The organism is Citrobacter sp. Cpo030 (assembly GCF_030333005.1).
GTDB lineage: Bacteria > Pseudomonadota > Gammaproteobacteria > Enterobacterales > Enterobacteriaceae > Citrobacter > Citrobacter portucalensis.
Genome location: NZ_JAOWGT010000074.1, coordinates 115,344 through 230,686, shown reverse-complemented (window position 1 = coordinate 230,686; position 115,343 = coordinate 115,344). Strand labels below are relative to the sequence as shown.

Sequence of the window (115,343 nt, the reverse complement as noted above, 5' to 3'; positions counted from 1 at the left end):
AAGCGAAAATCAAAGCCGATGCTGAAGAAGCGGCGCGTAAGATTGGCGGTAACGCTGATCTGAGCGAAAGCCTGCTGGAAGAAGTCACCTCGCTGGTGGAATGGCCGGTAGTGCTGACCGCGAAGTTCGAAGAGAAATTCCTCGCAGTTCCGTCTGAAGCGCTGGTACACACCATGAAAGGTGACCAGAAGTACTTCCCGGTTTACGCGAACGACGGCAAACTGCTGCCGAACTTTATCTTCGTTGCCAACATCGAATCGAAAGATCCGATCCAGATTATCTCCGGTAACGAGAAAGTCGTTCGTCCGCGCCTGGCGGATGCCGAGTTCTTCTTCAATACCGACCGTAAAAAACGTCTGGAAGACCATCTGCCGCGTCTGCAAACCGTGCTGTTCCAACAGCAACTGGGTACGCTGCGCGACAAGACTGACCGTATCCAGGCTCTGGCGGGCTGGATTGCTGGTCAGATTGGCGCTGATGTTAACCACGCAACGCGTGCTGGCCTGCTGTCCAAGTGTGACCTGATGACCAACATGGTCTTCGAGTTCACCGACACCCAGGGTGTGATGGGCATGCACTACGCGCGTCACGATGGCGAAGCGGAAGATGTAGCCGTGGCGCTGAACGAACAGTATCAGCCGCGTTTTGCCGGTGATGATCTGCCGTCGAACCCGGTAGCTTGTGCCGTGGCGATTGCTGACAAGATGGACACCCTGGCTGGTATCTTCGGTATTGGTCAGCATCCGAAAGGCGACAAAGACCCGTTTGCGCTGCGTCGTGCTGCGCTGGGTGTGCTGCGTATTATCGTTGAGAAGAACCTGAATCTGGATCTGCAAACGCTGACCGAAGAAGCGGTTCGTCTGTATGGTGACAAGCTGACCAACGCCAACGTGGTGGATGACGTTATCGACTTTATGCTCGGTCGCTTCCGCGCCTGGTATCAGGACGAAGGTTACACCGTCGACACCATTCAGGCCGTACTGGCACGTCGTCCGACTCGTCCGGCTGATTTTGACGCACGTATGAAGGCGGTTTCGCACTTCCGTACGCTGGAAGCCGCGTCCGCGCTGGCTGCCGCGAACAAGCGTGTATCGAACATCCTTGCGAAGTCTGAAGAGACGCTGAATGACCGCGTGAATGCGGCGACGCTGAAAGAGCCGGAAGAAATTGCGCTGGCAATGCAGGTGGTTGTGCTGCGCGATAAGCTGGAGCCTGTCTTCGCTGCCGGTCGTTACCAGGAAGCGCTGGTTGAGTTGGCGGAACTGCGTGAACCGGTTGATGCGTTCTTCGAGAAAGTGATGGTCAACGTAGAAGATAAAGATCTGCGTATTAACCGTCTGTCTATGCTCGAAAAACTGCGCGAGCTGTTCCTGCGCGTGGCGGATATTTCTCTGCTGCAGTAATGGCCCTGCGCTGACTTAGAAAATGCCGGATGGCGGCTTCGCCTTATCCGGCATTTTTTTATGTTATTAGCGCAACTGCAATTTTGTCAGACAGGTCTGGCTGTCTTCCATCGTCTTAATAGGATACTTCGCCGTTTTACCGTTGTAGCTCACTGCGATGGTGCCTTCCATATTGCGCGGTAGCCATACCCCGACAAAGCCATTACGGCCGCTCTTCATCGCTTTTTGTACCACCACATCACCCTTGTTATCCGTCACTTTGACATTGAATGTCTTCTCCGGCATTTCGCCCTGGCAGCCAGAAAGGCTGTGGTTGAAGCAAGGATGTGTTTGCCATTCATACGGGGCAAACGACAGATAGAACTTGTCACCGAGCGGCAGGGTATAAATCTGATCGCCCGAAGAGAGCTTCAACGCGGTGCTGGTGATGGACGCTGAGTACGGCAGCGGGCGACTCTGCGGTGATTGATCGATCGTTTCTACGATTTGTTCGACGGATTTCCCGCTAAGTCCGTGTTCGGCCAGAAAAGTAGCTTCCGGCGTTGCCGCGAACGCAGTACCAGTGGTGAGCAAACCTAAAATCAGCAGCAGTGAGGATTTCGACATAGCTTCAATTCCTTGTGAAAATTGTGGAATATAGACTGGCTCACTATAAAGCTTGCCCTTAGGGAAAGGTCAAAGGGGCGACGGGTAAAGTAATGCAAAGAAGCGTTTAGGTGGGATGTGCTGCGAAGTACAGATAAAAAAAATCCCCGCCGTTTGGCAGGGATTCAGAATTTTTGAGCTTACAGGCTGGTTACGTTGCCAGCTGCCGGGCCTTTAGCGCCGCTTTCGATGGTGAAGGAAACTTTCTGACCTTCGTCCAGAGATTTGTAGCCATCGTTCTGGATAGCAGAGAAGTGTACGAACACGTCTTTAGAGCCATCGTCAGGAGTGATGAAGCCGAAACCTTTGTCAGCGTTGAACCATTTTACGATACCAGTCATTTTACCGGACATAGTGTATTACCTTTTAAAAAATAAGTGTGCCTTTCGGCGATATGGCGTGCTTTACAGATTTTTTAACAGTAAAGGAAATGCTCACTACGAAGGGTATCAACGATAACTCTTGAAGGGACTTGCCTTACTAACTGCTGTAATGGTCTGTACGTCAAACCGTTGAGGGCATTAACTCATTTTACGCATGTGGATGCAACTACTATTTTCTTTTTTGTGGATAACCTTCGTAAGAGAACGGCCCTGTAACAGGACCGTTCTTAAGCAAAATTGAAAAATAGTTCAATCCATCAGTTGCTTACTTAACCTAGGGTCTGCCTGAATCAAGCGCATTAACTTCAATTCGGTAGTGGAAGGCTTTACGCGTTTAGACTCCCATTCATGAACCATCGCGACCGTCACGCCCATCACTCGGGCAAAATCATCTGTTTTTAAACCTGTCCCTCGTCGTAGCTGTTCAAATTCGGTGAAAGGGTTGGTTTTTTGCGGCAGAGTGACCGTCTGCGATACATCTTTAAAAACAATCTGCTCCAGACTGCTTAGCAGTTCAAACATAGGATCTTTGTATTCCATTGAGAACTCCTACAAATCACACAGCGGGATCGTGAATTTCTTCGAAGCTCATTAAGAGTAGTCGGAAAAAATGAAGCCGGATTTAAGGTTTGTGTGATGGATTCGTTTCAGCGGATCGCAGGTGATAATCTTTTGCTGGCTAACAAACTGATAAAGGTCGGGATCTCCGAACGATCGATTCCGATTGTAAAGATGACTAAAATATGACGCCGAGTGGTAAATGCAGCATTGTTTAGCAAAACGAACGGTGGTGGGAACGGTTATTTTCCCCCACAAGATTACGCGGAAAGGGTATCTTGCGGGGCTGACCTGGACTATCCTTGTCAACGTCAGGCACGCGGGTGTCGTTGTGCGCATTTTTGGGTGAAAGGAGTATTAAAATGGCGACAGGTAAGTCCTGCTCTCGCTGGTTTGCGCCTGTTTTGGCGCTCTTAATGGTAGTTGGCCTGAGTGGGTGTTTTGATAAAGAAGGCGATCAACGCAAAGCGTTTATCGATTTTCTGCAGAATACTGCAATGCGTAGCGGAGAGCGTTTACCAACGCTGACCGCCGATCAGAAAAAACAGTTTGGCCCGTTTGTGTCCGATTACGCGATTCTGTATGGCTATTCGCAGCAGGTTAATCAGGCGATGGACTCCGGTCTGCGTCCGGTGGTTGATAGCGTAAATGCGATTCGTGTTCCTCAGGATTATGTGACTCAGCGTGAACCGCTGCGTCAGGCAAATGGTGCGCTGGGCGTGTTAGGGCAACAGTTGCAGAATGCGAAACTGCAGGCGGATGCTGCACATGGCGCGCTGAAGCAGGGCGAAGATCTGAAGCCGGTCTTTGATCAGGTGTACAACAAAGTTGTTACTGTCCCAGCAGAGGCCTTACAGCCGCTGATCCCTGCCGCGCAAATTTTCACGCAGCAGTTGGTACAGGTTGGTGATTTTGTGGCACAGCAGGATACGCAGGTGAGCTTTGTTGCCAACGGTATCCAGTTCCCAACGTCACAGCAGGCAAGTCAGTACAATACGCTGATTGGCCCGTTGGCTGCTCAGCATCAGGCATTTAATCAGGCCTGGACTGCTGCGGTGAATGCCGCTCAGTAATGAAGGTGCTGTAATACATGGAAGGCCGGGTGAGCATAAGCGCTACCCGGCCTTTTGTTTATGATGCGACCTGCGGGTTTACGCAGTTCTTCTCAACGCGTCCTTGCAGCGCATCGATTAAGTTATCCACCGCACAGGCCGCCATGTTGTAGCGCGTTTCGTGCGTGGCTGAACCAATGTGCGGTACGGCCACCACGTTGGGCAGTGACAGCAGCGGTGAGTCTACCGATAATGGCTCTTGCTCAAATACATCCAGGCCAGCGGCATGAATTTCGCCGTTTTGCAGGGCGGCAATCAACGCTTTTTCATCGACCACCGGGCCACGTCCGGCGTTAATGAAAATGGCGGAAGACTTCATTTTGGCAAACTGCTCGGTACTGAACAGATGATGCGTTTCGTCGGTTAACGGCAGGATCAGGCAGACAAAATCAGACTCCTGCAACAGCGTATCGAGGTCGCAGTAACGTGCATTGAAGCGTTCTTCTGCTTCCTGATGATGACGGCGCGCATTATAGAGAATCGGCATGCTAAAGCCGAAATGCGCACGTTGCGCCAGCGCCAGCCCAATGCGGCCCATACCGACAATCCCCAGCGTTTTGTGGTGTACATCGGTACCAAACCAGTCTGGCCCGATACTTTTGGTCCATTCGCCGACCTTCACCCGTTCAGCAACTTCCACCACGCGGCGAGCGGTGCTTAACACCAGCGCCATTACCGTATCGGCGACGGTTTCCGTCAGCACGGTTGGCGTGTGCATCAACAGCACCTTACGCGCGTTGAGGGCATCGACGTCGAAGTTGTCATAGCCTACGGAAATCGTGGATGTCGCACGCAGCCTGGGCATTTTCTCCAGCAGAGCGGTATTGACGGCTTCACTGGAGCCCAGCAGACCTTCTGCATTGGCAAAAGCGTCGGCGTGCTGTGCGACCGTTTCCGGGCGCAGGTTAGGCACCTGAGTCACAGTAAAATGCTCTTCCAGGCGATGCAGTAAATCGTCAGGTAACGCTTTATAGAGAATAATGGACGGCTTCATGCGAATCTCCGTAAGTTAAAATTTAAGCGTGGCGTGCGCCAACCGGAATTTGGGAATTATTAGCAGGCTTAACAATTAGAGTTAGCCATACTGAGACAAAAAGCGCTACCCCCATAAAAATGTACGAGGCGGACGGGCTGCCGGTTGCGCCATTGAGGTAGCCGACAAACCATGAACCGAAGAACGAGCCCAGCGCGCCCATGCTGTTGATCAGTGCCATTGCCCCTCCGGCGACGTTGCGCGGCAGCATTTCCGGGATGATGGCGAAGAAGGGGCCATAGGGGGCGTACATTGCCGCGCCCGCAATAACCAACAGCGTGTAAGAAATCCAGAAGTGGTCTGCGCCTACGGCCCAGGAGCCGATAAACGCGAACGCCGCGATCAGTAACAGTGGCCAGACAAACAGCTTACGGTTTTGCAGCTTATCGGACGCCCAGGAGACGAGGATCATCGCCGCCGTCGCCGCCAGATACGGTACGGATGACAGCCAACCAACTTCCACCATCCCCAGGTTTGCGCCGCCGTTGCGGATAATCGACGGCAGCCACAGGACAAAACCATAGACGCCAATACTCCAGGCGAAATACTGCATACACAGCAGGATGACGTTACGTGAGCGGAAAGCCTCGCTATAGTTACGTACGGCTTTGATGCCTTGCTGCTCTTTTTCCAGTTGTGCCTGAAGGGCGGCTTTTTCAGATTCTGACAGCCAACCGACCTGAGACGGTTTGTCTTTTACCAGCACCCACCAGCAGAACGCCCAGATGATGGCCGGGAAGCCCTCGATGATGAACATTTCCCGCCAGCCCAGCGCCTGAATCAGGTAACCGGAAACCACGGACATCCACAGGACGGTGACCGGATTACCGAGGATCAGGAAAGTGTTTGCGCGCGAGCGTTCAGATTTCGTAAACCAGTTGCTGATGTAAATCAGCATTGCCGGCATCACGGCGGCTTCAACGACGCCAAGAATAAAGCGGATGGCGGCAAGCATTGGAATATTGCTGACCATGCCGGTTAACGACGCGCATGCGCCCCAGAGGATCAGACAGACAAAAATCAGTTTTCGTACGCTACGGCGTTCAGCGTAAATTGCGCCCGGGATCTGAAAGAAGAAATAGCCGAGGAAAAACAGCGCGCCCAGCAGGGAAGAAATCCCCTTGGTAATGCCGAGGTCCTCGTTGATACCGGCGGCGGAGGCGAAGCTGAAGTTCGCGCGATCAAGGTACGCCAGGCTATACGTGATAAACACGATTGGCATGATGTACCACCAGCGTTTTGCTGCATTAGTTGAGCTATTCATAGACTGCCCTCTGGTTATGCTGATACGCCGCCTCTGTATGTAGGGTACAGAGTTGGCCGGGAGTTTATTCCCCTAATTGTTCACGTGTGGGTAATCCTTCGCTGTCGCCCTGAACCTGAATGGCCAGTGCGCCAATTTTATTGCCGCGGGTCACCGCCTGATGCAGCGAGCGGCCTTCCAGCAGGGCGCTAATAACGCCCACGGCAAAGCCATCGCCTGCGCCGACCGTATCGACCACGTTGTCGACTTTTACCGGCGCAACACAGCCTTGTTCGCCGCTGGCGGTTTTGTACCAGGCGCCATCAGCCCCGGTTTTCACGATCACGGCCTTTACTCCGTGGCGCAGATAAAAGTCGGCGATGGCTTCAGCCGTTTGTTGCCCGGTTAAAATCATGCCCTCTTTTAAACCTGGTAAAACCCAGTCAGCCTGGAATGCCAGCCGGTTCAGTTTTTCCACCATCTCGGCTTCGCTTTTCCACAGCACCGGGCGCAAATTCGGGTCGAACGAGATGGTCTTCCCCTGGGCCTTCATGGTGCGGGCGGTATGCGCCAGTAGTTCATAAGAGCTGGCAGAAAGTGCTGCCGCTACGCCGCTCAGGTGCAGGTGGCGCGCGCTGGAGAAATAGGCCTCGTGATAATCTTCAATGCTGAGGTGGCTGGCAGCGGAACCTTTGCGGAAATATTCCACAATGGGATCGGTTCCATTTTCAACCTTAGATTTAAGCTGAAAGCCAGTCGCGTAACGCCCGTCCTGGGTGACTCCCTGCGCATCAATCCCTTCTTTTTCCAGCGACTTAACGATAAAACGGCCAAAGCTGTCGTTGCCAACGCGGCTCACCCAACCGACCTTCAGGCCCAGACGAGCAAGACCGGTCGCTACGTTAAGCTCAGCGCCTGCAACGCGCTTGATAAACTGCTCCACATCCGCCAGTTCGCCGGTTTGCGTGGCGACAAACATCGCCATCGCTTCACCAATAGTGACCACATCCAGTGAATTTTTCATGCGTTACTCCTCGCGTAACAGCTCGACGTAGCGGCGGGTAACCGCCGCCAAATCCTGCCCTTCCAGGGGGAACTCAATGCCGCGCGGGACATCGTTGGGCAGCGTTTTTAGCAGCGCCAGCCAGCGCGGATCGGCTGCATCAGGTGGTACGGCGCGGTAGCTGTCGCGATGTGCAACTGCGGCTTTGACATGGATATACCCAACGGTTGACGCCAGGTTCTGCGCCGCCTGTTCCGGGGAGTCGCCCACCCACAGCCAGTTGCCCATATCGAAGGTTAAAGATATCGGCAGGTTTTGCGCCTGACAGGCTTCGTTAAAGCGCTGCATCGGCTGCAGGCGTCCGCAGTCGGTCTGATCGTTCTCGACAACCAGCTCCATTCCGCTGTTGTCCAGCCATTGGCGTAGAACGTTGAACTGTTCGGTATGGGAAAAATGGCCGAGGGAGACTTTTAACCACAGTGCCTGCAAGGCCTGCGCTTCCTCAAGTAGTTCTGGAAGACGGGGGTTGAGGTTACCGTCCTCAAGGAACAACGGTTCAGGCGCAGAGTAACAGGCCAGCAGGCCGAAGATTTCGATCGCAGAGGCCATCGTTGACAGCGTTTTCAGCTCGGCCTCGGTTAATAGCTCGCGGCGGATTTCGACGCCGTCAGCACCGGCTTCAGCGATAATGGGCAGCATTGCCGTTTGCCCGCCTGCGGCCCGTACCTGGTCGTGACCGTAAGCGGCTGTGACCACCATAATTTTTCTTTTCATGGAAACTCCAGACTAGCGTTCTTGTTATAACGCTAGATGGAACCGGTTCCAAAGAAAAGCCCATGATGTCGAATTTATGATCACCATCACGAAGGTAATTTAACGGGCGGTAGAGCCTCGCACGATCAGCTCGCCGGAGAAGACCTGTTCCTGAATGGCAGCGGAGCCGCCATCAATCCGGCGCACAACCTGCTCAACGGCGGTGTAACCAATCTGCCAGGTGGGTTGTTTCAACGTGGTAATACCAACGCCCGCCAGCTCTGCCCATTCCAGTTCGTCAAAGCCGAGTAAGCCAATGTCGCTCCCCCAGTTGAGGCCAATGCGTTTCAGGGCGCGGGCTACTTGTAGCGTGAGGGCACCGTTGGCAGAGATAACGGCTTTGCGCATGCCACGATGCTGCTGGTGAAACTGGCGCAGGGTGTCGTCCAGTTGCGTATTGTCCGTGAGCGGGACTTCGGCATTTTGCGCGATAACGCCGGGGTATTGCGCGAGCGTGGCGCGAAAAGCGCTCAGGCGTTCGCGGCGGGTATTCACCATGCCGAGTGGTTCGCTGAGGAACAGGATGGCTTCAAAACCTTGTTCGACCAGATGTTCGGTGGCAACCGTTGCCGCCTGGGTGTTATCCAGCCCGACCATATCACAGGCGAAATCGGGAATTTTACGGTCAATCAGCACCATCGGCAGCGCAGACTGTTGCAGGCGGTTCAGCCCCTCTTCGCGCATTCCGACGGCGTTGACCACAATCCCTTCGACCTGGTAGCTGCGCAGCAGATCGAGATAATGCAGTTCCTGATCCACTTCGTTGTTGGTGTTACACACCAGCGGGGTAAAGCCTTTATCGCGGCAGGCGGCTTCAATACCACTTAGCACGTTGACGGAGTAGGGATTAGTAATATCGGCGATGATCAGGCCAATCAGGCGGGTACGACCGTGTTTCAGGCCTCTTGCCATCAGGCTGGGACGGTAGTCGAGATCGGCAATGGCTTGTTCAATGCGGGCCAGCAGCGCGTCGGAAAGCAGGTGCTTTTCACCGTTGAGATAACGTGAAATGCTGGTCTTGCCGGTTTTTGCAGCTTTCGCCACATCGCTGATGGTTGCCCGTGTTGATTTGCTCATCGCTGATTTCCCTGAATTTGGTGACAACACCTTAACGCGAAAATCAACGATGGCAAGTGCTTCATGCCGGATGGACGCGGACTGTCTCCATCCGGCACAAAACGTTACTGGATCGGGCTTAAGGTAATTTCTACGCGGCGGTTTTGCGCTTTACCTTCCGCTGTGCTGTTGCTGGCGATTGGATTTGCCGGGCCCATACCCTGAGTGCGGATGCGGTTAGCTGCGACCCCTTGAGTGATCAAGGCGCTGGCTACGGAGTCTGCGCGCTGCTGCGACAGACGCATATTCAGATCCTGGCTGCCGGTGCTGTCGGTGAAGCCCAGTACGTTGACGGCGGTTTTATTGTACTCTTTCAGTACCATCGCCACGCCGGTCAGGGTGTTAGCACCCGCAGGCTTCAGGTTGGCACTGCTGCTGTCGAAGGTGACGTTGTTTGGCATGTTCAGAATGATGTTATCGCCACTGCGCGTCACGCTGACGCCCGTTCCCTGCATTTTTTCGCGCAGTTTCGCTTCCTGCACGTCCATGTAATAGCCGATACCACCGCCAACGGCCGCGCCAGCCGCTGCGCCAATCAGTGCGCCTTTGCCGCGATCTTTCTTCGAAGAAGAGAGTGCGCCAATGCCCGCGCCGACCAGAGAGCCAATACCTGCGCCAATGCCGGATTTACCCGCTTCGCGTTCGCCGGTGTAAGGGTTTGTTGTGCAGCCAGAAACCGCCAGGGCGCCGCTCACGATGGCAGCAATAACAAATACACGTTTCTTCATCTTAATTCCTTAATGACTTTTTCTTCTTTGCCACAGCGACCGTGGCGGTTGATTATGACGTGTGAACATGAAGAAAATTCCAGGGAAGACTCTGAAATTTGTAAGTAACATTGAACGGCATAATAAATAAGCCGTCACATCGCATTCAGGAGCGCCATCTTGGCTAATTCACCCGCACATTACTCGGTGTTAACCGCCGCCCACTGGGGACCAATCCTCGTCGACACTGATGGTGAGACGGTTTTCTCCTCGCGTGGCGCGCTGCCCACCGCTCATCCCAACTCTTTGCAAACCGTGGTGCGCGACCAGGTTCACAGTAAAACGCGGGTACGTTTTCCGATGGTGCGTAAAGGGTTTCTCGCCTCGCCGGAGAACCCACAGGGCGTACGTGGGCAGGATGAGTTTGTTCGCGTCAGTTGGGACGACGCGCTGAATCTTATCCATACGCAGCATAAACGCATCCGTGACAGCTACGGCCCGGCCTCAATTTTTGCCGGTTCGTACGGCTGGCGTTCCAACGGCGTGTTACACAAAGCGGCGACCCTGTTACAGCGTTATATGGCGCTGGCGGGCGGTTATACCGGGCATCTGGGGGATTACTCGACGGGGGCTGCGCAGGCGATCATGCCGTACGTGGTGGGCGGGAACGAAGTTTACCAGCAGCAAACCAGCTGGCCGGTGGTGCTGGAGCACAGCGAAGTGGTGGTGTTGTGGAGCGCCAATCCGCTCAACACTCTCAAGATTGCCTGGAACGCGTCCGATGAGCAGGGCCTCGCGTACTTTGAGGCATTGCGCGACAGCGGTAAACGGTTGATCTGTATCGATCCGATGCGATCGGAAAGCGTCGATTTCTTTGGCGATAAGATGGAATGGATTGCCCCGCATATGGGGACCGACGTAGCGCTGATGCTGGGCATCGCGCATACGCTGGTGGAAAACGGCTGGCATGACGAGGACTTTCTCGCCCGGTGTACCACCGGATATGACCGTTTTGCCGACTATCTGCTGGGTAAATCTGATGATGTTGCAAAAACGGCAGAATGGGCGGCAGATATTTGTGGCATTCCGGCGGCGAAGATACGCGAACTTGCGGCGATATTTCACCAAAATACCACCATGCTGATGGCCGGATGGGGAATGCAGCGCCAGCAGTATGGCGAGCAGAAACACTGGATGATTGTCACCCTGGCCGCCATGCTCGGACAAATCGGGACGCCAGGCGGCGGTTTTGGGCTGTCGTACCATTTTGCCAACGGCGGCAATCCAACGCGCCGGGCTGCGGTACTGGCTTCAATGCAGGGCAGCGTTAAAGGCGGCACCGACGCGGTAGACAAAATTCCGGTGGCACGAATTGTTGAAGCGCTGGAGAACCCCGGTGGTTTTTACCAGCACAACGGCATGGACCGTCATTTCCCGGACATCCGCATGCTGTGGTGGGCGGGCGGGGCTAACTTCACCCATCATCAGGACACTAACCGTTTAATTCGCGCCTGGCAGAAACCGGAGCTGGTGGTCATCTCGGAGTGTTTCTGGACCGCAGCAGCAAAGCATGCCGATATCGTGCTGCCAGCAACCACCTCCTTTGAGCGTAATGATTTGACCATGACCGGTGATTACAGCAACCAGCACCTGGTGCCGATGAAGCAGGTCGTACCGCCGCAGGACGAAGCGCGAAATGATTTTGATGTCTTTGCCGAGCTGAGTGAGCGCTGGGAAAAGGGCGGATATGAACGGTTCACCGAAGGTAAAAGCGAACTGGCGTGGCTGGAGACTTTTTACAATATTGCCGGGCAACGTGGGGCCAGTCAGCAGGTGACATTGCCGCCTTTCGCCGAGTTTTGGCAGCGCAACGCCCTGATCGAAATGCCGGAAAACGCCGCCAGCGCGCAGTTTATCCGTTTCGCGGATTTTCGCCGCGACCCACAGGCGCATCCGCTGAAAACGGACAGCGGCAAAATTGAAATCTACTCCGCGAGGATTGCCGGTTACGGCTACGCGGACTGTGCGGGACACCCGATGTGGCTGGAGCCGGACGAGTGGTTCGGTAACGCCGAACCGGACCAGCTACAGTTACTTTCCGCCCATCCGGCGCACCGTTTGCATAGTCAGCTTAACTACAGTGCGCTACGTGAGCAGTACGCGGTAGCGGATCGTGAGCCGATAACGATTCATCCGCAGGACGCCCACGCGCGCGGCATTGCGGATGGCGATACGGTCAGGGTGTGGAACCAGCGCGGGCAAGTTCTGGCGGGCGCGGTGGTGACGGCGGGTATTAAACCCGGCGTCATCTGTATTCATGAAGGCGCGTGGCCTGATTTGGATCTCGCAGCGAACGGTATTTGTAAAAATGGCGCCGTCAACGTGCTGACCAAAGATCTCCCCAGCTCGAAGTTGGGGAATGGCTGCGCGGGCAATACTGCGCTGGCGTGGCTTGAAAAATATAGCGGACCAATGTTGGCGCTTACGGCGTTTGATCCGCCTGCCAGCCCATAATCCACGTGGGGTGGTGAGTCTCTTCCTGCCATGCGCCGTCTTCAATGCGAAAACCCAGCGCATGGTAGAAGTTCACCGCTGATTGATTCTTCTGGTAGACCTCAAGGCTGAGTATCGAAAAGCGCTGCTGGACATGCTGCACCAGCGCTTTGCCGATCCCGCTTCTGATGGCGGCTGGTGCGACAAACAGCGCGCCGAGAAAGCGGTCATCAATCACGCTGGCAAAGCCTTTGAGCTCGCCTTCTTCTTCCCAAACCCAGGTTTGCGCGGCTGGCAGATAAACATCCCGCACCACGGATTCACTTTCGCGCCAGTAGCGCTCTTCGATAAACGGATGGGCATGGATTGTGCTTTCCATCCACAGCGCCAGAATTGACGGCAGATCTTCAGCCTTGGATTCACGAATCATGTTGTTCTCCCGGATAACAGATGCAGCTGGTGACATGGTCGTTGACCAGGCCGCACGCCTGCATAAAGGAGTAACAAATGGTGGTGCCGACAAACTTAAATCCGCGTTTTTTTAACGCTTTAGACAGCGCGTCTGACGCAGGCGTGGAGGTGGGAATATCACTCAGGTTGGCGGCGCGAGTCACTTGCGGTTGGTTATCAACAAATGACCAGACGAATTCGCTAAACGACTCTCCGTTTTGCGCCATCGTCAGAAAAGCGCGAGCGTTGCCGATAATGGCCTGAATTTTTCCTCGATGACGAATAATGCCGGCATCCAGTACCAGCCTTTCCACATCCTCTTCGGTCATGGCCGCCACTTTTTCCGGATCAAAATGGTGGAAAGCGTGGCGATAATTTTCCCGTTTCTTGAGTACGGTAATCCACGATAACCCGGCCTGCTGACCTTCCAGGCAGATCATTTCGAACAGTTTATTACCATCAGTTTCGGGGACGCCCCATTCCTTGTCGTGGTAGGCAATGTAAAGTGGATCCTGGCTGACCCATCCGCAACGCTGCATATTCTTCCTCGCTGTTTTTACTGGCGTAAAAATTTCATTCGGCCCGCCTTGACGCGCCAGCTAAAAAGACAATATTTAATACAGGGCCTGATGGGCCCGATATCCTTCACACAATGACAATAATATCGCCGAATTCGGCTCTTTTCTGGAGTCGCGTTGATGATTATAAGAAACAGTAGTGGTCGCCAAAGGTTAACTCTGGCGAGCGTCGTAGTTTGTGCGCTGTCCATCAATACAGCATATGGCTGGCAACAAGAATATATCGTTGATGCTATGTCAGGGCATACGGCTGAACGTTATACATGGGACAGCGATCACCAACCACGTTATAACGACATTCTGGAAGAACGTATTCGTTCCACTCAGAACGTGGCGGGTCCCGTGGTGAATCTTGCGGATGAGACGCCTATGGATGCGACCAGCGGCATGAGTATGGGCTGGAACTTCCCGCTGTCCAGGCAGGTAACGACCGGTCCGGTCGCCGCACTGCATTATGACGGTTCAACCACATCTACTTACAACGAATTTGGCGACAGCGCGACTTCGGTAACGCAGAACGATCCGCTGTGGCATGCCAGCGTGAGCTCGTTGGGCTGGCGAGTCAATTCGCAGTTCGGTGATGTGCGACCGTGGGCGCAAATCAGCTATAACCAGCAGTTTGGCGAGAATATCTGGAAGGCGCAGTCGGGTCTCAGCCGCATGTCAGCAGCGGGTCAGGACGGTAACTGGGTGGATGTCACCGTCGGTGCGGATATGCTGTTGAACCCGCACATGGCGGCTTACGCGGCGCTGTCGCAGGCGGAAAACAGTACCAACAACAGCGACTATATGTACACCATGGGAGTGAGCGCCAAATTTTAACGTAAGCAATCATCACATAAACATCTTGATTACAAGTTGAGATCAACAATCACACGCACTCCAGCGATAGCGTGTACTAACTCATGCGATAAAATTCAGTAACCCGACTTTTTGTCTCGTCATTCATTCCACATTCCTGGCATTTCATTCCGTCCTGGCGGCATTTCATGCCGTTTTCCCCTGCTCATAAAAGCGCTTCGGTATGGTTGTTGGCAGAGAATTTCCCATTTTGTTTATGCAGGAAGACTGCCATGAAAACTTCTGATTATCAGCGTACCCGCTGGCTGACACTGATCGGCACCATCATTACTCAATTTGCTTTAGGTTCTGTTTATACCTGGAGCCTGTTTAACGGTGCGCTCTCTTCTAAGCTTGATGCGCCAGTGAGTCAGGTTGCCTTTTCCTTTGGCCTGCTGAGCCTCGGGCTGGCAATTTCTTCTTCCGTCGCCGGGAAACTGCAGGAACGTTTTGGCGTGAAACGCGTCACCATGGCCTCCGGTATTTTACTGGGTGTCGGCTTCTTCTTAACCGCCCACTCTGACAGCCTGATTATGCTGTGGCTGAGCGCCGGTGTATTGGTCGGTCTGGCGGATGGAGCAGGCTACCTGTTAACACTTTCCAACTGTGTAAAATGGTTCCCTGAGCGTAAAGGGCTGATTTCCGCCTTTGCCATCGGTTCTTACGGTCTTGGCAGCCTCGGTTTTAAATTCATCGACAGCCAACTGTTGAGCACTGTGGGTCTGGAAAAAACCTTCATGATTTGGGGCGCGATTGTGCTGGTGATGATCGTATTTGGCTCCACGCTGATGAAAGACGCGCCGAATCAGGAAGTGAAAACGAAAAATGGCGTGGTTGAGAATGACTACACCCTGGCGCAGTCCATGCGTAAACCGCAGTACTGGATGCTGGCAGTGATGTTCCTGACGGCGTGTATGAGTGGGCTGTATGTGATTGGCGTGGCGAAAGATATTGCACAAAGCCTGGCGCATATGGATGTGGCAACGGCGGCAAATGCGGTCACCGTCATTTCTATAGCTAACCTGTCCGGTCGTCTGGTTCTGGGGATTCTGTCCGACAAAATCTCTCGTATTCGCGTTATCACCATTGGGCAGGTCGTTTCGCTGGTCGGTATGGCGGCACTGCTGTTCGCCCCGCTGAATGATGTGACCTTCTTTGCGGCGATTGCCTGTGTAGCATTTAACTTTGGCGGTACCATCACCGTGTTCCCGTCACTGGTGAGCGAGTTCTTCGGTTTGAACAACCTGGCTAAAAACTATGGTGTCATTTACTTAGGTTTCGGTATCGGCAGCATTTGTGGTTCCATTATCGCCTCGCTGTTCGGCGGTTTCTATGTGACCTTCTGCGTTATCTTTGCGCTGTTAATCATCTCACTGGCACTCTCCACCACCATCCGCCAGCCACAGCGTAGCGTATATACCGAGGCGCACGCCTAAACCTATTAGTAGTCTGATTAATACCTGGCGCATATATTTACAAAAATATATGCGCCATTTGCATTCTCCATAAGCACTTTTTCACCCTCCTGTGGTCTACTTACCCGCGCCCGTAGACATTTCACCTCTGCTGTTGTCGCATTTTCCCCTGCCTGGTCTGTTTGACTACTGCACAGGGTGTTTTTATCCCGATTCCCAGGGTTTGTTTGCATGAGATACATTAAGTCGATGACGCAGCAGAAACTCAGTTTCCTGCTGGCAATCTATATCGGTTTGTTTATGAACTGTGCTGTATTTTTCCGGCGCTTTAGCGGATATGCACACGAGTTTACCGTCTGGAAAGGACTCTCTGCGGTTGTTGAATTAGCCGGCACTGTTCTGGTGACCTTCTTTTTACTACGGCTTCTCTCTTTATTTGGTCGGCGCGCCTGGCGTGTCCTGACAACCTTAGTGGTACTGTGCTCTGCCGGTGCCAGCTATTACATGACCTTCCTGAATGTGGTAATTGGTTACGGTATTATTGCCTCCGTAATGACCACGGATATTGATTTATCGAAAGAAGTTGTTGGCTGGCATTTTATTGTGTGGCTGGTTTCGGTCAGCATTTTACCGTTGGTTCTGATTTGGAGTAATCGCTGCCGCTATACCCTGATGAAACAGATCCGTACGCCGGGCATGAGATGGCGTAGCGTGGCGGTGGTATTGTTGGCTGGCCTGATGGTATGGGCGCCGATTCGCCTGCTGAGCATGCAACAGAGAAGCGTTGAGCGAGCAACGGGAATCGATTTACCCAGCTATGGCGGGGTAGTGGCGAATTCCTATCTGCCGTCAAACTGGCTCTCCGCGCTGGGTCTGTACGCCTGGGCACAGGTGGATGAATCCTCAGACAACAAATCGTTGATGAACCCGGCGAAGAAGTTTACCTATGTTGCCCCCAAAAACCTCGACGACACCTATGTGGTCTTTATTATCGGCGAAACGACCCGCTGGGATCATATGGGGATTTTTGGCTATGAGCGTAATACCACGCCAAGGCTCGCCCAGGAGAAAAATCTGGCCGCCTTCCGTGGATATTCCTGTGATACGGCAACAAAACTTTCGCTGCGTTGTATGTTCGTGCGTGAGGGTGGGGCAGAAGAAAACCCGCAGCGTACTCTGAAAGAACAAAACGTCTTCTCCGTGCTCGGCCAGTTAGGGTTCAAGACCGATCTTTACGCGATGCAAAGCGAGATGTGGTTCTACAGTAACACCATGGCGGAGAACATCGCCTATCGTGAGCAGATTGGCGCAGAGCCGCGCAACCGTGGCAAGAACGTTGACGATATGCTGTTGATTACCGAGATGCAGCAGTCTCTACAAAATAATGAAGATGGTGGCAAGCATCTGATTATTCTGCATACTAAGGGCTCGCATTTTAACTACACCCAGCGCTACACCCGCGAATATGCGCAGTGGAAGCCGGAATGTGTCAATGTTGATAGTGGCTGCTCGAAGGCCCAGATGATCAACTCATTCGATAACTCGGTAACCTATGTTGATCACTTTATTACCAAAGTGTTTGATCAACTACGCGATAAGAAAGCGATCGTGTTCTACGCCGCCGATCACGGTGAGTCGATTAACGAGCGCGAGCACCTGCACGGTACGCCGCGTAAAATGGCGCCACCTGAGCAGTTCCGCGTTCCTATGATGGTGTGGATGTCTGACAAGTATCTGGATGACCCCGACCATGCGAAGGCGTTTGCACACCTTAAGCAAGAAGCTGATATGAAGGTGCCGCGTCGTCATGTTGAACTGTACGACACCATTTTGGGTTGCCTCGGTTATACCTCGCCAAATGGTGGTATTAACGAGAATAACAACTGGTGCCGTATCCCGGACGCGAATAAGGCTACAGCCCAGTAACTGAGCTGCTGACTTTCTCACCGATCAAATGGCATTTTGATACTAAGGGATTGACGGGCGCGCAGCTGAGCAGTAAGATGCGCCCCGCATTCGGTGATTGGCGCAGCCTGGTAGCGCACTTCGTTCGGGACGAAGGGGTCGGAGGTTCGAATCCTCTATCACCGACCAAATTTAAAAAGCCCGCTCTTTGAGCGGGCTTTTTGCATTTGTGGCTTTTGTAGGCCTGATAAGCGAAGCGCCATCAGGCAAAACATTGCAGCGTTTTGGCATTGCCGGATGCGGCGCAAGCGCCTTATCCGGCCTACAGGTGAAGCGCCATCAGGCAAAACATTGCAGCGTTTTGGCATTGCCGGATGCGGCGCAAGCGCCTTATCCGGCCTACAGGTGAAGCGCCATCAGGCAAAACATTGCAGCGTTTTGGCATTGCCGGATGCGGCGCAAGCGCCTTATCCGGCCTACAGGTGAAGCGCCATCAGGCAAAACATTGCAGCGTTTTGGTATTGCCGGATGGCGGCGCAAGCGCTTTATCCGGCCTACAGGCGAAGCGCTGGCAGGGCGTATTTTTGTTTTTCCGACCCCATGTTTGACCTTCATTTTATCTGCAAAAATTGTGCACCACTTCCCACTGACTGTTAACGATTCTGTGACATATTCCATTGCCTTTTTTTATATTTGCTTGAAACTTTTTTTGCGCTACTTATGGCTGAAGCTGGCATTTTACGCTGTGCGCTTTAACGTTCATGGTATTAATCGCTCAGATATGCAGCATTAATTTAGAAAGTTTGAATAAATTGCATAAATGTTAATCACCAAATGTTGCGAAATATGAAGATGTTTATTCTGGCATAGTACGCGTAGCACAAATTTCCCTGCTGAAAATGTCCTTCCGCACTTTTTTTAATCTTTGTTTGTGAATTCTCACCGTTGGCGTAAATCACGGTGACCTGTATTGACGTTTTCACATTCTGTTGACAGATTGTAGGGTATGAGGGGCATTTCATGGAGAATCCGCACTGCAACTCAGTCGCTTATGTGAACGGAATCCCCATCCTCTTAACGCCGACCCGGCCGGGTAAAAAACAAAAAAGGCCAGGCGGTGCAAACCCACTGCAAAGGGTAAAACAACAAACATCACATTTGGAGCAGAAGAATGAGTATTTCCTTGAAGAAGTCAGGGATGCTGAAGCTTGGTCTGAGCCTGGTGGCTATGACCGTCGCAGCAAGCGTACAGGCTAAAACTCTGGTTTATTGTTCAGAAGGATCTCCTGAAGGCTTTAACCCGCAGCTTTTCACCTCTGGCACCACCTATGATGCCAGCTCCGTACCGATCTATAACCGCCTGGTTGAGTTCAAAACCGGTACGACTGAAGTGATCCCGGGCCTTGCTGAGAAGTGGGAAATCAGCGAAGACGGCAAAACCTACACCTTCCACCTGCGTCAGGGCGTGAAGTGGCAGGACAACAAAGAATTTAAACCGACGCGCGATTTTAACGCCGATGACGTGGTGTTCTCTTTCGATCGTCAAAAAAATGCCCAGAACCCGTACCATAAAGTCTCTGGCGGCAGCTATGAATACTTCGAAGGGATGGGTCTGCCGGATCTGATCTCCGAAGTGAAAAAAGTGGACGATAAAACCGTTCAATTCGTGCTGACTCGCCCGGAAGCGCCGTTCCTGGCTGACCTGGCGATGGACTTCGCTTCTATTCTTTCCAAAGAATATGCTGACAACATGCTGAAAGCCGGTTCTCCGGAGAAAGTGGATCTGAACCCAATTGGTACCGGTCCGTTCCAGCTGCAGCAGTACCAGAAAGACTCCCGTATTCTGTATAAAGCATTCGAAGGTTACTGGGGCACCAAGCCGCAGATCGACCGTCTGGTCTTCTCCATTACGCCTGACGCTTCCGTGCGTTACGCCAAACTGCAGAAAAACGAGTGCCAGGTGATGCCGTACCCGAACCCGGCAGACATCGCGCGCATGAAGCAGGATAAAAACATCAACCTGATGGAACAGGCGGGTCTGAACGTTGGCTACCTCTCTTTCAACACCGAGAAGAAACCGTTTGATGACGTGAAAGTCCGTCAGGCGCTGACCTACGCGGTAAACAAAGAAGCGATCATCAAAGCGGTTTATCAGGGCGCTGGCGTTGCCGCGAAAAACCTGATCCCGCCGACCATGTGGGGCTATAACGATGACGTTAAAGACTACACCTACGATCCTGAGAAGGCCAAAGCGCTGCTGAAGGAAGCTGGTCAGGACAAAGGCTTTACCGTTGAGCTGTGGGCTATGCCGGTACAGCGTCCATATAACCCGAACGCACGTCGTATGGCAGAAATGGTTCAGGCTGACTGGGCGAAAATTGGCGTTCAGGCCAAGATTGTGACCTACGAGTGGGGCGAGTATCTGAAACGCGCCAAAGCGGGTGAACATCAGGCGGTGATGATGGGCTGGACCGGCGACAACGGGGATCCGGACAACTTCTTCGCCACCTTGTTCAGCTGTGCGGCAGCGAAAGACGGTTCCAACTATTCTCGCTGGTGCTACAAGCCGTTTGAAGACCTGATCCAGCCGGCGCGTGCGACCGACGATCACAACAAACGTATTGAACTGTACAAGCAAGCTCAGGTTGTTATGCACGACCAGGCTCCGGCTCTGATTGTTGCTCACTCCACCGTGTACGAACCAGTGCGTAAAGAAGTGAAAGGCTATGTGGTTGATCCATTAGGCAAACACCACTTCGAAAACGTCTCTGTCGAATAATTAAAAGCAATTAAGGAAGCGCTGCGCCCCGGTGATGTGTAGGCCGGATAAGCGCAGCGCCCTCCGGCGTAATGCTTTACCCGCGATGCAGTTTGCGTGGGATAAGATTTGTGAGCAATACAGACTCACGGTTCCAGGCCGTGCGTCATTAGAGAGAATCCGGGTTATGTTGCAGTTCATTCTCCGACGTTTGGGACTCGTCATCCCCACGTTTATCGGTATCACTCTTCTCACCTTTGCCTTCGTCCATATGATCCCCGGCGATCCGGTTATGATCATGGCGGGTGAACGTGGGATCTCCCCTGAGCGTCATGCTCAACTGTTGGCTGAACTCGGTCTGGATAAGCCGATGTGGCAGCAGTACCTCCACTATATCTGGGGGGTTATGCATGGTGATTTAGGTATCTCACTGAAAAGCCGCTTACCGGTGTGGGAAGAGTTCGTACCTCGCTTCAAAGCAACGCTGGAACTCGGCGTCTGCGCGATGATTTTCGCCGTCGCAGTGGGTATCCCAGTGGGTGTACTTGCTGCCGTTAAGCGCGGCTCTATTTTCGATCATACCGCCGTTGGCCTGGCGCTGACCGGTTACTCCATGCCGATTTTCTGGTGGGGCATGATGCTGATCATGCTGGTTTCCGTGCAGTGGAACCTGACGCCAGTTTCTGGGCGGGTGAGCGACATGGTGTTCCTTGATGATTCCAATCCGCTAACCGGCTTTATGCTTATCGACACCGCCATCTGGGGTGAAGAGGGCAACTTTATTGATGCGTTGGCGCATATGATCCTGCCTGCGATGGTGCTGGGTACCATTCCTCTGGCGGTCATTGTGCGTATGACCCGTTCATCGATGCTGGAAGTGCTGGGTGAAGATTACATCCGTACCGCGCGCGCCAAAGGCCTGACCCGTATGCGCGTCATCATTATTCACGCTCTGCGTAACGCGATGCTGCCCGTGGTGACCGTTATCGGCCTGCAGGTTGGTACGTTGCTGGCCGGGGCGATCCTGACCGAGACCATCTTCTCGTGGCCGGGACTGGGGCGCTGGCTGATCGATGCGCTGCAACGCCGCGATTATCCGGTGGTGCAGGGCGGGGTGCTGCTGGTCGCGACGATGATTATCCTCGTCAACCTGCTGGTAGACCTGCTGTACGGCGTGGTGAACCCGCGTATTCGGCATAAGAAGTAAGGGGCCATCATGTCACAGGTTACTGAAAATAAAGTTATTGCTGCACCGGTGCCGATGACTCCGTTGCAGGAGTTCTGGCACTATTTTAAACGCAACAAAGGTGCGGTTGTTGGGCTGGTGTACGTTGTGGTGATGATCCTGATTGCGGTCTTTGCCAACGTCCTCGCACCCTACAACCCGGCAGACCAGTTCCGCGATACGCTGCTGGCTCCTCCCGCGTGGCAGGAAGGCGGTACCATGGCGCATCTGTTTGGTACTGATGATGTAGGCCGCGACGTGCTGTCCCGCCTGATGTACGGTGCGCGTCTGTCGCTGTTGGTCGGCTGTCTGGTGGTAGTTCTCTCCCTGCTGATGGGCGTGGTTCTTGGGCTGATCGCCGGTTACTTTGGCGGGATTGTCGATAACGTCATCATGCGTGTGGTCGATATCATGCTGGCATTGCCGAGCCTGTTGCTGGCGCTGGTGCTGGTGGCGGTATTTGGCCCCTCGATTGGCAACGCCGCGCTGGCGCTGACGTTCGTGGCATTGCCGCACTATGTCCGTCTGACGCGTGCCGCTGTGCTGGTGGAAGTTAACCGCGACTACGTCACTGCATCCCGCGTGGCGGGAGCCGGCGCGATGCGCCAGATGTTCGTCAACATTCTTCCTAACTGTCTTGCGCCGCTGATTGTTCAGGCGTCGCTTGGCTTCTCTAACGCCATTCTCGATATGGCTGCCCTCGGCTTCCTGGGGATGGGCGCACAGCCGCCTACGCCGGAATGGGGCACCATGCTCTCTGACGTTCTGCAGTTTGCCCAAAGCGCCTGGTGGGTTGTGACCTTCCCGGGGCTGGCGATCCTGTTGACGGTGCTGGCATTTAACCTGATGGGTGACGGTCTGCGTGACGCGCTCGATCCCAAACTGAAGCAGTAAGAGGTTCGAGATGGCGTTATTAAATGTAGATAAATTATCGGTGCATTTCGGCGACGTAGGTTCCGAATTCCGCGCCGTAGACCGCATTAGCTACAGTGTGAATCAGGGTGAAGTGGTTGGCATTGTAGGAGAGTCCGGCTCTGGTAAGTCCGTCAGTTCGCTGGCGATTATGGGACTGATTGACTACCCTGGCCGCGTTATGGCCGAAAATCTGGAGTTTAATGGTCGCGACCTGAAGCGCATTTCTGAGAAAGAGCGTCGCCAGTTAGTGGGCGCGGAAGTGGCGATGATCTTCCAAGACCCGATGACCAGCCTTAATCCCTGCTATACCGTCGGCTACCAGATTATGGAAGCCATCAAGGTGCACCAGGGCGGCAACAAAAAAACGCGTATTCAGCGGGCAATTGACCTGCTGACGCTGGTGGGGATCCCCGATCCGGCCTCGCGTCTGGATGTCTATCCGCACCAGTTGTCCGGTGGAATGAGCCAGCGCGTGATGATCGCGATGGCGATTGCCTGTCGTCCGAAACTGCTGATTGCCGACGAACCGACAACGGCGCTGGATGTGACTATTCAGGCGCAGATTATCGAGCTACTGCTGGAATTGCAGCAAAAAGAGAACATGGCGCTGGTCTTAATCACGCACGATCTGGCGCTGGTGGCTGAAGCGGCACACAAAATCATCGTGATGTACGCCGGTCAGGTGGTAGAAACCGGAGCCGCGCAGGATATTTTCCGCGCGCCGCGTCATCCTTACACCCAGGCGCTACTGCGCGCGCTGCCGGAGTTTGCTCAGGACAAAGCGCGTCTGGCCTCACTGCCGGGCGTGGTTCCCGGTAAATATGACCGCCCGAGCGGTTGTTTGCTGAACCCGCGCTGTCCCTATGCGACCGACAAATGCCGCGCTGAAGAACCTGAGCTGAACCTGCTGGAAGGCGGTCGTCAGTCGAAATGCCACTACCCACTTGATGATGCCGGGAGGCCTGGGCTATGAGTACGCAAAAGGCCGCTTTGCCACAGCCGCTGTTGCAGGCTATTGATCTGAAAAAACACTACCCGGTGAAAAAGGGCATGTTCGCCCCGGAGCGCCTGGTGAAAGCGCTGGACGGTGTCTCCTTTACCTTAGAGCGTGGTAAAACGCTGGCGGTGGTAGGCGAGTCGGGCTGTGGGAAATCCACCCTTGGCCGCCTGCTGACGATGATTGAAGTCCCGACCGGTGGTGAGCTGTATTACCAGGGGCAGGACCTGCTTAAGCACGACCCGCAGGCGCAAAAGCTGCGTCGGCAGAAAATCCAGATAGTGTTCCAGAACCCGTACGGTTCCCTGAACCCGCGTAAGAAAGTAGGACAAATTCTGGAAGAGCCGCTGCTGATCAACTCCACGCTCAGCAAAGAGGAGCGTCGTGAAAAAGCGTTGGCGATGATGGCGAAAGTGGGGCTGAAAACCGAGCACTACGACCGCTATCCGCATATGTTCTCCGGCGGTCAGCGTCAGCGTATTGCCATCGCTCGCGGTCTGATGCTTGACCCGGACGTGGTGATTGCCGATGAACCGGTCTCAGCGCTGGACGTTTCGGTGCGTGCGCAGGTGCTGAATCTGATGATGGATTTGCAGCAGGAACTGGGGCTGTCATACGTCTTTATCTCGCACGACCTGTCGGTTGTCGAGCACATTGCCGATGAAGTGATGGTGATGTATTTAGGCCGCTGTGTGGAGAAAGGGACGAAGGACCAAATCTTCAATAATCCGCGTCATCCGTACACGCAAGCGCTGCTCTCCGCAACACCGCGCCTGAACCCGGACGATCGCCGTGAGCGTATCAAGCTGACCGGTGAACTGCCAAGCCCGCTGAATCCGCCGCCGGGCTGTGCGTTCAACGCCCGCTGCCGTCGTCGCTTTGGTCCGTGTACCCAGCTTCAACCGCAGTTGAAAGATTACGGCGGTCAACTGGTGGCGTGTTTTGCCGTTGACCAGGATGAAAACCCACAGCAATAAACCTGGGTTATGACCCGATAACCGGAGCCTTGTGCTCCGGTTTTTTTATATTTTCTCTTTACGTCCACAATGTGAGTCCTTTGGCAGAACATTATTCCACAGCGTCTAGAATGTAGTCAGATTTCCTCTAGTCACAGAAATATCTATTTCGCAGTTGCTAACTACCAGGAGCAAATGTGGTCACGATACGCTGGGATATTAAAACAATTGATCGTCTGTCGATGGTTGAGGATGTCCTGAAGGAATTTTCCTGCTGTGATATCAATATCATCTCCATGAAAGTGACGCCTGGGCGGATCCTGATTAAATCCTGGTGCCGCCAGCTACAGGATATTTCCTGTGTGCAATCCTGTTTAAGCCAGCGCGCCGATATTATTAATGTTGCTTATCTCTGTGAGGAGATAAGCGAGCTGTCAACGCCGGAGCCGGAACGCCCGCGCTATTTCTCTGACATTATTTGCAGCAGCCAGAGCATGCACGCGCTTATCGAAAAAGCGATAAAAATTGCCGACAGCAAATATACCGTTCTGATCCGTGGCGATACGGGGACTGGTAAAGAGCTGCTGGCCCGGGCTATCCATAATTCCGGGCAGCGACGTTTTTATCCGTTTATTCCGGTCAACTGCTCTGCGCTACCTGAGTCGCTAATGGAGAGTGAATTCTTTGGCTATGAGAAAGGGGCTTTCAGCGGCGCGGATTGTAAAGGCAAAAAAGGGCTGTTTGAAATGGCCGATAAAGGAACCCTTTTTCTCGATGAGTTTGGCGAAATGTCGCTGAGCTTACAGGCTAAACTCCTGCGCGTGCTTCAGGATGGCGGGATTCGGCGCGTTGGCGGGGCACATATTATTCCGGTCAATGTGCGCATTATTGTGGCAACCAATGCCAATCTGGAAGAGATGGTGGAACAACGTCTGCTGCGCGCCGATCTCTATTACCGCATCAACGTGCTTTCACTGACCATCCCACCTTTGCGCGAGCGCCCACAGGATATCAGCCTGCTGATTCGCCACTTTGTGCAGAAATACGCGAAGGAATTCCAGCGGCGGATCATTTTGGATAAAGCCTGTTTTGATGCCCTGCACCATCACACCTGGCCGGGAAACGTGCGCGAACTGGAAAATACCATTATTCGCCTGATGCTGATGGCTGAATCCGATGTTATTACGCGGGAAGAATTAGGGATGGTGAATTTGCCTGCCGTTGAGCGGGGCGCGACAGAACGTCCTTTTAAAGAGCAGGTTCTGTGTGCTGAACGCCAGCTCATTGAACAGATGGTGGAAGATAATGTGTCGTCACGGCATATCGCCAAAGCGCTGGGCGTGTCGCACACCACGGTGCTGAATAAAATTCGCGGCTATCAGCTGGAGAGTGTGGGTTAAGCGCCGCCAGCGTCTGACGGCGCGATATACGTGGGTTATTCAATCAGCTTCAATAAGGGCGACAGGCACAGCAGAATTCCGTACAGCAGGATCAACCAGGTTTTCAGCCCGCGTAGTTTTTCCAGTTGCGTTACTTTATAGATCAGGAAGAACGGAATAATACACGACACAATCCCGTAAAGCGGACTACCTAGCTGGAAGAATACCAGTACCGATACGCGAAATGACACCCAAATGACCAGAGTGATAACAATAAAGGTGCAAATACCCAGCGTGAGTACTAACGGATTAATTTTCTCAACGTCAATGACGCGGCTCAGAACGTTGAGAATAATACCTTTGATCGCCTCGTGGAATCCCAGATAAATACCAAAGAATGCGGTTAATACGGCGAAGATATTTAATACTGTTGAGGTGATATGAATAATCTGCCCAGGAATGACCTGAGCCGCCAGTGCCAGTGCGGAAATATTTTGTTCGAAAGCCGAAACGGCCTCTTCATGGCTAATAGAAAAGGTAAAAGAGAAGGAGAAAAACAGAATGACAGCAATCAGAGTAATGTAACTGATGCGATGCGTACGGATTGCCATACGCGTAGCCAGCACCCGATCCGTCACCCGTTTGCGGTAGGCGATGTTCATTGGGTTCAACACCTGAATAAACACCGCTGAGAAGAAGCAGAACGGGATGGTTAGCAGTACATCACGAAAGAAGACAGATGCTTCAGGGAAGGCGCTGATATTAGCGAAGTTCCAGTGCGGAACCATCGCAAAACCAAATACGATGATGATACCTACTTTGACCACCACCATCGGGCCGGAGATTTTGAACAGCAGCTTTTCTCCCCCGGAAGCAATGGCGACCAGCACGGCAAAAATGGCCACTTTATAGATTATCGACTGCGAAAGATCGGCCTCGGTCAAGCCGAAGGTTTTGATATATGAGGCGCTGTCAAAAACCACGGATAAGGAATAAATAAATATGCCGTGAATAATCATCAGAAAATAGATGACGCCAAGAAATACGCCCCAGTTTTTTCCAAGGTAATGACTTATAATATCCGTATAGTCATTGCAGGTTTCGCTTTCTGATAATGTTTTTAAATAAATATCCTGCACAATATAAGTTGCCGGATAAGCAATAATAAAGGCAACGATAAATACCCAAATGCCTGTTAAGCCAATTTGTACCGGCATCAGTACCGTTCCGGCACCAATGGCCATGCCGATGCACAGTAATACCCAGCCAAAATCGTATTTCGTAAACGGTATTTTTTTTGAGAATGGTACGGCGGTTGCTGTATTGTTGCTTAATTGTAATGTGTTGTCCTGCATAGAACCCCCTGCCCAAAATACACGTTCTCCCCGAAAGAGGATCACGCGTATTGCCAGACTGTTGTGCCTTGATTCTCAACAACCTGAACCGAACGGCGTCGGTTCAGGCCATATTGGTCAGAATGTTGCCTTTCTGATGGCGTGTTCAAGGTCGTTAATAATATCTTCTGGATCTTCAAGACCCACAGAAAGACGGATAAGCCCGTCGGTAATACCTGCTTTAAGCCGTTCCTCAGGTGCAACGGGCGAATGTGTCATAGACGCTGGGTGCTGAATGAGGGTTTCGGTATCACCGAGACTGACCGCGAGGAGGCACAATTCTACAGAATTGATCATCCGCCTACCAGCCTCGAGGCCGCCGGCGATTTCGAAGCTGATAATTCCACCTGGCAGGCTCATTTGCCGCTGGCCCAGCTCATACTGCGGATGCGAAGTCAGGCCAGGATAATACACCCGAGTAATGGATGGATGCCCTTCGAGGAAGCGGGCGATTTTCAGCGCATTTTCACAGTGACGTTCCATACGAATGCCCAGCGTTTTAACGCCGCGCAGTGTTAACCACGCATTGAAAGGACTCATGCAGCCGCCGGTGATATCTTTCAGGCCTACAAACCGCGCCTGGTCGATAAACTCCTGCTTACCAACAATGATACCCCCAATCACATCCCCGTGACCGTTGATATATTTGGTGACGCTGTGAACCACAATATCCGCGCCCAGTTGCAAAGGCTGCTGACAGTACGGCGACATAAAGGTGTTATCCACCACCAGCAATGCGCCCTGTTGATGGGCGATACCAGCCACCGTTTCAATGTCGACCAGCGACAGCGTTGGGTTGGCGGGCGTTTCGATATACACAACTTTGGTTTCTGGTCGCATGGCGGCGCGGATTTCTTCAGGCTTTGCCGCGTCGACAAAGCTGACGTTAATCCCAAACTTCGGCATGCTGTGCGACAAAAACGCGTGGGTGCAGCCGTAAATCGCGCTGGCGGAAACGATATGGTCACCCTGCTGGCAAAGCGTCAACAGCGTTGTGGTGATAGCAGAAATACCGGACGCGGTTGCCAACCCGGCTTCACCTCTTTCCAGTACAGCCAGCTTTTTCTCCAGCGCATCGGTGGTGGGGTTACCCAAGCGGGTGTAAATGTACCCGGACTCTTCGAGCGCAAAGCGGGCGGCACCTTGTTCGGCGCTGTCAAAAACAAACGTTGAGGTCTGGAAAATAGGCGTACTAAGCGCGCCAGTTGAAGGGTCGGGTTGTTGCCCCGCGTGAACGATCTGGGTGTTGAATCCGTAAGTACGACAGTCAGACATGATATCTCCTTTAATTCGGAACAGAACAGCTCACAGTCAAATAGCAATCGCTGTGCCAGAAAATGAACTGATAGATATCAATGCGTTATGTTTTTGTCTGAACTAATGGTCGGCAGGAATGTTGCCAACTGGAAAGAATCTTTCCAGCGTGCTGGTGAGAAAATGGGTGAATTGCGAGGCGCTACGCAGAGCGCAATATTGCGCAGTGATATGGCAAGTGGGCTGCCGTAGAATCAGCGGCAAGCCGGGAATTCCCGGTGAGGCGCAATGTTGCGGGGGCTTGATCCCCGGCGGCATCGGTTGCTGGAAAGAGAAAACCCCCGCACGTTGTTCGGTATAAACCTGGCAACAAAACGGGGGCTGACTTGAACCTGAACAACTCAAGGATAGCCGTGAACAGTTGCCATTGCAACACAGGCGGCTATATGACGCTCGCACAGTTAGGCGTGGCCTTCTGGCACGATTTAGCGGCTCCAATCATCGCTGGCACCATTGCCAGCCTGATTGTGAGCTGGCTGCGTAACAGGAAGTAATGCGCTTTGTAGGCGTCTGCCTGCCGTGATGGCAACATGCGCCCGAACCAGGCCGCAGGGGGCGACCTTGCGGCCTTTTTCGGCTTAAATGCAGATAAATCTCGTCGCCAGGTGCCTATCCTGTCGCGATAATGCACGCTGGGAAGTTTTCAGATACCGCCTCTCTTAATACCGCTACGATCGGGTATACTCTGACGGCAGTTTCGTCTATCCGTGGAGAGTCAGTTTGCGTGTCAGTCGCTCGTTAACAATTAAGCAGATGGCAATGGTTGCGGCCGTTGTTATGGTGTTCGTTTTTATTTTTTGCACCGTTTTGTTGTTCCATCTGGTCCAGCAAAACCGCTATAACACGGCTACGCAACTGGAAAGTATCGCTCGCTCCGTCCGTGAGCCTCTGTCGGACACTATCCTGAAAGGGGATATTCCCGAAGCGGAAGCCATTTTAAAAAGTATTCGGCCAGCGGGCGTGGTAAGTCGCGCCGATGTGGTGCTGCCCAATCAGTTTCAGGCGTTGCGGATGAGCTTTATCCCTGAACGCCCCGTTCCTGTTACGGTGACTCGCCTGTTTGAGCTTCCGGTACAAATTTCGCTGCCGATCTATTCTCTTGAGCGTTCAGCTAATCCGCAGCCGCTGGCGTATCTGGTACTGCAGGCGGATTCGTACCGCATGTACAAATTCGTGATGAGTACGCTCTCGACGTTAGTGACCATTTACTTACTTTTGTCGTTAATATTGACCGTCGCCATCTCCTGGTGCATTAACCGCTTGATTGTGCACCCCTTACGTAAAATTGCTCGTGAGCTGAACGACATCCAACAGCAGGATCTGATTGGTTATCAACTGGCATTGCCGCGTCTACATCAGGATGATGAGATTGGTATGCTGGTGCGTAGCTACAATCTTAATCAGCAGTTGATTCAGCGACATAGCGAAGAGCAAAGCGACTTTGCAATGCGTTTCCCGGTTTCCGAACTGCCCAATAAGTCGTTTTTAATGGGGCTGCTGGAGCAGGTTGTTACCCGTCAGCAGACGACGGCGCTGATGATTGTCACCTGCGAAACCCTACGTGACACCGCGGGGGTGTTAACCGAAACTCAGCGGGAAATCCTGCTGCTTACGCTGGTCGAAAAACTCAAGTCGGTATTAGCCCCCAGGATGGTGCTTTCCCAGGTGAGTGGCTATGACTTCGCCATCATCGCCCATGGTGTAAAAGAACCCTGGCACGCTATTACTTTAGGTCAGCAAGTACTCACTATCGTTAACGAGCGATTACCTATTCAGGGTATTCAACTGCGTCCTACCTGCAACATTGGGGTGGCAATGTTCTATGGTGATTTGACCGCAGAACAGCTATACCGCCGCGCCCTCTCTGCCGTGTTAACCTCGCGCCATAAGGGTAAAAATCAGATTCAGTTCTTCGACCCGTTGCAGATGGAAGAGGCACAGCAGCGTTTGACGGAAGAGAACGATATTCTTACCGCGCTGGATAACCATCAGTTTGCGCTCTGGATGCAGCCGCAGGTGGAGATGTCCAGCGGTAAGGTATTGAGCGCTGAAGCATTATTGCGAATGCAGCAGCCGGACGGAAGCTGGGAGCTGCCCGAAGGGTTAATTGACAGGATTGAGTCCTGTGGTTTGATGGTGACGGTTGGTTACTGGGTGCTGGAAGAGACATGCCGCCAGCTGTCAGCGTGGCAGGAGCGTGGCGTGATGCTGCCGCTATCGGTGAATTTGTCCGCACTACAGCTGATGCACCCGAGTATGGTCTCGGACCTGCTGGAGTTGTTAAACCGCTATCGCATCAAGCCTGGCACGTTGATCCTGGAAGTGACTGAAAGTCGACATATCGATGATCCCCACGCCGCGGTGGCCATTTTGCGCCCATTGCGTAATGCGGGAGTACGTATCGCACTGGATGACTTTGGCATGGGGTATGCGGGCCTGCGACAGTTGCAGCACATGAAGTCGCTACCGGTGGATGTCCTCAAAATCGATAAGATGTTTGTCGACGGGGTACCTGAGGATTGCAGCATGATCTCCGCCATCATTCAGTTGGCCCACAGCCTCAATTTACAAATGATCGCCGAAGGTGTCGAAACCGAAGCGCAGCGTGAATGGTTATCACAAGCCGGGGTGGAGGTGGCACAAGGGTTCCTGTTCGCTCGACCTGTTCCAGTAAATATCTTCGAAGAATGTTATCTGGCGCCGGAAAGCGCTGATTACAAAAGTTAAAAAAGGGCTCGCTTGTGCGAGCCAGCTCAAAATTTTTAACATTTCTGTATCAATTATGATCCAGGTACATTTCTGTCAAGTTGTGTGGGTGTTACCTTAAGGCCGCAGGTTAAACAAAACCTTACAAGACCTGTGGTTTTTACTTTAAGGACACCCTATGAAAACCTCTATATTCAAAAGCCTTTACTTTCAGGTCCTGACAGCGATTGCCATAGGTATTCTCCTTGGCCATTTCTACCCTGAATTAGGCGCCCAAATGAAGCCGCTTGGTGATGCTTTCGTTAAGCTCATCAAAATGGTCATCGCACCTGTCATCTTCTGTACTGTCGTTACCGGCATTGCAGGCATGGAAAGTATGAAAGCCGTAGGCCGCACTGGCGCGGTTGCACTGCTCTATTTTGAAATTGTTAGTACCATTGCGCTGATCATCGGCCTCATCATCGTCAACGTGGTGCAACCGGGTGCCGGGATGAACGTCGATCCGGCGACACTGGATGCCAAAGCGGTTGCGATGTACGCCGAACAGGCAAAAGACCAGGGGATCGTAGGTTTCCTGATGGATATTATCCCGGCGAGTGTCATTGGCGCGTTTGCCAGCGGTAACATCCTGCAGGTATTGCTGTTTGCGGTAATGTTTGGTTTTGCGCTGCATCGTCTGGGCAGCAAGGGCCAGATGATTTTCAACGTGATTGAAAGTTTCTCGCAGGTTATTTTCGGCATCATTAATATGATCATGCGCCTGGCGCCGATCGGTGCTTTCGGTGCTATGGCCTTTACCATCGGTAAATATGGCGTCGGAACGCTGGTGCAACTGGGTCAGCTAATCATCTGCTTCTACATCACCTGTATTCTGTTTGTGGTGCTGGTGCTGGGTTCAATTGCCCGCGCAACTGGCTTCAGTATCTTTAAATTCATCCGCTATATCCGTGAAGAACTGTTGATCGTTCTGGGGACTTCTTCTTCCGAGTCCGCGCTGCCGCGTATGCTCGATAAGATGGAAAAACTGGGCTGTCGGAAGTCGGTTGTCGGATTGGTTATACCCACGGGCTACTCGTTTAACCTTGATGGGACATCAATCTATCTGACAATGGCGGCGGTGTTTATCGCTCAGGCAACCAACAGCCACATGGATATCTTCCATCAGATAACCCTGCTGGTGGTGCTTCTGCTCTCCTCAAAAGGTGCAGCGGGTGTGACCGGGAGTGGCTTTATTGTTCTGGCCGCGACTATCTCTGCGGTGGGTCACTTGCCGGTTGCTGGTCTGGCGCTGATTCTTGGTATTGACCGCTTCATGTCTGAAGCCCGTGCGCTGACCAACCTGATTGGTAACGGTGTTGCAACTGTTGTTGTGGCTAAATGGGTGAAAGAATTGGATACCAAAAAGCTGGATGACACGTTGAATAATCGTGCGCCGGATGGCAAAACGCACGATTTATCCTCTTAATCTCGTCACTTATGCCCGTAGTCCCTTCCAGGACTGCGGGCGTTTGCGCATAATTACCCCCTGTGCCTGAAACCGTCGATTCGGCGGCTCGGGATTTTTTCACTTCTTCCGTGACATTTTTATGTTCTCGCGGTCTAACACGAAGTGTTTTTAACGTCATATTCAGAGAGTCCTTTCGAGGGCTGTCTTTTTATTTCCAGGATAGTTGATCAGGGGTTCACATGCAGGGCACAAAAATTCGACTTTTAGCGGGCGGCTTGCTGATGATGGCCACTGCCGGCTATGTGCAGGCAGATGCGCTCCAGCCTGATCCAGCATGGCAACAGGGCACGCTGGCAAATGGTTTACAGTGGCAAGTGTTAGCCACTCCCCAGCGCCCGAGCGACCGTATTGAGGTTCGCCTGCTGGTTAATACCGGTTCACTCACCGAAAGTGCGCAACAGAGTGGTTTCAGCCATGCGATCCCGCGTATCGCGCTGACGCAAAGCGGTGGCCTCGATGCCTCGCAAGCCCGTTCACTGTGGCAGCAGGGGTTCGATCCCAAACGTCCCATGCCGCCGGTTATCGTTTCCTATGATTCCACGTTGTATAACCTCAGTCTGCCTAACAGCCGTAACGATCTACTGAAAGAGTCACTTTCTTATCTGGCGAATATCTCCGGTAAACTGAGCATTACCTCTGAAACGGTCAATCATGCGCTGAATAGCGAAGATATGGTTGCAACCTGGCCGTCAGATACCAAAGAAGGGTGGTGGCGTTACCGTCTGAAGGGATCGACCCTGCTGGGGCACGATCCCGCCGATCCGTTGAAAACGCCTGTAGATGCGACGAAAATTCAGTCTTTCTACCAGAAATGGTATACCCCGGACGCGATGACGCTGATCATCGTCGGTAACGTTGATGCACGCAGCGTAGCTGAGCAAATCAATAAAACCTTTGGCGAGTTAAAAGGAAAACGCGAAACGCCTGCACCGGTACCCACGCTCTCTCCGCTGCGAGCAGAAGCCGTGAGCATTATGACCGATGCGGTACGCCAGGATCGCCTGTCTATTATGTGGGATACGCCGTGGCAACCGATCCGTGAATCTGCCGCGTTATTACGTTACTGGCGCGCTGATTTAGCGCGTGAGGCGCTGTTCTGGCACATTCAGCAAGAGCTAACCAAAAACAATGCCAAAGACATTGGCCTCGGATTTGACTGCCGGGTGCTGTTCCTGCGCGCGCAGTGCGCGATTAACGTTGAGTCGCCGAACGATAAGCTGAACGCCAATCTGGGTACGGTTGCGCGTGAGCTGGCGAAAGTGCGTGATAAGGGACTGCCGGAAGAAGAGTTCAATGCGCTGGTAGCGCAAAAGAATCTGGAACTGCAGAAGCTGTTTGCCACCTATGGTCGTACCGATACCGATATTTTGATCAGCCAGCGTTTGCGCTCGCTGCAAAATCAGGTGGTGGATATTGCGCCTGAACAGTACCAGCGTTTACGCCAGAGCTTCCTCAACAGCCTGAGCGTTGAGATGCTGAATCAGGACCTGCGTCAGCAGCTATCGCAAGATATGGCGTTAATTCTGCTGCAGCCGAAGGGCGAACCTGAATTCAATATGAAGGATCTGCAGGCGACGTGGGATAGCATTATGGCGCCCGTTACTGCAGCGGCAACGTCTGTTGAAACGGATGAATCACACCCTGAAGTGACGGATATCCCGCCTGTACAGTAAAGGGTATCGTAACCTGTAGGCCGGGCAAGCGAAGCGCTCCCGGCTTACCCAGTGCCGGATGCGGCTTTAACGCCTTATCCGGCCTACAGGAACAATAAATTATTGCGGCATGGCGTCGCGGGGGATAATCGCCCCACGATGCTGAATGACGGTGCTTGCCGTCAGGTGGCCTCGTTTTGCGGCTTCGGCGGCATCGCCACCGGTCAGACGGACCGCCAGATACCCGGCGCTGAAGGAGTCTCCGGCCGCAGTGGTATCGATCACTTTCTCTTTCGGCAATTTAACGGCCGGAATGTCGATAAGTTCTTCGCCTGCAATGGAAACCAGGCAAGAGTCTGCGCCACGCTTCACAACCACTTCCTGTACGCCAGCCGCGTGAGTACGGGCAATTACCTCGGCAACGGGTTTTTCACCCCACAGTGCGTCTTCATCGTCCAGCGTCAGGAATGCGATATTGGTGCATTCCAGCATTTGCTGATACACCTGCTGGGTCTCTTCTTTACTGCTCCACAGGCGTGGACGGTAGTTATTGTCAAAAATGACTTTTCCACCGTTGGCACGGCATTCACGCAGCAATGACAGCAGCTTGTCACGACTTGCCGGGCTTAAAATCGCCAGGCTGATTCCGCTCAGATACAGATAGTCAAATGTCGCCAGCTCTTCGCAAATCGCGGTGGACTGTTCGCTCTCCAGCCAGAATTTTGCGGCGGCTTCATTACGCCAGTAATAGAAGGTGCGCTCGCCGGTGCTATCGGTCTCAATGTAATAGAGGCCCGGCAGGCGGTTTTCCATGCGCTGAGTTAATGAGGTATCGACGTTTTCGCCCTGCCAGGATTCCAGCATTTGTTGGCTAAAACTGTCGGTACCCAGTGCAGTCACATAGTGTACGGAAAGTGCCGCAGCATCGACCTGACGGGCGATATAAACGGATGTATTCAACGTGTCGCCACCGAATCCGCGCTGAACGTCAGCGCCTTTCTGTGACAGCTCAATCATGCATTCGCCAATCACGGCAATCTTTCTGGACATAGTCGTAACCTGCTCTGAAAAAAATTAGCGTTAGTGTGCGCTGTGGGTGTTAAGTGGTCAACTATATTAAAACATCGTTCCATTATTTTTTTGAGCCAGCACGTGTTCTGCGTTGTTTTTGCCGCTTAGTTTTTATTTTTGCGCACAGCTGAACGTAAAGTTCTTCCTCTGAGCGCCGATAACCTTTGACGAGTCCGGTCAGTCACACTCTTATTTACAGGACATCTCAGATGATAAAGCAGGTTACCCAGCAGCTCATTACGCCCGATGCGAGTATTGAAAGCTTGCTGGAAAGACGCTATTGGCTGCAGTGCGAGCGTGCTTACACCTACCAGCCAATTTACCAGACCAACGGACGGCTGATGGCCGTTGAACTGCTGACCGTCGTGAGCCATCCTGATAACCCTTCCCAACGTATTGCACCAGACCGCTATTTTGCTGAAGTGGCTGTACGGCATCGTGTTGATGTAGTGAAAGAGCAACTTCTGCAGCTTGAGCTGAAAGGGGGCTTTTTCAGAGCCAACAACCTGCTGGCTTCTGTGAACGTCGACGGACCAACGCTCATTGCGATGCGTCAGGATCCCGAAATCCTGAAAATCATTGAAGGCCTGCCGTGGCTGCGTTTTGAGCTGGTGGAACATATCCGCTTGCCGAAGGGGGCGTCGTTCGCCTCAATGTGCGAGTTCGGTCCGCTCTGGCTGGATGACTTTGGTACCGGAATGGCGAACTTCTCGGCGCTTAGTGAAGTGAGTTATGACTATATCAAAGTGGCGCGGGATCTGTTCGTCATGCTGCGCAAGACGCCGGAGGGACGTAATCTCTTCACACTACTATTACAGCTCATGAACCGCTATTGCCGCGGTGTCATTGTCGAAGGCGTTGAAACGCTGGAAGAGTGGCGTGATGTGCAAAACTCACCGGCTTTCGCGGCCCAAGGCTATTTTCTCTCTCGTCCAGTGCCCCTGGATACCCTCGAAGACGTAATTCTGTCACTTTGATGAGGGCGTAGCGCACCTCCTTTTCATCCTGCTGGACTATCTTTAGGACAGGCAAGGAAGGAAGTAAGGAGGTTAGACATGACGAGAACAGGTAAAATAACCACTTCAGTAATAGGGGTTTTCTTGTTGTTGATCGTCGTACTCATCATTGTGATTGCGACATTTGACTGGAACCGGCTCAAACCGACCATCAACCAGAAAGTCTCTACAGAACTCAACCGGCCCTTTGCTATACGGGGTGATCTGGGTGTGGTTTGGGAACGCCAGAAGCAGGAAACTGGCTGGCGTAGCTGGGTTCCGTGGCCGCATGTTCATGCTGAAGATATCATCCTCGGCAACCCGCCGGACATTCCCGACGTCACCATGGTGCATCTCCCGCGCGTTGAAGCTACGCTCGCCCCGCTGGCACTGCTGACAAAAACTGTCTGGCTCCCGTGGGTCAAGCTGGTCAAACCCGATGCGCGGCTGATCCGCCTGTCGGAGAAAAACAATAACTGGACCTTTAACTTAGCAGGGGATGAAAATCGCGATCCCAATGCGCCGCCATCCGCATGGTCTTTCCGGCTGGATAACATTCTGTTCGACCAGGGACGTATCGCCATTAACGATAAGGTGACGAAGTCGGAGATTGAGATCCTGGTCGATCCGCTGGGTAAACCGTTGCCCTTTAGCGAAGTGACCGGCGCAAAAGGTAAAGAGAGCAACGCCCGCGTCGAGGACTACGTGTTTGGGCTGAAAGCGCAAGGGCGATATAACGGCGAACCGCTAAGCGGTAGCGGAAAAATAGGCGGAATGCTTGCGCTGCGTGGCGAAGATACGCCTTTCCCGATTCAGGCTGATTTCCGTTCGGGCAATACGCGCGTAGCGTTTATCGGCACGATAAACGATCCGATGAACATGGGCGGGGCGGATCTGCGGCTTAAATTCTCGGGAGATTCGCTAGGGGATTTGTACGATTTGACCGGCGTACTGCTCCCGGATACGCCGCCGTTTGAAACCGACGGACGTCTGGTGGCGAAAATTGACCCGGAAAAATCCTCTGTTTTTGATTATCGCGATTTCAATGGCCGTATTGGCGACAGCGATATTCACGGAACGCTGGCCTACACCACCGGTAAGCCGCGACCCATGCTGAAGGGTGATGTGGAATCACGCCAGCTGAGGCTGGCCGATTTGGGGCCGCTGATCGGGGTGGATTCAGGTAAAGGGGCGGAACGGGCAAAACAATCTGAACAGCGCAAAGGTGTGAAGAGCGTTCAGCCTGTGGACAAGGTCTTGCCGTATGACCGTTTTGAAACCGATAAATGGAACGTGATGGACGCTGACGTGCGTTTCAAAGGACGGCGTATTGAGCATGGCAGTAGCCTGCCGATCAGCGATCTCTCCACTCATATCATCCTGAAAAATGCCGACCTGCGCCTGCAACCGCTGAAATTTGGTCTTGCGGGAGGCAGCATTGTCTCCAGCATCCATCTGGAAGGAGATAAAAAGCCGATGCGGGGGCAGGCGGATATTCAGGCGCGGCGGCTGAAGCTAAAAGCGCTGATGCCCGATGTGGAACTGATGCAGAAAACGCTCGGTGAAATGAACGGGGACGCCCGGTTTAGCGGAAGTGGAAACTCGGTAGCGGCGCTGCTGGGTAACAGCAATGGCAACCTGAAACTGCTGATGAATGACGGCTTGATCAGCCGGAATCTGATGGAAATTGTGGGCTTGAATCTGGGGAACTATCTTGTCGGGCAGATATTTGGTGATGACGAAGTGCGGGTGAACTGCGCGGCGGCGAATCTGGATATTGTTAACGGCGTGGCGCGTCCGCAGATTTTTGCTTTCGACACGGAAAACGCAGTCATTAATGTCACTGGTACGGCGAGCTTTGCGTCGGAGCAACTGGATTTAACCATCGATCCGGAGAGCAAAGGGATTCGTATTATTACTCTGCGTTCGCCGCTGTATGTTCGCGGCACCTTTAAGAATCCGCAGGCTGGCGTGAAGGCCGGACCGCTGATTGCGCGCGGTGCGGTTGCTGCCGCATTAGCCACGTTAGTCACTCCTGCGGCGGCCTTGTTGGCGCTGATTTCGCCGTCAGAGGGTGACGCGAATCAGTGCCGGACGATCCTGTCACAGATGAAGAAGTGATGTCTGGCCGGATGTTTATCCGGCCTGGATTTCATGCTCAACGTAGGCCGGATAAGGTGGTTACACCGCATCCGGCAAAAGAATCACAACGACTGATGGCGGGTTTCGTGGGTCAACAGCAGTGCAATCAGCGTTAACGCCGCCATCGATGCCAGATACGTACCGACAGCCGCCAGACCATAATTCGCCTGCAACCATGCGGCGATGTATGGGGCAACCGATGCGCCGAGAATTGACGAAACGTTGTACGAGAACGACGCCCCCGTATAGCGCACTTCGGTCGGGAACAGCTCCGGCAGCAGTGCGCCCATCGGGCCAAATGTCAGACCCATCAGGCTTAAGCCCAGCAACAGGAAGGCGAACACCAGCACCGGATTGCCAGAGCCGAGCAGCGGTTTAAAGGCAAACAGCGCAAACAGAATGATCAGCGTGGTGATGATAAGCATGCTCTTGCGGCGACCAAACGCATCGGCCAGCAGGCCCGCCACCGGTACCATGACGCCAAAACCAATGACCGCCATCATCAGCATCCACAACACTTCATTACGCGGCAGGCCAAGCCCTACAGGCGCTGCGGCGGTACTGAACGTCATCGAATAGACGGTCATGATATAGAACAGCGTATAGGTCGCCAGCATGATGAACGTGCCGAGGATCGTCACGCGAACATGTTTTGTCAGTAGAGTACCTAGCGGGATTTTCACCTGTTTTTTCGCCGCGGCTACTTTGGCGAAAACCGGGGATTCATGCAGCGAAACGCGGACGTACAGACCGATAATCACCAGCACCGCGGAGAAGATAAACGGTACGCGCCAGCCCCAGCTCATGAACTGTTCGTCGGTCAGCAGCCAGGAGAGCAGCAGAAAGGTACCGTTGGCGAAGAAGAAACCGATAGGCGCGCCCAGCTGCGGAAATGATCCGTACAGCGCGCGTTTGCGCGGTGGCGCGTTTTCCGTCGCCAGCAACGCTGCACCGCCCCATTCACCGCCCAGACCTAAACCCTGACCAAAACGCGCCAGAGCCAGCAGCAGCGGGGCGAAAATGCCGATAGTTTCATAGCCCGGCAGCAGGCCAATGACGACTGTCGAGATCCCCATTGTGAGTAGTGAAGCAACCAGCGTGACTTTACGGCCGACGCGATCGCCGAAATGTCCGAACACCGCGGAACCGATAGGTCGGGCCACAAAGGCGATAGCAAAAGTGGCGAGGGACTGTAGCGTAGCCGCGGTCGGATCCCCCTGCGGGAAGAATATATGGGGAAACACGATCACCGCGGCGGTGGCGTAAATATAGAAGTCGAAGAACTCAATGGCGGTGCCAATGAGCGAGGCGACGACAACTTTATTGCGCGAGTTGACCGGGGTGTGTTCCTGTTCGTTGTCGAGTGTTGTGGCTGTTGCTTGCATAATATTTTCTTATTTTTGGCCGAACGAAAGGTCATATTACGCACAGCAAAAGAGACATTTCAATCTGTAACAAACTTTGAGATTGGTCAAAAATAGAGCAAAAAGGGGATAATTTTTAGGCTTGAGATTTCACTTCCATGAAATGCTTCACACAATTTAAAACTTGGATGATAAAACTGGTTTCTGGTTAAATAAAAGTTACGAGTTGGATTTATATTCTGCAAACGGTGGCGGTTAAGGTGTCGTCACCTGCCGGGGGCGCTGCGCTTGCCCGGCCTACAACTAACCTCCCGTAGGCCAGATAAGCGTAGCGCCATCCGGCCAGTTAACAAAGATTAGCGGTGTGTTTTCCCCGGCATACGCGGGTCGTCTTTGTATTCCGCCGTGGCAATCCAGGCTGCGCAAAACAGGGTCAGACGAGCGAAGAAGTAGAAGAACGCCATCAGTCCAAGCACGGAACCAAATGCTGCGCCTGACGGCGACTGCACCAGTGATGGCAGCGTATACGTCATGATCATTTTGATGACTTCAAACCCCAGTGCCGCGATAAAGGTACCGCGGATGAGCGCTTTCTTACGCGGTCGGTGACGCGGTAGCCGCCAAAAAATCCAGAAGAACAGCAGGTAGTTGGCGAAAATAGAGATGGTCAGGCCGATCAGCCGCCAGGCGGGTTTCAGCCATTCGATACCGTCGAGATACAGCGCAGTGATAATCATCTGCTGGGCGGAACCGGCGATAGAGGTAATGGACAGAGTAACAATCAGCGCAACCAGTAAGCCAATCAAGGAAACAAAATCACGCAGATATTTGACCCAAATTTTTTCCTGATCCTGCGGCGTACGTTCCCAAACATCCCGCGACTGGGCACGAATCGCTTCGCGCAGGTTCCCCATCCAGTTAATTCCGGAATAGAGCGCGATGCCAAGCCCTACCAGACCTACAGTGGTACGTTGCTGAACGGCGGTATTGATGGTGTTTTTCAGCGTAGAAGCGAGCGTCGGATCGCTGACGTTCAGCAAAATCTTGCTGAAGATATCCTGCAACAGCGTAGGGTGCGAAGCGAGAATAAAACCCGCGGCGGCAAACGACACCATCAGGATTGGGATCATCGACAGAAACGAGAAGTAGGTAATGGCGGCACCAAACTGATTTCCCATACGATCGTTAAACCGCTCTGCGGCACGAATAAGATGGGCGATGATGGGCTGACGTTGAATTTTATCGGCGAAGGTCAGAGCCGTTTTCAGCGCCTGGTTCGCTTTAGCGTTTTTCTCCGGCTCGGCGGAGGCTGGTTTATGTTCTGGCGTAGGGTGTTTTGCGTCTTGTTCCTGCGTCATCCGATCGGTTGTCCTTATTTTGTTCACTCATGACATTATAGCCTGCTCAGGGGCGCATCCTGAAAAATGGACTAATCCACATAGTCTTTCATCACACCAGTCAGCCATTCCATAAACAGATGTACCCGGCGGGAGAGGTTGCGCCGATGCGGATAAAGCAAAGAGACTGGCATTGGCTCGGCGCGATATTGCGGCAACACTTCGACCAGCGTACCGGCGCGCAGGGCATCACGCACGCCAACGCGCGGCACCTGAATAATGCCCAGACCGGCAAGGCATGCCGCGTGATAGGTTTCGGTACTGTTTACCGTTAGCATGCCGCCGGTTTTAACCCATTGCGTGCCATTTTCTGTCGCCACTTCGAAACCTTGCGCACGCGTTCCCAAATTGACCGAGTAATGCACCACTGCATGCGAGGCAAGATCCTCCAGATTTTCCGGATAACCAAAGCGGGCGAGGTATTGCGGGCTGGCGCAGTTAATCTGCGTGAGTTTCCCCAGTGGGCGCGCAATCAGCCCTGAATCTTTCAGCGTACCCACGCGTACCACACAGTCGAAACCTTCGCGGATCAAATCCACCAGACGGTCGCTGCTGCTGAGTTCGAGTTCCAGGCCCGGATACTGATGCAAAAAGCTCGGTAAGCGGGGCATCACCAGGTTTCTTGCTACACCGACCGGCATATCAACGCGCAGCTTGCCGCTGATGCTGGACGGATCGTGATGGAACAGCCCATCCAGCTCATCCAGATTACTCAACAGATCTTTCGCGCGTTCGTAATAGATCATGCCGTCTTGCGTGAGCTGAACGCGGCGGGTGGTGCGGTGCAACAACTGCGTGCCCAGATGATTTTCCAGAGCCTGGATCTGGCGCGATACGCTACCTTTAGGAAGTCCGAGGGTGTCTGCGGCGCGCGAAAAGCTCTCCAGTTCTGCGACGCGGATGAACAACTGCATTGCGTGAATTTTATCCATTCTCATGCCCTATTGTTGTTCTAAATGAAACAGTAATGCGCAGTTAGCAGTATTTATTGTTCTTCTATCACCTAATAAGCTTTGTCTCAATCTTCACAACACCTGAAATGAGGTTTCTTATGACGCAACGTATCGCATTGGTGACTGGCGGCGGCCGCGGACTCGGTAAAAACGCGGCGCTGAAGCTGGCGAGTAAAGGAATCGGTATTATCCTGACGTGGAACAGCAATGAAAAAGAAGCGCAGCAGGTTGTGGGTGAAATACGCCAATCTGGCGGTAAAGCGGCGGCATTACCGTTAAATGTCGGCGATATTTCTACATTCCCTCAGTTTGTTCAACAGGTGCAGGGAACGTTACAAACGCAGTGGCAAAGTAACGCGTTTGATTATTTATTGAACAATGCCGGAATCGGCATCAACGCACCGTATCCGGCATTTACTGAAGCGCAATTTGACCAACTTTTGAACATCCATTTTAAGGGGCCCTTTTTCCTGACGCAGAGCCTGCTACCGCTGATAAATAAAGGTGGTCGCATCCTCAATGTCTCTACCGGGCTTGCCCGCTTTGCGCTACCGGGTTACAGCGCATACGCAGCCATGAAAGGTGCGATGGAAGTGCTAACCCGTTATCAGGCAAAAGAGCTGGGAGAGCGCGGCATAACGGCGAATATTATTGCGCCAGGCGCAATAGAAACGGATTTTAGCGGCGGAAATGTGCGGGATAATGCGCAATTGAATGCGTACATTGCATCGCAAACGGCGCTGGGACGCGTTGGTTTGCCTGATGATATTGGCGACGCCATTGCTGCGCTGCTCAGCGATGAACTGGCCTGGATGACGGCACAGCGTATCGAGGTATCCGGCGGAATGTTCCTGTAAACCCATAAGGTGCTTATTCAACAGGTCACGGCATGCGTTGAATAAGCACTTAATGCTAGATTGTATTTTGTAACAGATTTATCCATTGTCGTTGATATCTTATTTTTAGCTAAAAATATAAAATCATATTAATTAATATTCATTGTCTTATCATGAGCATCGAATATTAAGACTTTCCCTAGTTTTCGAACCTGTTTTTGTTCCTTTGTATGATCCTTCGGGTTGAGCTGTAACTATTCATAACTTCTGCTTCTTTCTTCTCTGTCTATCGGTAAAATGGCCCCCGCCAAATGGTGACTTCTTATTTTACCCTATGGGTAATACCCTTCCGCATGTTAAGGCTAATATCCTATTCGGATGGAGACAAATAATGCAGGTAGTAATGTTTGACAGGCAGTCAATATTTATTCATGGAATGAATGTAAGTTTGCAGCAAAGTATTCCAGGAGTGGATGTTCAGGGTGTCAGTCAGGCAGATGAACTTTGGCTGACGCTGGAAGATAAACCCGAGGCATTAGTTATATTGGATGGCGACCTTGATGCTGAGTTCTGCTGTAGCTTGCTGCAACAGATAGCAGAGCGCTTTGCGATGGTGAAGGTGCTGGTGACCGCAACGGACTGCCGTAAAAAATGGTTGCAAGAGGTCACTAAACTGAACGTGCTGGCCATTGTTCCGCGCGATTCTGACGCGGAAACCTTTACGCTGGCCCTCAATAGCGTCGCGATGGGTATGATGTTTATCCCCAGAGACTGCATAACCGCTACCGAAAGCGGTGGGCAAAATATCAGATTGCTCAGCGCGCGCCAGCGGGAGATTTTGACCATGCTGGCCGCCGGAGAATCTAATAAACAAATTGGTCGACTGTTAAATATCAGTACCGGAACGGTAAAAGCCCATCTTGAGTCGTTGTATCAGCGCCTGGAGGTAAAAAACCGTACGCAGGCGGCAATGATGTTAAACAACACCATTTACTAGGAACATATTTCACAGTCAGAATATTTCAGGCTGTGAAATAGACACCGGCCAGATATTTTTAGCGCAAAATTGGGTAATTCCCACGCTGAATATCCACGTAATTAATGCTTCCAGCTGAAACCTGTCTTTTATTTGCGTCATTTCCTTATAGATGAATGCCTCGCAGATACTCATATCTGCGAGCAGCAATGTTTCTGCCTGCATCACCGTAATTGGGGTATCAAAGGATTCATTGGCGGAGATTTCGTGCCCGTAACCAATGACCCAGATGCCTTTTTTGTCCTGATACTTTTCCAGCGACAGGCCCTGCCATTGCTTAATAAATGCGATACAGGCGGGCGTGAAATGTGTCGAACGCAGCGGCATAATCATCTCTGTGCAAAGAGACCTATTCTAAAAAAACCACGCCGTTACGCTAGTTGCCTGAGAGCCAGTATTTACCGCAAAACGACCTATGCCTTGGGCGGCTGATATTCCTGTTTTAACAGACCAAAAATCCAGTCATCGTGCCAGGTTTGATGTAGCCAGTAGCTTGCGCGTAGCGTGCCTTCATGAATGAACCCGACCTTTTCCAACAGACACCGTGAGGCTTCGTTTCCTGCGGTGACACAGGCGGTCAGTCGCCGCAGACCGCCGCTGGCAAAGGCGTATTCACACACGGCATGCAGAGATTCAGCGCCATAACCTTTACCCTGCGCCTCTGGGGCGAGCAGAAAGCCAACCTCGGCACATTCATTGTTCTCCTGAATGTATCCGGTCACGCCAAGCGGTGCTCCCGATGTCTTATCGCACAAGAGCAGACATAGCCAGTGCGGGCTGCCGGGAAACCATTCAGGCAGGCGGGAGTCGAAGGCTGTCCGTACTTCCTCTTCAGTACGTGCGTCAGCGACAAAACGCATCACATCTGGGTTCTGCTGTAGCGTTAAGAAGAACGTCCAGTCATTTTCTGTCAGTGGGCGGCAGAGCAGACGTGATGTTTGCAGTACAGGCACAGGCTTATCTCCAGAATAATTTTCAATGATTGTGCGGAAGTCACTGTAAAACTTATTTATTTGCTATATGAATGTGTTCTAGTCTACATCGGCACAACGTTGCGTTTAAAAAAGATAATTACATACCATTGTGAGGCCGCACGTTTTGGGTCCTTTTAGGGAAGATGATGACCAATAGCGCGTTACAAGCGACATGTACACCCTTTGAACATTGTCTGGGGATTATCCGCCAGGCGTCGGTAGAAATATTACTGCTGCTAGGCGTACATGCCGCAGAAGGCAAAGACCCGCGGTGGTTTCTCGAACAGCTGGATCAGGCACGACTGAATCTGGGCGGCTGGGGGGCTGTCGCCAGACGGTTGCAGATGAATGATGCGCAATTGAGCCAGTTCACTCTGCGGCTACGTCATCTTCAACAGAGTGTACCCCAATATGAAAATGGCCAGGACGTCAGTGAAAACCAGCTGATTTCAGCGCTGCGCTTTGTGGCTTCTCTGGAACAATTACGCCAGCAACAGCCCATCCTGAAGTATCAAACCGAAATTGCACCTGTGGAGCCGGATGCTCAGATGCGGGCGCAGCGTCAACTTCGCGCAATAGAATTAACCCTCAAATCTCTGATTGCACGGGTATGGCCGGATCAACATCCTCTCAACAGCTTTCTGAAACAGCACTTTGGTGGTGAACGTCTGCGTCGCTGGCTAAAGTTGGGCGAAGGACGAGATGCGCTGGACGGTATGATGTTTAGCGAGCTGGCACTGATGGTCGTCGATAAGAAATTATTCGTTCGCCACTTTACGCAGATTTTTAACGATACTTCAGTGCTCATGTCATTTGTTGAGCCGCGCATCACGCTACGCATGTTTTTGGATGATTGCCGCCTGGCTCGTAACTGCGTTATCGCGCAGCCGCCGCTGACGTCGGTACAACTGATATTGCTGGACTACCAGTACCGACAGATAACTCATCCTGTGCAACGGGCATTTGAAGAACGGCGTACGCGCATTAATCCTGCGTCGTATCTGGAATCTGATGAGGCCATGGTCCGCCAGTTTTGGGAAACAGCAAAGCAAAAAGACGAGCAAGCGGGAGGCGATAAGCATGAAATCGCAGACAGCATTGATCCGCCGGAAAAGCGGGCCAAGCGCACGGCGGAAGAACGTGAACAGCTGATTTCCGGTATGTTGTGGGTAGCGGTCGGCGTGATGGTGCTGGCGATTTCGCTGGGTGCGTTCTGGTTATTTACTTCGCCAGCGCCACAGGCGTCTTCCGGACAGTCCGTTGAAATCGTACAAGAGGAGCCACGGCGTGATGCCCCTAGCGCACGGGAGGCGGTGACCCGAATGGGCATCACCTGGGATGCCTTTAACATGCGGGCGGCTATCGATCGCAATGACACCCGCGTGACGTCACTTTTTCTGCAGGGCGGGATGGACTGGAAGCTGGCGTGGACGGAGCAGGCGTTTTCGGCGGGCAATACTGAGGTGTTGAGACTGCTGCTGCGTTACCCTTCGCAGATGGATGAAAGCAAACCATGCCGACAGTTTATGACTACGCTCAGCCATGCGATGTCGAATGGGGCATCGCTCACTTCGCTGCATAAAAGTTATCTGCAAAGTTTTTGTTCCGTGCCTGCGGTCGTTGCGCGTCAGCAATATGATCTTGAGCAGGCCGAGCTGCGTGTTCGCGCCCAGCCAAGCCCTGAGAACAAGAAATGGCAGAAAATTCACGCCGAGCTGTATGATGCAATTAACTGACAGCCTGATGACTCAGACCGTCAGCCGCTAGGGTTCGCCATACAAACCGATGAGTCTGCGCACCACGCCATTGGTCCAGCCAAAGCCGTCCTGCAACGGATATTCCCCGCCGCCGCCTTCGCGCGGCGCGGCGTCGGCTATGTGGTATTTTTCGATAAGCTTGTGGTGTTCCTGATAAAAGAGATTCACCGTTTTCAACCAGTTACGGGCAATTTCATCCCCGAGATGGTCGTCACCGTACAGTTTGAAGCCTTGGATCGCCATCCACTGCAGCGGCGCCCAACCGTTGGGTTTATCCCACTGTTCACCGGTTTCATGCTCCGTGGCTAAAATGCCACCGGGCGTTAGCAGGCGACTGCGAACCGCGTTAGCAAGCCGATCGGCTTGTTCATGCGTTGCCATACCGACATACAGCGGCACAATACTGGCGGCAGAGAACAGGGCCATTTGTTCGCGCCGCCAGTCGTAATCGCGATAGCAGCCGTTTTCATCGTCCCAGAGATAGCGGTTTACCGCATCACGACGATCGCTGGCTTTCTGGCGAAAAAGTGCTTCCGTTTCTTTGTCACCTTTTAGCGCGGAAATATTGGCGATAGTGCTTTCCAGCTTGTAGAGGAATGCGTTCAGGTCAATCGGGATGAACTGTGTGGTGCGTATGCTGGCAAGGCGGCCCGCGTCGCGTAGCCAGCGCGAGGAATAATCCCAGCCGGAGGCCGCGCCTGCGCGTAAATCCCGATACACTTCATTGGGCGGGCGACCCGAATGTTTGGCGGTCTCAACGTCTTCAAGCCATGATTCATCGCGCGGCGTATCACGATCGTCCCAATAGCGGTTAAGTAGAGAGCCGTCCGACATTCTGATCACGTGGCGGTAGGCCTGGTTGAGCACCAGGGAATCGGCGCCATCCATCCAGAACGCGTACTCCATTTTTAGATGATCAAGGTAACGACGCGCGCCACGTACGCCATCCTCTTCAAACAGTTCCACCATCAGCGCAAATACCGGCGGCTGTGAGCGACTCAGATAGTAAGTGCGGTTGCCGTTCGGGATGTGACCATAGTTTTCAATCATCCAGGCAAAGTTATCTGCCATACATTTCAGCAGATCTTCGCGGCCGCTCTCTGCCAGACCCAGCATGGTAAAGTAGGAATCCCAGTAGTAGGTTTCGCTAAAACGCCCGCCTGGCACAATGTATGACTGCGGTAACGCCAGTAGCGAGGACCAGGGAATATGATCCTGCGGTTCGCGCGTCAGCACCGGCCACAGTTGATCGATATGCTCTTTCAGCGAACTTTCCGGGTCAGAAACGTATTCGCTGGAGGGCGTTTCCGGGAGCCAGAAATGGTTCTCGACGAAGCGTCGCAGATCAAAGTCCCGATGGCGTTTAACCTTGCGATAACGAATTAAAATGTCGAGCGGGTCCATTTTGGGCGCACAATCTGGGAAGGTTTTACTATCCGCAAACAGTTTGGATGACTGGACGTGTTCGAACAGTTCGAGATAACGATCGGCAGGGGTTAACGCATCGGAAGCGGGGAGCCCTTCAATCATCTCCGGCTCAGGCTCTGCCTCAATCATTTCATCCAGCTTTAACTCGCACGGATCCATTTCATAAAGCAGATCGATGTCGATCGTCATTTCTTCAGAAGGGGCGTGGGGTAGTTTCTGGTTGAGCATAATGAGAAAGACCTCCGATGGACGTTGAAAGATTAAGGCTATTGCCCGGTCGTCAGTTAAGCGTAGACATTCGCTTCGGTGTCGGGTGAGTAAAGCGTGCGGTTGATCACGTTTTAATGCTGAGCAAAATTTAAAGAATCAGACTATCCCAATGAAAATAATGGATAATTCAAATTTCTGCATGATCTGAATATATTCCATTTTCAGAGCATTCGATTGCAACGAGGTGTGAACAGAGACAGGTAACGCCTTATCTCTATAATAGGCGCAGGCTATTCTATTGATAGTTCTCCCCCATGTAATTGCTTGATACTTATCAAAATAGTAATTCCCTCATTTCCTATGATGGTCAGGTCTGACAAAGACTGTGCATTAATTATTCTAATTTTCTGGGTCACAATAACTCACAACGGTGAGGGTAAAATAATGAAAATCATTACCCGTCTTACCGCGATTGCCATAGCTGGCATCGTGATTTGTTATTTTGGATTATCCGGTTATGTGTGGTATCACGATAATCAACGTAGCAAACAGGCTGATGTTCAGGCCTCTACGCTGGAAGAAAATAATAAGGTATTAGGATTTTTACGCGAAAAAGGATGCGATTATTGTCACACGCCTTCAGCTGAATTACCTTTCTATTCTTCTTTTCCTGTCGCTAAGCAGTTGATGAATTATGATATTCAACTGGGATACAAATCATTCAATCTTGAAGCCGTTCGTGCGGCGCTGGTCGCAGATAAACCCGTTTCGCAAAGCGACCTGAATAAAATTGAGTGGGTGATGCAGTACGACACCATGCCGCCAACGCGATATACCGCGCTGCACTGGGCCGGGAAGGTCAGCGATACGGAGCGAGCCGAGATCCTGGGCTGGATTGCGAAACAGCGTGAGCAGTATTACGCCAGTAACGATACCGCCACGCAGCATCGTAATGAACCGGTGCAGCCGATACCAGAAAGCATCCCAACCGATGCCCGCAAAGTAGCGCTTGGCTTTACGCTTTACCACGACCCGCGTATTTCAGGTGACAGCACGATTTCTTGCGCGCATTGCCACGCCCTGAATGCAGGCGGCGTGGATGGCCGGAAAACGTCGATCGGCGTAGGCGGCGCCGTTGGCCCGATTAATGCGCCGACGGTGTTTAACTCGGTCTTCAACGTTGAACAATTCTGGGATGGTCGTGCGCCAACACTGCAGGCGCAGGCAGGCGGCCCGCCGTTGAACCCTATCGAAATGGCGTCTAAATCCTGGGATGAAATTATCCAGAAACTGGATAAAGATCCGCAATTGAAGCAAGAGTTTATCGCGGTTTATCCGCAGGGATTCAGCGGGGATAATATTACCGATGCGATTGCTGAGTTTGAGAAAACGCTAATTACGCCAAATTCGCCGTTTGATAAATGGCTTCGCGGCGATGAAGCGGCGTTAACTGCTCAGCAGAAACATGGCTATCAATTGTTTAAAGATAATAAGTGTGCGACCTGTCATGGCGGTATTATTTTAGGCGGGCGCTCATTTGAGCCATTGGGTTTGAAAAAGGACTTTAATTTCGGTGAGGTCACTGCCGCAGATATTGGCCGCATGAACGTCACTAATGAATTACGTGACAAGCTGCGTCAAAAAGTCCCGGGCTTGCGTAACGTTGCGCTGACCGCGCCTTATTTCCATCGCGGTGATGTGCCTACGCTCGATGGTGCGGTAAAACTGATGCTGCGTTATCAGGTGGGTAAAGAACTGCCGCAGGAAGATATCGACGATATCGTGGCGTTCCTCGAAAGCTTAAACGGCGTGTATACGCCATATATGCAGGGTAAATAAGAGAAAACCGGATGGCAAAGCACCATCCGGTTTATTTATTGCTTAACGCATGGTAACGAATTCTTCTGCCGCAGTTGGGTGAATCGCAACGGTGTTATCAAAGTCTTTCTTGGTTGCGCCCATTTTCAGCGCGACCGCGAAGCCTTGCAGCATTTCATCCATTCCAAAACCAATACCGTGAATACCGACAATTTTCTCTTCCGGACCGACGCAAACCAGCTTCATGCGGCACGGCTGACGATGTGAGGTGACAGCGGTATACATCGCGGTAAATGATGATTTATACACTTTCACCTGGTCATCGCCGTGCTGTTCGCGAGCCTGCTGCTCGGTCAGGCCCACGGTGCCAATTGGCGGGTGGCTGAAGACCACGGTCGGGATGTTGCTGTAGTCCAGATGTTCGTCCGGCTTGTTGTTAAACAGACGCTCGGACAGGCGACGGCCCGCGGCAACGGCAACCGGCGTCAGTTCAACGGCACCGGTGTTGTCGCCGACGGCATAAATACCCGGCACGCTGGTGTTCTGGAATTTATCAACGACGATGTAGCCTTTTTCATTGGTTTTCACGCCGGTAACAGCCAGATTGAAGTTGTCCGTTTCTGGCTCACGACCAATCGCCCAAATCAGGCAGTCTACCGTTTCGCTACGACCATCTTCCAGTTGCAGGGTCAGGCTGCCGTCAGCGTTTTTAACAACCGCTTTTGGAATCGCGTGAGTATGCAGAGTCGGGCCTTCGGCGTTCATCACCTCAACCAACGTCTCGACGATCATCGGATCAAAACTGCGCAGCGGCGCGTGTTTACGCACGAACAGGTGAGTTTCTGCGCCCAGGCCATTAATCACACCAGCCAGTTCAACGGCGATGTAGCCTGCGCCAACAACGGCTACACGTTTTGGCAGCGCTGGCAGCTCAAAGAAACCATTAGAATCAATACCGTATTCCGCGCCAGGGACAGCCGGGCGACTCGGGCGACCACCAGTGGCAATCAAAATATGATCGGCAGTAATGGTTTCACCGTTTACTTCAATGGTTTTGGCATCCACAAAGCGGGCAAAGCCTTTGATCACATCGACATTATTTTTGCCCAGCACGTTGTCGTACGAGGTATGAATACGATCGATATAAGCGGTACGCGTGGCGATCAGTTTATCCCAGTCGAACTTATTGATGGTGGTGTCGAAACCGTAATCCGGACCGTACATGTGGATCGCTTCGCGGACCTGTGCGGCATGCCACATCACTTTCTTCGGTACGCAGCCAACGTTAACGCAGGTGCCGCCTAACTCTTTGGCTTCAATCAGTGCGCATTTTTGACCGTACATTGCTGCACGGTTAATGGAGGCAATACCGCCGCTGCCGCCGCCAATAGCGATGTAATCATAGTGCTTGGTCATGACCGCTCCTTTATGTTCATTGTAGGGCGGAGAAGCATTACGCCATCCGCCAAAATATTCGCGATTGTATACCTGATATTAAAAGGTTCCACCGATGGCTGCGATTACTCCGGCACGATCCAGCTTACGGAAGTATGCCCGGTTCCTGTCGGAACCAGTTTGCTGTGCAACCACGGCAGGACGTTGTTCATCTGCTGCTCCAGCTTCCACGGTGGGTTAATCACAATCATGCCGGACGCCGTCATGCCGCGCTGATCGCTGTCCGGGCGTACCGCCAGCTCAATTTGCAGAATTTTGCGGATGCCGGTGTCTTCCAGGTCGTGGATCATGCGCTTGATTTGTTGGCGCAGAACCACCGGATACCACAATGCATAGGTGCCGGTCGCGAAACGTTTGTAGCCTTCGTTAATACCGGTCACTACTGCCTGGTAGTCGCTTTTGATTTCGTAGGGTGGATCGATAAGGATCAACCCACGACGGGAAACCGGCGGTAATTTTGCTTTCAGCTGCTGATAACCATCGGCTTTGGCCACGCGAGCGCGCTCATCTTTCTGGAATTCGCCGCGCAGCAGAGGGAAGTCGCTCGGGTGCAGTTCAGTTAATTGCAGACTGTCCTGTTCGCGCAGTAGCTGGCGAGCAATTAACGGAGAGCCCGGGTAGTAGCGCAACTGACCGCTACGGTTGAAGTGTTGCACCACGCCAATGTAGGGTTCCAGTTCTGCAGGCAAATCGTCCTGCTGCCAGATGCGGGCGATCCCTTCCAGATATTCACCGGTACGTTCGGCATGCTCACTGCTCAGCTGATAACGGCCAGCACCAGCATGGGTGTCCAGATAGAGAAACGGTTTTTCTTTCTCTTTGAGCGACTCGATGATCAGGCTCTGAACGGTATGTTTAAGGACGTCGGCGTGGTTGCCTGCGTGATAACTGTGGCGATAACTGAGCATGGGTAATGAAATTCCGCTGAAATGACGATTTGCCACAGTTTACAGCAGATCGGCACAGATTACCCGTAGGCCCGGTAAGCGCAGCGCTACCGGGCGTCTTTCCGTCACGGTTAGCATTGAAATCCTCTACACTTAACCCCATTGTACAAATTAATATGCACAGCGCCGGATACGCGCTTCATTCACTCTTTTCAACAGGACCGCGCTAATGACCAATCCATTGCTGACTCCCTTCGAACTGCCGCCGTTTTCTAAAATTCAGCCTGAGCACGTTGTGCCTGCCGTCACTCAGGCGCTGAACGATTGCCGTGAAAATGTTGAGCGAGTGGTTGCGCAGGGCGCGCCGTACACCTGGGAAAACCTCTGCCAGCCGTTGGCGGAAGTTGACGATGTGCTGGGGCGTATTTTCTCTCCTGTTAGCCACCTGAACTCGGTGAAAAACAGCCCGGAACTGCGCGAAGCCTACGAACAAACGCTGCCGCTGCTGTCTGAATACAGCACCTGGGTTGGACAACATGAAGGCCTGTACAAAGCGTACCGCGATCTGCGTGATGGCGATCATTATGCCACCCTGAACACTGCACAGAAAAAAGCGGTTGATAACGCGCTGCGCGATTTTGAGCTTTCTGGTATTGGTCTGCCGAAGGAAAAACAGCAGCGCTATGGTGAGATCGCTACCCGCCTGTCTGAGCTCGGCAACCTGTACAGCAATAACGTCCTCGATGCTACGATGGGCTGGACTAAGCTGGTGACCGACGAAGCGGAACTTGCCGGGATGCCGGAAAGCGCGCTGGCCGCCGCAAAAGCTCAGGCTGAAGCCAAAGAGCAGGAAGGCTATCTGTTAACGCTGGACATCCCAAGCTACCTGCCGGTGATGACCTACTGTGATAACCAGGGGCTGCGTGAAGAGATGTATCGCGCTTACTCCACGCGCGCGTCTGACCAGGGGCCAAACGCGGGCAAATGGGACAACAGCCCGATAATGGAAGAGATCCTCGCGCTGCGCCACGAGCTGGCACAACTGCTGGGCTTTGAGAGCTACGCCTTTAAATCTCTGGCTACCAAAATGGCGGAGAACCCGCAGCAGGTACTCGATTTCCTGACTGACCTGGCGAAACGTGCCCGTCCGCAGGGTGAGAAAGAGCTGGCTCAGCTGCGCGCCTTCGCGAAAGCGGAATTTGGTGTTGATGAGCTACAGCCATGGGATATCGCTTACTACAGCGAGAAACAAAAACAGCATCTCTACAGCATCAGCGACGAGCAGCTGCGTCCTTACTTCCCGGAAAACAAAGCCGTTAACGGCCTGTTTGAAGTGGTTAAACGTATTTATGGCATCACCGCCAAAGAGCGCACCGATGTTGACGTCTGGCATCCGGAAGTTCGTTTCTTCGAGCTGTACGACGAAAACAACGAGCTGCGTGGCAGCTTCTATCTTGATCTGTATGCCCGTGAACACAAACGCGGTGGGGCGTGGATGGACGACTGTGTCGGCCAGATGCGTAAGACAGACGGCACATTGCAAAAGCCGGTCGCTTACCTGACCTGTAACTTTAACCGTCCGGTGAACGGTAAACCTGCGCTGTTTACCCACGATGAAGTGATCACCCTGTTCCACGAGTTCGGCCACGGTCTGCACCATATGCTGACCCGTGTCGAAACCGCGGGCGTTTCCGGTATCAACGGTGTGCCATGGGATGCGGTCGAACTGCCGAGCCAGTTTATGGAAAACTGGTGTTGGGAGCCGGAAGCGTTGGCGTTTATCTCTGGTCACTTTGAGACCGGTGAACCGCTGCCGAAGGAACTGCTGGATAAAATGCTGGCGGCGAAAAACTACCAGGCAGCGCTGTTTATTCTGCGTCAACTGGAGTTCGGTCTGTTTGATTTCCGTCTGCACGCGGAGTTTAACCCGCAGCAAGGGGCTAAAATCCTCGAGACGCTGGCGGAAATTAAAAAACAGGTCGCCGTGGTGCCGGGCCCAACGTGGGGCCGCTTCCCGCATGCCTTCAGCCATATTTTTGCTGGTGGCTACGCAGCGGGTTACTACAGCTATCTGTGGGCAGACGTACTGGCGGCAGATGCCTTCTCTCGCTTCGAAGATGAAGGGATTTTCAACCGTCAGACCGGACAATCGTTCCTCGATAATATCCTTACCCGTGGCGGTTCTGAAGAGCCGATGGAACTGTTCAAGCGCTTCCGTGGCCGCGAGCCGCAGCTGGATGCAATGCTGGAGCATTACGGGATCAAAGGCTGATTATTCACGTGAAAATCTGCTTAGTAGATGAAACAGGCGCCGGAGACGGCGCCTTATCTGTTCTTGCCGCCCGCTGGGGACTGGAACACGATGAAGATAACCTGATGGCGCTGGTGATGACGCCGGAACATCTGGAACTGCGCAAACGTGATGAACCCAAACTCGGTGGTATCTTCGTGGATTTCGTGGGCGGTGCGATGGCCCATCGGCGCAAATTTGGCGGTGGACGCGGTGAAGCGGTGGCGAAGGCGGTTGGCATTAAAGGCGATTACCTGCCGGATGTGGTCGATGCGACAGCTGGGCTGGGGCGCGATGCGTTTGTACTGGCCTCGGTAGGCTGCCGCGTACGAATGCTGGAACGTAATCCGGTGGTTGCGGCACTGCTTGATGATGGCCTGGCGCGCGGCTATGCCGACCCGGAAATCGGTCCGTGGCTGCAGGAACGTTTACAGCTGATCCATGCGTCGAGTCTGACGGCGTTAACCGATATCACGCCGCGCCCGCAGGTGGTGTACCTCGATCCGATGTTTCCACATAAGCAGAAAAGCGCGCTGGTGAAAAAAGAAATGCGGGTGTTTCAGTCATTGGTGGGGCCGGATTTAGATGCGGATGGGCTGCTGGAGCCTGCGCGTCAGTTGGCCACCAAACGTGTGGTGGTGAAGCGCCCAGACTACGCGCCGCCGCTGGCGGATGTCGCCACGCCGAACGCGGTTGTGACGAAAGGGCATCGGTTTGATATCTACGCTGGGACAGCATAGTTTGTAGGTCTGTGCGCTGTGCTGCCTGATGCGCTGCGCTTATCAGGCCTACGACAGCGTGTCTTTGTAGGCCACATCCCGGCTTGGTGCGCTGTGCTGCCTGATGCGCCGCGCTTATCAGGCCTACGACAGCGTGTCTTTGTAGGCCGGATAAGGCGTTAGCCGCATCCGGCATGGTGCGCTGAATCGCCTGATGCGCTGCGCTTATCAGGCCTACGACAGCGTGTCTTTGTAGGCCACATCCCGGCTTGGTGCGCTGTGCTGCCTGATGCGCTGCGCTTATCAGGTCTACGGCAGCGTGTCTTTGTAGGCCGGATAAGGCGTTAGCCGCATCCGGCATTATCCATTAAACAAACGGTGCCAGCGGGTCGGCAATCTCAAATGCTACTGCTCGGTCTGCTTTCGGTGGGTAAATCAGCTCGCTGACAATCGACACCTTCAGCTTCTTCGCTTCTGCGCGCGTCAGTTTCACCTGTTGATCCCATCCTTCGCTATACACTGCACCCCAGGCACCAAGATCCAGGCAGGTGACGTAGTTTTCCTGACGATATGGCAATGGCGTTACGTCCAACAGGTCCGCCGCAGCGTTATTACCGGCAAATTTACCCAACAAAATAGCGTGCTGACAGGTCATTAACGCATGGTTGCCTTTGTCGTCGGTGGCGGCATAGGCCACATCGCCAGTGGCGTAGATATCATCGTGACCCACAACCTGCAGATTGGCATTCATATGCAGGCGGCCCTGGCGATCGCGCGGGGCGTTAATCTGTGCTGTCAGGCTATTGGCCTGTACGCCGACGGTCCAGATAACCGTTTGAGAGGCAATCACCTGCCCATTTTTCAGCGTGACGCCGGAGGCATCCACGCTTTCTACTTCCGCATTGACCAGCCACTCGACGCCCAGTTCAGCAGAGGCTTCGATAATCACGTCACGTAATTCCTGGCTCCAGCGTCCGCCTGGCTGAGCACCGCGTTCAACTACGACAACTCTGGTCTTAGCATCAGCGCCCAATATTTCGCGCAAACGACCCGGTAATTCCAGCGCCATCTCTATCCCGGTGAAACCACCACCACAGACCACGACCGTATTGCGAGCCTCACTTTCCGGTTGTAATGCCAGATCGTGAATGTGCTGCTCCAGTACGGCGGCGCTCTCAAGTTGGTCGAGGTCAAACGCGTGCTCGGCGGCACCGGCCACGGCGTCGCGGTTTACGTGACTTCCGCTGGCGAGCACCAGGCGGTCATAGCGACGCAGATGAGTGTCACCGTTGGCATCTTTCCAGCTCACCTCTTTAGAGGCCGGGAGGATTTGCTCGACGTGACCTTGCAGGAAGTTGACGCCGGTAACGTCAAACAACGGTTGCAGTGGTGCGACCAGCGTATGAACGGCGCTTTCATAAAATCGTGGGCGGACACGCAGCTCCGGTTGTGGCGCAATTACTGTAATATCAATGGCCTGCTGATGTTTATCCGCTAGTCGTGCGGCGCTTAATGCTGCCCACATACCGGCAAAGCCGGCGCCCACGATCAGAATTTGTTTACGCATTGGGGTTTTCTCACTGGTGACTACGAATTATTTACTCGGATTTTATTTGTCGTAGTTAGGAATTGCAATGCGATCGAGATCCTTTTTGCCTCAAAGGGTGGTGTTTTTTGATTATCTGATTGATAAATATGCATTTAAAGTTCTGTTGTGAAAAGGGGTTACTTTGCTGTCTGGAATGAATGAGATGAAAAAGCTACAATAAACTCAGATTCATTTTGGCTGAGATAAGAGAATGGCATTCTACAGTTCGGGAGTTGAGTACGGCATTCATAGCCTGATGTGTATGGTCGACAGTAAGGGCGACGCGCGGGATATGAGCGTGCGGGAAATAGCCGAACTGCAAAGCGTACCGTATGACTATCTGGCAAAAATTTTCACCCGTCTGTCCAAAGCGGGTCTGGTGCGCAGCATTGAAGGCAAAGGTGGCGGTTTCCAGTTAGCTAAACCCGCTGAACGCATCACGGTGCTGGATGTGGTGAATGCTATTGATGGTGATAAGCGCATCTTTGAATGTCGTGAAATTCGCCAGCGGCTGGCGGTATTTGAGGAGCATCCACCGGAGTGGGCCTGTGAAGGCATTTGTGGTGTGCGTTCGGTAATGGATATGGCTCAGCAGCGAATGGAAGAAGCGCTCGGCCAGCATACGATTCTGGACTTGGCGCGCAAAATGTACCGTAAAGCACCGGACACTTTTGTGGTGGAAGTGCAGGAGTGGATAGACGCGCGTAAAGGGTAGTGAGTGATAATGCCCGATAGCGCAAGGCGACCGGGCATGTTGAATGTAGGCCGGATAGGGGCAATAGCCGCCATCCGGCACTGAAGGTTATTGCTCGGTGCTCGGCGTATTAATCATGCGGTTCAGCCATGGCACCATAATCGCCATCACGACCGTTACGGCCAGGGTGACAAGGCCAATCTTACTGAAGACGTTGGTATAGATAGGCAGCGTTTGCAGCGGGTCGGTGATGTTCTCTGGTACGGCGGTGAACGTAGCGACATAACCCCCCATCAGGAAGGCTGCGGCCTGCGTCAGGAACCACATCCCAAGAATGAAGCCCATCAGGTGTTGTGGCACGAGAGCGGCGACCATAGCCAGTCCCAGGGCGCTAATCAGCAGTTCACCCAGGCTCTGGAACAGATACACCAGCACGATAAACCACGGCGACGTCAGCCCTTGTGCATCGGCAAACCACATCCCGGCAGCGGCGGCCGTCAGGAAGCCCAATGAGCACAGGAACATACCGAGCGTAAATTTCATCGGCATGGTCAGGTCTTTGCCTTTGTTGCCCAGACGGGTATAGATTGCGGCCAGTACCGGACTCGCCAGTACCACCCAGAACGGGTTCAGCGCCTGGAAGCTCACCGGGTTGATGGCGAAACCAAGAATTTCATGGTGTACGTTATTGATCGCAAAGAAGTTAAGCGATGTCGGCATCTGCGCGTACAGCACGTAGAACACCACCGCTTCCAGCATCAGGATAAAGGCCACGAACATCTTGTTGCGCCCGGTTTTATCCAGTTTGAATGCCTGACGGAAGAAGATGATGGTCACGACAATCGACAGGACGATCAGCACCAGGTTGGCAATCTGCACGTTGTGCATCAGCCAGGCGCAGATAAATACCATCACTACCGTACCGGCCAGCACGTACAACAGGTTACGGAAATTCAGTGGCTTATGGTCTGGCTCAGAGCCGATATTTTTCACCATTCCGCGGCAGGCAAAGTAGACCAGCAGCGCGACGATTAGTCCGGCTCCGCACAGGTTGTAAGTCACAGCGTAGCCAAACTTATCGGCAATCACCGGCGCCAGCGACAGTGACAGCAGCGAACCGATGTTAATCGACATATAAAACAGGGTGAAAGCACCGTCCAGACGGGCGTCTTTCGGGGGATAGCATTTTGACAGCAGGCTTGCCGGGTTGGCTTTAAATAGCCCGTTACCAACGGCAATGGTACCCAAAGCAATAAAGATTAGATCCGGCTTAAGCAGCGACATCCCGGTCATGAAGTAGCCGATTGCTAGCACAATGGCACCGAGTACCAGCGTGCGCTTGGTGCCTAACAGGTGGTCGCCGACGTAGCCGCCGATCGAGATCAGGCCGTAAACCAGTGCGGCAAAGGCACCAAAGGTGACAAATGCCTGTTCTTGTGAAAATCCGAGCTGCTTAACAAAAAATACCGCCAGGATGCCCTGTACGCCGTAATAGCCAAATCGTTCCCATAATTCCACAAAGAAGATCATGAAGAACGGACGAGGTTGCTGCAGCAAGCCCGTAGGTGCAGTTTTATTCATATTCCATCGCCTTTCAAAGCCATCCCGAAAAGTATGAACGCGTATGCTTAAACGCGCCGAAAAAGTCTTATTTTGTTATAGACTGCGGTTATTGGCCGCAAGGGTAGAGTATTATAGAGATAGTTTTCGATCCAATTAGTTGATCACACTAATTATGATTTGTTTGTTGGATTGATGTACTAATTGTGACCGAATGATAAAAACAAAAACGCCCGCGAAGGCGGGCGTTTACAGGCTTAACGACTTGCAGTGGGCCGGGTTAACTTCCGGCGGCAAGCATTTTATGCTTCTTCGTCGTCACGCAGCGGAACAATCAACATGTCGACGTGGACGGTGTTGATCAGTTGGCGCGCGGAGGACATCAGTTTGCTCCAGAAATCCTGGTGGTGACCACAGACGACCAGATCCATGTCGTATTTTTTGATGGCATCAACCAGAACCTGACCCAGGTCGCCGCTACCGCTCAGGGTTTCGGTGATAGGGTAGCCTGCATTGGTGGACAGCTCGGTTAACGCGTGGTGGGTTTCTTCAGAAATGCGTTTCTGCATGTCGCCCAGATTCACGTCGATGAGCCCGGTGTACAGGTCGGAATAGTTTACGTCAACGTGGATAAGGGAGACTTTAGCATTGTAAGGTCGCGCCATAGAAACCGCTTTTTCAACCAGAACTTTGCTTTCCGGAGAAAGATCAACCGCGATAAGAATGTGTTTATAAGCCATAGTGTTACTCCTTCCATAAGTTGTCGATGACTAGCCTGCTGGCGTTATATGCCGCCGCGTCATCCGCGTCCTGCGAACCTTGTGCGCGGGGCTAGCCCAGTCGTAAAAACGTACCATATAAGGACTATCCTTACATTATAGCGACCAGGATAATCCGTCAATCCGCCTTGCTTGCCAAATAGTTAAACAAATTTTTAAGTTAATTGCATTGATAGCGATTAACCTTATGGCAAAAAAATTAACTAATCTCCTACACTATCTAAAGAGGCGTTCGGATGCGTGATACTAACACGAACGGTTTCGGCTGCACTCTTCATTGAATGGTTTGGCAGGGTATCGGGGAGCGGTAGTCCCGGAAAGGAGTTCCGTGGGCGGGTCGCCGAGGAGGAGGTATGATAAGCACCATTGCATTATTCTGGGCTTTATGTGTCGTTTGCATTGTTAATATGGCGCGCTATTTTTCTTCGCTACGCGCACTGTTAGTGGTACTTCGTGGTTGCGATCCATTGCTTTACCAGTATGTTGATGGAGGGGGCTTTTTTACCTCGCATGGGCAACCGAACAAGCAGATGCGCCTGGTGTGGTATATCTACGCTCAGCGTTACCGCGATCATCATGATGATGAATTTATTCGCCGCTGTGAGCGGGTTCGCGGTCAGTTCATTCTCACCAGCGCGCTATGCGGCCTGGTGCTAATCAGCATGGTTGCGCTGATTATCTGGCACTGATGCCAACAACAGATACAAAAAAAGCGGGTCAGCTTCCTGACCCGCTTTTTTACCGTGCATTCGCTTAGATAAGCTTCAGGGACAGCCAGTACAGCACCCCGGAAAGAATAATCGCAGCCGGCAGGGTGAAGACCCAGGCCATCAGAATGCTGGTTACCGTTTTACGCTGCAATCCGCCGCCATCAACAACCATCGTCCCCGCAACGGAAGAAGAGAGAACGTGGGTGGTAGAAACGGGCATACCGGTGTAGCTGGCGAGGCCGATAGAGACTGCGGCGGTCATCTGCGCCGACATCCCCTGGGCATAAGTCATGCCTTTCTTACCGATTTTCTCGCCGATGGTGGTGGCAACGCGACGCCAGCCAATCATCGTACCAATACCCAGCGCCAGTGCGACGGCCATAATGATCCAGATAGGCGCGTACTCAATGGTGCTCAGCATGTCAGCTTTCAGTTTTTTCAGCAGACGCTGATCGTCAGCGCTTACGCCAGGCAGCTTAACCACTTTATCGGTGGTATCAGAGATGCACAGCATAATACGGCGCAGCTGACCACGCTGTTCGACGCTTAACTTGTCGTAGGTTTCCAGGTTCGCCAGCATACCTTTCGCACGTTCCAGCGCGTTGATGGTATTCGCCGGGTGGCAATGGAACTCTGTCGTCGTCGCAGGTGCCGCGTCCGTCGGGGACGGAATCAGCTGGTCTACGCCTGTGGCCTGTTTAAGCAGGTCAGGACGCTGCTGGAAGAAGACTTCGACGTTATTGATTGCATCACGGGTACGGGTAATCTCGTAACCGGAAGCATTCATATTCACCACGAATCCTGCAGGCGCTACGCCAATCAGCACCAGCATCACCAGACCAATGCCTTTCTGCCCGTCGTTAGCGCCATGAGAGAACGCTACGCCGATAGCGGAGAGGATCAGTGCAATACGGGTCCAGAACGGCGGCTTTTTCTTGCCATCTTTCTTTTCACGTTCTGCTGGCGTCAGGTGGATACGGGCACGTTTTTTTGTACCGCTCCAGTAGCGACGCAGAATGAAAATAAGACCGCCAGCAACCACCAGACCAACAATTGGCGAGATGATAAGCGAAGCAAAAATACCGATAACTTTCGGAATGTTAAGTGCGTCCACCACCGAGGTGCCGGTCATCAGTGCATTGGTTAAACCAATACCGATAATGGCGCCAATCAGCGTGTGGGAGCTGGATGCAGGTAAACCAAAGTACCAGGTACCCAGGTTCCAGATAATTGCCGCCAGCAGCATGGAGAACACCATGGCAAGGCCATGTGACGATCCCATATTAAGCAGCAGATCCGTTGGTAGCATATGCACGATGGCATACGCCACGCTGAGACCACCCAGCAAAACACCAAAGAAGTTGAACAACGCAGCCATGACCACCGCCAATTGCGAACGCATTGCACGGGTATAGATCACGGTTGCGACAGCATTGGCTGTGTCATGGAAGCCGTTAATTGCTTCGTAGAACAGCACAAAAGCCAGAGCAAGCAATAGTAAAAGCCCGGTATGTAAATCCAGGCCAGCAAACAAATGTAGCATAGGACGTTACGCCATTTTGAGGACATGAACGCGGCGCATTATCAGTGACTTTGGCGGCGCGGGCAAAGTGAAATATAGAGTTTTTTTGATTTGTCTCCTGCTTTGTTTTACACCACTAAAGAATTATCCTATATATTTCAGTTAAATACCCTTTATCGGTAGTTTGGTGCTGGTGCGACCACTGAGGAATCTTTACAATTCACACCCGCTTTTTAGAGAGGATCGCAACGTGGAAAGGTTTGATACCGTTATTATAGGCGCTGGCGCAGCGGGTATGTTTTGTGCCGCGCAGGCAGGACAAGCAGGTAGTCGAGTACTGCTGATTGATAATGGTAAAAAGCCAGGGCGCAAGATTCTCATGTCTGGCGGGGGACGCTGCAACTTTACCAATCTTTATGTCGAACCGGCCGCCTATTTGAGCCAAAACCCCCATTTTTGCAAATCGGCACTTGCGCGTTACACGCAGTGGGATTTTATCGACCTGGTGGGCAAACACGGTATTGCCTGGCATGAAAAAACGCTGGGTCAGCTGTTCTGCGATGATTCCGCTCAGCAAATTGTCGATATGCTGGTAGACGAGTGTGAAAAAGGTAACGTAACTATGCGGTTACGGAGCGAAGTCCTGAGCGTGGTGCAGGATGATGAAGGTTTCACCCTCGAACTGAATGGCATGACGGTCGGCACGAAAAAACTGGTTATCGCTTCAGGTGGGCTTTCCATGCCGGGTCTGGGGGCAACGCCGTTTGGTTATAAAATTGCCGAACAGTTTGGTCTGAAGGTGTTGCCAACGCGCGCGGGACTGGTGCCCTTTACGTTGCATAAGCCACTGCTGGAGCAGCTTCAGGTGCTCTCTGGCGTGTCGGTCTCCTCCGTTATCACCGCCGAAGACGGCACCGTATTTCGTGAAAATCTGCTCTTTACACACCGAGGACTTTCGGGCCCAGCTGTTTTGCAGATTTCCAGTTTTTGGCAGCCAGGCGAATTTGTCAGCATTAATTTGTTGCCGGATGTTGACCTTGCGAGCTTCCTCGACGAACAACGTAGCGCACATCCTAACCAGAGCTTAAAGAACACCTTAGCAATGCAGTTGCCAAAGCGTCTGGTGGAATGCTTGCAGCAGTTAGGGCAAATTCCTGACGTGTCTCTGAAGCAGCTTAACGTGCGCGATCAACAGACGCTGGTTGAAACGCTGACCGAGTGGCGGGTGCAGCCGAACGGTACGGAAGGGTATCGTACCGCTGAAGTCACGTTGGGTGGTGTCGATACTAACGAGCTGTCATCGCGCACGATGGAAGCCCGCAAAGTGCCAGGGCTCTACTTTATCGGCGAAGTGATGGACGTCACCGGCTGGTTGGGTGGCTATAACTTCCAGTGGGCATGGTCGAGTGCCTGGGCATGTGCGCAGGATTTGGTATCTGAATAAGCGAAGACGATACGTTGAGCGTGGACCCGCTGCGTTTTACATAAAGCTCACTTGTGAAATTTGCCCGGTAAATGGATTGCCGGGCACGATTTTTTTCCTGCAACATACCTGCTACAACCGAATAGACATATTGAATCCAGGTGTTAGTATTCAATAGACAGCAGTAATGAGTATGCGTGTTTCATTTCCGGCCAGGAACGCTGATGATGACAACATTACTACCCGATATCACAGCATTTTCATCATTCACTTCCTTCGCGGCGCAGGTTGCTTGCATGCCTGTCTGCTCTCTGGCCATTGTTTCTCATTCCTTCTTATCCCGGATGGAATCTCCCGCTGAATAGCTGTTCAGTGGGCTTTGTGACACGCATCGTTTGATAACAGGGATTACGGCGGGTCGAATATGGATAAGTTTAAACGTCATATGATGTGGTGGGTGGCGGGCATCCTGGTCGTGGTGGCCGCGATAGCATGGTGGATGCTTCGTCCTGCGGGAATACCGGAGGGGTTTGCAGCCAGCAACGGCAGAATTGAAGCCACTGAAGTGGATATTGCCACCAAGATTGCCGGGCGAATTGACACGATCCTCGTGTCGGAAGGGCAGTTTGTTCGTCAGGGCGAAGTGCTGGCGAAAATGGATACCCGCGTGCTGCAGGAGCAGCGGCTGGAAGCGGTAGCCCAAATCAAAGAGGCCGAAAGTGCGGTGGCGGCGGCGCGGGCGCTGTTAGAGCAGCGGCAAAGTGAAATGCGCGCCGCGCAGTCGGTGGTAAAACAGCGTGAGGCGGAACTGCAGTCGGTCTCTAAACGCCACGTCCGCTCCCGTTCGCTATCTCTGCGTGGGGCTGTGTCTGAGCAACAGCTGGATGACGACAGGGCTGCGGCAGAAAGCGCACGCGCGGCACTGGAATCCGCAAAGGCGCAGGTCTCTGCGGCAAAAGCCGCAATTGAAGCCGCTCGCACCAGTATCATTCAGGCGCAAACCCGCGTAGAAGCCGCGCAGGCTACCGAACGTCGTATTGCGGCTGATATTGATGACAGCGAGCTGAAAGCCCCGCGGGATGGTCGCGTACAGTACCGCGTAGCTGAACCTGGCGAGGTGCTTTCCGCAGGCGGTCGCGTGCTGAATATGGTCGATCTCAGCGATGTCTACATGACGTTCTTCTTGCCAACCGAACAGGCTGGTTTACTGAAGATTGGCGGAGAAGCGCGGCTGGTGCTGGATGCTGCGCCGGATCTGCGTATTCCGGCGACCATCAGCTTTGTGGCTAGCGTCGCGCAGTTCACGCCGAAAACGGTCGAAACCAGCGATGAACGGCTGAAACTGATGTTTCGCGTCAAAGCGCGTATCCCGCCAGAGCTGTTGCAGCAGCATCTGGAGTACGTGAAAACCGGTCTGCCGGGCATGGCGTGGGTGCGTGTTGATGAAAGTCGCGCCTGGCCTGACGACCTGGTGGTGAGGTTGCCGCAATGACGCATCTGGCGCTGGTTCCCGTTCCTCCCGTGGCGCACCTTGACGGCGTGAGTCAGCATTACGGGAAAACGGTAGCGCTGAACAATATCACGCTGGATATCCCTGCCCGCTGTATGGTGGGGTTGATTGGCCCGGATGGCGTCGGAAAATCGAGCCTGCTGTCGCTCATCTCCGGCGCGCGGGTCATTGAACACGGCAACGTGATGGTGTTGGGTGGCGATATGCGCGACCCAAAACATCGCCGGGATGTCTGCCCGCGCATTGCCTGGATGCCGCAGGGGCTGGGGAAAAACCTGTATCACACGCTGTCGGTATATGAGAACGTCGATTTCTTTGCCCGCCTGTTTGGGCATGACAAAGCGGAGCGTGAGGCGCGGATTACCGAGCTGCTGAATAGCACCGGACTGGCACCGTTTCGCGACCGTCCTGCCGGGAAACTCTCGGGCGGGATGAAGCAAAAGTTGGGGTTGTGCTGCGCGTTAATCCACGACCCGGAACTGTTAATTCTCGATGAACCCACCACCGGGGTCGACCCGCTGTCCCGCGCCCAGTTCTGGGATCTGATTAACAGCATTCGCCAGCGGCAGACCAACATGAGCGTGCTGGTTGCGACCGCTTATATGGAGGAGGCCGAGCGCTTTGACTGGCTGGTGGCGATGAACGCCGGGGAGGTGTTAGCCACCGGGAGCGCGCAGCAGCTACGTGAGCAAACCAACAGTAACACGCTGGAGCAGGCGTTTATCGCGCTGTTACCTGAAACCCAGCGCCAGGCGCATAAACCGGTAGTGATCCCGCCGTATCACGCTGAGCAGGAAGAGATTGCCATCGAGGCGAAAGACCTGACCATGCGTTTCGGTAAATTTGTGGCGGTGGACCACGTTAACTTCCGCATTCCGCGCGGGGAAATCTTCGGTTTTCTCGGCTCCAACGGCTGTGGTAAATCCACCACCATGAAAATGCTCACCGGACTGCTGCCCGCAAGCGAAGGCGAGGCGTGGCTGTTTGGGCAAGCGGTTGACCCGAAAAATATCGATACCCGCCGCCGGGTAGGCTATATGTCGCAGGCATTTTCGCTCTACAGCGAGCTGACCGTCCGGCAAAACCTCGAACTACATGCGCGGCTGTTCCATATCCCCGAAGCAGAAATCCTTGGTCGGGTGCAGGAGATGAGTGAGCGCTTTTCGCTGACCGATGTCGAAGATGCGCTGCCCGGTGCACTACCGTTGGGGATCCGTCAACGCCTGTCGCTGGCGGTGGCGGTGATCCATCGCCCGGAGATGCTCATTCTTGATGAACCGACCTCCGGGGTCGATCCGGTGGCGAGGGATATGTTCTGGCAACTGATGGTCGACCTGTCGCGCCAGGATAAAGTGACCATTTTTATCTCCACCCACTTTATGAACGAAGCGGAGCGCTGCGACCGCATGTCGCTGATGCACGCCGGAAAAGTACTGGCCAGCGGTACGCCGCAGGAACTGGTGAAACAGCGTGGAGCTGCCAGTCTGGAAGAGGCGTTTATCTCCTGGTTGCAGGAAGCGGCAGGCCCGGCGCCGGAAACTCAGTTGGCGCCAGCCAATGTCCCGACAGTGCATGAAAACAGTAAGCCGCCGCGGCAAGGTTTTAGCCTGCGGCGCTTATTCAGCTACAGCCGCCGTGAAGCGCTGGAACTACGGCGCGATCCGGTACGTTCAACGCTGGCGCTGATGGGCACGGTGATCCTGATGCTTATCATGGGCTACGGCATCAGCATGGATGTGGAAAACCTGCGTTTTTCGGTGCTCGATCGTGACCAGACCGTCAGCAGCCAGGCGTGGACGCTGAATCTGGCGGGTTCGCGCTATTTTATCGAGCAACCGCCGCTCACCAGTTATGACGAGCTGGACAAACGGATGCGCTCAGGCGAAGTTGCGGTAGCAATTGAAATTCCGCCAAATTTTGGCCGCGACATCGCGCGTGGAACGCCGGTGAAGATTGGCGTCTGGGTCGATGGCGCAATGCCAAGCCGTGCTGAAACGGTCAGGGGTTACGTGCAGGCGATGCACCAGACCTGGCTGCAGGATGTGATGGCGCGTCAGCCCAATGCCAGCGGGCAAAACGGGCTGATGACCATTGAAACTCGCTATCGTTACAACCCGGATGTGAAGAGTCTGCCGGCGATTGTTCCGGCGGTGATCCCACTGCTGTTGATGATGATCCCTTCCATGCTCAGCGCCCTCAGCGTAGTGCGTGAGAAAGAGCTGGGGTCGATTATCAACCTGTACGTTACGCCCACGACCCGCAGCGAGTTTTTACTCGGCAAACAGTTGCCGTACATCGTGCTGGGTATGCTGAACTTCCTGCTGTTGTGCGCGCTGTCGGTGTTTGTGTTCGGCGTCCCGCATAAGGGGAGCTTTGTGACCCTGACGCTGGCAGCGCTGCTGTACGTCACCATTGCCACCGGGCTGGGGCTGTTAATCTCCACGTTTATGAAAAGCCAGATCGCGGCCATTTTTGGTACGGCGATTATTACATTGATCCCGGCGACGCAGTTTTCCGGAATGATCGATCCAGTTGCCTCGCTGGAAGGGCCGGGTCGCTGGATTGGTGAAATTTATCCGACCAGCCATTTTCTGACCATCGCGCGTGGAACGTTCTCTAAAGCGTTGGATCTGACCGATCTCTGGCCGCTGTTTATTCCGCTGGCGGTAGCCATTCCGGTGGTGATTGGTCTGAGCGTATTACTGCTGAAAAAACAGGAGGGGTGATGCGCCGATTACGCAATATTTATAACCTCGGCATCAAAGAGTTGCGCAGCCTGCTGGGTGACAAAGCGATGCTGACGCTGATCGTCTTCGCCTTCACGGTTTCGGTTTATTCTTCCGCGACCGTCCTGCCGGGTTCGCTGCATCTGGCACCGATTGCTATTGCCGATATGGACCAGTCGCAGTTGTCGAATCGGATTGTGAATAGCTTTTATCGCCCGTGGTTTTTACCGCCGGAGATGATCACTGCCGATGAAATGGATGCCGGGCTGGACGCCGGGCGCTATACCTTCGCCGTAAACATTCCGCCTGACTTTCAGCGTGATGTGCTGGCCGGACGACAACCGGATATACAGGTTAACGTCGATGCCACGCGGATGAGCCAGGCGTTTACCGGCAACAGCTATATCCAGAATATCATCAGCGGCGAGGTGAACAGCTTTGTGGCGCGTTACCGCGATAACAATGAGCCGCCGGTGGCACTGGAAATGCGCATGCGCTTTAACCCTAATCTGGAACCCGCCCGTTTTGGCGCGGTGATGGCGATCATCAATAACATCACCATGCTGGCGATTGTGCTGACCGGTTCGGCGTTGATCCGCGAACGCGAGCACGGGACTATTGAGCATCTGCTGGTGATGCCGGTGACGCCGTTTGAGATTATGATGGCAAAAATCTGGTCGATGGGGCTGGTGGTGCTGGTGGTTTCCGGTCTGTCGCTGATGCTGATGGTGAAAGGCGTGCTCGGGGTGCCGATTGAAGGTTCAATTCCGTTGTTTATGCTGGGCGTGGCGCTGAGCCTGTTCGCCACCACCTCGATCGGCATTTTTATGGGCACGCTGGCGCGTTCCATGCCGCAGTTGGGACTGCTGATGATTCTGGTGCTGCTGCCGTTACAGATGCTCTCAGGTGGCTCCACACCGCGTGAAAGCATGCCGCAGGCGGTGCAGGACATTATGCTGACCATGCCAACGACCCATTTTGTCAGCCTCGCGCAGGCGATACTTTACCGCGGCGCAGGGTTTGACATTGTCTGGCCGCAGTTTCTGACGCTGCTGGCGATTGGTAGCGCGTTCTTCCTGATAGCACTGCTGCGTTTCAGAAAGACGATTGGCACGATGGCGTAATCATTATTGCCGGGGGCGCTTCGCTTGCCTGGCCTACAGACGGTAACAGACGTAGGCCGGATAAGGCGTAGCCGCCATCCGGCATCCCGCAACGAAACAGGCAATTACTCTTCTTTCGGCAGGCACTGTAAATGGCCGTGGCGCACGCCGCGCTGGGAAATCACGTCATCGGCAAAATGCTGCACATCGCCCATGTCGCCTTTTAGCACGGCGATTTCCAGGCAGTCTTCATGGTTGATGTGCACGTGCAGCGTGGCGACCGATAAATCGTGATGGTGGTGTTGGGTAGAAACAATACGGCTGGCCAGATCACGTTTCTCATGCTCATAAACATACGAGAGCACCGCGAAGCCCTGAGTGCCGTGTTCAAGGGTAGTTTCCTGCGCCAGTGCGCCACGCAGAATATCGCGGATCGCTTCGGAACGGTTGTTGTAGCCACGGCGCTGACTCAGGCCGTCGAGCGTTTCCAGTAAATCGTCATCGAGGGTAATGGTGACTCGTTGCATCTGCAGTTAACCTTTCATGTGGCGCGTTGGCGCACAGGGAGTAAGGGGAATAGCGTATTTTGTAACACACGTCCGGCATCCGGGGAAAAGGTTAATGTTCTCGCAATAAACGCAGCAGAGTACTGACCTGTTCATCCAGCGGGGCAAGCGTATCTTTAACGATCAGATGCAAAGGCGTGGCGCGGCGAGCACCATGGCTTAACGGCAGTGGGCGTAAAAGCCCCTGATCAAGCTGCGTCTGAATACGTTCCTCAGGCAGCCAGCCGTAACCGACCTGATACATCACCGCATCAATCGCGGCATCAATGGTCGAGAAGGTCCAGGCAGCACGCGCCGGTTGTTGTGGGTTATCGCGATCGGCAATGCGAATCAGCGGCCAGGCGCGTAATGCGTCTTCATTCAGCGGTGCATCCAGCATGCAGAGTGGGTGATCGCGGTGGGCCACGGCCACGAAGTCAATATTCATCAGCCATTCGCCGCGTCCGGTGACATCCTGACGCCGGGTCAGGACCATTACGTCCGCATCGGCATGTGCTGCCAGTCGAGCATCACCATTCTCCAGGACTTCGGTCAGACGCACCTGCGTTTGCGGCCAGGCCTGCTGAAACTGTTTGAGAATGGCGAACAGGCGTTTGCGTGGGAAGATGCTATCTACCATCAAATCCAGCCGCGTTCGCGTACCGTTTTGTAACGTTGCGGCCCGGGTTTCCACCCATAAAAAGGCCTTCAGTAACGGTTTGACCTGATTGAGCAATAGCTCTCCGGCCGGGGTCAGGACAGCCCTGCGGCCTTCCGGGGTCAGCAGCGTTACGCCAAGTCGCTCCTGTAACAGTGCCAGATTGTAGCTTACCGAAGACTGGCTACGGTTGGTCTCTTCCGCCGCTTTAGCAAAGCTGCCCAGCTCCACCACTTTCTCCAATAGGGCCCACTGCTCGAGGGTTGTTTTGTGCATAACTCATCTAATAATTGAATGAATTTGATGCAAACATAGCGTTATTCATCCAATTTTTGAAGCGTTAAGATCCTCACATCAAGTAAGAGGAGAACGAATATGAGCGCGTTTGATAAACATGATTTGAGCGGATTTGTCGGCAAACATCTGGTCTATACCTACGATAATGGCTGGAATTACGAGATCTACGTGAAAAACGACACTACGCTGGATTACCGCATTCACAGCGGTATTGTGGGAAATCGTTGGGTGAAAGATCAGCGGGCCTATATTGTGCGGGTCGGGGAGAGCGTTTATAAAATTTCGTGGACCGAACCGACCGGGACCGACGTCAGCCTGATCGTAAACCTGGGTGACAAACTCTTTCACGGCACCATCTTTTTCCCTCGCTGGGTGATCAATAATCCGGAAAAAACGGTCTGCTTCCAGAATGACCATATTCCGCTGATGATGTCGTACCGCGATGCCGGCCCGGCGTATCCCACCGAGGTGATTGATGAGTTCGCGACCATCACTTTCGTACGTGACTGCGGCGCGAACAACGATGACGTTATTGCCTGTGCGGCGAGCGAGCTGCCGAAAAACTTCCCGGAAAATTTACGCTAAGGCTTCCAGGCGCTGCACGGCGTCTGCGGTTAGGGTAAACGGCGTGGGGGTGCACACCGCCAGGCTCAGGGTATCGAGCTGGCACTGGCTGACGGAGAGTGAGGAAGTTAGCGCGGTACTGTCGACGCTGACGATTTGCCAGGCGCTACCGCCGCGCTGTTTCACGATAGCTTCTTTACGCGTCCAGATGCGCCAGAACGCCGCCAGCTGTTGCTCCGGGCGTTCGGCCTCGACTTCGGCATGTTCACCAAGACTGAATACCGTATTTGCCAGCGTTTGCCAGTTATCGCGCGGGCGCACGACTTCAATATCGCAGCCGACTTCCCCTTCGTCGCTGAGCAGCAGGGCGATATCATCACCGCTGTGGCTGAGATTGAACCACAGCGGCGTGTCAGCAGAAAAGGCCGGTTTTCCTTGCTCGCCATAGACGATGTCCGGTAATGGCGAAAGGGCATGGGAAAGCAGCACGCGACCTGCCAGCCAGCGCGCACGGCGAGCACCTTGCGGCGCTTGCTCACTCAGTGCGGCAGGCAGTGCGCCAGCGCTTAAAACAGAAACTTTCCCAAGAACGATCCGGTACATATCACGGCCAACGTTTAATGATGATAGAAGTATTTATGCCGCCAAACGCAAAGTTGTTGCTCTGCAAAAACTCGCAATCAATCTTGCGGGCTTCACCCATAATGTAATCCAGCGCGCCACAATTGGCATCTGGCTGACTCAAATTTAGCGTAGGCGCAAACCAGCCTTCACGCATCATTTGCAGACTCATCCAGGCCTCTAGTGCGCCACAAGCGCCAAGGGTATGTCCAAAATAGCTTTTAAGCGAGGATAGCGGAACATTATCACCATAAATTGCAGAGGTTGCCTGACTTTCTGCAACATCACCACGATCGGTTGCGGTTCCGTGCGCTGAAATATAGCCGATATCCCGGGCACTAATACCTGCCATATTCAGTGATTTTTCCATGCAAATCTGCATTGTTTCGCGCTGCGGCTGGGTGATATGGGCAGCATCGCAGTTAGTGGCAAAGCCAACGATTTCACCATAAATCGTTGCTCCGCGCGCTTTAGCGTGTTCCAGCTCTTCCAGCACTAGCGTACCTGCGCCTTCTCCGATGACCAGACCATCGCGTTTTTCATCGAACGGGGAGGGGGTGGTTTTCGGTTCGTCGTTGCGCTGGCTGGTCGCGAATAGCGTATCAAACACGGCGGCTTCGGAAGGACACAGCTCTTCTGCACCGCCGGCGACCATCACCGTTTGATAACCGTGTCGAATGGCTTCCCATGCGTAACCAATTGCCTGGCTACCGGATGTGCAGGCGCTCGATGTCGGGATGACGCGCCCACGCAGACCGAAAAACAATCCGGTGTTAACGGCAGTGGTATGCGGCATCATTTGCACGTAGGTCGTGCCAGTGATGTTATTGGTGTGTTTCTCGGTCAGCATGGTCGCGAACTCGCTCACTGGACCGGTACTACCGGTTGATGAACCATAAGCGATCCCGGTTTCACCGTTAGTCAGTACCCGATCGCCAATCAGCCCGGCCTGCTCAAGCGCCAGCTCTGTTGCGCGGGTGGACATCAGCGATACGCGCCCCATGGCGCGAATTCGCTTGCGGGTATAGTGTTCCGGCAGAGTGAAGTCGTCGATCGGCGCTCCCAGCAGTGTGTGCAGTCCGTCATAAACCTGCCACTCCGGCATTTTGCGTACCGCATTTTCATATGCCAATAACCTGGCGGAGACAGCCTGCCAGTTTTCCCCAAAGGCGGTGACGCCGCCCATGCCTGTAATCACGACACGACGTGTCATAACATCCCTCCATTGATGGAAATCACCTGGCGAGTTACATAGCCCGCCACATCCGACATTAAATAACTGGCAAGCCCGGCGACTTCTTCAGCCTGACCTATTCGTTTCATGGGAATCATCGACATCGCCTCTTTCAATGCGGCTTCTTCCATCTCGATCATCCCGGTATCAATGAGTCCCGGCGCAATGCAGTTTACGGTAATTTTGCGTTTTGCCAGTTCGATAGCCAGCGCTTTGGTGGCACCAATAATTCCGGCTTTTGCCGCACTGTAATTGACCTGACCGCGGTTGCCCATCACGCCCGAAACCGAAGACAGTGTGATGATACGGCCCCCCTGGCGTGCGCTGATCATCGGCATAATGCACGGATGAATGACGTTGTAAAAGCTGTCGAGGTTGGTATGGATCACCGAATCCCAGTCGTTATCACTGAGCGCAGGGAAAGCGGCATCCCGAGTGACTCCAGCGTTGCTGACAATGCCGTACCATGCGCCGTTTGCCTCAATATCTTGCGACAGTATTTCACGGCACTGCTCGCGATTGGCAACGTCAAATGTCAACAGGCGCCCTACGCCGCCAGCGGCGAGGATAGCATCCAGCGTTTCTTGTGCTCCTTGCACATCGCGATGATAGTGTACGCCGACCACAAAACCGTCCGCGGCCAGTTGTCTGGCGATGGCGCGACCGATACCTTTGCTGGCACCCGTAACTAAAACTGAACGGCTCATGTGGACGCTCCTTGTTGAAATAGCGTGTTAATTTCTTCTGATGTTGGCTGGAAGGTGTTGACTCGACCGGTTGCCAGCGTCTCGTTGTCTGCCTGGACGGCACATTCAAAGCTACCGAATCGTGCATCCTGCATCAGCAATTTGATGTGGATGCTCAGCTTCTTCCCGGCAGGCAGAACACCTGTAGCACAGACTAACTCACGTGCGCCCAGTACCATGCCTAACGTAATACTCGCCTGACCTTGTTGCTGGCGGTGCCAGCCAGACCAGACGCCAATGGTCTGCGCCATCAGTTCTAGTGCGAACCAGCCAGGCAGATTGCCATCAGGGTCGAGAAAAGGGGCCAGTACGCTGTTTGCTGATACTGTCACGTGGCAGGTGGCGGTTTCGTCCGCCACACTGACGACCTCTTCAAGAAGCAGCATCGGCGCATCATGCGGTAAATAGTCACCCGGTGGTAAAAAGTGGCTCATGAGGTTCTCCCGAGCAGGATGCTGGCATTATTGCCACCGAAGGCAAACGAATTAGACAAGATAACCGGGCGAGTCAGCGACTGCGGCTGTTCAATGATGCCGCAGGCTGGCAATGTTTCATCGCGTGGCGATTGGCTAAAATCCTGCGGTGGCAGCGGCAGTTCGCGTTGCAGAATCAGCATACTGATCGCTGCTTCGGTGATCCCCGCAGCGCCCAGCGTGTGCCCGGTCAGATGTTTGGTTGAACTGCACGGGACCGTTTCGCCAAATAGCGCGCTCACGACGTTGGACTCAATCTGATCATTTAACGGTGTGGCGGTTCCGTGCAGATTGATATAGCCCACGTGTTCCGGCGTCATTCCTGCGTCGTTAAGCGCCTGGCCGATGGCGCGAATGGCACCTTCCCCCTGTGGATGGGGAGCCGAAATATGGTACGCGTCGCTGGATTCGCCGACGCCAAGGAGCGCGATAGGCTGTGGCTCGCGGGTTAATACCATCAATGCGGCGCCTTCGCCAATGGTGATCCCACAACGGTCGCGGCCAAACGGCTGACACAGCGTTGGGGAGAGTGATTCCAGACTGTGGAATCCGTTGATTGGCATTCGGCTTAGCGTATCCGCACCGCCGACAATGGCGATATCGACCAGACCTGATTCGATCAAACGACGTCCGCTCATGATAGCCCTTGCACTGGACGAGCAGGCGGTTGAGAGCGTAAAGGCCGGGCCATCCAGCGCCAGCCAGTGGCTAAGAAAACGCGACGGATCGCCCAGTTCCTGTTGCGGATAGCGCCAGTCAGTGCTCTCTTTGCCGTTGAGCATCAAATCTACGTGAACGTCACCCTCATCCAGACCGGAGGTGCTGGTGCCGAGAACAACAGCAATACGATCGCGACCAAATCTGGCGATAGCGTCGTCCACCTGTGGCTGGATTTGCATCAGTGCTGCCAGCAATAGCTGGTTGTTGCGCGAACGATGAGCGATAAAGTGCTGAGGAATAGCGGGCAGCTCACCGTCAACGCCTGCTAACACTGCGGATGGGTGTCCTTGCAGCCAGCCCGTGCGCGGGCGCATTCCCGGCGCTACGCCACGAGTGAGGTTGGCTGCGATTTCATCAGTGTTATTGCCCAACGCATTAATCATGCCAACGGCAGAAATGTAGATCATCTCAGTCACCCAAGTATTGAATGGTGATGTGGTATTTAAAAACGTGCTGTTCAATGCTGATCGGTTCGCGTTTTCCTTTTCGATTCAGATACGTGATTTCCGTGACCACTTTGCCGCGGGCATTGCGCAGCTTACGCGTGTCACCCGTATCGACGAGCGTCCAGCCTGTGGGTAATTGCGGTTGCCAGGCGCTAATCGGCCAGTGACTGAGCATCACGTCAGCCAGCACCTGGCTGGCTGGCGGCAATTGTGGAACGATGATCGATTGCTCGGTGTGCAGTCCTTTTTCATCGTAAGTCACGAGGAACAGGCGAATGCCGACTGATGACAGCCCGGCAAGTGTGATTTTCTTGTCATCAGCATTGAGCATGACCAACAGTGACTGAGTTTTGCCGTTGAAACTTCCGGTTAGTAGCTGTTGTGAATTCACCGCGGGAGAAATCCCCGGGGCAGGTAGCGTTACACGAGTCCCCGGCTCTAACCAGGCTTGCGGGCGGCCTTTCTGTTCCGGCTGCGAGTGGCTGCAACCGGCCAGCAGCAACGTGGCGACAAGCGCAGCGGTACGCCAGAATGTCTGTTTAATCATCTTCTTTTTTTCTCTTTTTTTCCTGGCATAGCCAGCGGTGACAGCAGGAAGGCGGTGAAAATACCGCTCACTAGCACAATGCCAAAACTGCTGATTGCCTGAGTGGCGCTAAAGACCAGCATGCCGAGCGTCAGGAGCGTGGTCATCATCGCCAGCGTGATAGCCAGCAGCGATGTCAGTGGCGTACCGCGTGGATTACTAAAAAACAGCGTGTAGTTAATGCCAATTCCCAGTACCAGCACCAGTGCCAGCAGCGAGAACAGGTTGAGCGCATGACCGCTCAGGGCCAGTACCGCCAGACCGCAACCTAAAGACAGCACTGAGGGGACCAGGCTAATTAAGCCCTTACGCCAGCCAAGCCGAATGACGGCGCCACAGGCAATCACCGCCAGCGCAATGCACAGCAGACCGGTCAGAATATGGCGATAAAGGGCAAACAGGTTGTCAAAGCTGCTCTTACGATCCACCCACGCCACGCCGGAATATTTCGCGCTGAGCGTATTTAAAGCATCACTTTGTTTCACCCCTTCAACGGGAACCAGTACGCTGCTTTCGCCATCAGCCAGAGACAACCATAGCAAGCGCCAGCCTTCACTGGCCGGGCTGGCAAGCCAGGCATCGACGGTTACGGGCATGGCGCTAAGATCGGGGTTCACCGTTGCCAGACCGGCGTTGTTTAAGGCTTTCGTGATGGCGGGCGCGGCATCTTTTAGCAGAGACAGATCCTGCTGTTGCCGGGCGAGTGAATTGAGCGGAATGGTGCGATATCCGCTGAGTAACCCGTCTTTTTTTGCCTGTTCCAGCGCGGGGATAAAGGTTTCCAGCCGCTCCAGCGTTTGCTGAGCGGATTTGCCGTACACCACAAACCACTTCTGGTCGACGCTTTGCCCGGTCAGGGCGGTAATCGCTTTTTCCTGAGCAAGAATTTCCTGCGGCAGCGCCTGTAACTGGGAGATATCATCGTCTACGCGTAGCGTCGCCATACCTGCCAACGAGAACAACGCCAGCGCCACCGGCAGGCCAACGGATAATTTCTTATTCCGCCGCCATGCAGCAAGCCAGCGTAGCATGAGTACCATTGCCGGCACCGGGCGTACCGGCAACCGACGACACAACCACGGGTGCCAGAAAATGACCGTCAGGCAGGAGGCGCTCAGACCTACCGCCGCGAATACCGCCATCTGGCGAATACCGGGGAAGGGGGCCAGCATCATAATCAGATAAGCCGCTACGGTGGTGAGTAGAGCCAGGAGCAGGGCATTGCGCACTTTGGCAAGGCTTTGCCATGGCGATGTTTCCGCACCGTGCACCATCCGTTCGGTCAAATAGTAGAGCGTATAGTCGGCGGAAATACCGATGATGCTCATGCTCATCACCAGCGTCATCAGATGGAGCTCGCCAAAAATCAGCAGCGTGACGACGGTCCCCGCCAGCGCACCAATGCCAATCGAAATCAGGCACAGCAGCAGCGGACGCAGCGAACGAAATACAGCCACGATGAGCAGGATCACCCCGAGCACAGTGGCTATGCCGAGGGTAGAGATATCTTGTTTCGCCTGCTGGCTGGCGTAATCGCTATAGAACAGCGTCCCGCGAGACAGCAGTTGAGCCTGTGGATAGTGGGCTTTGAGCTCACCTTCCAGCGTATTCAGCGTGGTGACCAATTGATGCGTCTGTTGCATATCAAACGATGAGCCGGTCAACTCGCCATGTAACAGATACCAATAGTTGCCTTGCTCATCCTGGGTGACAAGCCAGCCGTCCATCAGGCGCAGACGCTGCCCGGTTTTGGCCATGGCCAGCTGCGAGCCTCGCATCAGCATGAAGGGATCGTTTTGTAGCTCTTTGCCACTGACGCCGGAGAATGCGGAGTAAAGTTGGGACAGGATCCACTGGCCCTGTGCTTCGCCGCCGTTTTGCAGCCGGGCGCGGGTCTCGTTATCTATCAGTCCGTTACGATGTTGCCAGAAGAATGCCCCCCAGGCCTGCTGGCTGTCGGCATCCATTGGACCTTTTACCTGGGCTAGCGCGTGCGATTTTTGCAGTAAAGTCAGCCAGTCCCGGGCTATCGCTGGGTCCGGTTGCTTACCGGGACTCACCAGCCAGACCACCTGACGGTCAAGGCGCTGCATAAATCCCTCGTTCAGATCCGGAGGTATAGCGCCCAGCGTCTGCTTTGGCAACATGGCCAGCACGCTGCTGTTAAGGCGGGCCTGAGGTAGCAACGTCAGAAAGATGCCCAGCAGAAGCAGGCAGACGACTCCCCATAACAGCGCGGGGCGTTTACTGGGCGGCAAAGCGTTGGCGTTCGTCATCGGTCAGTTGCGCTGGCGTTAGTTGGTGTTGGGAAAGCGCGATATCGGTGCGATCCCCCTGCTTATCGTTGAGATGAATGCTCTCCAGGTAAGTCTTTCCGGCTAAATCAATCGTCGCAAAAATCTTATCCAGCGGTGTGGTGATTGGCGTCAGGCGTAGCGTCCAGCGACCTTCTCCTAAGTCTGCAAACTCCACGCGGAAGTTTTGTTCCAGCACTTTACGATCCGCCTGGAATAACGCCCGTAGCAGATGATTAAACTGGAACATTTGCGGGTTATTCTCAGCGGTAATGGTCTGCGGTGGTTGACCGTTAATTGCCTGAACCATCCGTTTGTCGTCCAGCAGCAGCTGCATCGGGAACGGGGAGGTTTGATCCCACAGCAACCCCTGGTCGCGGGCGATCAACATCTTGCCCTGAGATCGCAGCGGCTGCGGCAGATCCTTTATCGTCCGGGTTTGATCGAAGTGGGCGCGAACCACCGGTTGTTCGGTAAAACGCTGTTGTAGGGAGTCGAGCGTCAGGGCACTGACGAAAGGGCTGACGAGCAGCACGAGCAATGGCCATAATTTCATGGTGTCACTCCCATCCGTTCAAACAGAATATCCGGGCTGACAAAGCACAGTTCACGGCTTTTTTCGTCGACGGCGACCTGGATGGTGTAGCCTGTTGTGGCGCGTTTACCTGTTTCGGCATCAAAAATTTCGTAGCCGATACGCAGGCGATTTTCGTACTCTTTAATTTGGGCGCGTACACGGATACGCTGCTCGAAAGTCAGCGCATTGCGATACTTCACCCGAGTGTCGACCACGGGCCACAGATAGCCAGATTCTTTCATCTGCCGATAGCCATAATCGAATTGGTTCAGCAGTGCCTCACGGGCAATCTCGAAGTAACGGAAGTAGTTACCATGCCACGCTACGCCCATCATATCGACGTCGTGAAACGGAATAGTTAGCTCGACTTCAGCCGTAAAGCGGGGATCGTTAAGCACCCTTTACTCCTTGTCATTGGTATCCGGCAGTTGCCAGAAATCGAAAAAGTTAAACCAGTCGAGGGGCGACTGAAGCGCATAGTGCTCAAGGCGTTCGGCGTAGAGATCGACAGTATTCTGTAATGCCTGTTGTCGTGTGGCGCGCGGTAAGAGCAGTGGGTCGGCAAACGGTTCGCAGTAGATGTGGAGTTTCTCCTGCTGGCGCAGGGCAAAAATCAGATCTACAGGGCAGCGTAAAATAGACGCGAGAATAAACGGGCCCTGAGGGAATGGCGCGTTTTGCCCCATAAAGCGGCTCCAGCACACGCGCCACTCGCCGCCGCGTTGGGGATTGACTGCGATGCGATCGCCTACGATGGCTACCCATTCACCGCGCTCCAGTTTCTCTTTGAGCAGAATGGCAGTATCTGGACCAATACTGTTCACCGGGAGCAGATTTAATCCAGCCTGCGGGGCCATCTCTTGCATGATTTGTTTAAAGCGTTGGGCGTTATCGCTAAATACCAGCGCATTGATTGTTTTACTGCCCTGTAGCTGGGCCAGTGCCCGACAGGCCTCGACATCGCCAAGATGTGAAGCCAGTAGCAGTTTTCCCCGAGGATCGCTGATATTCAGCGTCGTTTCTGCACCTGGTGCAAAAATCACATCGCGACCGAAGTGCAGCTCACCGCGCCAGCTGGCAATCTTATCCAGCATCGCGCCGCCAAAACGCAGGAAATGCTGATAACTGGTCAGGTTTGGCGGTACTGGCATCCTCCGTGTGATCAGTTGCGCCCTTACGCGGCTAATCCAGCGTTGAGAGGCTTTTCGGGCAGTTGAAGCGCTGAGCCAGTATACGCCGACGACAGGATACAGCAGCAGGGAGAAGGCTTTGCGACCCAGTACACGCCAGACCAGTAGCATCAGGCGCATTCCCCACAACCCTTTGACTTCCTGTTGCTGCGCCCAGTGTGTCGATGAACGACGACAAAGCAGGGAGGGGATGCGTGGCAACATGCCAAAGAACAGGCGAGTGTGCATCAATGAAATGTGCAAATTGTCTTTAAGCGCGTCGAAATGGGATAGCCCGTCCTGCGGATAGGTGACTCGCGTAGGGATAAAATAGCTGGTGTTGCCTTGCCAGTAGAGGCGCACCATCACTTCAGTATCAAAATCCATCCGTTTGCCGAGCGTTACGCGCTGTGCAAGTTGCAGTGTAGGGGCCACCGGATATACCCGGAAGCCGCACATACTGTCTTTGAGTTGCAACGAGAGCGTTTCTATCCACACCCAGATATGGGTTACCCAACGACCGTACAGGCGCGAGCGAGGAACCGAATCATCGTAAATCGGTTGTCCGGAAATCAGTGCTGTCGGATGTTCTTTTGCCAATGCAAGCAGCCTGGGAATATCTTCAATGGCATGTTGCCCGTCGGCATCGACCTGCACGGCATGACTGAACCCGGCATCTGCCGCCGTCTGCATTCCGCGAATAACCGCTGCGCCTTTGCCTGCGTTGATGGGCAGGCGAATTAACGTCAGATTGCTGTATTCTGCCGCCAGGCGTGCTAGTTCATCTCGTGTAGTCTCGTCGCTGCCATCGTCCACCACAATGCAGGGGAGATTGAACGGCCGAAGACGATCCAACACGTCTGACATCATCGCGCCGTGGTTGTAGCAGGGAATCAACACGCACGGGGAAAAGGTCAGCGGCATAACCGAATCTTCCCGCTGCTGGCGGTATGGCGCACGTCACCGTCGTGGCGCTGGTAGCTAAAAGAGAGCATCTGACGCGCTTCCTGCCAGCTCAGACTCAGGGTGACGGTGGCCTCTGGCAATAGCGGTGACTGGAACTTCACGTTTTGAATACTGTGAAAACGCCAGCCTGGGACCAGCAGCGTGGTGGCGTAATCCATCGCCCAGTTCAGCTGTGCAACGCCCGGCAGCAGTGGCTGCACGCTAAAATGCCCGCTGAACCAAAATAGAGACGGGTCGAGTTGTAAAACAATCTCAGCCTGATGAGGCAGTGCCTGATGGCGCTCGATTTCATGGGGTTTCATGAAATAACTCCTGTAATTGCGCATAGACACGCTTGTTCATACTGTTGACCGGAATCTCATCAATCACCCGCCAGTAGCGGGGAACCGCGACAGGCTCCAGCCAGGGCAGCAGCGAACGTCGCCAGGTCAGTTCTTGCGGTTTACCACCGCACTCAAGCCAGCGTTGCCGGGCTTCGTCATTCAGTACCAGCAGGACGCCAACGCCCTGACGTCCTCCACGTGAGACCGGCAATGCCGCGACTTCACAGATACCATCCAGTGCCAGTAAACGTTGCTCCACTTCGCTGAGTGAAATGCGTTTCTCTTCAATTTTGACCACCCGCCCGCGTCTGCCCATCAGGCGGAACTGTCCGTTTTCGATAAACTGCAGAACATCATCGAGTAACAGGCCATCATCAGCGTTAATTAGCGGTGAAAACACACGAAATGCGTCGTCTTCTGGCTGGAATCTGACGCCGGGAAAAGGCAGCCATGCCACATCATCCTGATGGCGATAGCGCCACGCAAGGATCCCGGTTTCAGTGCTGCCGTAGATCTCATCGGGCCAGACATTAAGCCAGTCAGCAGCCTGCGTGACGTCCTGCCAGGGCAGCATACCGCCCGCAGACAGAATCAGTTCTACCGGCGGCGGTGTCAGGTTGTGGTCGAGGCGTTTCAGAAACGCCGGGCTGCTGATAAACGCATACCGATGCTCAGCGCTCAGCGCCGCCAGTTGTTCGGCATACCAAAGCATCGCCGCGTGCAGCGGCAGGCCTAAGGCCATCGGCAAAAAAATACGGAATGTCAGGCCATACAGATGTTGCGGTACCACTGACGCGACCACCCGGCAACCTGCCAGACGATCGGCAAAGCGTGTAGCGAGCAATGCCGCTTCGCTATCCAGACGAGCGATCGGTTTGATCACGCGTTTCGGCTGGCCGGTCGAACCGGAAGTGAATAGCTCCACAAAGGCGTCACTGCGTATTGCCGGGAACGTGATGTCGTGAGCCACGGATGTCATGGCGGAGCTGACCACCCGCAGCGTTCCCTGCCAGTCCATCGCTTTATCGCTCAGTACGCCGTCAAACAGCAAGTGCTGCTCGTTTAACAACGAAACGCGACAATGTCCTGGGATCACCGGTGTTTTGCCGGCATGGAGTGTTGCCAGCAGTGCGACGATGAATAAATAGCTGTTCTCGAAGCACAATGCCCAGCGTTCACCTTCCTGCTGTCGCAGATATGCTATCAAATGGGCCACATCATGGCGCAGATGGCCAAGCGTCCAGGTATGCTCTTCCTGCCACGCAACAGGAACGTCGTCCGGACGTGGGGCACAGAGCCATTGAGCGAGTGTGAGGGGCTGCTTCATTGGGTATCTCGTTTTATCACCAGTTGGCGAATTAACCACTCGCCTACCATCAATGTTCCCATTAGCAGATAGGAAACCATGCCGTTCCAGGTGGTCCACAGGGTCATATCGCCATTCAGTGCGGTAAAGAGCGCAACGCTGCCATTGATGATGAAAAAGGCGCACCAGATTTGTGTCACACGGCGCGTGTAGCGCACGCCCGCATCGGGCAGATTTGGGTCGCGCAGTCGTGCCAGACGTTCAACAATGGGCATTGCTGACCATAACGATCCACCAAAAACCGACAGCATAACGGCGTTTACCACTACCGGATAAAACAGCAGCAGCTGGTGCGTTTTGAGCAGATAACTGGCAATGCACAAGGTTATACCCGCGACCGCCACTACCTGTGTCACGACGCGCAGCGGCCCCGCCTGTCGCCGGGTCTGGCGAAAGCGTAAAAAAAGGAGTAGCGCCATCAACGGTAGCAACCAGTGCAGACTGTTATGCGCCAGGCCAAACCAGATCAAAAACGGCCAGGCCAGCAACAGTAGACCTGTCAGCAGTTGTACGACTGGCAACGAGCGTGTGCCCGACACGGAGAATTACGCTTCTTTGAGAAGGCGTTCTACCGCATCGACGACATCTTGTACGGTGCGTACTGCTTTGAACTCTTCCGGCTTGATTTTCTTACCGGTTTTCTTTTGCAGATGCACGATCATGTCGACGGCATCGATGCTATCGAGTTCCAAATCTTCGTACAGGCGCGCCTCAGGCTTGATATCTTGCGGATCAACTTCAAACAGCTTGACCAGCAGCGAGGAAACTTCAGCGTAAATGGCTTTTTGTTCGGTCATAACGGACTATCCTCAGGCACGTTGCGCGTGAATGAAAGATGCCAGCGTGGCGACGGAGAAGAAGTGCTGACGCATTTCTTCGCTCTCTGCTGAGAGGATCACGCCATACTCGTTTTTCACCGCCAGACCCAGCTCCAGGGCATCGATTGAGTCCAGACCTAAGCCATCGCCAAAGAGTGCCGCTTCGGTTTCAATATCATCAGCTGTCAGTTCGTCGAGATTCAATGTCGTTATAATGAGATTTTTGATTTCAAGATAAAGCGCTTGCATCATTAATTCCTGAAAGAGGTAAAGTACCTGGTTGTAATTGAAGCAAAAGATGCCGGTTCAACTGCCTTGCGGCCAGCGCCGGTTCTTGTGAGTTTGCGTCGTAAAATTGGTCGATCTTAACCCGTTCGTGTACTGAAATGGTAAACATCGGTTTTACAGATGGGACGTTGTACCATTGGCTTTCTTTATCCAGCATTTGTTCGCTGCAGTTAATAGTCACTATGCGTAAATCACTGCTGCAGCGCACGGCGATATTTGCTGCACCACGCTGTAACGTCATTGCTTCTCCGGGGCGTGTACGGGTTCCCTCGGGGAAAATTAAAATGGTATCGCCTTGCTCCAGACGTTGCTGGCAAGCGGGCAATAGCGCATCAGCCTGGCTGTTAATCAGATAATCTGCGGCCCGGACTACGCCGCCGAGAAAAGGATTTTTTAGTAGTGCACTTTTCACCAGACAGTCGGTTTCTGGCATGACCGAGGCCAGTAGGACATAGTCGATGAGCGTCGGGTGGTTGGCGACGACAAGACACCCTTGTTCGTTGCGTAAAATGTCTCGTCCTTCAATTTGGTAATCCAGCACGCCTAGCCGCTTCGCCACGGTTAAGAAGAGACGAAAACTGGCAGCGATACTGCGTCTGGCGATACGCCGACGTCGGGCTTTATCCCATACCGCGATCAGCAGGACGTTAAACCAAATCGTAGACAGGAGGAGCCCGCCGAGGCCAAACAGGGCAAAGCAAAAACCGGTCATCACCAGTCGCCATACCCGGTTAAGCCGCAGGATCATCGTGCTCATCCCTGACTCCACTGCCACTGTACGCGTTCGCCAGGCAGGGTAAACGCCCTGGCATCTTGTAAGTAATGTTGTAAAAACAACAGGCTTTGCGGCAATGTTGTCTCGCTCTGTGCGCTGTGTGGACGGGTTTCACATTGCCAGCTATCACCGGATTCAATAACCAGCGCGACGGCAAACGGCCATGTTGGCATGTCTGGTGGTAACTGTGGGTGATAAAACTCGGGCAGAAAACCGTCGAAATCGACCATCAATACGCGCTGATATCCCGCCTGCAACAGCCCGATGACTTCGCATAACCCCTGCTGGAATGTATCCCTGCCAGCAGAAAGCGAGGAGGAGACAATCGGTTTTTTCGCGGCGATGGTCAGGTTACCCACAGCAGAGTTATGGACAGAGAGGGCGAAATCGGTCGGTGAGAGTGCCTGCTCAGTCGCGAGAGCGTGCAGGATCCTGTAGTTACGCTCCAGTTCACCATGGCGGCTGGTATACAAAACGGCATTGATATCATGACGACGTAACATCGCCAGACCGCAATCGACGGCCAGTTTGCTGCCGGAACTGAGGCGGCGAGCTGTCATCATCGGTAACTCATTGAGCTTAGCCAACGGCGCGGTGGGATCGATGGCGTGCGAAAGCCGTGACCATTCATGCCACTGTTCTGTTTCGCTTAACCCAGGCGCCCTGGCCTGCCAGTCGATAATATTGAAAGCAAATTTCATCAACGCGTATCCGCGGTAAATCGGTTGTTCCGATTGTTTCTTATTTTTTCTTCTGACATATCAATAAAGTATGCCCAACACCTAAGTTATCGTGGCGTTCATCTACCTGAAAACCTGCCTGATTCAGATAGTGATAAAACTTCTCTACGCTGTAGAAACGGCTGTTGCCATTCGCCATACAGGTAAAATAAAGCGAAGACGCATTCAGGCTAAATGAGGCCGCCTCAAATTTTTGGGCATCCCAAAACAGCTCCATAATGCACAGCTTCGCGCCTGGCTTCATCACCCGAGCAACGTTGCTTAGCATAGCGATAATTTGTTCCGGGGAAAAACAGTCCAGGAATTGACTCATCCACCAGATATCAGCGCCGCCAGGTAAAGGCGAGTCGCTAAGCATATCCACAGCATGGAAATTTATGCGATGAGATAATCCTGCATTTTCTATATTTTCGCGGGCAAGTGCAATTTGTTGCGGCAAATCTAAGAGGGTGACTGTAATATTGTCATCATGTTGACAACAACGTAATGCCCATTTTCCGGTATTTCCGCCGACATCGTACAGGGTTGCAGGGGCGCTGGCGAATACATATGGCAATGCGGCATCAAATGCGCCATCTGAATAGTAATGATCAAAAGCAAACCAACTTTCACGCGCAGCCAGCGGTAATTGTGATAGCGCAGGATAGATTGTTGGCCAGTCGCCAAAAATTTTTAGTCCCGCGGGTTTTCCATCTTTCAACGCATTTTCAAGATAGAACAATCCTTGGTAGCAAACATCCTGAGTGAAGTCCATATTCACGCGCGTCATCGTGTCATGTAAAAGAAAATGACCGACTTTAGCGAGGTAATAATATCCTTCTTTGTGGGTAATGATTCGCCCACTTAACCCCATATCCAACAGGATGCTGGCGGCATATTCGTTGATGGTGCTGTTTTCGGTAATTTCGTCGAGCGTGGCGCCGCGTTTACCTTGCTTGTCTAGCCAGGTGAGTACTCCCGCATTTCGCAGACACAACGCGGTTTGAAAAAGCATAGGGGCAAAGGCGATACGTTGTGCTTCAGTAATGGCATCCAGTGCGCTAAGCGAATCCTGTTCGTACATGTGGGGACAACCTGTTAAATGGCAGATAATAAGAGTATCGGGCCTTTTCGGCCCGACTTTAGGCATAATTACAGATTGGCACCGGCTGACAGATTAAGCTGGATGTCTTTATCCAGATTGCGTACCCAGCGGTTATAGTTTTTGTGAATTTTTCCACCAGAGGCCTGCAGGTTGAGGCTGCTGTCGTATTTGATGTCATAGCTGGTGGCGGTATATGTGATACGGACTTCAGCCACATGATCGCGGGTTTGTTGGCGAGCTTTAATAACACCTGGTCCGGCTTCAGACATGACCCATTGGCGTTGAATGCCGGCTTTCAGGATCGCGGTTTTAACCTGGTCCTGAGTATGTCCCGCGCTCACACTGGTGTGAACTTGATCAATCGGCGCAGTACGTGCGCAACCCGCCAGAGCACCGACAACGGCAATGGCCGCAAACCACTTAATATACTGTTTCATTAAAGCTCCCTATCAAAGTACCGTTTATACGTGTTAAATAATAAACTCCGAAATCATGGGCACCTTGTATTGCCTATGATTATATTTAAGCTAAATTAGCATTTTATTTCATATGATTGGTAGCAAGGTAATGAGATGACCGGATAGTAATACCCCAGGACTTTCTTCAACGGAAATTTTTCAGCATCATCATTGGCGAGAAGTATAGATTTTTAGAGAAAATGTATCAAATAAAATAACCTTTAAAGATAAGTAGATAGTTTACGTTAAATGCTTTGGGGGGATTCATTTTTTTTATGCGTTTTGGCAAAGAAACCATCATCTTGGCTTATGTATTTTCTTTATAAAGAATGAAATCCCTTTCACTCTTTATTTAAGATAAGCTTCTATATATAACTACGTTGGCGTCATTTTAACGGTCATATAAAAATATAAAAACTACCTCGGTTGGTAGTTTTTCAGGGAAGCCGACTTTTGGGTCTGCCTGGCCCCAGCAAAATGGCCAGTTTGCTGCCGCCTGTGGTCGTTTCCATCCAGATTTTACATACGCTGGTTAACGGCACGGAGAGCAACATGCCGACCGGACCGAGCAGCCATCCCCATACCAACAGAGAGAGGAAGACGATTAGCGTCGATAATCCCAGCCGATGCCCCATCATTCGGGGTTCGAGAATGTTGCCAATCACCATATGCACCACCAGAAACAGTGCGCCAACCAGCACGCATTCGTAAATGCCATTAAATAGCAGTGCCTGGATCATGGGCGGGACGGCGGAAATGACCGAGCCAATGTTGGGCACGTAGTTCAACAGGAATGCCAGTACACCCCACATCAGAGCAAACTGAATCCCCATCAGTGCCAGTCCCAGCCAGATTATGGCACCGGTCCATAAGCTGAGCAGCGTTTTCAGCGCCAGATAGTGTGACACGCCCTTCAGCGCCCGATGTAGCCCCGCAATGTGGATTTGCGGATTATTCAACGCAAAACGCATCTTATAGGGGACATGACGCACTTCAAACAGCATAAAAACTACCGTCATCACCAGCAGAAAGACGCTGGCCATGGCACCAGAAAGACTCGTCATCAGCGTGGTTGTGAAGGTCATCAGCTTGTCAGAGTCCATGCGTTGCAGCATGCGCTCCGGGGACATATGCAGATTCAGAAAAGGCACCATCTCTTGCAAATACAGAACCTTGCGCGTTAGCTCCTTATTGTATTTTGGCAGCAGGTCCATGAATTCAGTGATTGATGACGCCAGCACGCCAACCAACGCCGTAAGAACGATCAGCATCACCACCACGACTAAGGTAATAGCGATTGGGCGACCGACTCCCCGGCGGATAAACCAGGTGACAAGTGGATTCAATACAATGGCAAAAAAGAGGGCCAGCAGCAGCTGCACAATGATATCCGCCGCAGCATGGATACCTGCGAGGATCACCACCAGAGCGGCCAGTTTGAGCAAAATGTGCAAACCCGTTTTATCGGGCTGGGTGGTTATCATGTCTTCTTCCTGTTTGCGTTTTTGCATTAAGTGTAGCGGCTGGCTTGCGACTGATATTCCTAAACTGGCTACTGATTTCTGCTCTGCAACATGGTAGAAATGAAACACTGTTGTGAAAACGTGGTGACCCTCCATGCCCGAACCCGTCGCTGAACCGACGCTTAGCGGTTTACGCCTGAACCTGCGTATTGTTTCTGTGGTGATGTTTAACTTCGCCAGCTACCTGACCATCGGCCTGCCGCTCGCGGTGTTGCCTGGCTACGTCCATGATGTAATGGGATTTAGCGCTTTCTGGGCTGGGCTGGTCATCAGCCTGCAATATTTCGCTACGCTGCTGAGCCGTCCGCATGCCGGTCGCTATGCCGATCTGCTAGGGCCAAAGAAAATTGTGGTATTTGGGCTGTGTGGCTGCTTTTTAAGTGGCCTGGGCTATTTACTGGCGGGATCAACGAACGGCTGGCCGTTGGCCAGTTTGCTGCTGCTATGTCTGGGGCGCGTGATTCTCGGGATCGGGCAAAGCTTTGCCGGGACCGGCTCTACGCTGTGGGGCGTGGGGGTGGTTGGCTCAATGCACATCGGACGGGTGATTTCCTGGAATGGCATCGTGACCTATGGCGCGATGGCGATAGGCGCGCCGCTGGGTGTTCTGTTTTATGCCTGGGGTGGCTTACAGGGGCTGGCGCTGACCGTGATGGGCGTGGCGCTGTTGGCAATCCTGCTGGCGCTCCCTCGTCCGGCGGTGAAGGCCAGCAAAGGCAAACCGTTGCCATTTCGCGCGGTGCTTGGGCGCGTCTGGTTGTACGGCATGGCGCTGGCCCTGGCCTCCGCTGGATTTGGGGTAATCGCTACCTTCATTACCTTGTTCTATGATGCCAAAGGCTGGGATGGCGCCGCATTCGCGCTGACGCTTTTTAGCTGCACGTTTGTCGGTACTCGTTTGTTGTTCCCAAATGGTATCAACCGCTTAGGCGGGCTGAATGTGGCGATGATCTGCTTTAGCGTCGAGATTGTCGGGCTGTTACTGGTCGGGATGGCTTCGATGCCGTGGATGGCGAAAATCGGCGTTCTGCTGGCCGGGGCTGGGTTCTCACTGGTTTTCCCGGCGCTGGGCGTGGTGGCGGTAAAAGCCGTTCCTCAGCAAAATCAGGGCGCTGCGCTGGCAACCTACACGGTGTTTATGGATTTATCGCTGGGGGTTACCGGGCCGCTGGCCGGGCTGGTCATGACGTGGGCGGGTGTGCCGGTTATCTATCTGGCGGCGGCAGGGCTGGTAGCGGTGGCGTTATTGCTGACCTGGCGGTTAAAAAAACGGCCTCAGGTGGTGTCACCGGAGGCCGCGTCATCGTCTTAACCGTTACTGGATAACCAGCGTGTTAATGATGTTTTCTGCGGTAGTCTGCGCTTTTTGCTGATCGTCAGCAGGCAGCGTGATTTGCAGCGTCAGCAGTTGGTTGTCCACTTTACCCAACACCACGGAAGAGTATGCGGTCTGGCCTTTGGCCGAGATGATGCTGTCTAACTGCTGCAGCGTGTGGCCTTTCAACTCAATAGATTTATTGGTGACGACCTGCAGCTGAGGGTCACGGCTACGCTGCTGATCTTCCAGACGTTTTGCCAGCACAGCCAGATCTTCGTTGGTGTTGTCGCCAACAATCACAATCACCGCTTTCTGGCCGGTTGCGTCAGAATATACGTGCATATTGTTCGCCTGGGTGCCTAGCTTGCCGCTCTGATCGGTCATATCAGCTGGCAGGGAAAAACTGAGTTTGCCGTCCAGCAGGCTGACCGGTTGTCCGGTGGCGTTACTTTCTGCGGCAGCACCCTCGGCTGGCGCTTTTGTATCGCTATTATCACAGGCCGCAAGCCCCATAACCAGCAGGCCAATACCGACATATTTAACCAGATTGCGCATTGACTTCTTCCTTTCGATAAACGGCCATAACGGCTCATTCGTCCATCTTATCACAACTCGGAAAATGAACCTTTAACTCGTCTGCAATGCAGAGATTTCAGATTTATCTGCCAGCCTTTTCAGTAACATATTCAGCAGCACGCCATACATTGGCAGGAAGAAAATAATGCTGATCAGCACTTTGAAGCAGTAATCGACCAGTGCGATTTCCATCCAGTGCTCGGCCATAAAGGCATCCGGGCTGCGCCAGAAGGCGATAAAGAAGAAGGCCAACGTATCGCTGATATTGCCAAACAGCGTGGACGCCGTCGGTGCCAGCCACCAGCGACGGTTCTGACGCAGGCGGTTAAAGACATGCACATCCAGAATTTGTCCCAGCGCGTAAGCCATAAAGCTGGCAGCGGCGATACGGGCGACAAACAGATTAAAGTGCAGCAGTGCGCCGAATCCTTGCCACGATCCCATATAGAACAGTGATGAAACGACATAGGAGATCAGCAGCGCGGGGATCATAACCGCAAAGATGATACGTCGAGCCAGCGGCGCGCCAAAAATACGCACGGTCAGGTCGGTCGCGAGGAAAATAAACGGAAAGCTAAACGCGCCCCATGTGGTATGGAAACCAAAAATGGAGATTGGAAGCTGCACCAGATAGTTGCTGGAGGTGATCACCAGTAGATGAAATAGCGATAGCCAGAACAACGCTTTTACGCGCTGAGTTTGTGTAAACGGAGTCATATTGTGACCTTTTTGTTGGATGGGGTGAGGGAACCCAATAAAAAACCGTCGCATGATACTGCTTTAAGAGCACATTGCAATGGTTGTTTTTCACGCAATCGTTAACCTGATTGGCTTACGCCACAACAGAGCGTAAAATAACGCCGTTTTTGTATGAATGAGACGACGATGAGCGACCTGTTTACTTCCCCCGACCATACTCTTGATGCCCAGGGGCTGCGCTGCCCGGAACCGGTAATGATGGTGCGTAAAACCGTACGCGGCATGCAGGCCGGTGAAACGCTGCTGATTGTCGCCGACGATCCGGCAACAACCCGCGATATTCCTGGCTTCTGTACCTTTATGGAACATGAGTTGGTGGCCAAAGAGACCGACTCGCTGCCGTACCGCTATCTGGTGCGCAAAGGCCAGTAATCTTGTTATGCCGGATGGCGCTAACGCTTCTCCGGCCTATAAAGACTGAGTAACCTGTAGGCCTGATAAGCGAAGCGCCATCAGGCGAGAAACAGGCACTACCCTTTACGCAACAACCGCAGCGCGTTCGCGGTCACCAGCACCGTTGCCCCCGTATCCGCCAGCACCGCCAGCCACAATCCGGTTATCCCGAGCAGCGTGGTGACGAGGAAAATCCCTTTCAGACCCAGCGCAATCGCAATGTTCTGGCGAATATTGGCATGGGTAGCCCGCGCCAGCTGAATCATTTGCACCAGACCACGCAGGCGGTTGTGGGTCAGGGCTGCATCGGCGGTTTCCAGCGCGACGTCGGTCCCGCTTCCCATCGCAATGCCGATGGTAGCCGCTTTCATTGCCGGGGCGTCGTTGATGCCGTCGCCCACCATCGCCAGCGGCGACTGTTGGTTAAGATGGGTAACGGCCTGCACCTTATCTTCCGGCAAGAGTCCCGCTTTGAATTCGAGGCCCAGTTCACCGGCAATGGCGGCCGCCGCACGCGGGTTATCGCCGGTCAGGATCACGCCTTTCACGCCAATCTGATTAAGCTCGCTGATGGCGCTGCGAGCGTCATCGCGCAGCGTGTCCTGTAGGGCCAGCACGCCGAGAACGGCATTGTTACGTAGCACCAGCACCACCGTTTGGCCCGCGCTTTCCAGCTCGCTAATCTGTCCGGCAAAGGCGTCGGCAGGCTGTTTGCCTGCGGCGCAAATTAGCACGCGCTCGCCGTCGACCAGCGCTTCAATTCCAGAGCCAACCAGCGCCCGTTGCTCTTTTGCGACAGGAATAGTCAGTTCGCGCGTTTGCGCTTCCCGAACAATTGCTTGTGCCAGCGGGTGCGTCGCGCCTTGCTCTACCGCTGCCGCCAGTGCCAGCAGTTCAGCCTCACCAATACCGCTTGCCGGATGAATCGCCGTGACGCGTGGTTTACCGACGGTCAGGGTGCCGGTTTTATCAAACGCCACCTGCGTAACTCTACCTAACTGTTCCAGCGCGGCCCCGCCTTTGATTAACGCCCCACGACGCGCCGCGGCGGCCAGACCAGAGGTAATGGCTGCGGGCGTTGAAATCACCAATGCACAAGGGCAGCCAATCAGCAGCAGCGTCAGCCCTTTATAAATCCACTCCTGCCAGGATGCGGCAAACAGCAGTGGCGGTACGAGGGTGACCAGCAGCGCAACCGCCATAATGGCTGGAGTGTAAATCCGGCTGAAACGGTCAATAAAGCGCTCAATGGGAGCGCGGCGTTCTTCCGCTTCTTCAATTAGCTTCAGAATACGGTCAATGGCGCTGGCACCCGGTTCTGAGAGCACTTCCAGCGTTACCAGACGATCCACGCTGGTGGCACCCGCCGGGACTTTCTCGCCGGTGGCGCGTTCAACCGGGATCGATTCGCCGGTCAGGGCGCTCTCATCAAAGCTGGCAAAGCCGGAGACCAGTTTGCCATCGGCAGGTAAACGCCCACCCGCGGCAACTTCAATAACATCGCCAGGGCGGAGGGTATTGATAGCCACCTCTTCGCGCTCGCCGTTACGCAGGCGTGTGGCGGTTTCCGGTTTGAGCGCCATCAGTGCGCTGACACCTTTACGGGCGCGGCTGGCGGCCCAACCTTCCAGACGCTCGCCAATTAAAAACAGCAGCAGCACCATAGCGGCTTCCGCCGTCGCGCCGATAAACAGTGCGCCAATGGCGGCGACGCTCATCAACGTTTCAATGGCAAAGTAGCTGCCGGTTTTCATCAGACGCAGGGCCTGACGGGCAATGGGATACAGGCCGACCAGCGTGGTGGCGATAAACGCTATCTGACCGAAGGGGTGATTGAACTGCTCCAGCCCCCAGCTAATCGCCATCATGATAATCAGCGAAATCAGCGGCAGGTTTTCTTTAAAACGTGACTCGGGGGCGGCGTCCGTCGCGTGCTCATCGCGCAGGGTATAGCCTGCTTTTTGCACCGCGTTTTCAACTTGCTGGCGGATATCGGAACCGGCATCGACCACCAGTTTTTCAGTGGCGAACAGAACCTGGACCTGGTTGACGCCGCTGACCTGGCGGACTGCATTCTCTACTTTGCGGGCGCAAGCTGCACAGTCCATGCCCGCCACTTTCCAGGAATAGCGGGTACCTATTACGGTATCGGATACGGTTGGTGTTGTGGAGCAGCTTCCTTCGCAGCAGCAGTCATCCACCTTTTGTGGCGCAGGCGCTGGCTTGAAAGAAGAGAATTGTGGGACTTTTTTGCCACGGGTATCGGGTGTCGACATGGCATCCTCCGGTTGATAATCATTTCGTATTAACCGGAGGATACACTCTGGAGTCGACTCCAGAGTCAAGCGTTTTAAAGATACAACGAACGAACAATCAGGAAATGCCCGGCGAAGTAGCAGGCGGCGGCAATGGCGTTATCGGCGCGGAAGCGGCGACGGTAATGGCTACCCAGCCAGACAATGTTGCCGATGAACAGGAGGGATGCGCCCATAAATGCCGACAGCGCCGGGGCGGTCGGTCGAAAGAACCACAGCTCACCGGCCATCCAGACCATCATCAGCGTGATGCCGATGAAGGTGCAGATAGCGACACGCAGCTCTTCCAGACGCGTCCAGATCACGGCGATCAGCAACGCCCCCAGCACTACCAGCACCAACGGCAAAGGCCAGAAGAACGACAGCGTCATTTGGCTGGCGAAGTAAATGGTATACAGCAGATGCGACAGGAAGAATGCTCCCACGGCGTACAGCAGGCGTTGGCGCGGTAACAGCGTCAGCGCATCGCCCAGCAGCGAGGCAAGCAGGCCAGCCAGCACCAGATAGCTGATAGCGTTAAACATTGGCGCCTGCCAGGCCAGCAGTGCCAGCAGGAGTAACGTCAGGGGCTTAAAGACCCAGCGTTGCCAGGCAGGTCCACGATAGGAAGCATCCACGAACAACCATGCGGAAAGACAGACAGCGATAAACGACCAAAGCATCTTAGTTCCTTGAATTCGTTATTTTTTCGTAAGCGGGGTGCTCACGGCTCTACTGTCCAGTGTAGAGGTCGACACAGCCAGATGACAACACCATAACAGGCGATGTATGCTTATTTCCGCATTTTCTGATGGGTTAATAATATGAGCAAGCCACCACTTTTTTTCATTGTTATCATTGTCTTAATCGTTATCGCTGCGTCGTTTCGCTTTGTTCAGCAGCGGCGAGAAAAAGCCGATAATGATACGGCACCGCTGATGCAAAAGCAGGTGGTGGTAAGTAACAAACGGGAAAAACCGCTTAACGATCGGCGATCCCGCCAGCAGGAAGTGAGCCCGGCAGGTACCAGCATGCGCTATGAAGCCAGCTTTAAGCCACAAAACGGGGGGATGGAGCAGACGTTTCGTCTTGATGCGCAGCAGTACCACGCGTTAACGGTCGGGGATAAAGGCACGCTGAGTTACAAAGGTTCGCGATTTGTTGATTTTACGCTTGAACGCTAAGGTGTCATCTGACTGATGCCGGATGGCGGCTTACGCCTTATCCGGCCTACAGATTTTTCGCCCCGGCCCGCAACGTGCCGCCGGGCGAAAAGATCACAGCTACTTCTTCAACTGATCTTTAATCTTCTTCTGCCACACCAGTAGCTCAAAGACGCCGAACAGAAAAATACGGATTTTCTCTCCGTTGGTCATCTGCGGGCCATCTTTAGGCATGGTGCTTTTTAGCAGCGCCAGCTGCATGCCATGCATCAGCACCATAAATATCAGTGCGACGTTAACGAAGATGTTAAGCGGGCGTGGAAAGGGTTGGAAAATATTCAGTAGTAAAAATGCCCAGACGCACAGCATCAGCAGGCGTCCCAGGTTAATCAGCATCGTGCTCTCCTCGTGCTTCACGTTGGTACAGGCGATAGGCGACCTGTCCGGCGACTTTCTCACGGTATAGCGACCAGTTCACCGGAACCGGCGGTAAGCCGTTTTCTACTTCGCTTTCAACGTAAATATACGCTTCATTTGCCAGCCAGCCATGAGTTTCCAGAAGAGTTAATGTTTCTTCCAGTAATCCTTTGCGAAACGGCGGGTCAACAAATACCACGTTATGCGGCGTACCTGCCTGAGCCAAAAATGTCAGCGTATTGGTATTGACGACGCGGGCATGGGAGGCTTTTAGCGTGGCGAGATTCTTTTGTAGCTGCTGAGATACCGCGCGATCCATCTCCAGAAGCGTCGCATTTGCCGCATAGCGAGAGAGGGCTTCCAGCCCCAGCGCGCCGCTGCCGGCGAAGCAGTCCAGACAGTGAGCATCGACCATTACCGGGGCCAGCCAGTTAAACAATGTTTCGCGCACACGGTCGGTGGTCGGACGTAAGCCGGGGCTGTCCGGAACCGGGAGTTTACGGCCACGCCATTGCCCGCCAATAATGCGGATCTGGCCGCTACCAGAGTGATTCGGTTTTTTCATTTCTATTATTGCTCAATCCGCCTATAGCATGTCATTCCAGGCGGTGATGTGAGTTAAGTTAAGTGATAGACTATTTCATCATTTTTTTAGCTGCTATGTACATAGCGTTGACGCTGTGCCATGAAGCAACAGCGGGGGAGTGTAGTCGCAAATGGCGAAAGAGAAAAAACGTGGCTTTTTTTCCTGGCTGGGCTTTGGTCAAAAAGAGCAGGCACCGGAAAACGAGACAGAAGTAAAAAATGAAGAACAACAACCGGTTGCTGAAGAAACTACCGTCGTTGACGAACAGCCGCACGTCGAGGAAACCCGTAGCGAGGCTGAAACGCAAGCCTTTGCAGCTGAAGTCGTTGAAGTAACTGAACAGGTTGCGGAAATCGAAAAACTGCAGCCGGAAGAAGAACCTGTCGCCGAACAAGCGCAGCCGGAGATTGAGCCGGTTGCTGAATCCGTTGCTGAAACTGTAGTGGAAACGCCAGCTGCGGTGGTTATCGAACGCGAAGAATTGCCGCTGCCGGAAGAGGTGAAAACCGAAGAAGTTACTGCCGAAGAGTGGCAGGCCGAAGCGGAAACCGTGGAAATCGTTGAGGCGGCTGAAGAAGAAGCTGAAAACGAACCGCAGCTGACCGACGAAGAGCTGGAAGCACAGGCGCTGGCCGCTGAGGCTGCTGAAGAAGCGGTTATGGTGGTGCCGGCAGAAGAACCTGCTGTAGAAGAACCGGTAGAAGAAGAGGTGGTCCAGGAGCAGGAAAAACCAACCAAAGAAGGTTTCTTTGCGCGTCTGAAACGCAGCCTGCTGAAAACAAAAGAAAACCTCGGTTCCGGATTTATCAGTCTGTTCCGTGGTAAAAAAATCGACGATGATCTGTTTGAAGAGCTGGAAGAGCAGCTGCTGATCGCCGATGTGGGCGTAGAAACGACCCGCAAGATCATTGCGAATCTAACGGAAGGCGCAAGTCGCAAGCAGCTCAAAGATGCGGAAGCGCTGTACGGTCTGCTGAAAGAAGAGATGGGCGAGATTCTGGCGAAGGTTGACGAACCGCTGAATGTTGATGGCAAAACACCATTTGTTATCTTAATGGTAGGCGTCAACGGTGTGGGCAAAACCACCACTATCGGTAAGCTGGCGCGTCAGTTTGAGCAGCAGGGTAAATCGGTAATGCTGGCGGCGGGCGATACTTTCCGTGCGGCGGCGGTAGAACAGCTGCAGGTCTGGGGTCAGCGTAACAATATCCCGGTGATTGCTCAGCATACCGGTGCAGATTCCGCGTCCGTTATCTTTGATGCCATCCAGGCGGCGAAGGCGCGTAACGTAGACGTGCTGATCGCGGATACCGCAGGGCGTTTGCAGAATAAATCGCACCTGATGGAAGAATTGAAAAAAATCGTTCGCGTCATGAAGAAGCTGGACGAAGATGCGCCGCATGAAGTTATGCTGACTATCGACGCCAGCACCGGGCAGAATGCGATAAGCCAGGCCAAACTGTTCCATGAAGCGGTGGGCTTAACCGGTATCACCCTGACCAAGCTGGACGGTACGGCGAAGGGCGGGGTTATCTTCTCGGTTGCCGATCAGTTTGGCATCCCTATCCGCTATATCGGTGTGGGCGAACGTATCGAGGATTTACGTCCGTTTAAAGCGGACGATTTTATAGAGGCACTTTTTGCCCGAGAGGATTAACAATGATTCGCTTTGAACATGTCAGCAAGGCCTATCTCGGTGGGAGACAAGCGCTGCAGGGAGTGACCTTCCATATGCAGCCTGGCGAGATGGCGTTTCTGACCGGCCACTCCGGCGCGGGGAAAAGTACCCTGCTGAAGCTGATTTGTGGAATTGAACGGCCCAGCGCCGGGAAAATCTACTTTAGCGGGCATGACATCAGCCGTTTGAAAAACCGTGAAGTGCCGTTTCTGCGTCGTCAGATTGGCATGATTTTTCAGGATCACCACCTGTTGATGGACAGAACCGTGTTTGACAACGTGGCAATCCCGCTGATCATCGCGGGTGCCAGCGGGGACGATATTCGTCGTCGCGTGTCAGCGGCGCTGGATAAGGTCGGACTGTTGGACAAAGCGAAAAACTTCCCGATTCAGCTCTCCGGCGGTGAACAACAACGCGTCGGCATCGCCCGCGCGGTGGTGAACAAACCTGCGGTGCTGCTGGCGGATGAACCAACGGGGAACCTGGATGACGCGCTGTCAGAAGGGATCCTTCGCCTGTTCGAAGAGTTTAACCGCGTCGGGGTCACGGTATTAATGGCCACGCACGATATTGGCCTGATCTCCCGTCGCTCCTATCGCCAAATGGTTCTGAGCGATGGACATCTGCATGGAGGCCTGGCGCATGAATAGACGTGACGCTATTAACCAAATCAAACAGTTCGGTGGCCGACTGGATCGCTTTCGTAAATCGGGCGGTGCGTCGGGTGACGGCGGTCGCAACGCGCCAAAGCGTGCGAAAGCCGCGCCAAAGCCGAATTCGCGTAAAACCAATGTCTTTAACGAGCAGGTACGTTATGCGTTTCAGGGCGCGTTACAGGACCTGAAAAGCAAGCCGCTGGCGACGTTTCTGACGGTGATGGTCATTGCCATCTCCCTGACGCTGCCAAGCGTGTGCTACATGGTTTATAAGAACGTAAACCATGCGGCAAGCCAGTATTATCCGTCTCCGCAGATCACCGTTTATCTGCAAAAAACGCTGGATGATGATGCGGCGGCGCGGGTGGTTGGTCAGTTGCAGGCCGAACAGGGCGTGGAGAAAGTGAATTATCTTTCCCGTGACGACGCGCTGGGCGAATTCCGTAACTGGTCTGGCTTTGGCGGCGCGCTGGATATGCTTGAAGAGAACCCGCTTCCGGCCGTGGCGGTTGTTATCCCGAAACTGGACTTTCAGGGTACGGAGTCGCTGAACACGCTGCGTGACCGCATCGCACAAATCAACGGTATTGATGAAGTGCGAATGGATGACAGCTGGTTCGCTCGCCTGGCGGCGCTGACGGGCCTTGTCGGACGCGTTTCCGCGATGATCGGCGTGCTGATGGTGGCGGCGGTCTTCCTCGTCATCGGTAACAGCGTGCGGCTGAGTATTTTTGCGCGTCGCGATACCATTAACGTGCAAAAACTGATTGGCGCGACGGATGGATTTATCCTGCGTCCGTTCCTCTACGGCGGTGCACTGCTCGGTTTTTCCGGTGCATTTCTTTCACTGATTTTGTCAGAAATTTTGGTGATGCGTCTGTCGTCAGCGGTGACTGAGGTGGCACAGGTATTTGGAACTAAGTTTGATATCAATGGCTTATCATTCGATGAGTGCCTGTTATTGCTGCTGGTGTGCTCAATGATTGGCTGGGTGGCAGCCTGGCTTGCCACGGTTCAACATTTACGCCACTTTACCCCCGATTAAAAAATCTCTGGTATAATCTTTCCCTGCACTGAGTAGTTCGCTCTGCAGGGAAAGAGTCCCTGTGATCTCTTCCCGGCGTATTCATTGTGATGTCACATTTTGTGCGTAATCTATACACATTACGACATGGAACTTGTGGATAAAATCACTGTCTGATAAAAGATTGAATGATATTCTCGTTGCTCATAAGCTCTGGCATGGTTGTTGCTACTGGTTTTTGTTAATTAGTTTTTAGCCAATGCGCCAGATGAAAAGATTGAGAGGATTTGAATGACCAAAGAAATGCAAAATTTAGCTTTAGCCCCTGTTGGTAACCTGGAATCTTACATCCGGGCTGCGAACGCGTGGCCGATGTTGTCGGCTGACGAGGAGCGGGCACTGGCTGAAAAGCTGCATTACCAGGGCGATCTGGAAGCAGCTAAAACGCTGATCCTGTCTCACCTGCGCTTTGTTGTTCATGTTGCTCGTAATTATGCGGGCTATGGCCTGCCGCAGGCGGATCTGATTCAGGAAGGTAATATCGGCCTGATGAAAGCCGTGCGCCGTTTCAACCCGGAAGTGGGTGTGCGCCTGGTTTCTTTCGCCGTGCATTGGATCAAAGCTGAGATCCACGAATACGTTCTGCGTAACTGGCGTATCGTTAAAGTCGCGACCACCAAAGCACAGCGTAAGCTGTTCTTTAACCTGCGTAAAACCAAGCAGCGTTTGGGCTGGTTTAACCAGGACGAAGTTGAAATGGTTGCTCGCGAGCTGGGTGTTTCCAGCAAAGACGTGCGCGAAATGGAATCCCGTATGGCGGCACAGGACATGACGTTTGACATGTCTTCAGACGATGAGTCTGACAGCCAGCCGATGGCCCCGGTGCTGTATCTGCAGGATAAATCTTCTAACTTTGCCGACGGCATTGAAGAAGATAACTGGGAAGATCAGGCCGCGAATAAACTGACCCACGCAATGGAAGGCCTGGACGAGCGCAGCCAGGATATCATTCGTGCCCGTTGGCTGGACGAAGACAACAAGTCGACGTTGCAGGAACTGGCCGATCGCTACGGTGTTTCCGCTGAACGTGTTCGTCAGCTTGAAAAGAACGCCATGAAAAAACTGCGTGCGGCGATCGAAGCGTAATTCTTCCAGCCGATCTGGAAATGCTGATAAACCCTGGATGAAAATCCGGGGTTTTTTGTTTTTATCTCTCCCCCTCTCTCCTGACGTTTAAGCTTTTTGTCATCAAGTTGTTATCTGCATGTCAAATTTAGCTATTCCAAAATAATAAAAATCGGGTATGTTTTAGCAGAGTATGCTGCTAAAGCACGGGTGGCTATCCAATAATCGAAATAAAGTGCTGAACAACAACATCACAACACACGTAATAACCACAATAATGGGGATTGTCAGGATGAATATGAAGGGTAAAGCGTTATTGGCAGGATGTATCGCCCTGTCTTTGAGCAATATGGCGTTTGCTAAGGATATTAAAGTTGCCGTCGTCGGCGCGATGTCCGGTCCGGTAGCGCAGTATGGCGATCAGGAATTTACTGGCGCAGAGCAGGCGATTGCAGATATCAACGCCAAAGGCGGGGTGAAAGGCGACAAACTGGTCATGGTGAAATATGACGATGCCTGTGACCCGAAACAAGCGGTAGCGGTAGCTAACAAAGTGGTCAACGACGGGATTAAATATGTTATCGGCCACCTGTGCTCGTCTTCCACTCAGCCTGCGTCAGATATCTATGAAGACGAAGGCATTCTGATGATCACCCCAGCGGCAACGGCGCCGGAGCTGACCGCGCGCGGTTATAACCTGGTGATGCGTACCACCGGTCTGGATTCCGATCAGGGCCCAACCGCTGCCAAATATATCGTTGAAAAAGTGAAGCCGAAGCGCATTGCGATCGTTCACGACAAACAACAGTACGGTGAAGGCCTGGCGCGTTCCGTGCAGGACAACCTCAAGAAAGCCAACGCTGACGTGGTGTTCTTCGACGGGATCACCGCTGGCGAGAAAGATTTCTCTACGCTGGTGGCGCGTCTGAAGAAAGAGAATATCGATTTCGTTTACTACGGTGGTTACCACCCGGAAATGGGGCAGATTCTGCGCCAGGCACGCGCTGCGGGTCTGAAAACCCAGTTTATGGGACCTGAAGGGGTAGCGAACGTGTCGCTGTCTAACATCGCGGGTGAGTCTGCAGAAGGCTTACTGGTAACGAAACCGAAGAACTACGATCAGGTTCCGGCGAACAAACCGATTGTGGACGCGATCAAAGCCAAGAAACAAGATCCGAGCGGTGCATTCGTATGGACCACCTACGCCGCGCTGCAATCCTTGCAGGCCGGTCTGAACCAGTCTGACGACCCGGCTGAAATTGCCAAATACCTGAAAGCAAACTCAGTGGAAACCGTCATGGGGCCGCTGTCATGGGATGCGAAGGGCGATCTGAAAGGCTTCGAATTCGGCGTGTTTGACTGGCATGCAAACGGGACGGCGACCGACGCCAAATAATTTTCCTGGCGCCTTTCGCGCTGCAGATGCGTTGGCTACGTTATTCAACCCCGGTCACTTACTTATGTAATCTCCCGGGGACTTCATAACTTGCCGCCTTCCTGCAACGTGAAATTCTTGGAAAATTGCGAGGCTGTTTTTTATTTTTTCTCCCAGCATGTAGGCCGGATAAGCGTCAGCGCCATCCGGCTTTTTTATCTTTTTTCCCAGCCATTCTCCTGGGCTGTAAACCCTAACGCTTGCATAAACGCGGCCATCACGCTGCGGTCTTCAACGCCGACGTCGGCCATCCACCATGAACTCACATCAGGGTTTTCCCGGATGACTTCTTCGATCAAATACTGCCCGACGCCGCGACGGCGGGTGATATCGCGTACGCGCAATGAATCTAATGCACCTTGCGTGCCGCTCAGGGTTACGCGAACTGCGCCTAACAGACGCTCGTTAAAGCGTGCGGCGTAGATCCGGTGCGTTTCATCTACGCTTAACGATGAGGCGGAATATTCCGGCCAGATTTTGCCCAGATCAATCTGGTCCTGGTCGCTAAAGTTATCTAAACGAACGATGGTCAGCTTCATTAACAGCATGTCCAAATCACAAAAGATGGAATGAGTGTACCGAAATAATTCGCCCGGATGCTTTCTCTTTTTTATGTGAATAACCAGATTAATAATTTTGTAACAACGGTAATGACAGTTTGAAACCGTAGAGATTGAAAAATAGGCAGAATAATACCCTGGGATGCAGCATTTTATTCGGCTCTTTGTACCGTTATTTTATGCTGACAAACGTGCTTTTTTTTGTTTATCTATAGTGAAAAGCAGAATATTATCTTTTCTTAATCGACTGAAAAATAGAGATTTTAGCCTGATTTTGCTTAAAAAACTGCGCTAAACCATTAATGAGACTGGTAAAAATAGTGCAGTTCAAAAAAAGCACAGACTGCTTTTTAACCACATAAATACAAAATATTAATTACGTCACGAATGGGGATTCAGGTAATGAAACGGAATGCGAAAACAATCATCGCAGGGGTGATAGCACTGGCAATGTCACACGCGGTCATGGCGGAAGATATCAAGGTCGCTGTTGTCGGCGCGATGTCAGGTCCGGTCGCGCAGTGGGGCGATATGGAATTTAATGGCGCACGTCAGGCCATTAAAGATATCAATGCCAAAGGCGGGGTCAAAGGCGACAAACTGGTTGCTGTGGAATATGACGACGCCTGCGATCCGAAACAGGCCGTTGCGGTAGCGAACAAAATCGTCAATGACGGCATTCAGTACGTTATTGGTCATCTGTGCTCATCTTCCACGCAGCCCGCATCAGATATCTATGAAGATGAAGGCATTCTGATGATTTCTCCGGGTGCCACAAACCCGGAACTGACCCAGCGCGGTTACGCTCACATTATGCGTACAGCGGGCCTGGACTCCTCTCAGGGGCCGACCGCCGCGAAATACATTCTGGAGAAGGTGAAGCCACAGCGTATCGCCATCATTCACGATAAACAGCAATACGGTGAAGGCCTGGCGCGTTCGGTGCAGGACAGCCTGAAAGCGGGCAAAGCCAACATCGTTTTCTTTGACGGTATCACCGCCGGGGAAAAAGATTTTTCTGCGCTGATCGCTCGCCTGAAAAAAGAAAATATCGACTTTGTTTATTACGGCGGCTACTACCCGGAAATGGGGCAAATGCTGCGCCAGGCGCGTTCCGTCGGGCTGAAAACCCAGTTTATGGGACCTGAGGGCGTCGGCAATGCGTCGCTGTCTAACATCGCCGGTGATGCTGCTGAAGGCATGCTGGTAACCATGCCAAAACGCTATGACCAGGATCCGGCGAATAAGGCTATCGTCGATGCGCTCAAAGCTGACAAGAAAGATCCAACCGGACCATACGTGTGGATCACTTATGCAGCCGTCCAGTCATTGGCGACAGCAATGGATCGCAGCGGTAGCAAAGAGCCGTTGGACCTGGTGAAAGATCTGAAAGCACACGGGGCTGATACCGTGATTGGGCCGCTGAAATGGGACGAAAAAGGCGATTTGAAGGGATTTGAGTTTGGTGTCTTCCAGTGGCATGCAGACGGTTCTTCGACCGTCGCGAAGTAATACCTGAAGACGAGTTATCCCACCGCCCGTGCAAAACGGGCGGGTTTAAAAAGGTTACCTTATGTCCGAGCAGTTCCTCTATTTCTTGCAGCAGATGTTTAACGGCGTCACGCTGGGAAGCACCTACGCGCTGATCGCCATCGGTTACACGATGGTGTACGGCATTATCGGCATGATCAACTTCGCCCACGGCGAGGTGTATATGATCGGCAGCTATGTCTCCTTTATGATCATCGCAGCGCTAATGATGATGGGCATCGATTCCAGCTGGCTACTGGTCGCGGCGGGCTTCGTCGGCGCAATTGTGATTGCCAGCGCCTACGGCTGGAGCATTGAACGCGTGGCGTATCGGCCCGTGCGCAGCTCCAAGCGCCTGATCGCGCTGATTTCCGCTATCGGGATGTCCATCTTCCTGCAAAACTACGTCAGCCTGACGGAAGGTTCGCGCGACGTGGCGCTGCCCAGCCTGTTTAATGGCCAGTGGACTGTCGGCAGTAGCGATAACTTCTCTGCTTCCATCACCACCATGCAGTTGGTTATCTGGATCGTAACCTTCCTGGCGATGCTGGCGCTGACGCTGTTTATCCGTTACTCCCGTATGGGCCGCGCCTGCCGTGCCTGTGCAGAAGACCTGAAGATGGCCAGCCTGCTCGGCATCAATACCGATCGCGTGATTGCGTTGACCTTTGTGATTGGTGCGGCAATGGCGGCGGTAGCGGGCGTGCTGCTCGGTCAGTTCTATGGCGTAATTAACCCATACATCGGCTTTATGGCCGGGATGAAGGCCTTTACCGCGGCGGTACTGGGCGGCATCGGCAGCATTCCTGGGGCGATGATCGGCGGCCTGATTCTGGGCGTTGCGGAAGCGCTTTCCTCTGCTTATCTGAGTACTGAATACAAAGACGTCGTTTCATTCGCGCTGCTGATTCTGGTGCTGCTGGTGATGCCGACCGGTATTCTGGGTCGCCCGGAGGTAGAGAAAGTATGAAACCGATGCATTTTGCAATGGCGCTGCTCTCTGCCGCTATGTTCTTCGTCCTGGCGGGCGTCTTTATGGGGGTTCAGTTAGAGCTGGACGGTACCAAGCTGGTAGTCGATACCGCTGCGGATATCCGCTGGCAGTGGGTGTTTATCGGCACTGGCGTGGTCTTTCTCTTTCAGCTGTTGCGTCCAGCCTTCCAGAAAGGCCTGAAGAGCGTCTCCGGGCCGAAGTTTATTCTGCCGGCGATTGATGGCTCCACCGTTAAACAGAAGCTGTTCCTGGTGGCGCTGCTGGTGATTGCCGTGGCGTGGCCGTTTATGGTTTCGCGCGGAACGGTGGATATCGCCACGCTGACGATGATTTATATCATCCTCGGCCTCGGCTTAAACGTGGTGGTGGGGCTTTCCGGCCTGCTGGTGCTGGGCTACGGCGGCTTCTATGCCATCGGCGCTTACACCTTCGCGCTGCTGAACCACTATTACGGACTCGGCTTCTGGACCTGCCTGCCGCTGGCAGGGCTGGTTTCCGCTGCAGCGGGCTTCCTGCTCGGCTTCCCGGTACTGCGCCTGCGCGGTGATTATCTGGCGATTGTGACCTTAGGCTTCGGCGAAATCGTCCGTATTCTGCTGCTCAACAACACCGAAGTAACCGGCGGTCCAAACGGTATTAGCCAGATCCCGAAACCGACCTTTTTCGGTCTGGAGTTCAGCCGTACCGCCCGTGAAGGCGGCTGGGATACCTTCAGCAACTTCTTTAACGTCAAGTACGATCCGTCTGACCGCGTCATTTTCCTCTATCTGGTGGCGCTGCTGCTGGTGGTCTTCTCGCTGTTTGTTATTAACCGTCTGCTGCGTATGCCGCTGGGTCGTGCGTGGGAAGCGCTGCGTGAAGATGAAATCGCCTGTCGTTCTCTGGGCTTAAACCCTACGCGCATCAAGCTGACAGCTTTTACTATCAGCGCCGCGTTTGCCGGTTTTGCCGGTACGCTGTTTGCCGCGCGCCAGGGGTTTGTCAGCCCGGAATCCTTCACCTTTGCCGAGTCGGCCTTTGTGCTGGCAATTGTGGTATTGGGCGGAATGGGGTCACAGTTCGCGGTGATCCTCGCGGCCATCCTGCTGGTAGTGTCACGCGAGCTGATGCGTGATTTCAACGAATACAGCATGTTAATGCTGGGTGGTTTAATGGTACTGATGATGATCTGGCGTCCGCAGGGCTTGTTGCCGATGACCCGTCCACAGTTGAAGCTGAAAAACGGGGAAGCAAAAGGAGAGCAGGCATGAGTCAGCCATTATTATCCGTTAACGGCCTGATGATGCGCTTCGGCGGTCTGCTGGCGGTAAACAACGTTGAACTGGAACTGCGACCGCAGGAGATCGTTTCGTTAATCGGCCCGAACGGTGCGGGGAAAACCACGGTCTTTAACTGTCTGACCGGTTTTTATAAGCCGACCGGCGGGACGATTAAGCTGCGCGACCAGCACCTGGAAGGGCTGCCGGGTCAGCAAATCGCGCGTATGGGCGTGGTACGTACTTTCCAGCACGTGCGTCTGTTTCGCGAAATGACGGTGATTGAAAACCTGCTGGTGGCGCAACATCAGCAACTGAAAACCGGCGTCTTCTCCGGCCTGTTGAAAACCCCGTCGTTCCGTCGCGCGCAGAGTGAAGCGTTGGATCGCGCCGCCACCTGGCTTGCGCGTATTGGCTTGCTGGAGCATGCCAACCGTCAGGCCAGTAACCTGGCCTATGGCGATCAGCGCCGTCTGGAAATTGCCCGCTGCATGGTGACCCAGCCGGAAATCCTGATGCTCGACGAACCCGCTGCGGGACTCAACCCGAAAGAGACCAAAGAGCTGGACGAGCTGATTGCTGAACTGCGTAACCATCACAACACCACCATTTTGTTGATTGAGCACGACATGAAGCTGGTGATGGGGATTTCCGACCGTATTTACGTGGTGAACCAGGGCACGCCGCTGGCGAATGGGACGCCGGAACAGATTCGTAATAACCCGGATGTTATCCGCGCCTATTTAGGTGAAGCATAATGGGGGCGAGGCTTAATATGGATAAAGCGATGTTATCGTTCGACAAAGTCAACGCCCACTACGGCAAGATACAGGCGCTGCACGATGTCAGCTTGTATATCAATCAGGGTGAAATCGTTACCCTGATTGGTGCCAACGGCGCGGGAAAAACCACGCTGCTCGGCACATTGTGTGGCGACCCGCGAGCGACCAGCGGGCGAATCGTCTTTGATGGTAAAGACATTACCGACTGGCAGACGGCGAAAATCATGCGCGAAGCGGTAGCGATTGTGCCGGAAGGGCGTCGCGTGTTTTCCCGTATGACGGTGGAAGAGAACCTGGCGATGGGCGGCTTCTTTGCCGAAAAGGACCAGTTTCAGGAACGCATCAAATGGGTGTATGACCTGTTTCCCCGTCTGCATGAGCGTCGTATTCAGCGTGCGGGAACGATGTCCGGCGGTGAACAACAGATGCTGGCGATAGGCCGCGCGCTGATGAGCCAGCCGAGGCTGCTGCTGCTTGATGAACCGTCGCTGGGTCTGGCGCCGATTATCATCCAGCAGATCTTTAACACCATCGAACAGCTGCGCGAACAGGGGATGACCATCTTCCTCGTCGAACAGAACGCTAACCAGGCGCTGAAGCTCGCCGATCGCGGCTACGTGCTGGAAAACGGTCATGTGGTGCTGGAAGACACCGGTGATGCGCTACTGGCTAACGAAGCGGTGCGAAGCGCGTATCTGGGCGGTTAATCATTCTCTGAATAGACAAGGGGCCTGCTGTGGCCCCTTTTTATTGCTCTATGTTATTATTGAGAATAGTTATCAATAATAAAAATGAACATGGAGAAAGGATGATTCGTTCAGGTACCTGCATGATGATTGGCAGTTTGTTTTTGACGCTTTCACTAACCACCCAGGCCTCAACACCGCCAGCGTTTGACCCGCGCGATCCCGCTATCTGGGAAGAGAAACCGGCCAACCCGTTAACGCAATCCGACTCGCCCTGCGAAGTGTTTACCAGCTCGGTATGCCCAGGCTGGGATGATGATAAATCGGATATCCAACGTGAACGTGAGCGGCGAGAGCAGCAGCGTTTACAGAATGAATATGAACGACGCTGGCGTCGGGATTAATCTTCCTTGCTGGAGCAGCAGATAACGCCATCCAGGCCGGAGAAGGTATAGCGATATCCGGCTTTGTTGTGCACCACCCCGCATTTTCCTGTCACTACGCTTTCACCGCCTTGCCATCTGTTTGTCGCCTTACTATCTTTTTTTTGTAATAAAAAAGTTATTTTTCTGTCATTCGAGCATGTCATGTTACCCCCGCGAGCATAAAACGCGTGATATCGCGCATCCGGCACAACAAGAGAGATAACCGATGATATCGTTACGACATACAGCTTTAGGACTGGCACTTAGCCTGGCATTTGCAGGTCAGGCACTGGCGGTCACCACTATCCCGTTCTGGCACTCAATGGAAGGCGAACTGGGTAAAGAAGTTGATTCACTGGCGCAACGTTTTAATGCAGCCAATCCCGACTACAAAATTGTTCCGCAGTACAAAGGCAACTATGAGCAGAGCCTGAGTGCAGGAATTGCTGCTTTCCGTACCGGAAACGCGCCTGCGCTGCTGCAGGTTTATGAAGTGGGCACGGCAACCATGATGGCCTCAAAAGCCATTAAACCGGTCTATGAAGTATTCAAAGAGGCTGGCATTAACTTCGATGAGTCTCAGTTCGTACCGACCGTTTCCGGTTACTACACCGACTCTAAAAGCGGACACTTGCTCTCCCAGCCGTTTAACAGCTCCACTCCGGTGCTGTACTACAACAAAGATGCCTTCAAAAAAGCCGGTTTAGACCCGGAGCAGCCGCCGAAAACCTGGCAGGATCTGGCGGAGTACACCGCGAAGCTGAAAGCCGCAGGCATGAAGTGCGGTTACGCCAGCGGCTGGCAGGGATGGATTCAGATTGAAAACTTCAGCGCCTGGAACGGTCTGCCGGTAGCAACCAAAAACAATGGCTTTGACGGTACTGACGCGGTGCTGGAGTTCAATAAACCGGAACAGGTGAAACACATCGCTCTGCTGGAAGAGCTGAACAAAAAAGGTGATTTCAGCTACTTCGGGCGTAAGGACGAATCCACTGAGAAGTTCTACAACGGGGATTGTGCCATTACCACCGCCTCTTCCGGTTCGCTGGCGGACATCCGCCACTACGCTAAATTCAATTATGGCGTCGGGATGATGCCGTACGATGCCGATGTGAAGGGCGCGCCGCAGAATGCGATTATCGGTGGGGCCAGCCTGTGGGTGATGCAGGGTAAAGATAAAGCAACCTACGAAGGCGTGGCGCAGTTCCTCAACTTCCTGGCGAAGCCTGAAATTGCTGCCGAATGGCACCAGAAGACCGGCTATCTGCCGATCACCACCGCTGCCTACGACCTGACCCGTGAACAGGGCTTCTATGAGAAGAACCCTGGGGCTGATATCGCCACCCGCCAGATGCTGAACAAGCCGCCGTTGCCATTCACCAAAGGGCTGCGTTTGGGCAATATGCCGCAGATCCGCACTATTGTGGATGAAGAGCTGGAAAGCGTCTGGACCGGGAAGAAAACCCCGCAGCAGGCACTGGATGCCGCCGTTGAGCGTGGCAATCAGTTACTGCGCCGCTTTGAGCAATCGACCAAGTCTTAAGTGTATAAGTGCCTGATGGCGCTGTGCTTATCAGGCCTACAAGTTTGTAGGCCGGATAAGGTGCTTGCACCGCCATCCGGCACCTTCCAGGAAAAGAACCTACATGTCTTCATCCCGTCCGGTATTCCGCTCGCGTTGGCTTCCCTATTTATTGGTGGCTCCGCAGCTGGTTATCACCGTTATTTTCTTTATCTGGCCCGCCGGTGAAGCGTTGTGGTACTCGCTACAATCCGTTGATCCGTTTGGTCTTTCCAGCCAGTTTGTCGGACTGGAAAACTTTGTCGCACTGTTTCATGACCCGTACTACCTCGACTCATTCTGGACCACCATTAAGTTCAGTACGTTAGTCACGGTAAGCGGTCTGCTGGTGTCGTTATTTTTTGCGGCGCTGGTGAATTACGTGGTGCGCGGCAGCCGTTTTTACCAGACGCTGATGCTGTTGCCATACGCCGTCGCGCCCGCCGTCGCCGCCGTATTGTGGATCTTCCTGTTTAACCCAGGTCGCGGGCTGATTACCCATTTTCTCGGTGAGTTTGGCTATGACTGGAACCATGCGCAAAACAGCGGTCAGGCAATGTTTCTGGTGGTGTTCGCGTCGGTCTGGAAGCAGATTAGTTACAACTTCCTGTTCTTCTTTGCCGCACTGCAGTCTATCCCGCGGTCGCTGATCGAAGCCGCCGCGATTGATGGTGCAGGGCCGGTTCGCCGCTTCTTTAAGCTGGCGCTGCCGCTGATAGCCCCGGTCAGCTTCTTTCTGCTGGTGGTGAATCTGGTTTACGCCTTCTTTGATACCTTCCCGGTGATCGATGCCGCCACGGCGGGTGGACCGGTACAGGCGACCACGACGTTGATTTATAAGATCTATCGCGAAGGCTTTGTTGGGCTGGATCTCTCCGCCTCGGCTGCGCAATCGGTGGTGCTGATGTTGCTGGTCATTATTTTGACGGTGGTGCAGTTCCGCTATGTGGAAAGTAAGGTGCGTTACCAATGATTGAGAACCGTCGTGGGCTGACAATATTCAGCCATGCCATGTTGATTATGGGGATCATGGTGATCCTGTTTCCGCTGTACGTCGCGTTTGTCGCGGCGACGCTGGACAACAAAGCGGTGTTTGAAACGCCGATGACGCTGGTTCCCGGCACGCAGTTGCTGGAGAACATGAAATACATCTGGGTCAACGGTGTGGGCGTCAACAGCGCGCCGTTCTGGTTGATGATGCTTAACAGCTTCATCATGGCGTTCAGTATTACGGTAGGGAAAATCACCGTCTCCATGCTCTCCGCATTCGCCATCGTCTGGTTCCGTTTTCCGCTGCGCAACCTGTTCTTCTGGATGATTTTTATCACCCTGATGCTGCCGGTTGAGGTGCGAATCTTCCCCACCGTGGAGGTTATCGCCAACCTGAAAATGCTCGACAGCTATGCGGGTCTGACGCTGCCGTTGATGGCATCGGCTACTGCGACCTTCTTGTTCCGCCAGTTCTTTATGACCCTGCCGGATGAGCTGGTTGAGGCTGCGCGTATTGACGGCGCATCACCGATGCGTTTTTTCCGCGATATCGTTCTACCGCTGTCAAAAACCAATCTGGCGGCGCTGTTTGTTATTACCTTTATCTACGGCTGGAACCAGTATCTGTGGCCGTTGTTAATTATTACCGACGTCAATTTGGGCACTGCGGTGGCGGGTATCAAAGGCATGATCGCCACCGGTGAAGGCACTACGCAGTGGAACCAGGTAATGGCCGCCATGCTGCTGACGCTCATCCCTCCGGTAATCATCGTGTTAGCCATGCAGCGCGCGTTTGTGCGTGGTTTAGTGGACAGTGAGAAATAAAAATGGCTGGTTTAAAACTACAAGCAGTAACCAAAAGCTGGGACGGCAAAACCCAGGTAATTAAACCGCTGACGCTGGACGTCGCGGACGGGGAATTTATCGTGATGGTTGGGCCATCCGGCTGCGGAAAGTCTACGCTGCTGCGGATGGTGGCCGGGCTGGAGCGGGTGAGCGGTGGCGATATCTGGATTGATAATAAACGCGTCACCGAGATGGAGCCGAAGGATCGCGGCATAGCGATGGTCTTTCAAAACTACGCGCTTTACCCGCATATGAGCGTGGAAGAAAACATGGCCTGGGGGCTGAAAATCCGCGGGATGGGCAAGGAGCACATTGCTGAGCGGGTAAATGAGGCGGCGCGTATTCTCGAGCTGGGTGAGCTGCTCAAGCGCCGTCCGCGCGAACTTTCTGGCGGTCAGCGCCAGCGCGTAGCGATGGGACGAGCGATTGTGCGTGACCCGGCGGTATTCCTGTTCGATGAGCCGCTTTCTAACCTTGATGCCAAGCTGCGCGTACAGATGCGTCTGGAGTTACAACATCTGCATCGCCGCCTGAAAACCACTTCGCTATACGTGACGCACGACCAGGTTGAAGCGATGACCCTCGCCCAACGGGTGATGGTGATGAATAAAGGCATTGCCGAGCAGGTAGGTACGCCGGTTGAGGTGTATGAAAAGCCAGCCAGCCGCTTTGTGGCGAGTTTTATCGGCAGCCCGGCGATGAACCTGCTAGACGGGCGCATCAGCGCCGCGGGTACCCATTTTGAACTGGAGGGCGGCATGACGTTACCCATCGGCAGAAGCGCGAGAGAGGCTATTGGGCGTAACATGACGTTGGGTATCCGCCCGGAGCATATTGCGCTAAGCTCGCAGGCCGAAGGCGGCGTGCCGTTAGTCGTCGACACGCTGGAAATGCTGGGTGCAGATAACCTGGCACACGGACGCTGGGGTGAGCAAAAGCTGGTGGTGCGACTGGCGCATCAGCATCGCCCGACGGCAGGCAGCACGCTGTGGCTGCATCTGCCGGAAAAACATCTGCATCTTTTTGATGGCGAAACAGGACAACGCGTATGAGTAACTGGCCTTACCCCCATATTGTCGCCCATCGTGGCGGCGGTAAGCTGGCCCCGGAAAACACCCTGGCGGCGATCGACGTGGGGGCGCGATACGGGCATACCATGATCGAGTTTGACGCTAAATTGTCGAAAGACGGTGAGATCTTCTTACTGCATGACGACAACCTGGAGCGAACCAGCAACGGCTGGGGCGTGGCAGGCGAGCTGAACTGGCAGGATTTATTGCGCGTGGACGCCGGCGGCTGGTTTAGCGGTGAGTTTAAAGGTGAACCGCTGCCGCTGCTCTCGCAAGTGGCCGAGCGCTGCCGTCAGCATGGAATGATGGCAAATATTGAAATTAAACCCACAACCGGTACCGGAACGTTAACCGGCAAAGTCGTGGCGCTGGCCGCGCGGGAACTGTGGGCGGGAATGACGCCGCCACTATTGTCATCCTTTGAAATTGATGCACTTGAAGCGGCGCAGCAGGCGGTACCTGAACTGCCGAGAGGCTTGCTGCTTGATGAATGGCGCGAGGACTGGCGCGAGCTGACCACACGGCTTGGATGCGTCTCTATTCATCTTAATCACAAACTGCTGGATGAAGCGCGTGTGGATGCGCTGCGCGATGCGGGGCTACGTATTCTGGTATATACCGTCAACCGACCCCAGCGCGCGGCGGAACTGCTGCGCTGGGGCGTGGACTGCATCTGTACCGATGCCATTGATACGATTGGTCCGGATTTCCAACCTTTTTAAGGCCCAATCGTTTTTAACGGAACGTTAGGCTGCGGCGTGCTGGAGGGCTTCAGCATGTCGCCGTTCTTTTTCTCTGACAGCATATGTTGCTTATTCAGAGAGCTGTCCGGGTTACGGGTTCCACTTAACATCCCACCGTTGCTGTTGGGCAGCATTTGCTGCTGACCGGAATTTAGCTCGCCTGGCTGAGACTGAAGGACCCGCTGGGAGTTGGTGTTAATTTGGTTTTCCAGATGCTGTTGCTGCATACGTGTCTGCGTTTGCAACTGCTGGTTGAGCATCCCTTTCTGCTGAATTTGCTGCGTTTGCATTTGGGTTTGCATACGCTGCTGACTCGGGATCTGATAACCGGGTTGGTTCGGGTTATTCATGGTGTTGATGGGCTGTGCAAAGCCTGCAAACGGCAACAGCATGGCTAAAAGTAAGAGTCGTTTCATCGCTTTTCTCCTCTCGGGGATCTCTTAAGTTTACTCCTTTCTCGCCGTTACGATGATTATTTCAGAGTTATGCACCAGGCTTAGTGGGGGCCGACCCCCATACATCTGGAGAATAACGATGATAAAACCGACGTTTTTACGCCGGGTAGCCATTGCTGCTCTGCTCTCAGGAAGTTGTTTTAGCGTTGCTGCCGCGCCGGCTGCACCACCACCGGTATCTTACGGAGTCGAGGAAGATGTGTTCCATCCCGTACGTGCTAAGCAAGGGATGGTGGCCTCTGTGGATGCTTTAGCTACCCAGGTTGGTGTGGACATTCTTAAACAGGGTGGGAATGCCGTCGATGCCGCCGTGGCCGTTGGCTATGCGCTGGCGGTGACGCATCCCCAGGCGGGCAATCTGGGCGGCGGTGGTTTTATGCTGCTGCGTACCAAAGACGGTAACACCACAGCGATCGATTTTCGTGAAATGGCGCCTGCTGGCGCGACCCGTGACATGTTCCTCGATGAGCAGGGCAACGCCGATGCGAAAAAGTCGCTGACGTCGCATCTGGCATCCGGTACGCCGGGTACCGTGGCGGGTTTCTCGCTGGCGCTGGAGAAATACGGCACGATGCCGCTGAACAAAGTGGTGCGCCCGGCGATGAAGCTAGCGGAAGAGGGCTTTGTGGTTAATGACGCGCTGGCCGACGATCTGAAAACCTATGGCAGCGAAGTGCTCCCTAATCACGAGAACAGCAAAGCCATTTTCTGGAAGGACGGCGAGCCGCTGAAAAAGGGCGACAAGCTGGTGCAAAAGAATCTGGCGAAAAGCCTGGAAATGATTGCCGAGAATGGCCCGGATGCGTTTTATAAAGGCGCGATTGCCGATCAGATAGCCGGGGAAATGCAGAAGAACGGCGGGCTGATGACCAAAGAGGATTTAGCCAGCTATAAAGCCGTGGAGCGCACGCCGATAAGCGGTGACTATCGCGGGTATCAGGTCTTCTCCATGCCGCCGCCGTCCTCTGGCGGTATTCACATCGTGCAGATCCTCAATATTCTCGAAAACTTCGATATGAAGAAGTACGGATTTGGCAGCGCCGATGCTATGCAGGTTATGGCTGAAGCGGAGAAATATGCTTACGCCGACCGTTCAGAGTATCTGGGCGACCCGGATTTTGTGAAAGTGCCGTGGCAAGCGCTGACCAACAAAGCCTATGCTAAAACGCTTGCCGATCAGATTGATATCAACAAGGCTAAGCCTTCCAGCCAGATCAAACCTGGCAAGCTCGCCCCGTATGAAAGCAACCAGACCACTCATTTCTCAGTGGTGGATAAAGACGGCAATGCCGTGGCGGTGACG

At 53.5% G+C, this 115,343-nt stretch carries 110 protein-coding genes, 1 tRNA gene and 1 pseudogene (2 of these 112 cut by a window edge); 55 read left to right on the top strand and 57 right to left on the bottom strand.

Going from position 1 to position 115,343, the window contains the following annotated elements:
* Positions 1–1,403, top strand: partial view of a glycine--tRNA ligase subunit beta gene (gene glyS, locus OGY37_RS20405; RefSeq protein WP_008786433.1) — the 3' portion only. 667 nt of this gene lie to the left of the window's left edge; the window shows 1,403 of its 2,070 coding nt (coding positions 668–2,070); its start codon lies off the left edge, out of view; the stop codon is at positions 1,401–1,403.
* Between the two features lie 66 nt (positions 1,404–1,469).
* On the opposite strand, the gene cueP is transcribed toward glyS, so the two are convergent.
* The 3 genes from cueP to OGY37_RS20390 form a co-directional block, all read right to left on the bottom strand.
* The gene (cueP, locus tag OGY37_RS20400; protein WP_200920996.1) at positions 1,470–2,009 is read right to left on the bottom strand and encodes a copper-binding periplasmic metallochaperone CueP; all 540 of its coding nucleotides are present in this window, start codon (positions 2,007–2,009) and stop codon (positions 1,470–1,472) included.
* 179 nt (positions 2,010–2,188) lie between these two features.
* Positions 2,189–2,401, bottom strand: coding sequence for a transcription antiterminator/RNA stability regulator CspE (cspE, locus tag OGY37_RS20395; RefSeq protein ID WP_000014594.1), 213 nt, complete (start codon positions 2,399–2,401; stop codon positions 2,189–2,191).
* A 279-nt stretch (positions 2,402–2,680) separates the two neighbouring features.
* On the bottom strand, positions 2,681–2,971 hold the full coding sequence (locus OGY37_RS20390) for an HTH-type transcriptional regulator (protein WP_003827383.1): 291 nt from the start codon (positions 2,969–2,971) through the stop codon (positions 2,681–2,683).
* Positions 2,972–3,351: 380 nt separating this feature from the next.
* Between OGY37_RS20390 and OGY37_RS20385 the strand changes: the two genes are divergently transcribed.
* Positions 3,352–4,062 carry a DUF3053 domain-containing protein gene (locus tag OGY37_RS20385; RefSeq protein ID WP_003024276.1) on the top strand — a complete coding sequence of 237 codons (711 nt, stop codon included), beginning with the start codon at positions 3,352–3,354 and terminating at the stop codon, positions 4,060–4,062.
* Positions 4,063–4,120: 58 nt separating this feature from the next.
* Here the strand turns inward: OGY37_RS20385 and ghrB are convergent, their stop codons facing one another.
* From ghrB to OGY37_RS20355, 6 genes are all read right to left on the bottom strand, one after another.
* Positions 4,121–5,095, bottom strand: coding sequence for a glyoxylate/hydroxypyruvate reductase GhrB (gene ghrB, locus OGY37_RS20380; RefSeq protein ID WP_286621692.1), 975 nt, complete (start codon positions 5,093–5,095; stop codon positions 4,121–4,123).
* Positions 5,096–5,117: 22 nt separating this feature from the next.
* Positions 5,118–6,398 (bottom strand): MFS transporter, encoded by a 1,281-nt coding sequence (locus OGY37_RS20375; protein ID WP_048215328.1) that lies wholly within the window; start codon positions 6,396–6,398, stop codon positions 5,118–5,120.
* Positions 6,399–6,462: 64 nt separating this feature from the next.
* Positions 6,463–7,401 carry a sugar kinase gene (locus OGY37_RS20370; RefSeq protein WP_286621691.1) on the bottom strand — a complete coding sequence of 313 codons (939 nt, stop codon included), beginning with the start codon at positions 7,399–7,401 and terminating at the stop codon, positions 6,463–6,465.
* Between the two features lie 3 nt (positions 7,402–7,404).
* Positions 7,405–8,154 carry a sugar phosphate isomerase/epimerase family protein gene (locus OGY37_RS20365; RefSeq protein ID WP_126317250.1) on the bottom strand — a complete coding sequence of 250 codons (750 nt, stop codon included), beginning with the start codon at positions 8,152–8,154 and terminating at the stop codon, positions 7,405–7,407.
* A gap of 99 nt (positions 8,155–8,253) precedes the next feature.
* The gene (locus OGY37_RS20360) at positions 8,254–9,270 is read right to left on the bottom strand and encodes a LacI family DNA-binding transcriptional regulator (protein ID WP_005133828.1); all 1,017 of its coding nucleotides are present in this window, start codon (positions 9,268–9,270) and stop codon (positions 8,254–8,256) included.
* 104 nt (positions 9,271–9,374) lie between these two features.
* Positions 9,375–10,037: an OmpA family lipoprotein gene (locus OGY37_RS20355; RefSeq protein ID WP_003827397.1), complete on the bottom strand. Its 663-nt coding sequence runs from the start codon at positions 10,035–10,037 to the stop codon at positions 9,375–9,377.
* A gap of 159 nt (positions 10,038–10,196) precedes the next feature.
* On the opposite strand from OGY37_RS20355, the gene OGY37_RS20350 reads away from it, so the two are divergent.
* Positions 10,197–12,530: a molybdopterin guanine dinucleotide-containing S/N-oxide reductase gene (locus tag OGY37_RS20350; RefSeq protein WP_286621690.1), complete on the top strand. Its 2,334-nt coding sequence runs from the start codon at positions 10,197–10,199 to the stop codon at positions 12,528–12,530.
* On the opposite strand, the gene OGY37_RS20345 is transcribed toward OGY37_RS20350, so the two are convergent.
* Both OGY37_RS20345 and tag read right to left on the bottom strand, forming a co-directional pair.
* Positions 12,499–12,939: an N-acetyltransferase gene (locus OGY37_RS20345; RefSeq protein WP_003827401.1), complete on the bottom strand. Its 441-nt coding sequence runs from the start codon at positions 12,937–12,939 to the stop codon at positions 12,499–12,501. The genes OGY37_RS20350 and OGY37_RS20345 overlap by 32 nt on opposite strands.
* Positions 12,929–13,498, bottom strand: a complete 570-nt coding sequence (tag, locus tag OGY37_RS20340) for a DNA-3-methyladenine glycosylase I (RefSeq protein ID WP_003827403.1) — start codon at positions 13,496–13,498, stop codon at positions 12,929–12,931. The genes OGY37_RS20345 and tag overlap by 11 nt, the downstream gene beginning before the upstream one ends.
* 159 nt (positions 13,499–13,657) lie before the next feature.
* On the opposite strand from tag, the gene OGY37_RS20335 reads away from it, so the two are divergent.
* From OGY37_RS20335 to OGY37_RS20275, 13 genes are all read left to right on the top strand, one after another.
* Positions 13,658–14,359, top strand: a complete 702-nt coding sequence (locus OGY37_RS20335) for an autotransporter outer membrane beta-barrel domain-containing protein (RefSeq protein WP_003827405.1) — start codon at positions 13,658–13,660, stop codon at positions 14,357–14,359.
* Positions 14,360–14,610: 251 nt separating this feature from the next.
* Positions 14,611–15,813 carry an L-lactate MFS transporter gene (locus tag OGY37_RS20330; RefSeq protein WP_063941883.1) on the top strand — a complete coding sequence of 401 codons (1,203 nt, stop codon included), beginning with the start codon at positions 14,611–14,613 and terminating at the stop codon, positions 15,811–15,813.
* 210 nt (positions 15,814–16,023) lie between these two features.
* A complete protein-coding gene (gene eptB / locus OGY37_RS20325; protein WP_286621689.1) occupies positions 16,024–17,718 on the top strand; it encodes a kdo(2)-lipid A phosphoethanolamine 7''-transferase in 1,695 nt (564 codons plus the stop codon).
* A gap of 91 nt (positions 17,719–17,809) precedes the next feature.
* Positions 17,810–17,886 (top strand) — tRNA-Pro (locus OGY37_RS20320).
* 40 nt (positions 17,887–17,926) lie between these two features.
* Entirely contained in the window at positions 17,927–18,106 is a 180-nt protein-coding gene (locus OGY37_RS20315; protein ID WP_286549356.1) for a hypothetical protein, read from the top strand.
* Between the two features lie 42 nt (positions 18,107–18,148).
* Positions 18,149–18,490: a hypothetical protein gene (locus tag OGY37_RS20310; protein WP_286615396.1), complete on the top strand. Its 342-nt coding sequence runs from the start codon at positions 18,149–18,151 to the stop codon at positions 18,488–18,490.
* 227 nt (positions 18,491–18,717) lie between these two features.
* Positions 18,718–18,954 (top strand): hypothetical protein, encoded by a 237-nt coding sequence (locus OGY37_RS20305; protein ID WP_162604169.1) that lies wholly within the window; start codon positions 18,718–18,720, stop codon positions 18,952–18,954.
* Positions 18,869–20,476: a dipeptide ABC transporter periplasmic-binding protein DppA gene (gene dppA / locus OGY37_RS20300; protein ID WP_003827414.1), complete on the top strand. Its 1,608-nt coding sequence runs from the start codon at positions 18,869–18,871 to the stop codon at positions 20,474–20,476. The genes OGY37_RS20305 and dppA overlap by 86 nt, the downstream gene beginning before the upstream one ends.
* Before the next feature lie 166 nt (positions 20,477–20,642).
* Positions 20,643–21,662: a dipeptide ABC transporter permease DppB gene (dppB, locus tag OGY37_RS20295; RefSeq protein WP_003827415.1), complete on the top strand. Its 1,020-nt coding sequence runs from the start codon at positions 20,643–20,645 to the stop codon at positions 21,660–21,662.
* A gap of 9 nt (positions 21,663–21,671) precedes the next feature.
* The gene (gene dppC, locus OGY37_RS20290) at positions 21,672–22,574 is read left to right on the top strand and encodes a dipeptide ABC transporter permease DppC (RefSeq protein WP_003024315.1); all 903 of its coding nucleotides are present in this window, start codon (positions 21,672–21,674) and stop codon (positions 22,572–22,574) included.
* A gap of 10 nt (positions 22,575–22,584) precedes the next feature.
* Entirely contained in the window at positions 22,585–23,568 is a 984-nt protein-coding gene (gene dppD / locus OGY37_RS20285) for a dipeptide ABC transporter ATP-binding protein (RefSeq protein WP_003024317.1), read from the top strand.
* Positions 23,565–24,569: a dipeptide ABC transporter ATP-binding subunit DppF gene (dppF, locus tag OGY37_RS20280; protein ID WP_003827418.1), complete on the top strand. Its 1,005-nt coding sequence runs from the start codon at positions 23,565–23,567 to the stop codon at positions 24,567–24,569. Before dppD ends, dppF begins: the two co-directional genes overlap by 4 nt.
* 176 nt (positions 24,570–24,745) lie before the next feature.
* The gene (locus tag OGY37_RS20275) at positions 24,746–25,948 is read left to right on the top strand and encodes a sigma-54 interaction domain-containing protein (protein ID WP_003827420.1); all 1,203 of its coding nucleotides are present in this window, start codon (positions 24,746–24,748) and stop codon (positions 25,946–25,948) included.
* Between the two features lie 35 nt (positions 25,949–25,983).
* Here OGY37_RS20275 and OGY37_RS20270 read toward each other — a convergent pair whose 3' ends face one another.
* A complete protein-coding gene (locus OGY37_RS20270) occupies positions 25,984–27,282 on the bottom strand; it encodes an aromatic amino acid transport family protein (RefSeq protein WP_003827423.1) in 1,299 nt (432 codons plus the stop codon).
* A gap of 117 nt (positions 27,283–27,399) precedes the next feature.
* Positions 27,400–28,596: a methionine gamma-lyase gene (gene megL, locus OGY37_RS20265; protein ID WP_008786414.1), complete on the bottom strand. Its 1,197-nt coding sequence runs from the start codon at positions 28,594–28,596 to the stop codon at positions 27,400–27,402.
* 425 nt (positions 28,597–29,021) lie between these two features.
* Between megL and OGY37_RS20260 the strand changes: the two genes are divergently transcribed.
* The 4 genes from OGY37_RS20260 (at position 29,022) to OGY37_RS20245 (ending at position 34,521) form a co-directional block, all read left to right on the top strand.
* Entirely contained in the window at positions 29,022–29,129 is a 108-nt protein-coding gene (locus OGY37_RS20260) for a type I toxin-antitoxin system toxin Ldr family protein (RefSeq protein WP_003827426.1), read from the top strand.
* A gap of 226 nt (positions 29,130–29,355) precedes the next feature.
* Positions 29,356–31,362: a biofilm formation regulator HmsP gene (gene hmsP, locus OGY37_RS20255; RefSeq protein WP_126317254.1), complete on the top strand. Its 2,007-nt coding sequence runs from the start codon at positions 29,356–29,358 to the stop codon at positions 31,360–31,362.
* 157 nt (positions 31,363–31,519) lie between these two features.
* Entirely contained in the window at positions 31,520–32,806 is a 1,287-nt protein-coding gene (dctA, locus tag OGY37_RS20250) for a C4-dicarboxylate transporter DctC (protein ID WP_003827429.1), read from the top strand.
* Positions 32,807–33,027: 221 nt separating this feature from the next.
* Positions 33,028–34,521, top strand: a complete 1,494-nt coding sequence (locus tag OGY37_RS20245) for a M16 family metallopeptidase (RefSeq protein WP_191235935.1) — start codon at positions 33,028–33,030, stop codon at positions 34,519–34,521.
* A gap of 99 nt (positions 34,522–34,620) precedes the next feature.
* On the opposite strand, the gene kdgK is transcribed toward OGY37_RS20245, so the two are convergent.
* Complete coding sequence (gene kdgK, locus OGY37_RS20240) at positions 34,621–35,550, bottom strand: 2-dehydro-3-deoxygluconokinase (RefSeq protein ID WP_286621688.1); 930 nt, start codon at positions 35,548–35,550, stop codon at positions 34,621–34,623.
* A gap of 230 nt (positions 35,551–35,780) precedes the next feature.
* On the opposite strand from kdgK, the gene pdeH reads away from it, so the two are divergent.
* Positions 35,781–36,548 (top strand): cyclic-guanylate-specific phosphodiesterase, encoded by a 768-nt coding sequence (gene pdeH / locus OGY37_RS20235; protein ID WP_003827436.1) that lies wholly within the window; start codon positions 35,781–35,783, stop codon positions 36,546–36,548.
* Positions 36,549–36,626: 78 nt separating this feature from the next.
* Positions 36,627–38,687: an AsmA family protein gene (locus OGY37_RS20230; RefSeq protein WP_286621687.1), complete on the top strand. Its 2,061-nt coding sequence runs from the start codon at positions 36,627–36,629 to the stop codon at positions 38,685–38,687.
* Between the two features lie 83 nt (positions 38,688–38,770).
* Here OGY37_RS20230 and OGY37_RS20225 read toward each other — a convergent pair whose 3' ends face one another.
* The 3 genes from OGY37_RS20225 to OGY37_RS20215 form a co-directional block, all read right to left on the bottom strand.
* A complete protein-coding gene (locus OGY37_RS20225) occupies positions 38,771–40,093 on the bottom strand; it encodes an MFS transporter (RefSeq protein WP_003023312.1) in 1,323 nt (440 codons plus the stop codon).
* Between the two features lie 335 nt (positions 40,094–40,428).
* Positions 40,429–41,430: an inner membrane protein YhjD gene (yhjD, locus tag OGY37_RS20220; protein WP_148361348.1), complete on the bottom strand. Its 1,002-nt coding sequence runs from the start codon at positions 41,428–41,430 to the stop codon at positions 40,429–40,431.
* Positions 41,431–41,501: 71 nt separating this feature from the next.
* Positions 41,502–42,401, bottom strand: coding sequence for a LysR family transcriptional regulator (locus tag OGY37_RS20215; RefSeq protein WP_008786405.1), 900 nt, complete (start codon positions 42,399–42,401; stop codon positions 41,502–41,504).
* 119 nt (positions 42,402–42,520) lie between these two features.
* Here OGY37_RS20215 and OGY37_RS20210 point away from each other — a divergent pair, with 119 nt between their 5' ends.
* Positions 42,521–43,279, top strand: a complete 759-nt coding sequence (locus tag OGY37_RS20210) for an SDR family NAD(P)-dependent oxidoreductase (protein WP_003827444.1) — start codon at positions 42,521–42,523, stop codon at positions 43,277–43,279.
* A gap of 370 nt (positions 43,280–43,649) precedes the next feature.
* Positions 43,650–44,255 (top strand): helix-turn-helix transcriptional regulator, encoded by a 606-nt coding sequence (locus tag OGY37_RS20205; RefSeq protein WP_279275392.1) that lies wholly within the window; start codon positions 43,650–43,652, stop codon positions 44,253–44,255.
* Positions 44,256–44,270: 15 nt separating this feature from the next.
* On the opposite strand, the gene OGY37_RS20200 is transcribed toward OGY37_RS20205, so the two are convergent.
* On the bottom strand, positions 44,271–44,621 hold the full coding sequence (locus OGY37_RS20200) for a glycoside hydrolase family protein (protein WP_003827448.1): 351 nt from the start codon (positions 44,619–44,621) through the stop codon (positions 44,271–44,273).
* 86 nt (positions 44,622–44,707) lie between these two features.
* Positions 44,708–45,247 carry a GNAT family N-acetyltransferase gene (locus OGY37_RS20195; protein ID WP_063941878.1) on the bottom strand — a complete coding sequence of 180 codons (540 nt, stop codon included), beginning with the start codon at positions 45,245–45,247 and terminating at the stop codon, positions 44,708–44,710.
* Between the two features lie 167 nt (positions 45,248–45,414).
* Here OGY37_RS20195 and OGY37_RS20190 point away from each other — a divergent pair, with 167 nt between their 5' ends.
* Entirely contained in the window at positions 45,415–47,004 is a 1,590-nt protein-coding gene (locus OGY37_RS20190) for an STY4199 family HEPN domain-containing protein (RefSeq protein WP_286621828.1), read from the top strand.
* Between the two features lie 27 nt (positions 47,005–47,031).
* Here OGY37_RS20190 and OGY37_RS20185 read toward each other — a convergent pair whose 3' ends face one another.
* Entirely contained in the window at positions 47,032–48,681 is a 1,650-nt protein-coding gene (locus OGY37_RS20185) for an alpha,alpha-trehalase (protein ID WP_003827453.1), read from the bottom strand.
* A 426-nt stretch (positions 48,682–49,107) separates the two neighbouring features.
* Here OGY37_RS20185 and OGY37_RS20180 point away from each other — a divergent pair, with 426 nt between their 5' ends.
* Positions 49,108–50,502 (top strand): cytochrome-c peroxidase, encoded by a 1,395-nt coding sequence (locus OGY37_RS20180; RefSeq protein WP_003827455.1) that lies wholly within the window; start codon positions 49,108–49,110, stop codon positions 50,500–50,502.
* A 42-nt stretch (positions 50,503–50,544) separates the two neighbouring features.
* Here OGY37_RS20180 and gorA read toward each other — a convergent pair whose 3' ends face one another.
* Both gorA and OGY37_RS20170 read right to left on the bottom strand, forming a co-directional pair.
* Complete coding sequence (gene gorA, locus OGY37_RS20175) at positions 50,545–51,897, bottom strand: glutathione-disulfide reductase (RefSeq protein WP_286621686.1); 1,353 nt, start codon at positions 51,895–51,897, stop codon at positions 50,545–50,547.
* A gap of 104 nt (positions 51,898–52,001) precedes the next feature.
* Positions 52,002–52,844, bottom strand: coding sequence for a 23S rRNA (adenine(2030)-N(6))-methyltransferase RlmJ (locus tag OGY37_RS20170; protein ID WP_003827459.1), 843 nt, complete (start codon positions 52,842–52,844; stop codon positions 52,002–52,004).
* A gap of 208 nt (positions 52,845–53,052) precedes the next feature.
* Between OGY37_RS20170 and prlC the strand changes: the two genes are divergently transcribed.
* On the top strand, positions 53,053–55,095 hold the full coding sequence (gene prlC / locus OGY37_RS20165) for an oligopeptidase A (RefSeq protein WP_126317262.1): 2,043 nt from the start codon (positions 53,053–53,055) through the stop codon (positions 55,093–55,095).
* Positions 55,096–55,103: 8 nt separating this feature from the next.
* Positions 55,104–55,853, top strand: a complete 750-nt coding sequence (gene rsmJ, locus OGY37_RS20160) for a 16S rRNA (guanine(1516)-N(2))-methyltransferase RsmJ (RefSeq protein WP_003827462.1) — start codon at positions 55,104–55,106, stop codon at positions 55,851–55,853.
* Positions 55,854–56,199: 346 nt separating this feature from the next.
* Here the strand turns inward: rsmJ and OGY37_RS20155 are convergent, their stop codons facing one another.
* Positions 56,200–57,399: an NAD(P)/FAD-dependent oxidoreductase gene (locus OGY37_RS20155; RefSeq protein ID WP_286621685.1), complete on the bottom strand. Its 1,200-nt coding sequence runs from the start codon at positions 57,397–57,399 to the stop codon at positions 56,200–56,202.
* Between the two features lie 232 nt (positions 57,400–57,631).
* Here OGY37_RS20155 and OGY37_RS20150 point away from each other — a divergent pair, with 232 nt between their 5' ends.
* A complete protein-coding gene (locus tag OGY37_RS20150) occupies positions 57,632–58,135 on the top strand; it encodes an RrF2 family transcriptional regulator (RefSeq protein ID WP_284968635.1) in 504 nt (167 codons plus the stop codon).
* Positions 58,136–58,222: 87 nt separating this feature from the next.
* Here the strand turns inward: OGY37_RS20150 and dtpB are convergent, their stop codons facing one another.
* Together dtpB and uspA are read right to left on the bottom strand one after the other, a co-directional pair.
* Positions 58,223–59,695 carry a dipeptide/tripeptide permease DtpB gene (gene dtpB / locus OGY37_RS20145; RefSeq protein ID WP_003827469.1) on the bottom strand — a complete coding sequence of 491 codons (1,473 nt, stop codon included), beginning with the start codon at positions 59,693–59,695 and terminating at the stop codon, positions 58,223–58,225.
* A 281-nt stretch (positions 59,696–59,976) separates the two neighbouring features.
* Complete coding sequence (gene uspA / locus OGY37_RS20140; RefSeq protein ID WP_003023368.1) at positions 59,977–60,414, bottom strand: universal stress protein UspA; 438 nt, start codon at positions 60,412–60,414, stop codon at positions 59,977–59,979.
* 392 nt (positions 60,415–60,806) lie between these two features.
* Here uspA and uspB point away from each other — a divergent pair, with 392 nt between their 5' ends.
* A complete protein-coding gene (uspB, locus tag OGY37_RS20135) occupies positions 60,807–61,142 on the top strand; it encodes a universal stress protein UspB (protein WP_003023371.1) in 336 nt (111 codons plus the stop codon).
* Positions 61,143–61,206: 64 nt separating this feature from the next.
* On the opposite strand, the gene pitA is transcribed toward uspB, so the two are convergent.
* Positions 61,207–62,706, bottom strand: a complete 1,500-nt coding sequence (gene pitA / locus OGY37_RS20130; protein WP_003827471.1) for an inorganic phosphate transporter PitA — start codon at positions 62,704–62,706, stop codon at positions 61,207–61,209.
* A gap of 229 nt (positions 62,707–62,935) precedes the next feature.
* Between pitA and OGY37_RS20125 the strand changes: the two genes are divergently transcribed.
* From OGY37_RS20125 to OGY37_RS20110, 4 genes are all read left to right on the top strand, one after another.
* Positions 62,936–64,129: a BaiN/RdsA family NAD(P)/FAD-dependent oxidoreductase gene (locus OGY37_RS20125; protein WP_008786394.1), complete on the top strand. Its 1,194-nt coding sequence runs from the start codon at positions 62,936–62,938 to the stop codon at positions 64,127–64,129.
* 403 nt (positions 64,130–64,532) lie between these two features.
* On the top strand, positions 64,533–65,600 hold the full coding sequence (locus OGY37_RS20120; RefSeq protein ID WP_286621684.1) for an HlyD family secretion protein: 1,068 nt from the start codon (positions 64,533–64,535) through the stop codon (positions 65,598–65,600).
* Positions 65,597–68,344, top strand: a complete 2,748-nt coding sequence (gene rbbA, locus OGY37_RS20115) for a ribosome-associated ATPase/putative transporter RbbA (protein WP_286621683.1) — start codon at positions 65,597–65,599, stop codon at positions 68,342–68,344. Before OGY37_RS20120 ends, rbbA begins: the two co-directional genes overlap by 4 nt.
* Complete coding sequence (locus OGY37_RS20110) at positions 68,344–69,468, top strand: ABC transporter permease (protein ID WP_063941408.1); 1,125 nt, start codon at positions 68,344–68,346, stop codon at positions 69,466–69,468. The genes rbbA and OGY37_RS20110 overlap by 1 nt, the downstream gene beginning before the upstream one ends.
* A 104-nt stretch (positions 69,469–69,572) precedes the next feature.
* Here the strand turns inward: OGY37_RS20110 and nikR are convergent, their stop codons facing one another.
* Positions 69,573–69,974, bottom strand: a complete 402-nt coding sequence (gene nikR / locus OGY37_RS20105) for a nickel-responsive transcriptional regulator NikR (RefSeq protein ID WP_286621681.1) — start codon at positions 69,972–69,974, stop codon at positions 69,573–69,575.
* A gap of 91 nt (positions 69,975–70,065) precedes the next feature.
* The gene (locus tag OGY37_RS20095; RefSeq protein WP_191238039.1) at positions 70,066–70,926 is read right to left on the bottom strand and encodes a LysR family transcriptional regulator; all 861 of its coding nucleotides are present in this window, start codon (positions 70,924–70,926) and stop codon (positions 70,066–70,068) included.
* Between the two features lie 99 nt (positions 70,927–71,025).
* Between OGY37_RS20095 and OGY37_RS20090 the strand changes: the two genes are divergently transcribed.
* On the top strand, positions 71,026–71,532 hold the full coding sequence (locus tag OGY37_RS20090; RefSeq protein ID WP_008786388.1) for a phenolic acid decarboxylase: 507 nt from the start codon (positions 71,026–71,028) through the stop codon (positions 71,530–71,532).
* Here the strand turns inward: OGY37_RS20090 and acpT are convergent.
* The 20 genes from acpT to OGY37_RS19990 all read right to left on the bottom strand — a co-directional run bounded on the left by acpT (position 71,524) and on the right by OGY37_RS19990 (position 88,679).
* The gene (acpT, locus tag OGY37_RS20085; protein WP_003827514.1) at positions 71,524–72,114 is read right to left on the bottom strand and encodes a 4'-phosphopantetheinyl transferase AcpT; all 591 of its coding nucleotides are present in this window, start codon (positions 72,112–72,114) and stop codon (positions 71,524–71,526) included. The genes OGY37_RS20090 and acpT overlap by 9 nt on opposite strands.
* Before the next feature lies 1 nt (position 72,115).
* On the bottom strand, positions 72,116–73,345 hold the full coding sequence (locus OGY37_RS20080; protein WP_003827516.1) for a beta-ketoacyl-ACP synthase: 1,230 nt from the start codon (positions 73,343–73,345) through the stop codon (positions 72,116–72,118).
* Positions 73,342–74,073 (bottom strand): 3-ketoacyl-ACP reductase FabG2, encoded by a 732-nt coding sequence (locus tag OGY37_RS20075; protein WP_003827518.1) that lies wholly within the window; start codon positions 74,071–74,073, stop codon positions 73,342–73,344. Before OGY37_RS20075 ends, OGY37_RS20080 begins: the two co-directional genes overlap by 4 nt.
* A complete protein-coding gene (locus OGY37_RS20070; protein ID WP_286621678.1) occupies positions 74,070–74,546 on the bottom strand; it encodes a hotdog family protein in 477 nt (158 codons plus the stop codon). The genes OGY37_RS20075 and OGY37_RS20070 overlap by 4 nt, the downstream gene beginning before the upstream one ends.
* Positions 74,543–75,712, bottom strand: a complete 1,170-nt coding sequence (locus OGY37_RS20065; RefSeq protein WP_286621676.1) for a beta-ketoacyl-[acyl-carrier-protein] synthase family protein — start codon at positions 75,710–75,712, stop codon at positions 74,543–74,545. Before OGY37_RS20065 ends, OGY37_RS20070 begins: the two co-directional genes overlap by 4 nt.
* 1 nt (position 75,713) lies before the next feature.
* Positions 75,714–76,298 (bottom strand): DUF3261 domain-containing protein, encoded by a 585-nt coding sequence (locus OGY37_RS20060; protein WP_149280760.1) that lies wholly within the window; start codon positions 76,296–76,298, stop codon positions 75,714–75,716.
* Positions 76,295–78,613, bottom strand: coding sequence for an MMPL family transporter (locus OGY37_RS20055; protein ID WP_286621672.1), 2,319 nt, complete (start codon positions 78,611–78,613; stop codon positions 76,295–76,297). The genes OGY37_RS20060 and OGY37_RS20055 overlap by 4 nt, the downstream gene beginning before the upstream one ends.
* Positions 78,582–79,187 (bottom strand): LolA family protein, encoded by a 606-nt coding sequence (locus OGY37_RS20050; protein ID WP_003827526.1) that lies wholly within the window; start codon positions 79,185–79,187, stop codon positions 78,582–78,584. Before OGY37_RS20050 ends, OGY37_RS20055 begins: the two co-directional genes overlap by 32 nt.
* Complete coding sequence (locus OGY37_RS20045; RefSeq protein ID WP_003827529.1) at positions 79,184–79,606, bottom strand: acyl-CoA thioesterase; 423 nt, start codon at positions 79,604–79,606, stop codon at positions 79,184–79,186. The genes OGY37_RS20050 and OGY37_RS20045 overlap by 4 nt, the downstream gene beginning before the upstream one ends.
* Positions 79,607–79,609: 3 nt before the next feature.
* Positions 79,610–81,301: a glycosyltransferase family 2 protein gene (locus tag OGY37_RS20040; RefSeq protein ID WP_286549293.1), complete on the bottom strand. Its 1,692-nt coding sequence runs from the start codon at positions 81,299–81,301 to the stop codon at positions 79,610–79,612.
* Complete coding sequence (locus OGY37_RS20035; RefSeq protein WP_003827533.1) at positions 81,292–81,645, bottom strand: ApeI family dehydratase; 354 nt, start codon at positions 81,643–81,645, stop codon at positions 81,292–81,294. Before OGY37_RS20035 ends, OGY37_RS20040 begins: the two co-directional genes overlap by 10 nt.
* Positions 81,632–82,993: an AMP-binding protein gene (locus OGY37_RS20030; RefSeq protein ID WP_148361359.1), complete on the bottom strand. Its 1,362-nt coding sequence runs from the start codon at positions 82,991–82,993 to the stop codon at positions 81,632–81,634. Before OGY37_RS20030 ends, OGY37_RS20035 begins: the two co-directional genes overlap by 14 nt.
* The gene (locus tag OGY37_RS20025) at positions 82,990–83,571 is read right to left on the bottom strand and encodes a COG4648 family protein (protein WP_003827535.1); all 582 of its coding nucleotides are present in this window, start codon (positions 83,569–83,571) and stop codon (positions 82,990–82,992) included. The genes OGY37_RS20030 and OGY37_RS20025 overlap by 4 nt, the downstream gene beginning before the upstream one ends.
* Before the next feature lie 6 nt (positions 83,572–83,577).
* On the bottom strand, positions 83,578–83,829 hold the full coding sequence (locus OGY37_RS20020) for an acyl carrier protein (RefSeq protein ID WP_003827536.1): 252 nt from the start codon (positions 83,827–83,829) through the stop codon (positions 83,578–83,580).
* A gap of 12 nt (positions 83,830–83,841) precedes the next feature.
* Positions 83,842–84,099, bottom strand: a complete 258-nt coding sequence (locus OGY37_RS20015; RefSeq protein ID WP_003827537.1) for a phosphopantetheine-binding protein — start codon at positions 84,097–84,099, stop codon at positions 83,842–83,844.
* A complete protein-coding gene (locus OGY37_RS20010) occupies positions 84,080–84,895 on the bottom strand; it encodes a lysophospholipid acyltransferase family protein (RefSeq protein WP_003827538.1) in 816 nt (271 codons plus the stop codon). The genes OGY37_RS20015 and OGY37_RS20010 overlap by 20 nt, the downstream gene beginning before the upstream one ends.
* The gene (locus OGY37_RS20005) at positions 84,892–85,614 is read right to left on the bottom strand and encodes a beta-ketoacyl synthase chain length factor (RefSeq protein WP_003827539.1); all 723 of its coding nucleotides are present in this window, start codon (positions 85,612–85,614) and stop codon (positions 84,892–84,894) included. Before OGY37_RS20005 ends, OGY37_RS20010 begins: the two co-directional genes overlap by 4 nt.
* A gap of 40 nt (positions 85,615–85,654) precedes the next feature.
* On the bottom strand, positions 85,655–86,716 hold the full coding sequence (locus OGY37_RS20000; protein WP_198579423.1) for a class I SAM-dependent methyltransferase: 1,062 nt from the start codon (positions 86,714–86,716) through the stop codon (positions 85,655–85,657).
* A gap of 68 nt (positions 86,717–86,784) precedes the next feature.
* A complete protein-coding gene (locus OGY37_RS19995) occupies positions 86,785–87,162 on the bottom strand; it encodes a hypothetical protein (protein ID WP_122973906.1) in 378 nt (125 codons plus the stop codon).
* 470 nt (positions 87,163–87,632) lie between these two features.
* A complete protein-coding gene (locus tag OGY37_RS19990; RefSeq protein WP_003827543.1) occupies positions 87,633–88,679 on the bottom strand; it encodes an AI-2E family transporter in 1,047 nt (348 codons plus the stop codon).
* Positions 88,680–88,812: 133 nt separating this feature from the next.
* On the opposite strand from OGY37_RS19990, the gene OGY37_RS19985 reads away from it, so the two are divergent.
* Positions 88,813–90,030, top strand: a complete 1,218-nt coding sequence (locus OGY37_RS19985; protein ID WP_003827545.1) for an MFS transporter — start codon at positions 88,813–88,815, stop codon at positions 90,028–90,030.
* Positions 90,031–90,033: 3 nt separating this feature from the next.
* On the opposite strand, the gene OGY37_RS19980 is transcribed toward OGY37_RS19985, so the two are convergent.
* A complete protein-coding gene (locus OGY37_RS19980; RefSeq protein ID WP_003827547.1) occupies positions 90,034–90,591 on the bottom strand; it encodes a DcrB family lipoprotein in 558 nt (185 codons plus the stop codon).
* A 72-nt stretch (positions 90,592–90,663) separates the two neighbouring features.
* Positions 90,664–91,329 carry a 7-cyano-7-deazaguanine/7-aminomethyl-7-deazaguanine transporter gene (locus tag OGY37_RS19975; protein ID WP_003827549.1) on the bottom strand — a complete coding sequence of 222 codons (666 nt, stop codon included), beginning with the start codon at positions 91,327–91,329 and terminating at the stop codon, positions 90,664–90,666.
* Between the two features lie 168 nt (positions 91,330–91,497).
* On the opposite strand from OGY37_RS19975, the gene tusA reads away from it, so the two are divergent.
* Positions 91,498–91,743 (top strand): sulfurtransferase TusA, encoded by a 246-nt coding sequence (tusA, locus tag OGY37_RS19970; RefSeq protein ID WP_003827551.1) that lies wholly within the window; start codon positions 91,498–91,500, stop codon positions 91,741–91,743.
* Between the two features lie 98 nt (positions 91,744–91,841).
* Here tusA and zntA read toward each other — a convergent pair whose 3' ends face one another.
* Both zntA and OGY37_RS19960 read right to left on the bottom strand, forming a co-directional pair.
* Positions 91,842–94,040, bottom strand: a complete 2,199-nt coding sequence (gene zntA / locus OGY37_RS19965; RefSeq protein ID WP_286621670.1) for a Zn(II)/Cd(II)/Pb(II) translocating P-type ATPase ZntA — start codon at positions 94,038–94,040, stop codon at positions 91,842–91,844.
* 74 nt (positions 94,041–94,114) lie between these two features.
* Positions 94,115–94,741: a lysoplasmalogenase gene (locus tag OGY37_RS19960; protein ID WP_003827558.1), complete on the bottom strand. Its 627-nt coding sequence runs from the start codon at positions 94,739–94,741 to the stop codon at positions 94,115–94,117.
* A 141-nt stretch (positions 94,742–94,882) separates the two neighbouring features.
* Between OGY37_RS19960 and OGY37_RS19955 the strand changes: the two genes are divergently transcribed.
* The gene (locus OGY37_RS19955; RefSeq protein WP_003827560.1) at positions 94,883–95,242 is read left to right on the top strand and encodes a DUF2500 domain-containing protein; all 360 of its coding nucleotides are present in this window, start codon (positions 94,883–94,885) and stop codon (positions 95,240–95,242) included.
* 99 nt (positions 95,243–95,341) lie between these two features.
* On the opposite strand, the gene OGY37_RS19950 is transcribed toward OGY37_RS19955, so the two are convergent.
* On the bottom strand, positions 95,342–95,617 hold the full coding sequence (locus OGY37_RS19950; RefSeq protein ID WP_003023415.1) for a DUF1145 family protein: 276 nt from the start codon (positions 95,615–95,617) through the stop codon (positions 95,342–95,344).
* On the bottom strand, positions 95,607–96,203 hold the full coding sequence (gene rsmD, locus OGY37_RS19945; protein WP_003827565.1) for a 16S rRNA (guanine(966)-N(2))-methyltransferase: 597 nt from the start codon (positions 96,201–96,203) through the stop codon (positions 95,607–95,609). The genes OGY37_RS19950 and rsmD overlap by 11 nt, the downstream gene beginning before the upstream one ends.
* A gap of 151 nt (positions 96,204–96,354) precedes the next feature.
* Here rsmD and ftsY point away from each other — a divergent pair, with 151 nt between their 5' ends.
* The 5 genes from ftsY (at position 96,355) to livJ (ending at position 102,103) form a co-directional block, all read left to right on the top strand.
* The gene (gene ftsY / locus OGY37_RS19940; protein WP_286621667.1) at positions 96,355–97,881 is read left to right on the top strand and encodes a signal recognition particle-docking protein FtsY; all 1,527 of its coding nucleotides are present in this window, start codon (positions 96,355–96,357) and stop codon (positions 97,879–97,881) included.
* 2 nt (positions 97,882–97,883) lie between these two features.
* Complete coding sequence (gene ftsE / locus OGY37_RS19935; protein WP_003023420.1) at positions 97,884–98,552, top strand: cell division ATP-binding protein FtsE; 669 nt, start codon at positions 97,884–97,886, stop codon at positions 98,550–98,552.
* Positions 98,545–99,603, top strand: a complete 1,059-nt coding sequence (ftsX, locus tag OGY37_RS19930) for a permease-like cell division protein FtsX (RefSeq protein ID WP_003827568.1) — start codon at positions 98,545–98,547, stop codon at positions 99,601–99,603. Before ftsE ends, ftsX begins: the two co-directional genes overlap by 8 nt.
* Before the next feature lie 270 nt (positions 99,604–99,873).
* Complete coding sequence (gene rpoH / locus OGY37_RS19925; RefSeq protein WP_003023425.1) at positions 99,874–100,728, top strand: RNA polymerase sigma factor RpoH; 855 nt, start codon at positions 99,874–99,876, stop codon at positions 100,726–100,728.
* 271 nt (positions 100,729–100,999) lie between these two features.
* Positions 101,000–102,103 (top strand): branched chain amino acid ABC transporter substrate-binding protein LivJ, encoded by a 1,104-nt coding sequence (gene livJ / locus OGY37_RS19920; protein WP_139153507.1) that lies wholly within the window; start codon positions 101,000–101,002, stop codon positions 102,101–102,103.
* Positions 102,104–102,186: 83 nt separating this feature from the next.
* On the opposite strand, the pseudogene OGY37_RS19915 reads toward livJ, so the two are convergent.
* Positions 102,187–102,313: pseudogene (locus OGY37_RS19915) on the bottom strand (hypothetical protein).
* Positions 102,298–102,681, bottom strand: a complete 384-nt coding sequence (gene panM / locus OGY37_RS19910; RefSeq protein WP_003827573.1) for an aspartate 1-decarboxylase autocleavage activator PanM — start codon at positions 102,679–102,681, stop codon at positions 102,298–102,300. Before panM ends, OGY37_RS19915 begins: the two are co-directional and overlap by 16 nt.
* 423 nt (positions 102,682–103,104) lie before the next feature.
* Between panM and livK the strand changes: the two genes are divergently transcribed.
* From livK to ugpQ, 11 genes are all read left to right on the top strand, one after another.
* Positions 103,105–104,214 (top strand): high-affinity branched-chain amino acid ABC transporter substrate-binding protein LivK, encoded by a 1,110-nt coding sequence (gene livK, locus OGY37_RS19905; protein WP_003023433.1) that lies wholly within the window; start codon positions 103,105–103,107, stop codon positions 104,212–104,214.
* Between the two features lie 61 nt (positions 104,215–104,275).
* Entirely contained in the window at positions 104,276–105,202 is a 927-nt protein-coding gene (gene livH / locus OGY37_RS19900) for a high-affinity branched-chain amino acid ABC transporter permease LivH (protein ID WP_003827575.1), read from the top strand.
* On the top strand, positions 105,199–106,476 hold the full coding sequence (gene livM, locus OGY37_RS19895) for a branched chain amino acid ABC transporter permease LivM (RefSeq protein ID WP_048215381.1): 1,278 nt from the start codon (positions 105,199–105,201) through the stop codon (positions 106,474–106,476). The genes livH and livM overlap by 4 nt, the downstream gene beginning before the upstream one ends.
* Complete coding sequence (gene livG, locus OGY37_RS19890; protein WP_003827578.1) at positions 106,473–107,240, top strand: high-affinity branched-chain amino acid ABC transporter ATP-binding protein LivG; 768 nt, start codon at positions 106,473–106,475, stop codon at positions 107,238–107,240. The genes livM and livG overlap by 4 nt, the downstream gene beginning before the upstream one ends.
* 17 nt (positions 107,241–107,257) lie before the next feature.
* Entirely contained in the window at positions 107,258–107,971 is a 714-nt protein-coding gene (livF, locus tag OGY37_RS19885; RefSeq protein ID WP_003827581.1) for a high-affinity branched-chain amino acid ABC transporter ATP-binding protein LivF, read from the top strand.
* Positions 107,972–108,072: 101 nt separating this feature from the next.
* Positions 108,073–108,354: a hypothetical protein gene (locus tag OGY37_RS19880; RefSeq protein ID WP_286621664.1), complete on the top strand. Its 282-nt coding sequence runs from the start codon at positions 108,073–108,075 to the stop codon at positions 108,352–108,354.
* A gap of 247 nt (positions 108,355–108,601) precedes the next feature.
* Positions 108,602–109,918 carry a sn-glycerol-3-phosphate ABC transporter substrate-binding protein UgpB gene (ugpB, locus tag OGY37_RS19875; protein WP_003827583.1) on the top strand — a complete coding sequence of 439 codons (1,317 nt, stop codon included), beginning with the start codon at positions 108,602–108,604 and terminating at the stop codon, positions 109,916–109,918.
* A 103-nt stretch (positions 109,919–110,021) separates the two neighbouring features.
* A complete protein-coding gene (ugpA, locus tag OGY37_RS19870) occupies positions 110,022–110,909 on the top strand; it encodes a sn-glycerol-3-phosphate ABC transporter permease UgpA (protein WP_126956409.1) in 888 nt (295 codons plus the stop codon).
* A complete protein-coding gene (gene ugpE, locus OGY37_RS19865) occupies positions 110,906–111,751 on the top strand; it encodes a sn-glycerol-3-phosphate ABC transporter permease UgpE (RefSeq protein ID WP_003023450.1) in 846 nt (281 codons plus the stop codon). The genes ugpA and ugpE overlap by 4 nt, the downstream gene beginning before the upstream one ends.
* Positions 111,752–111,753: 2 nt before the next feature.
* Positions 111,754–112,824, top strand: a complete 1,071-nt coding sequence (locus OGY37_RS19860; RefSeq protein WP_149280752.1) for a sn-glycerol-3-phosphate import ATP-binding protein UgpC — start codon at positions 111,754–111,756, stop codon at positions 112,822–112,824.
* The gene (gene ugpQ, locus OGY37_RS19855; RefSeq protein ID WP_003827589.1) at positions 112,821–113,564 is read left to right on the top strand and encodes a glycerophosphodiester phosphodiesterase; all 744 of its coding nucleotides are present in this window, start codon (positions 112,821–112,823) and stop codon (positions 113,562–113,564) included. Before OGY37_RS19860 ends, ugpQ begins: the two co-directional genes overlap by 4 nt.
* Here the strand turns inward: ugpQ and OGY37_RS19850 are convergent.
* Entirely contained in the window at positions 113,561–114,001 is a 441-nt protein-coding gene (locus OGY37_RS19850; RefSeq protein WP_003827591.1) for a DUF2756 family protein, read from the bottom strand. The two genes, ugpQ and OGY37_RS19850, sit on opposite strands and share 4 nt — an antisense overlap.
* Positions 114,002–114,119: 118 nt before the next feature.
* Here OGY37_RS19850 and ggt point away from each other — a divergent pair, with 118 nt between their 5' ends.
* A protein-coding gene (gene ggt / locus OGY37_RS19845) for a gamma-glutamyltransferase (protein WP_003827593.1) crosses the window boundary here: on the top strand, positions 114,120–115,343 show its 5' portion. 522 nt of this gene lie beyond the right edge of the window; the window shows 1,224 of its 1,746 coding nt (coding positions 1–1,224); it begins with the start codon at positions 114,120–114,122; its stop codon lies off the right edge, out of view.

Coding starts and splice junctions, on each gene's coding strand:
- uspB (WP_003023371.1), top strand. CDS start 60,807: ATGATAAGCACCATTGCATTATTCTGGGCTTTATGTGTCGTTTGCATT.
- ghrB (WP_286621692.1), bottom strand. CDS start 5,095: ATGAAGCCGTCCATTATTCTCTATAAAGCGTTACCTGACGATTTACTG.
- OGY37_RS20150 (WP_284968635.1), top strand. CDS start 57,632: ATGGCATTCTACAGTTCGGGAGTTGAGTACGGCATTCATAGCCTGATG.
- cueP (WP_200920996.1), bottom strand. CDS start 2,009: ATGTCGAAATCCTCACTGCTGCTGATTTTAGGTTTGCTCACCACTGGT.
- OGY37_RS20310 (WP_286615396.1), top strand. CDS start 18,149: ATGCGGCGCAAGCGCCTTATCCGGCCTACAGGTGAAGCGCCATCAGGC.
- OGY37_RS19850 (WP_003827591.1), bottom strand. CDS start 114,001: ATGAAACGACTCTTACTTTTAGCCATGCTGTTGCCGTTTGCAGGCTTT.
- OGY37_RS20010 (WP_003827538.1), bottom strand. CDS start 84,895: ATGAGCACGATGATCCTGCGGCTTAACCGGGTATGGCGACTGGTGATG.
- tusA (WP_003827551.1), top strand. CDS start 91,498: ATGAGCGACCTGTTTACTTCCCCCGACCATACTCTTGATGCCCAGGGG.
- eptB (WP_286621689.1), top strand. CDS start 16,024: ATGAGATACATTAAGTCGATGACGCAGCAGAAACTCAGTTTCCTGCTG.
- OGY37_RS20095 (WP_191238039.1), bottom strand. CDS start 70,926: ATGCACAAAACAACCCTCGAGCAGTGGGCCCTATTGGAGAAAGTGGTG.
- OGY37_RS20390 (WP_003827383.1), bottom strand. CDS start 2,971: ATGGAATACAAAGATCCTATGTTTGAACTGCTAAGCAGTCTGGAGCAG.
- OGY37_RS20035 (WP_003827533.1), bottom strand. CDS start 81,645: ATGAAACCCCATGAAATCGAGCGCCATCAGGCACTGCCTCATCAGGCT.
- tag (WP_003827403.1), bottom strand. CDS start 13,498: ATGCAGCGTTGCGGATGGGTCAGCCAGGATCCACTTTACATTGCCTAC.
- dtpB (WP_003827469.1), bottom strand. CDS start 59,695: ATGAATAAAACTGCACCTACGGGCTTGCTGCAGCAACCTCGTCCGTTC.
- OGY37_RS20260 (WP_003827426.1), top strand. CDS start 29,022: ATGACGCTCGCACAGTTAGGCGTGGCCTTCTGGCACGATTTAGCGGCT.
- dppF (WP_003827418.1), top strand. CDS start 23,565: ATGAGTACGCAAAAGGCCGCTTTGCCACAGCCGCTGTTGCAGGCTATT.
- OGY37_RS20270 (WP_003827423.1), bottom strand. CDS start 27,282: ATGCAGGACAACACATTACAATTAAGCAACAATACAGCAACCGCCGTA.
- ugpA (WP_126956409.1), top strand. CDS start 110,022: ATGTCTTCATCCCGTCCGGTATTCCGCTCGCGTTGGCTTCCCTATTTA.
- zntA (WP_286621670.1), bottom strand. CDS start 94,040: ATGTCGACACCCGATACCCGTGGCAAAAAAGTCCCACAATTCTCTTCT.
- ftsY (WP_286621667.1), top strand. CDS start 96,355: ATGGCGAAAGAGAAAAAACGTGGCTTTTTTTCCTGGCTGGGCTTTGGT.
- prlC (WP_126317262.1), top strand. CDS start 53,053: ATGACCAATCCATTGCTGACTCCCTTCGAACTGCCGCCGTTTTCTAAA.
- dppC (WP_003024315.1), top strand. CDS start 21,672: ATGTCACAGGTTACTGAAAATAAAGTTATTGCTGCACCGGTGCCGATG.
- OGY37_RS20110 (WP_063941408.1), top strand. CDS start 68,344: ATGCGCCGATTACGCAATATTTATAACCTCGGCATCAAAGAGTTGCGC.
- OGY37_RS20040 (WP_286549293.1), bottom strand. CDS start 81,301: ATGCCGCTGACCTTTTCCCCGTGCGTGTTGATTCCCTGCTACAACCAC.
- OGY37_RS19960 (WP_003827558.1), bottom strand. CDS start 94,741: ATGCTTTGGTCGTTTATCGCTGTCTGTCTTTCCGCATGGTTGTTCGTG.
- OGY37_RS20060 (WP_149280760.1), bottom strand. CDS start 76,298: ATGATTAAACAGACATTCTGGCGTACCGCTGCGCTTGTCGCCACGTTG.
- ftsE (WP_003023420.1), top strand. CDS start 97,884: ATGATTCGCTTTGAACATGTCAGCAAGGCCTATCTCGGTGGGAGACAA.
- OGY37_RS20200 (WP_003827448.1), bottom strand. CDS start 44,621: ATGCCGCTGCGTTCGACACATTTCACGCCCGCCTGTATCGCATTTATT.
- rsmD (WP_003827565.1), bottom strand. CDS start 96,203: ATGAAAAAACCGAATCACTCTGGTAGCGGCCAGATCCGCATTATTGGC.
- OGY37_RS20005 (WP_003827539.1), bottom strand. CDS start 85,614: ATGAAATTTGCTTTCAATATTATCGACTGGCAGGCCAGGGCGCCTGGG.
- livF (WP_003827581.1), top strand. CDS start 107,258: ATGGATAAAGCGATGTTATCGTTCGACAAAGTCAACGCCCACTACGGC.
- OGY37_RS20070 (WP_286621678.1), bottom strand. CDS start 74,546: ATGAGCCACTTTTTACCACCGGGTGACTATTTACCGCATGATGCGCCG.
- kdgK (WP_286621688.1), bottom strand. CDS start 35,550: ATGTCCAGAAAGATTGCCGTGATTGGCGAATGCATGATTGAGCTGTCA.
- OGY37_RS20370 (WP_286621691.1), bottom strand. CDS start 7,401: ATGAAAAATTCACTGGATGTGGTCACTATTGGTGAAGCGATGGCGATG.
- yhjD (WP_148361348.1), bottom strand. CDS start 41,430: ATGACGCAGGAACAAGACGCAAAACACCCTACGCCAGAACATAAACCA.
- OGY37_RS20345 (WP_003827401.1), bottom strand. CDS start 12,939: ATGATTCGTGAATCCAAGGCTGAAGATCTGCCGTCAATTCTGGCGCTG.
- OGY37_RS20330 (WP_063941883.1), top strand. CDS start 14,611: ATGAAAACTTCTGATTATCAGCGTACCCGCTGGCTGACACTGATCGGC.
- rbbA (WP_286621683.1), top strand. CDS start 65,597: ATGACGCATCTGGCGCTGGTTCCCGTTCCTCCCGTGGCGCACCTTGAC.
- OGY37_RS20090 (WP_008786388.1), top strand. CDS start 71,026: ATGAGCGCGTTTGATAAACATGATTTGAGCGGATTTGTCGGCAAACAT.
- OGY37_RS20075 (WP_003827518.1), bottom strand. CDS start 74,073: ATGAGCCGTTCAGTTTTAGTTACGGGTGCCAGCAAAGGTATCGGTCGC.
- uspA (WP_003023368.1), bottom strand. CDS start 60,414: ATGGCTTATAAACACATTCTTATCGCGGTTGATCTTTCTCCGGAAAGC.
- pitA (WP_003827471.1), bottom strand. CDS start 62,706: ATGCTACATTTGTTTGCTGGCCTGGATTTACATACCGGGCTTTTACTA.
- OGY37_RS19880 (WP_286621664.1), top strand. CDS start 108,073: ATGATTCGTTCAGGTACCTGCATGATGATTGGCAGTTTGTTTTTGACG.
- OGY37_RS19985 (WP_003827545.1), top strand. CDS start 88,813: ATGCCCGAACCCGTCGCTGAACCGACGCTTAGCGGTTTACGCCTGAAC.
- ugpB (WP_003827583.1), top strand. CDS start 108,602: ATGATATCGTTACGACATACAGCTTTAGGACTGGCACTTAGCCTGGCA.
- pdeH (WP_003827436.1), top strand. CDS start 35,781: ATGATAAAGCAGGTTACCCAGCAGCTCATTACGCCCGATGCGAGTATT.
- OGY37_RS20055 (WP_286621672.1), bottom strand. CDS start 78,613: ATGACGAACGCCAACGCTTTGCCGCCCAGTAAACGCCCCGCGCTGTTA.
- OGY37_RS20180 (WP_003827455.1), top strand. CDS start 49,108: ATGAAAATCATTACCCGTCTTACCGCGATTGCCATAGCTGGCATCGTG.
- OGY37_RS20015 (WP_003827537.1), bottom strand. CDS start 84,099: ATGCAAGCGCTTTATCTTGAAATCAAAAATCTCATTATAACGACATTG.
- OGY37_RS20020 (WP_003827536.1), bottom strand. CDS start 83,829: ATGACCGAACAAAAAGCCATTTACGCTGAAGTTTCCTCGCTGCTGGTC.
- OGY37_RS19980 (WP_003827547.1), bottom strand. CDS start 90,591: ATGCGCAATCTGGTTAAATATGTCGGTATTGGCCTGCTGGTTATGGGG.
- OGY37_RS19950 (WP_003023415.1), bottom strand. CDS start 95,617: ATGCTGATTAACCTGGGACGCCTGCTGATGCTGTGCGTCTGGGCATTT.
- dppD (WP_003024317.1), top strand. CDS start 22,585: ATGGCGTTATTAAATGTAGATAAATTATCGGTGCATTTCGGCGACGTA.
- OGY37_RS20225 (WP_003023312.1), bottom strand. CDS start 40,093: ATGCAAGCAACAGCCACAACACTCGACAACGAACAGGAACACACCCCG.
- OGY37_RS20355 (WP_003827397.1), bottom strand. CDS start 10,037: ATGAAGAAACGTGTATTTGTTATTGCTGCCATCGTGAGCGGCGCCCTG.
- OGY37_RS20375 (WP_048215328.1), bottom strand. CDS start 6,398: ATGAATAGCTCAACTAATGCAGCAAAACGCTGGTGGTACATCATGCCA.
- OGY37_RS20335 (WP_003827405.1), top strand. CDS start 13,658: ATGATTATAAGAAACAGTAGTGGTCGCCAAAGGTTAACTCTGGCGAGC.
- OGY37_RS20170 (WP_003827459.1), bottom strand. CDS start 52,844: ATGCTCAGTTATCGCCACAGTTATCACGCAGGCAACCACGCCGACGTC.
- dppA (WP_003827414.1), top strand. CDS start 18,869: ATGAGTATTTCCTTGAAGAAGTCAGGGATGCTGAAGCTTGGTCTGAGC.
- acpT (WP_003827514.1), bottom strand. CDS start 72,114: ATGTACCGGATCGTTCTTGGGAAAGTTTCTGTTTTAAGCGCTGGCGCA.
- OGY37_RS20245 (WP_191235935.1), top strand. CDS start 33,028: ATGCAGGGCACAAAAATTCGACTTTTAGCGGGCGGCTTGCTGATGATG.
- OGY37_RS20305 (WP_162604169.1), top strand. CDS start 18,718: ATGGAGAATCCGCACTGCAACTCAGTCGCTTATGTGAACGGAATCCCC.
- ftsX (WP_003827568.1), top strand. CDS start 98,545: ATGAATAGACGTGACGCTATTAACCAAATCAAACAGTTCGGTGGCCGA.
- ugpE (WP_003023450.1), top strand. CDS start 110,906: ATGATTGAGAACCGTCGTGGGCTGACAATATTCAGCCATGCCATGTTG.
- OGY37_RS20030 (WP_148361359.1), bottom strand. CDS start 82,993: ATGAAGCAGCCCCTCACACTCGCTCAATGGCTCTGTGCCCCACGTCCG.
- OGY37_RS20215 (WP_008786405.1), bottom strand. CDS start 42,401: ATGGATAAAATTCACGCAATGCAGTTGTTCATCCGCGTCGCAGAACTG.
- OGY37_RS19860 (WP_149280752.1), top strand. CDS start 111,754: ATGGCTGGTTTAAAACTACAAGCAGTAACCAAAAGCTGGGACGGCAAA.
- livK (WP_003023433.1), top strand. CDS start 103,105: ATGAAACGGAATGCGAAAACAATCATCGCAGGGGTGATAGCACTGGCA.
- livM (WP_048215381.1), top strand. CDS start 105,199: ATGAAACCGATGCATTTTGCAATGGCGCTGCTCTCTGCCGCTATGTTC.
- livG (WP_003827578.1), top strand. CDS start 106,473: ATGAGTCAGCCATTATTATCCGTTAACGGCCTGATGATGCGCTTCGGC.
- OGY37_RS19955 (WP_003827560.1), top strand. CDS start 94,883: ATGAGCAAGCCACCACTTTTTTTCATTGTTATCATTGTCTTAATCGTT.
- dppB (WP_003827415.1), top strand. CDS start 20,643: ATGTTGCAGTTCATTCTCCGACGTTTGGGACTCGTCATCCCCACGTTT.
- OGY37_RS20000 (WP_198579423.1), bottom strand. CDS start 86,716: ATGTACGAACAGGATTCGCTTAGCGCACTGGATGCCATTACTGAAGCA.
- livJ (WP_139153507.1), top strand. CDS start 101,000: ATGAATATGAAGGGTAAAGCGTTATTGGCAGGATGTATCGCCCTGTCT.
- cspE (WP_000014594.1), bottom strand. CDS start 2,401: ATGTCCGGTAAAATGACTGGTATCGTAAAATGGTTCAACGCTGACAAA.
- OGY37_RS20185 (WP_003827453.1), bottom strand. CDS start 48,681: ATGCTCAACCAGAAACTACCCCACGCCCCTTCTGAAGAAATGACGATC.
- OGY37_RS20385 (WP_003024276.1), top strand. CDS start 3,352: ATGGCGACAGGTAAGTCCTGCTCTCGCTGGTTTGCGCCTGTTTTGGCG.
- OGY37_RS20210 (WP_003827444.1), top strand. CDS start 42,521: ATGACGCAACGTATCGCATTGGTGACTGGCGGCGGCCGCGGACTCGGT.
- dctA (WP_003827429.1), top strand. CDS start 31,520: ATGAAAACCTCTATATTCAAAAGCCTTTACTTTCAGGTCCTGACAGCG.
- OGY37_RS20365 (WP_126317250.1), bottom strand. CDS start 8,154: ATGAAAAGAAAAATTATGGTGGTCACAGCCGCTTACGGTCACGACCAG.
- OGY37_RS20065 (WP_286621676.1), bottom strand. CDS start 75,712: ATGATCTACATTTCTGCCGTTGGCATGATTAATGCGTTGGGCAATAAC.
- OGY37_RS20050 (WP_003827526.1), bottom strand. CDS start 79,187: ATGAAATTATGGCCATTGCTCGTGCTGCTCGTCAGCCCTTTCGTCAGT.
- OGY37_RS20205 (WP_279275392.1), top strand. CDS start 43,650: ATGCAGGTAGTAATGTTTGACAGGCAGTCAATATTTATTCATGGAATG.
- OGY37_RS20190 (WP_286621828.1), top strand. CDS start 45,415: ATGACCAATAGCGCGTTACAAGCGACATGTACACCCTTTGAACATTGT.
- OGY37_RS20080 (WP_003827516.1), bottom strand. CDS start 73,345: ATGACACGTCGTGTCGTGATTACAGGCATGGGCGGCGTCACCGCCTTT.
- megL (WP_008786414.1), bottom strand. CDS start 28,596: ATGTCTGACTGTCGTACTTACGGATTCAACACCCAGATCGTTCACGCG.
- OGY37_RS20360 (WP_005133828.1), bottom strand. CDS start 9,270: ATGAGCAAATCAACACGGGCAACCATCAGCGATGTGGCGAAAGCTGCA.
- OGY37_RS19990 (WP_003827543.1), bottom strand. CDS start 88,679: ATGATAACCACCCAGCCCGATAAAACGGGTTTGCACATTTTGCTCAAA.
- panM (WP_003827573.1), bottom strand. CDS start 102,681: ATGAAGCTGACCATCGTTCGTTTAGATAACTTTAGCGACCAGGACCAG.
- OGY37_RS19975 (WP_003827549.1), bottom strand. CDS start 91,329: ATGACTCCGTTTACACAAACTCAGCGCGTAAAAGCGTTGTTCTGGCTA.
- OGY37_RS20155 (WP_286621685.1), bottom strand. CDS start 57,399: ATGCGTAAACAAATTCTGATCGTGGGCGCCGGCTTTGCCGGTATGTGG.
- rpoH (WP_003023425.1), top strand. CDS start 99,874: ATGACCAAAGAAATGCAAAATTTAGCTTTAGCCCCTGTTGGTAACCTG.
- ugpQ (WP_003827589.1), top strand. CDS start 112,821: ATGAGTAACTGGCCTTACCCCCATATTGTCGCCCATCGTGGCGGCGGT.
- nikR (WP_286621681.1), bottom strand. CDS start 69,974: ATGCAACGAGTCACCATTACCCTCGATGACGATTTACTGGAAACGCTC.
- gorA (WP_286621686.1), bottom strand. CDS start 51,897: ATGACCAAGCACTATGATTACATCGCTATTGGCGGCGGCAGCGGCGGT.
- OGY37_RS20120 (WP_286621684.1), top strand. CDS start 64,533: ATGGATAAGTTTAAACGTCATATGATGTGGTGGGTGGCGGGCATCCTG.
- livH (WP_003827575.1), top strand. CDS start 104,276: ATGTCCGAGCAGTTCCTCTATTTCTTGCAGCAGATGTTTAACGGCGTC.
- OGY37_RS20230 (WP_286621687.1), top strand. CDS start 36,627: ATGACGAGAACAGGTAAAATAACCACTTCAGTAATAGGGGTTTTCTTG.